Origin of the sequence: Halorhabdus utahensis DSM 12940 (assembly GCF_000023945.1) — an archaeon.
GTDB classification, from domain to species: Archaea; Halobacteriota; Halobacteria; order Halobacteriales; family Haloarculaceae; genus Halorhabdus; species Halorhabdus utahensis.
The window spans coordinates 2,429,228-2,544,570 of sequence record NC_013158.1; the positions used below are offsets into that span (position 1 = coordinate 2,429,228).

The 115,343-nt window shown below is 64.6% G+C and carries 83 protein-coding genes and 3 tRNA genes (1 of these 86 cut by a window edge); 50 read left to right on the top strand and 36 right to left on the bottom strand.

The features are described from left to right. Nucleotides 1–45 precede the first annotated feature (45 nt). The 15 genes from HUTA_RS11685 (at nt 46) to HUTA_RS11755 (ending at nt 35,467) form a co-directional block, all read left to right on the top strand. Nucleotides 46–1,119 carry a TrmB family transcriptional regulator gene (locus tag HUTA_RS11685; protein WP_015790118.1) on the top strand — a complete coding sequence of 358 codons (1,074 nt, stop codon included), beginning with the start codon at nt 46–48 and terminating at the stop codon, nt 1,117–1,119. A 416-nt stretch (nt 1,120–1,535) separates the two neighbouring features. Further along, complete coding sequence (locus tag HUTA_RS11690; RefSeq protein WP_015790119.1) at nt 1,536–3,647, top strand: cellulase family glycosylhydrolase; 2,112 nt, start codon at nt 1,536–1,538, stop codon at nt 3,645–3,647. A gap of 21 nt (nt 3,648–3,668) precedes the next feature. Next, a complete protein-coding gene (locus HUTA_RS11695) occupies nt 3,669–5,975 on the top strand; it encodes a fibronectin type III domain-containing protein (protein ID WP_015790120.1) in 2,307 nt (768 codons plus the stop codon). A gap of 297 nt (nt 5,976–6,272) precedes the next feature. Next, nucleotides 6,273–7,796: a GH12 family glycosyl hydrolase domain-containing protein gene (locus HUTA_RS11700; RefSeq protein WP_015790121.1), complete on the top strand. Its 1,524-nt coding sequence runs from the start codon at nt 6,273–6,275 to the stop codon at nt 7,794–7,796. Between the two features lie 71 nt (nt 7,797–7,867). Continuing rightward, nucleotides 7,868–9,439 carry a sialate O-acetylesterase gene (locus HUTA_RS11705; RefSeq protein WP_015790122.1) on the top strand — a complete coding sequence of 524 codons (1,572 nt, stop codon included), beginning with the start codon at nt 7,868–7,870 and terminating at the stop codon, nt 9,437–9,439. A 176-nt stretch (nt 9,440–9,615) separates the two neighbouring features. Beyond that, nucleotides 9,616–11,862, top strand: a complete 2,247-nt coding sequence (locus tag HUTA_RS11710) for an endo-1,4-beta-xylanase (RefSeq protein ID WP_015790123.1) — start codon at nt 9,616–9,618, stop codon at nt 11,860–11,862. Between the two features lie 39 nt (nt 11,863–11,901). After that, nucleotides 11,902–14,397 (top strand): endo-1,4-beta-xylanase, encoded by a 2,496-nt coding sequence (locus tag HUTA_RS11715; RefSeq protein WP_015790124.1) that lies wholly within the window; start codon nt 11,902–11,904, stop codon nt 14,395–14,397. A gap of 182 nt (nt 14,398–14,579) precedes the next feature. Then, complete coding sequence (locus HUTA_RS15940; protein ID WP_015790125.1) at nt 14,580–16,382, top strand: PKD domain-containing protein; 1,803 nt, start codon at nt 14,580–14,582, stop codon at nt 16,380–16,382. A 118-nt stretch (nt 16,383–16,500) separates the two neighbouring features. Then, complete coding sequence (locus tag HUTA_RS11725) at nt 16,501–18,456, top strand: cellulase family glycosylhydrolase (RefSeq protein WP_015790126.1); 1,956 nt, start codon at nt 16,501–16,503, stop codon at nt 18,454–18,456. A 6-nt stretch (nt 18,457–18,462) separates the two neighbouring features. Continuing rightward, complete coding sequence (locus tag HUTA_RS15945; RefSeq protein WP_015790127.1) at nt 18,463–22,128, top strand: fibronectin type III domain-containing protein; 3,666 nt, start codon at nt 18,463–18,465, stop codon at nt 22,126–22,128. Between the two features lie 5 nt (nt 22,129–22,133). Continuing rightward, nucleotides 22,134–25,286 (top strand): fibronectin type III domain-containing protein, encoded by a 3,153-nt coding sequence (locus HUTA_RS11735; protein ID WP_015790128.1) that lies wholly within the window; start codon nt 22,134–22,136, stop codon nt 25,284–25,286. A 5-nt stretch (nt 25,287–25,291) separates the two neighbouring features. Beyond that, the gene (locus HUTA_RS15950; RefSeq protein WP_015790129.1) at nt 25,292–27,304 is read left to right on the top strand and encodes a PKD domain-containing protein; all 2,013 of its coding nucleotides are present in this window, start codon (nt 25,292–25,294) and stop codon (nt 27,302–27,304) included. Nucleotides 27,305–27,440: 136 nt separating this feature from the next. Further along, nucleotides 27,441–30,455 carry a fibronectin type III domain-containing protein gene (locus HUTA_RS11745; protein WP_015790130.1) on the top strand — a complete coding sequence of 1,005 codons (3,015 nt, stop codon included), beginning with the start codon at nt 27,441–27,443 and terminating at the stop codon, nt 30,453–30,455. Nucleotides 30,456–30,557: 102 nt separating this feature from the next. Next, on the top strand, nt 30,558–33,512 hold the full coding sequence (locus HUTA_RS11750) for a glycoside hydrolase family 9 protein (protein WP_015790131.1): 2,955 nt from the start codon (nt 30,558–30,560) through the stop codon (nt 33,510–33,512). Between the two features lie 119 nt (nt 33,513–33,631). Continuing rightward, complete coding sequence (locus tag HUTA_RS11755) at nt 33,632–35,467, top strand: dihydrolipoyllysine-residue succinyltransferase component of 2-oxoglutarate dehydrogenase complex (RefSeq protein ID WP_015790132.1); 1,836 nt, start codon at nt 33,632–33,634, stop codon at nt 35,465–35,467. A 174-nt stretch (nt 35,468–35,641) separates the two neighbouring features. Here HUTA_RS11755 and HUTA_RS11760 read toward each other — a convergent pair whose 3' ends face one another. Further along, complete coding sequence (locus tag HUTA_RS11760; RefSeq protein ID WP_015790133.1) at nt 35,642–36,550, bottom strand: serine/threonine-protein kinase RIO2; 909 nt, start codon at nt 36,548–36,550, stop codon at nt 35,642–35,644. Nucleotides 36,551–36,706: 156 nt separating this feature from the next. On the opposite strand from HUTA_RS11760, the gene HUTA_RS11765 reads away from it, so the two are divergent. Continuing rightward, nucleotides 36,707–37,537 (top strand): deoxyribonuclease IV, encoded by an 831-nt coding sequence (locus HUTA_RS11765; protein WP_015790134.1) that lies wholly within the window; start codon nt 36,707–36,709, stop codon nt 37,535–37,537. A 48-nt stretch (nt 37,538–37,585) separates the two neighbouring features. Continuing rightward, nucleotides 37,586–38,374 carry a class I SAM-dependent methyltransferase gene (locus HUTA_RS11770; protein ID WP_015790135.1) on the top strand — a complete coding sequence of 263 codons (789 nt, stop codon included), beginning with the start codon at nt 37,586–37,588 and terminating at the stop codon, nt 38,372–38,374. A gap of 21 nt (nt 38,375–38,395) precedes the next feature. Here the strand turns inward: HUTA_RS11770 and HUTA_RS11775 are convergent, their stop codons facing one another. Continuing rightward, nucleotides 38,396–39,049, bottom strand: coding sequence for a DUF7095 family protein (locus HUTA_RS11775; RefSeq protein WP_015790136.1), 654 nt, complete (start codon nt 39,047–39,049; stop codon nt 38,396–38,398). A gap of 112 nt (nt 39,050–39,161) precedes the next feature. Here HUTA_RS11775 and ncsA point away from each other — a divergent pair, with 112 nt between their 5' ends. Further along, nucleotides 39,162–40,121 carry a tRNA 2-thiolation protein NcsA gene (ncsA, locus tag HUTA_RS11780; protein WP_049941458.1) on the top strand — a complete coding sequence of 320 codons (960 nt, stop codon included), beginning with the start codon at nt 39,162–39,164 and terminating at the stop codon, nt 40,119–40,121. Nucleotides 40,122–40,145: 24 nt separating this feature from the next. Here the strand turns inward: ncsA and ftsZ are convergent, their stop codons facing one another. The 3 genes from ftsZ to HUTA_RS11795 form a co-directional block, all read right to left on the bottom strand. Beyond that, a complete protein-coding gene (gene ftsZ / locus HUTA_RS11785; protein ID WP_015790138.1) occupies nt 40,146–41,348 on the bottom strand; it encodes a cell division protein FtsZ in 1,203 nt (400 codons plus the stop codon). Nucleotides 41,349–41,351: 3 nt separating this feature from the next. Next, complete coding sequence (locus HUTA_RS11790; protein ID WP_015790139.1) at nt 41,352–41,540, bottom strand: ribbon-helix-helix domain-containing protein; 189 nt, start codon at nt 41,538–41,540, stop codon at nt 41,352–41,354. A gap of 225 nt (nt 41,541–41,765) precedes the next feature. Next, complete coding sequence (locus HUTA_RS11795; RefSeq protein WP_015790140.1) at nt 41,766–42,302, bottom strand: double zinc ribbon domain-containing protein; 537 nt, start codon at nt 42,300–42,302, stop codon at nt 41,766–41,768. Between the two features lie 150 nt (nt 42,303–42,452). On the opposite strand from HUTA_RS11795, the gene HUTA_RS11800 reads away from it, so the two are divergent. Then, nucleotides 42,453–42,526, top strand: a tRNA-Tyr gene (locus HUTA_RS11800). 90 nt (nt 42,527–42,616) lie between these two features. On the opposite strand, the gene HUTA_RS11805 is transcribed toward HUTA_RS11800, so the two are convergent. Further along, entirely contained in the window at nt 42,617–44,896 is a 2,280-nt protein-coding gene (locus HUTA_RS11805; RefSeq protein ID WP_015790141.1) for a PAS domain S-box protein, read from the bottom strand. A 484-nt stretch (nt 44,897–45,380) separates the two neighbouring features. On the opposite strand from HUTA_RS11805, the gene HUTA_RS11810 reads away from it, so the two are divergent. The 7 genes from HUTA_RS11810 (at nt 45,381) to HUTA_RS11840 (ending at nt 54,427) form a co-directional block, all read left to right on the top strand. After that, entirely contained in the window at nt 45,381–46,376 is a 996-nt protein-coding gene (locus HUTA_RS11810; RefSeq protein ID WP_015790142.1) for an aldo/keto reductase, read from the top strand. Between the two features lie 167 nt (nt 46,377–46,543). Next, a complete protein-coding gene (locus HUTA_RS11815) occupies nt 46,544–47,467 on the top strand; it encodes a thiamine-phosphate synthase family protein (protein ID WP_015790143.1) in 924 nt (307 codons plus the stop codon). Between the two features lie 37 nt (nt 47,468–47,504). Then, nucleotides 47,505–49,493 carry a hydantoinase/oxoprolinase family protein gene (locus HUTA_RS11820; protein ID WP_015790144.1) on the top strand — a complete coding sequence of 663 codons (1,989 nt, stop codon included), beginning with the start codon at nt 47,505–47,507 and terminating at the stop codon, nt 49,491–49,493. Beyond that, nucleotides 49,493–51,082 carry a hydantoinase B/oxoprolinase family protein gene (locus HUTA_RS11825; protein WP_015790145.1) on the top strand — a complete coding sequence of 530 codons (1,590 nt, stop codon included), beginning with the start codon at nt 49,493–49,495 and terminating at the stop codon, nt 51,080–51,082. Before HUTA_RS11820 ends, HUTA_RS11825 begins: the two co-directional genes overlap by 1 nt. A gap of 32 nt (nt 51,083–51,114) precedes the next feature. Next, entirely contained in the window at nt 51,115–52,023 is a 909-nt protein-coding gene (locus HUTA_RS11830; protein WP_015790146.1) for a DUF4129 domain-containing protein, read from the top strand. Then, nucleotides 52,020–53,936, top strand: coding sequence for a DUF58 domain-containing protein (locus HUTA_RS11835; protein ID WP_015790147.1), 1,917 nt, complete (start codon nt 52,020–52,022; stop codon nt 53,934–53,936). The genes HUTA_RS11830 and HUTA_RS11835 overlap by 4 nt, the downstream gene beginning before the upstream one ends. Then, a complete protein-coding gene (locus tag HUTA_RS11840; RefSeq protein ID WP_015790148.1) occupies nt 53,936–54,427 on the top strand; it encodes a DUF7519 family protein in 492 nt (163 codons plus the stop codon). The genes HUTA_RS11835 and HUTA_RS11840 overlap by 1 nt, the downstream gene beginning before the upstream one ends. A gap of 24 nt (nt 54,428–54,451) precedes the next feature. Here the strand turns inward: HUTA_RS11840 and HUTA_RS11845 are convergent, their stop codons facing one another. Further along, nucleotides 54,452–54,688, bottom strand: a complete 237-nt coding sequence (locus HUTA_RS11845; RefSeq protein ID WP_015790149.1) for a helix-turn-helix domain-containing protein — start codon at nt 54,686–54,688, stop codon at nt 54,452–54,454. 141 nt (nt 54,689–54,829) lie between these two features. Between HUTA_RS11845 and HUTA_RS11850 the strand changes: the two genes are divergently transcribed. The 3 genes from HUTA_RS11850 to HUTA_RS11860 are packed head-to-tail and all read left to right on the top strand — an operon-like array spanning nt 54,830 to nt 58,145. After that, on the top strand, nt 54,830–55,732 hold the full coding sequence (locus tag HUTA_RS11850) for a DUF4129 domain-containing protein (RefSeq protein ID WP_143920373.1): 903 nt from the start codon (nt 54,830–54,832) through the stop codon (nt 55,730–55,732). A gap of 5 nt (nt 55,733–55,737) precedes the next feature. Continuing rightward, a complete protein-coding gene (locus HUTA_RS11855; RefSeq protein WP_015790151.1) occupies nt 55,738–57,654 on the top strand; it encodes a DUF58 domain-containing protein in 1,917 nt (638 codons plus the stop codon). Then, complete coding sequence (locus tag HUTA_RS11860) at nt 57,654–58,145, top strand: DUF7519 family protein (protein ID WP_143920375.1); 492 nt, start codon at nt 57,654–57,656, stop codon at nt 58,143–58,145. The genes HUTA_RS11855 and HUTA_RS11860 overlap by 1 nt, the downstream gene beginning before the upstream one ends. Before the next feature lie 23 nt (nt 58,146–58,168). Here the strand turns inward: HUTA_RS11860 and HUTA_RS11865 are convergent, their stop codons facing one another. Further along, nucleotides 58,169–59,116 carry an AAA family ATPase gene (locus HUTA_RS11865; protein ID WP_015790153.1) on the bottom strand — a complete coding sequence of 316 codons (948 nt, stop codon included), beginning with the start codon at nt 59,114–59,116 and terminating at the stop codon, nt 58,169–58,171. Nucleotides 59,117–59,247: 131 nt separating this feature from the next. Between HUTA_RS11865 and HUTA_RS11870 the strand changes: the two genes are divergently transcribed. Continuing rightward, a tRNA-Ser gene (locus HUTA_RS11870) sits at nt 59,248–59,332 on the top strand. Nucleotides 59,333–59,523: 191 nt separating this feature from the next. On the opposite strand, the gene HUTA_RS11875 is transcribed toward HUTA_RS11870, so the two are convergent. The 5 genes from HUTA_RS11875 to HUTA_RS11895 form a co-directional block, all read right to left on the bottom strand. Beyond that, nucleotides 59,524–61,380, bottom strand: a complete 1,857-nt coding sequence (locus HUTA_RS11875; RefSeq protein WP_015790154.1) for a DUF2070 family protein — start codon at nt 61,378–61,380, stop codon at nt 59,524–59,526. An 81-nt stretch (nt 61,381–61,461) separates the two neighbouring features. Continuing rightward, nucleotides 61,462–63,561: a family 43 glycosylhydrolase gene (locus HUTA_RS11880; RefSeq protein ID WP_015790155.1), complete on the bottom strand. Its 2,100-nt coding sequence runs from the start codon at nt 63,559–63,561 to the stop codon at nt 61,462–61,464. Nucleotides 63,562–63,757: 196 nt separating this feature from the next. Further along, nucleotides 63,758–64,306 carry a GMP synthase subunit A gene (locus tag HUTA_RS11885; RefSeq protein ID WP_015790156.1) on the bottom strand — a complete coding sequence of 183 codons (549 nt, stop codon included), beginning with the start codon at nt 64,304–64,306 and terminating at the stop codon, nt 63,758–63,760. A gap of 64 nt (nt 64,307–64,370) precedes the next feature. Continuing rightward, nucleotides 64,371–65,423, bottom strand: a complete 1,053-nt coding sequence (locus tag HUTA_RS11890; protein ID WP_015790157.1) for a sensor histidine kinase — start codon at nt 65,421–65,423, stop codon at nt 64,371–64,373. A gap of 114 nt (nt 65,424–65,537) precedes the next feature. Further along, entirely contained in the window at nt 65,538–66,176 is a 639-nt protein-coding gene (locus HUTA_RS11895; RefSeq protein ID WP_015790158.1) for a DUF7097 family protein, read from the bottom strand. 110 nt (nt 66,177–66,286) lie between these two features. Between HUTA_RS11895 and HUTA_RS11900 the strand changes: the two genes are divergently transcribed. After that, complete coding sequence (locus HUTA_RS11900; protein ID WP_015790159.1) at nt 66,287–66,649, top strand: DUF192 domain-containing protein; 363 nt, start codon at nt 66,287–66,289, stop codon at nt 66,647–66,649. A gap of 171 nt (nt 66,650–66,820) precedes the next feature. Continuing rightward, the gene (locus HUTA_RS11905) at nt 66,821–68,359 is read left to right on the top strand and encodes a (R)-citramalate synthase (RefSeq protein WP_079891711.1); all 1,539 of its coding nucleotides are present in this window, start codon (nt 66,821–66,823) and stop codon (nt 68,357–68,359) included. A 160-nt stretch (nt 68,360–68,519) separates the two neighbouring features. On the opposite strand, the gene HUTA_RS11910 is transcribed toward HUTA_RS11905, so the two are convergent. Then, nucleotides 68,520–68,861, bottom strand: a complete 342-nt coding sequence (locus tag HUTA_RS11910) for a hypothetical protein (protein ID WP_015790161.1) — start codon at nt 68,859–68,861, stop codon at nt 68,520–68,522. 261 nt (nt 68,862–69,122) lie between these two features. On the opposite strand from HUTA_RS11910, the gene sugE reads away from it, so the two are divergent. Continuing rightward, nucleotides 69,123–69,446, top strand: coding sequence for a quaternary ammonium compound efflux SMR transporter SugE (sugE, locus tag HUTA_RS11915; protein WP_049941459.1), 324 nt, complete (start codon nt 69,123–69,125; stop codon nt 69,444–69,446). Between the two features lie 17 nt (nt 69,447–69,463). On the opposite strand, the gene HUTA_RS11920 is transcribed toward sugE, so the two are convergent. Then, nucleotides 69,464–70,138 (bottom strand): HAD family hydrolase, encoded by a 675-nt coding sequence (locus tag HUTA_RS11920; RefSeq protein ID WP_015790163.1) that lies wholly within the window; start codon nt 70,136–70,138, stop codon nt 69,464–69,466. 119 nt (nt 70,139–70,257) lie between these two features. Here HUTA_RS11920 and HUTA_RS11925 point away from each other — a divergent pair, with 119 nt between their 5' ends. Continuing rightward, entirely contained in the window at nt 70,258–70,770 is a 513-nt protein-coding gene (locus HUTA_RS11925; RefSeq protein ID WP_015790164.1) for a redoxin domain-containing protein, read from the top strand. Between the two features lie 83 nt (nt 70,771–70,853). Further along, nucleotides 70,854–71,279, top strand: coding sequence for an arsenate-mycothiol transferase ArsC (locus HUTA_RS11930; protein WP_015790165.1), 426 nt, complete (start codon nt 70,854–70,856; stop codon nt 71,277–71,279). A gap of 15 nt (nt 71,280–71,294) precedes the next feature. On the opposite strand, the gene HUTA_RS11935 is transcribed toward HUTA_RS11930, so the two are convergent. Beyond that, entirely contained in the window at nt 71,295–71,630 is a 336-nt protein-coding gene (locus HUTA_RS11935) for an ArsR/SmtB family transcription factor (protein ID WP_015790166.1), read from the bottom strand. Between the two features lie 141 nt (nt 71,631–71,771). Next, nucleotides 71,772–72,305 (bottom strand): bifunctional nuclease family protein, encoded by a 534-nt coding sequence (locus HUTA_RS11940; protein WP_015790167.1) that lies wholly within the window; start codon nt 72,303–72,305, stop codon nt 71,772–71,774. A 354-nt stretch (nt 72,306–72,659) separates the two neighbouring features. Between HUTA_RS11940 and HUTA_RS11945 the strand changes: the two genes are divergently transcribed. Continuing rightward, entirely contained in the window at nt 72,660–74,042 is a 1,383-nt protein-coding gene (locus HUTA_RS11945) for an ATP-binding protein (RefSeq protein ID WP_015790168.1), read from the top strand. 581 nt (nt 74,043–74,623) lie between these two features. Here HUTA_RS11945 and HUTA_RS11950 read toward each other — a convergent pair. The 6 genes from HUTA_RS11950 to HUTA_RS11975 all read right to left on the bottom strand — a co-directional run bounded on the left by HUTA_RS11950 (nt 74,624) and on the right by HUTA_RS11975 (nt 84,235). Then, nucleotides 74,624–74,698 (bottom strand) — tRNA-Glu (locus HUTA_RS11950). A 76-nt stretch (nt 74,699–74,774) separates the two neighbouring features. Next, the gene (locus tag HUTA_RS11955; RefSeq protein ID WP_015790169.1) at nt 74,775–76,184 is read right to left on the bottom strand and encodes a helix-turn-helix transcriptional regulator; all 1,410 of its coding nucleotides are present in this window, start codon (nt 76,182–76,184) and stop codon (nt 74,775–74,777) included. Nucleotides 76,185–76,342: 158 nt separating this feature from the next. After that, nucleotides 76,343–79,390 carry an FAD-binding and (Fe-S)-binding domain-containing protein gene (locus HUTA_RS11960; RefSeq protein WP_015790170.1) on the bottom strand — a complete coding sequence of 1,016 codons (3,048 nt, stop codon included), beginning with the start codon at nt 79,388–79,390 and terminating at the stop codon, nt 76,343–76,345. A gap of 110 nt (nt 79,391–79,500) precedes the next feature. After that, on the bottom strand, nt 79,501–81,012 hold the full coding sequence (locus HUTA_RS11965) for an MATE family efflux transporter (RefSeq protein ID WP_245529107.1): 1,512 nt from the start codon (nt 81,010–81,012) through the stop codon (nt 79,501–79,503). Between the two features lie 102 nt (nt 81,013–81,114). Further along, complete coding sequence (locus HUTA_RS11970; RefSeq protein ID WP_015790172.1) at nt 81,115–83,652, bottom strand: beta-mannosidase; 2,538 nt, start codon at nt 83,650–83,652, stop codon at nt 81,115–81,117. A 124-nt stretch (nt 83,653–83,776) separates the two neighbouring features. Further along, complete coding sequence (locus HUTA_RS11975; protein WP_015790173.1) at nt 83,777–84,235, bottom strand: universal stress protein; 459 nt, start codon at nt 84,233–84,235, stop codon at nt 83,777–83,779. A gap of 181 nt (nt 84,236–84,416) precedes the next feature. Between HUTA_RS11975 and HUTA_RS11980 the strand changes: the two genes are divergently transcribed. Beyond that, complete coding sequence (locus HUTA_RS11980; RefSeq protein ID WP_015790174.1) at nt 84,417–84,935, top strand: GNAT family N-acetyltransferase; 519 nt, start codon at nt 84,417–84,419, stop codon at nt 84,933–84,935. A gap of 111 nt (nt 84,936–85,046) precedes the next feature. On the opposite strand, the gene xylA is transcribed toward HUTA_RS11980, so the two are convergent. Continuing rightward, nucleotides 85,047–86,363 carry a xylose isomerase gene (gene xylA / locus HUTA_RS11985; RefSeq protein WP_015790175.1) on the bottom strand — a complete coding sequence of 439 codons (1,317 nt, stop codon included), beginning with the start codon at nt 86,361–86,363 and terminating at the stop codon, nt 85,047–85,049. A gap of 378 nt (nt 86,364–86,741) precedes the next feature. Here xylA and HUTA_RS11990 point away from each other — a divergent pair, with 378 nt between their 5' ends. The 3 genes from HUTA_RS11990 (at nt 86,742) to xylB (ending at nt 92,555) form a co-directional block, all read left to right on the top strand. Then, nucleotides 86,742–88,685, top strand: a complete 1,944-nt coding sequence (locus tag HUTA_RS11990; RefSeq protein WP_015790176.1) for a HAMP domain-containing protein — start codon at nt 86,742–86,744, stop codon at nt 88,683–88,685. A gap of 158 nt (nt 88,686–88,843) precedes the next feature. Then, nucleotides 88,844–90,823: a HAMP domain-containing protein gene (locus HUTA_RS11995; protein ID WP_015790177.1), complete on the top strand. Its 1,980-nt coding sequence runs from the start codon at nt 88,844–88,846 to the stop codon at nt 90,821–90,823. 172 nt (nt 90,824–90,995) lie between these two features. Beyond that, complete coding sequence (xylB, locus tag HUTA_RS12000; protein WP_049941335.1) at nt 90,996–92,555, top strand: xylulokinase; 1,560 nt, start codon at nt 90,996–90,998, stop codon at nt 92,553–92,555. 59 nt (nt 92,556–92,614) lie between these two features. Here the strand turns inward: xylB and polX are convergent, their stop codons facing one another. The 4 genes from polX to HUTA_RS12020 all read right to left on the bottom strand — a co-directional run bounded on the left by polX (nt 92,615) and on the right by HUTA_RS12020 (nt 98,268). Beyond that, a complete protein-coding gene (gene polX / locus HUTA_RS12005; protein ID WP_015790179.1) occupies nt 92,615–94,357 on the bottom strand; it encodes a DNA polymerase/3'-5' exonuclease PolX in 1,743 nt (580 codons plus the stop codon). Continuing rightward, nucleotides 94,354–94,803, bottom strand: a complete 450-nt coding sequence (locus HUTA_RS12010; protein ID WP_015790180.1) for a DUF5788 family protein — start codon at nt 94,801–94,803, stop codon at nt 94,354–94,356. The genes polX and HUTA_RS12010 overlap by 4 nt, the downstream gene beginning before the upstream one ends. Nucleotides 94,804–94,902: 99 nt before the next feature. After that, complete coding sequence (locus HUTA_RS15955; protein ID WP_015790181.1) at nt 94,903–96,516, bottom strand: family 43 glycosylhydrolase; 1,614 nt, start codon at nt 96,514–96,516, stop codon at nt 94,903–94,905. Nucleotides 96,517–96,519: 3 nt separating this feature from the next. Further along, nucleotides 96,520–98,268 carry an RICIN domain-containing protein gene (locus HUTA_RS12020; protein WP_015790182.1) on the bottom strand — a complete coding sequence of 583 codons (1,749 nt, stop codon included), beginning with the start codon at nt 98,266–98,268 and terminating at the stop codon, nt 96,520–96,522. 219 nt (nt 98,269–98,487) lie between these two features. On the opposite strand from HUTA_RS12020, the gene HUTA_RS12025 reads away from it, so the two are divergent. The 4 genes from HUTA_RS12025 to HUTA_RS12040 all read left to right on the top strand — a co-directional run bounded on the left by HUTA_RS12025 (nt 98,488) and on the right by HUTA_RS12040 (nt 102,990). After that, complete coding sequence (locus tag HUTA_RS12025) at nt 98,488–99,468, top strand: rhomboid family intramembrane serine protease (protein WP_015790183.1); 981 nt, start codon at nt 98,488–98,490, stop codon at nt 99,466–99,468. Nucleotides 99,469–99,471: 3 nt separating this feature from the next. Then, nucleotides 99,472–100,281 (top strand): endonuclease V, encoded by an 810-nt coding sequence (locus HUTA_RS12030; protein ID WP_015790184.1) that lies wholly within the window; start codon nt 99,472–99,474, stop codon nt 100,279–100,281. 556 nt (nt 100,282–100,837) lie between these two features. Beyond that, nucleotides 100,838–101,674, top strand: a complete 837-nt coding sequence (locus HUTA_RS12035; protein WP_015790185.1) for an SDR family oxidoreductase — start codon at nt 100,838–100,840, stop codon at nt 101,672–101,674. Continuing rightward, the gene (locus HUTA_RS12040) at nt 101,671–102,990 is read left to right on the top strand and encodes a glycerate kinase type-2 family protein (protein ID WP_015790186.1); all 1,320 of its coding nucleotides are present in this window, start codon (nt 101,671–101,673) and stop codon (nt 102,988–102,990) included. The genes HUTA_RS12035 and HUTA_RS12040 overlap by 4 nt, the downstream gene beginning before the upstream one ends. Nucleotides 102,991–103,023: 33 nt before the next feature. On the opposite strand, the gene HUTA_RS12045 is transcribed toward HUTA_RS12040, so the two are convergent. The 3 genes from HUTA_RS12045 to HUTA_RS12055 are packed head-to-tail and all read right to left on the bottom strand — an operon-like array spanning nt 103,024 to nt 104,135. After that, the gene (locus tag HUTA_RS12045) at nt 103,024–103,326 is read right to left on the bottom strand and encodes a hypothetical protein (protein WP_049941336.1); all 303 of its coding nucleotides are present in this window, start codon (nt 103,324–103,326) and stop codon (nt 103,024–103,026) included. Between the two features lie 15 nt (nt 103,327–103,341). Continuing rightward, nucleotides 103,342–103,569: a hypothetical protein gene (locus HUTA_RS12050; RefSeq protein ID WP_049941337.1), complete on the bottom strand. Its 228-nt coding sequence runs from the start codon at nt 103,567–103,569 to the stop codon at nt 103,342–103,344. After that, the gene (locus tag HUTA_RS12055) at nt 103,569–104,135 is read right to left on the bottom strand and encodes a DUF7437 domain-containing protein (RefSeq protein WP_015790187.1); all 567 of its coding nucleotides are present in this window, start codon (nt 104,133–104,135) and stop codon (nt 103,569–103,571) included. Before HUTA_RS12055 ends, HUTA_RS12050 begins: the two co-directional genes overlap by 1 nt. Nucleotides 104,136–104,252: 117 nt before the next feature. Here HUTA_RS12055 and HUTA_RS15365 point away from each other — a divergent pair, with 117 nt between their 5' ends. The 3 genes from HUTA_RS15365 to HUTA_RS12070 are packed head-to-tail and all read left to right on the top strand — an operon-like array spanning nt 104,253 to nt 105,312. Beyond that, nucleotides 104,253–104,453 carry an MOFRL family protein gene (locus HUTA_RS15365; protein ID WP_049941339.1) on the top strand — a complete coding sequence of 67 codons (201 nt, stop codon included), beginning with the start codon at nt 104,253–104,255 and terminating at the stop codon, nt 104,451–104,453. Between the two features lie 43 nt (nt 104,454–104,496). Further along, nucleotides 104,497–104,799 (top strand): hypothetical protein, encoded by a 303-nt coding sequence (locus HUTA_RS12065; RefSeq protein WP_015790188.1) that lies wholly within the window; start codon nt 104,497–104,499, stop codon nt 104,797–104,799. Beyond that, nucleotides 104,800–105,312 (top strand): hypothetical protein, encoded by a 513-nt coding sequence (locus tag HUTA_RS12070; RefSeq protein WP_015790189.1) that lies wholly within the window; start codon nt 104,800–104,802, stop codon nt 105,310–105,312. It abuts the gene before it with no gap. A gap of 72 nt (nt 105,313–105,384) precedes the next feature. Here the strand turns inward: HUTA_RS12070 and HUTA_RS12075 are convergent, their stop codons facing one another. The 4 genes from HUTA_RS12075 to HUTA_RS12095 form a co-directional block, all read right to left on the bottom strand. Then, nucleotides 105,385–106,083 (bottom strand): SDR family NAD(P)-dependent oxidoreductase, encoded by a 699-nt coding sequence (locus HUTA_RS12075; protein WP_015790190.1) that lies wholly within the window; start codon nt 106,081–106,083, stop codon nt 105,385–105,387. Nucleotides 106,084–106,163: 80 nt separating this feature from the next. Beyond that, entirely contained in the window at nt 106,164–107,201 is a 1,038-nt protein-coding gene (locus HUTA_RS12080) for an ArsA family ATPase (RefSeq protein ID WP_015790191.1), read from the bottom strand. A gap of 50 nt (nt 107,202–107,251) precedes the next feature. Next, nucleotides 107,252–109,210 (bottom strand): beta-propeller domain-containing protein, encoded by a 1,959-nt coding sequence (locus tag HUTA_RS12085; protein ID WP_015790192.1) that lies wholly within the window; start codon nt 109,208–109,210, stop codon nt 107,252–107,254. Between the two features lie 1,144 nt (nt 109,211–110,354). After that, the gene (locus HUTA_RS12095) at nt 110,355–112,775 is read right to left on the bottom strand and encodes an ATP-dependent DNA helicase (RefSeq protein WP_015790195.1); all 2,421 of its coding nucleotides are present in this window, start codon (nt 112,773–112,775) and stop codon (nt 110,355–110,357) included. 126 nt (nt 112,776–112,901) lie between these two features. Here HUTA_RS12095 and HUTA_RS12100 point away from each other — a divergent pair, with 126 nt between their 5' ends. From HUTA_RS12100 to HUTA_RS12110, 3 genes are all read left to right on the top strand, one after another. Beyond that, entirely contained in the window at nt 112,902–113,918 is a 1,017-nt protein-coding gene (locus tag HUTA_RS12100) for a phosphotransferase family protein (protein ID WP_015790196.1), read from the top strand. Between the two features lie 62 nt (nt 113,919–113,980). Beyond that, a complete protein-coding gene (locus HUTA_RS12105; protein ID WP_015790197.1) occupies nt 113,981–114,499 on the top strand; it encodes a CinA family protein in 519 nt (172 codons plus the stop codon). Nucleotides 114,500–114,572: 73 nt separating this feature from the next. Further along, nucleotides 114,573–115,061 carry a metal-dependent hydrolase gene (locus HUTA_RS12110; RefSeq protein WP_015790198.1) on the top strand — a complete coding sequence of 163 codons (489 nt, stop codon included), beginning with the start codon at nt 114,573–114,575 and terminating at the stop codon, nt 115,059–115,061. Between the two features lie 8 nt (nt 115,062–115,069). Here HUTA_RS12110 and HUTA_RS12115 read toward each other — a convergent pair whose 3' ends face one another. After that, nucleotides 115,070–115,343 carry the final stretch of a PHP-associated domain-containing protein gene (locus HUTA_RS12115; protein WP_015790199.1) on the bottom strand. Its footprint extends 476 nt past the window's final position, so 274 of the gene's 750 nt are visible here — the last part of the coding sequence; its start codon lies off the right edge, out of view; the stop codon is at nt 115,070–115,072.

Consider the following 115,343-nt stretch of genomic DNA (forward strand, 5'->3'; position numbering starts at 1 on the left):
CAATTAAATATCAAAACGAAACAGACAGTACGAGGGGAATGTACGATGGATAGAGACACACTCGTGGCAGGGCTATCGGACGCGGGGCTCTCGACGTATCAGGCGGACGCATACGTAACGCTCTTAGAACAGGGGGTATCGCCAGCTGTCGACGTTGCCAGACACTGCTCGATCCCAGGGCCGCGAATCTACGACGTGCTGAAGGAACTCGAACAACAGGGCTACGTCGAAACGCTGGACCGCGAGACGTTACACGCGCGTGCCTGCGATCCTGTCGAACTCATCGAGGACCTCCAGGACACGAGCGAGCGTCTCGCGGACGTCGCCGGGGAGATCGAGGACCGCTGGGAGCGGGCACCGCTGGGCGAACACGAGATGAATGTGACCAAGCGGGCCGAGACGACCATCGATCACGCCGAGGATCTGATCAGGAACGCCGAATCGACGATCGATCTCGCGTTGACGGACGACCGGCTGCTGGAGTTCGAGAGCGCACTCGCGGCGGCCTACGAGAACGACGTGGTGGTACGCGCGTCAGTCTTTCAGACCCGGGGCGACCAACCGGATCTCGCGTCCCATCCAGTTGGCGACGTCGTGACCGAACTTCGCCGTCGCTCAATCCGGAGTCCGTTCCTCGCGCTGGTCGACCGGACGCGGGCGTGTCTGGTTCCATCGACGCGTATGCCTGACCCGTACGGCGTCGTCGTCAACGACGACATCATCTCGTTTATCTTCCAGTGGTACTTCCAGACCTGTCTGTGGTCCGTCTGGGAACCGATCGGGAACCGTCAACGGTATCCCCTGATCTACGTCTGTCTCGAGGAGTTCGTCCGTGACGTCTATCCGCTGTGGTGGGACGAGGCGGTGATCTCGCTGACGGTCGAAGGGATCGATACGGACTCCGGTGAAGCACGGACTGTCTCCGGCGTCTTGCTCGAAGTCGTCTATTCAGGGCAGTCGGTGGACAACCACCGACCGACGCTGGCTGAACTCTCCGGGCAGTCCTCGATGATCCTCTGGACGACCGACGGTCGCTGTTCGGTCGGTGGCTGGGGCGCACTGGTCGAGGACCTCGAAGCCCGACGAATTACCCTCGACGGCATCGAGTGGCCAATGTAACCATCGACGGCTGGCACTGACCCTCGATTGTTCCGCGAATCTTTCACGCCCCGCGAACAGATTTTCACCACTTGATCCATTCTATCTGTGTGATTGTTCACGTGTCAACAACTCGTTTTTACCTCTATCAAAAGGGAGTGGGGGCTTTGAGTCATCGCCGTATACTCCCGAATTGTCCACTATTGATGTCCATCCTGATCACAAGGATCATTTGATGTGTTTCCATTGGTACCATAATATATAATAAATATTATACTATCTTTCTCTCGGCAAATTATCCAGATATACGGCGTATTAGGCCGTATAATTCGTTTTACGTTCTGATAAATAACTCACATCTCAATACAGCGAAACTATTTTATAGTGGCAATCCGTTGCAAATTCACACGCGCCAACGAGTGCGCGTCAGTGGCAGTATGACAGATCCAGACAGACCGCCTACCGGAGACAGAGAGGCATCGCAATCGAACACAACTACCGGCGGCGAGGGACCGTCGCGACGGACCTTCCTCAAGAGTAGCGTGCTGACCGGCGCACTCACGTTCGGCGTCGGGGCGGGCGCGCTGGGGAGTGCATCCGCCGCGATCCCGACGCCACAGCTCCACCGTGACGGCAACCTGATCAAGGATCCCGATGGCAACACCGTCACGCTGCGCGGCGTCAACATTGCCGATCCTAAGCGGATCAACGAGACCGCCCAAGCGCGCGGGATGACGGCGACGCAGGTCATCGACATGCTCACCGACGAGAGCAACGGCTGGTATCCGCGGATGATTCGCGTCCCGGTCCAGCCGGTCGACATCGGCGAGTATGAACCCGGTTCGGGACCGCCCGTCCCGGCGTTCAACGAGAGCGAGCTCGAATCGTATCTCAGCAATCACCTCGACGAGGTCGTTCAACGCTGTGCCGACCGTGGCGTCTACTGTATCATCGACTATCACCGCCACCGCGACGTCCAGTGGGCGGAGGGCCAGGACGGCCCCGTCAACACCGAGCTCCAGGACGAGGTCGACATGTTCTGGGACACGGTCGCGCCGCGGTACGCCGACCAATCGCACGTCCTCTATGAGGTGTACAACGAACCCACCGAGCCTGGGATGTGGGAGGATCCCACGACCACCCAGTGGGTCGCCGACATCTGGCAGCTCTGGCTCGAGATGGCCCAGCCGTGGGTCGACACGATCCGGAGTCACGCGGACAACCTGATCCTGATGGGCTCGCCCAGTTGGTCCCAGAGCCCGGAAGGCGCCCTCGTCGAGGAGTTCGACGGCGAGGACATCGCCTACACCTTCCACATCTATCCGGGTCACAACTCCAGCCAAAACCAGAACTGGGAGGACGCCTCGAACAACGGCGAGGGCGTCGCCGGCGTCTACGAGGAGGCCCCCCTGTTCGTGACCGAGTTCGGCTGGGAAGAGAACGGCGGACAGTATATCGGCGGGACCGACGACTTCGGGACCGCCTTTCTGGACTTCCTCGAGAAGAGCGAGGCCATCCACTGGACGGCCTGGTGTGCCGATCCCGTCTGGCGGCCAGTCATGTTCAGCCGTCCGTTCGCTGACAACGCGGACGACTCGGTCGGCGATCCCTACAACGGCACCGTCCCCGAGGCCTGCTCGGAGTTGCCCTGCGAGTGGGAACTGACGACGGGCAGCGGCTACATGGGCGACGACGTCAAGAGCGCCCTTGAGCAGTACCGCAACGACGGGATCCCCGGCGAGGGGACTGGCAATGGCGACGACGATGACGACGACGGTGACACGCAGGCCCCATCGGCGCCATCGAACGTCTCGGTCGCGTCGACGAGCGAGACCTCGGTCGAGGTCACCTGGAGCGCGTCGACGGATTCGGGCGGCTCCGGCCTCGACAGCTACGTCGTCACCGTCGACGGCAGCGAAGACCAGACGGTGCCGGCGGGAACCACGTCGGCGACCATCGACGGGCTCTCTGCCGGGACGACGTATCAGATCGCGGTTGCGGCGGTCGACGGGGCGGGCAACGAGTCCGCCGCGACAACCGTCGAAGCGACGACAGACGAGACCGACGACGGCGAGGACGGCCAGGACGATGGCGACGACGAAGCGCCGGCAGACGCCCTCATCGTCAACGACTACGACGGTGATCCGGCGTGGTCGTCCAACCGGAACGACCTCGGCCAGTGGTGTGGGGCCGGTTCCTTCGAGAACGATGGTGGCGACGTGCAGGATGGCGCACTGACGCTCGAATACGACAATGGCGGCTGGTTCGTCGAGCAGCTCGGCCAGGACGTCTCGGAGTACTCGGAAGCCGTCCTCCGGGTCCGTGGGGCAAACGGCGGCGAGGAGGACGAGTTCATCTTCGATATGGGTGGCGCGCGTGACATCCTGTCGAATCTGACCGACGATTCGATCTCGACATCGTTCTCGAACGTCACGATCGATCTCGAATCGGCAGGCATCGACCCGTCGGCTGGGGGCCTCTCAGTTCGGCTGAACTTCTGGCAAGGCGGCTCCAGCACGCTCGAAATCGAGGAGATCCGTCTGCAGTAATGCGGTTCGAAACACACGACAATGACAGATAACGACACGTACGACGGCGGCGAATCGACGACGAACGACAGTCGAATCATCGACGATGTCTCGCGGCGAGACGTTCTCAAGGCGGCGGGGGCGAGCGCACTCACGGCCGGGTTCGCAAGCAGCATCGTCGGCTCGGTTTCGGCGGCCGGCATCCCGACGCCGTGGCTCGAACGCGACGGCAACCTGCTTCGGGATCCCGACGGCAATCAGGTCATCCTTCGCGGGGTCAACATGGCCGATCCGGCCCGGCTGGCGCGGTCCTGGCGGAGCAAGGATTCGATGGGCGTTTTCGACAAAGCCACGAACACTGACGAGTCAAACGACGGTGGCTGGCACAACAACATCCTCCGGGTTCCGACCCAGCCACAGGACATCGGGGACGCCGGGTCCGGGAGCATCGGCAGTATGCCCCACGGAGACGACTGGGGCCCGCTGCTGCCCGGCCAGATCGACGAGTCGGATCTGGAGACCTACTTCTCGGATTACATCGACCCGATCGTCGACGCCGCCGAGGAGGAAGGCCTCTACGTGATGATCGACTATCACCGCCACTTCCCGATCTTCCACCAGCCTCAGCACGAGGAGGATCTCGGTGACTATCAGTGCGGGAACGAGTCCTTCGAAAACGACATCGGCTTCTGTGGCGAACGTGGTGTGCTCTGGCACTCAGAGGAGCAGGCCTCCCAGCTCGATGGCTACACCGAGGAGTACGCCGCCGAGCTCAACCAGGAGCTCCAGATGTACTGGAACTTCGTCGCGCCGCGGTACAACGACCGCTCGCACGTGGTCTATGACATCTACAACGAGCCGACTGGTCCCTACGCCGGTGACTGGGGCTCGCCGACCGAACTGCCCGCGACCGGCGAGGAGGGTGAAGAAAACCCCTCATACGACGCCGATGCGAACCAGGAGTACTGGGACATGTGGGTCGACCGTGCCCAGCCGTGGGTCGACACGGTCCGCGAACACGCGCCCGACAACCTCATCACGATCGGCTCGCCGCGGTGGAGTCAGCTCACCTACTGGGCACCGACCAACGAGTTCGACGGCGAGAACATCTGTTACACCGGCCACGTCTACACCCACGAGGGGATGCGACCCCTGTCGGACTCCTTCGGCACGGCCGCCGAGGAGGTACCGATGTTCTTCAGCGAGTTCGGCTGGGCCGAGGGCGGCGGTCGCGACGGCTTCAGCTTCCTCGAAGGGACGACCTCCGAGTACGCCGACGGCTTCGAGACCTTCCTCGATGAGTACCCGGTCCACCCGATCTGCTGGAACTTCGATCACACCTGGGAGCCCTCTTTCTTCGTCCACGACGAGAGTCAGGACGGCGACTGGGTCATCCACGACTACGAGGCCCGTCCCGCACAGTGGTGGCAGGAGTATCTCTATGAGAACCGGAATGACGACCTGCCGGGCAGTGGCGGCGACGATGACGACACGACGGCACCATCGATCCCGTCGAACCTCACCGTGACCGACGAGACGAGTTCCTCGATCACGGTCTCCTGGAGCGCTTCCACGGATTCGGGCACGGCTGGACTCGCGCAGTACAACGTCCTCGTCGACGGCTCGCTGGAGCAGACGGTCTCGGCCGGCACGACGAGTGCGACTATCTCCGGACTGGCCGCCGACACGTCCTACCAGATCGCGGTCTCGGCCGAGGACGGTGCCGGTAACACGTCCGGCACGACGACGATCACGGCCGACACCGACGCCGGCAGCGACGACGGTGACACGCAAGCGCCGTCGGCCCCGTCGAACGTCTCGGTCGAGTCGACGACGGAAACCTCGGTCGAGGTCTCCTGGAGCGCATCGACGGATTCGGGCGGTTCCGGTCTCGACAGCTACGTCGTCTCCGTCGACGGCTCCCAGGACCGGACGGTCCCGGCCGGCACGACGAGTGCGACGGTCGACGGCCTCTCCGCTGGAACGTCCTACCAGATCGGGGTCAGCGCGGTCGACGGTGCGGGCAACGAGTCCGCCGCGACGACCGTCGGGGCCACGACGAGCGAATCCGACGATGACGACGGGACGTCCGGGGAGCCGATTGCGACGATCGATCCGGGGACGACCTCGGCCTCGACCGGCGACCTGGTCCAGTTCTGGATCTCCGACGAGACCGGTAACCAGACCTGGATCACCGGGCTGGAGTGGGAACTCGGCAACGGCACCACCGGGCGCGGCTGGTACACCGACGAGCGCTACCAGTCGACAGGTACCTACACGGTCACGCTGACCGCGACCAACAACGAGGGCGAGACGTCCACCGACGAAGTCGAGGTGACCATCTCCTGATCCGTCGACCAGGTGTCCGCGCGTAGCGCCGGCACGCCCGCGGCGGTCGCGGGTTCGATCGCCTCGCTGACGCGGGCCTCTCGGATGTCGACCTGCTGTCGAGAGCCGATCGAATTCACACACGCATCGATCAATTAGCCATCCAGCGACCAATGGGAGACAGCACGACACGTTCGAACGTGCCCTTCCGACGACCACGACAGCGCAGAACGACCCTACCGGCCGGCCGTGTTACGGGGGTAACGGATGCCTGGCCGAGTTACGGGGCCCGTTCTGGCGAAGCCACGACCCACAGCCATGACACGTGATGATACGGACGAACCGACGGGAGAATCGACTACCAGTGCCACGACCACCGATTCCGGGGGGCGATCACGCGATCGTCCGTCCGTCTCGGCCCAAACCCGTCGGCGGTTCCTCCTGACGGGGGCCGGCGTAGGGTTGGGTGCGCTCGCACTCAACGCGAGCGGGCCGGCCTCGGCGGCGACGGTCGAGGAGGTCTGTAACTCCGACGACTACGGGTCGATCGACGTCGCCGACGGGTTCACCCTGGTGGACAACCAGTGGGGGAACTCAAACGCCGATCAGTGTGTCTGGCTCAACGACGACGGCAGTTACGGCTATGACTTCGACGCCGCGGGTGGCAGTGGGATCAACTATCCCGAGGTGATCTGTGGGACGAAACCCTGGGGGACTGACACCGGGGTGGCGGAGTTCCCGATTCGGCGTCGGGACGTTGACGAACTCGTTATCGACGTCGAGGCCGAGTACTCCGAGTCCGGCGGCGAGTGGGACTGGGCCGAGGAGTGGTGGCTGATGGACCAGCCACCGAGCCAGGAGACCGGGACCCACCAGTACGAGATCATGCTTCTCCTGGACTGGAACGACCAGCACGACCACGGCGCGGTCGAGGCCGAGAACGTCTGGACCGACCGATTCGGCAACACCGTCGATCATTGGACGACCTACAACTCCGGCGGAACGAATGCGACGTTCTACATCTTCCGAATCCAGGGCGGTCACGACGGCGGCCGGATCGACCTGACCGAGATCGTCGACTATCTGACCGCGGAACACGGCGTCGACGAGAGTCTCTGGCTCTCGGGTGTCGAACTCGGCAACGAGTACTGGGAGGGCAGTTCCGGCGAGACTACCTACAACACCTTCGACGTCACGATCAACGGGTCGACCTACGAAAGCGGGAGCGGGACCGACACGCCGACCCCGACTGAGACGCCGACTCCGACTGAGACGCCGACCCCGACCGAGACGCCGACGGACACTGAAACCGAGACGCCGACGGACACTGAAACCGAGACGCCGACAGACACTGAAACCGAGACGCCGACAGACACTGAAACCGAGACGGAGACGCCGTCGGGTGACGCGCTCGTCGTCAACGATTACGACGGCGATCCGGCGTGGTCGAGCAATCGCAACGATCTCGGGCAGTGGTGCGGGGCCGGCTCCTTCGAGAACGGGAGCGGCGACGTGCAGGACGGCGCACTCGTTCTGGAGTACGACAACGCCGGCTGGTTCCAGGAGCAAATCAATCAAGACCTTTCGGGGTATTCGGACCTCGTCTTCGTCCTCAGCGGCGCCGATGGCGGCGAAGAAGACGACTTCCTGCTTGACGTCGGTGGCGCTCGCGGGCTTCTCTCGGCGTTCAGCGACGATGCCATCGGGACGTCGGCTTCGACGGTCACCGTCGACATGGAGTCGGCCGGCATCGATCCGTCAGCCGGGGGACTGTCGGTCCGATTGAACTTCTGGCAGGGCGGCAGTGGCACGCTCGAAATCGACGAGATCCGATTCGAATAGGGGCGCAACTACTCGATTCGCCTGCCGTTGGCGTCTCATCGGGGGGTCGACCGGGGGAACGAAACAAAAATATGACACGACGCACGAACGATACCGGCGAAGTAGATGAGAAACCAAGTAGCGGTGCTGAGCAGCAAGGTTCGAACGACTCGACCGGCTCCAGGGACCCGTCTCGACGTGACTTCCTGAAGGCCGGTGCCGCGGTCGGTGCAGGGACGTTCGCGGTCGGACTCGGGCAGCAGGCCACGGCGACCACGGCGACGGACCCGTCGAATCTTGATCTGTACCTGCTGTTCGGCCAGTCGAACATGGAGGGACAGGGACCGATCGAAGCCCAGGACAGGGAGACCCATCCGCGGATCCACGTCCTCGCTGACAAGACCTGTCCGAACCTCGATCGCGAGTATGGCGAGTGGTATCTGGCCGAACCGCCGCTCAACCGATGCTATGGGAAGCTCGGTCCCGGCGATTACTTCGCGAAGTCCATGATCGAGGAGATGCCGGACGACCGGTCGATCGGTCTCGTTCCCGCAGCCGTCAGCGGGGCCGACATTGCTCTCTTCGAAAAGGGGGCACCGATCGGTCGGAACGACCGCGACATCCCCTCCCAGTTCGACGGCGGCTACGAATGGATGGTCGATCTTGCCGAAACGGCCCAGCAAGTCGGGACGTTCAGGGGCATTCTGTTCCACCAGGGCGAGACGAACACGAACGATCAGCAGTGGACCGATCAGGTCCAGGGTATCGTCGAGGATCTCCGCGCCGACCTCGGTATCGGCAACGTCCCGTTCCTGGCGGGTGAGATGCTCTATGACTCGGCTGGGGGGTGTTGTGGCTCGCACAACACTGAAGTCAACGAACTCCCGGACGTCATCGAGAACGCTCACGTCGTCTCGGCTGAAGGACTTGCCGGCCAGGATTACGCGCACTTCACGTCCGAAGCGTATCGAGAACTCGGCCGTCGCTACGCTGCGGAGATGCTGGAACACGTCGACGTCAGCGGCGGGACCGACGACGGATCCGGCGGCAACTCCGGTGATGATTCGGGTGGCAACGATGGCGATGGGTCGGGCAGTGACTCCGATGATGACTCGGACAGTGACACTGGCGACTCCGGCGATGATTCGGGCAGTGATACCGGCGATAGTTCGGGCGATGACGCCGGTAGCGACTCAGGGGGTTCCAGCGAGTATCCCACGTGGGATTCAACTGCCGTTTATCGCACCGGCGATCGGGTCGTCCACGACGGACGCGTCTGGGAGGCCCAGTGGTACACCCAGGATCAGGAACCCCGCGAGGAGGACTACTACGTCTGGCAACCTGTCGAGGACGAAAGCGCCGGTAATTCCGGCGGTGACACCAGCGGGGAATCGGGTGGTGACACCGGTAACTTGAACGCCGAGATGGATCCGAGCACGACAGCGGCCAGTGTCGGTGAGCGGGTCACGTTCCGCGTCACCGACACGAGCGGTTCGAGCAATTGGCTCACTTCTCTGGCGTTCGATTTCGGAGACGGGATGACAGCCACCGGGTGGTGGGCTGCCCATTCCTTCGATTCGCCGGGCACCTACACCGTCACGCTCACCGCGACCGACAACGGGGGTGCATCGACCACTCACGAGGTGACGATCACGGTCTCGTAAACCGAGTTCCGGGCTCCACTAGCCGCGTCCACTCCGTGGTCGATCCACGGTTCGGCCCACCGGACGGTGCGGCTCGGTGACCGATCGAACCGACGACTGACCGCAGCGTGACCGATCCCCGCCCGACGTCACCGAGTGGCGATCGGGATCGGCGAGCACAACACACGACGATACCGATGACACCAGACACGAACGACGACATCGACACATCGACAGCCGGCCCCGTCGAGGCTGACGATTCTGTCGGCTCGATGGACCGGCGAGACTATCTCCAGACCGTCGCGGCAGCGGCCGCGGCGGCCGGACTCGGCGCTGCCACAACGGGTGGCGCAGCCGCCGAGACGGCTGACACTTCCTTGAGTATCGACGAACGGATCGAAGAACACCGGACAGGCACTCTTGAGGTTGTCGTCGAGAACCCCGACGGCTCGACGGTCTCGGACGCCGAGGTCTCGATCGCCCAGCAGGAACACGCGTTCAGCTTCGGCACCGCCGTCAACGCCGACAGGCTCGTCAACGAGAGCGACCCCGGCGACAACTACCGCGAGTACGTCCCGGAGCTGTTCAACACGGCGGTGCTCGGCAACCACCACAAGTGGCGGTTCTGGGAGAACAACCGGGAGGTCGCCGACGAGGCGACGAACTGGCTGCTCGATCAGGGACTGGACATGCGCGGACACGTCTGTCTCTGGGGTCGGGAGGACGTCGCGGCGATCCCGGACGATATCTTGACGGCGATCGAGGAACGCGACGCCGAGACGATCCGCGAGCGTTCGATGGCCCACATCGAGGAGATCATCACCCACTACGGCGAGGACATCACCGACTGGGACGTCGTCAACGAGGCGATGCACGCCTACCAGCTCCAGCTCGGTGTCTACGGCGACCGGATCGACACCGAGGAGCCCTGGAACGGTGAGATCGTCCCGTGGACCTCCCCACTCCTGGCGGCGTGGTACGAGCAGGCCGCGTCGGTGATCGCGGAGCACGACCTCGACGTCGGCATCGCGGTCAACGACTTCAACCAGTTCCCCTACGCCTACACGGACAACCGCTACGAGTCGGAGATCGATCACATCAACGCCAACGGGGCACAGCTGGACACGGTCGGCCTCCAGGCACACATTGCCGCCCGAGAGGGCGAGTTCAATTCCAACGACGATCCGGACGGCCGGATCGACGCCGACCAGGTCGTCTCGGAGATCAACACGTGGGCCGACCACGGCGCACGCGTGAAGATCACGGAGTTCGACACGTACAACGGCGACGACTGGAACTCAGATGAGGAACGCGCCGACGTGACGGAGAACTACCTCCGGGGTGCGTTCAGCCATCCTGGCGTCGACGCGTTCATCATGTGGGGCTTCTGGGACGGCGACCACTGGGAAGACGAAGCGCCGCTGTTCTACGAGGACTGGTCGCAGAAACCCGCATACGATGTCTGGACCGGCCTGGTCTACGACGAGTGGTGGACCGACGACTCCGGCACGACTGACTCCAGAGGGGCCTACACCACGACGGCGTTCCTGGGTGACCACGAAGTCACCGTCAGTACCGATAGCGCAGAGACGACCGAGTCAGTCGAAGTCACGGATGCCTCGGGCACGACGACGGTCACGGTCACCGTCGCGGGTGACGGCAGCGCCGCGGACGACACCCAGCCGCCGTCGGTGCCGACGAATCTCTCGGTGTCGACGACGACCGACTCGACGGTCACCGTCTCCTGGGACGGCGTGACGGACAACGGGACCGCCGGGCTGGACCAGTACGTCGTCTCCGTGGGCGGCTCACAGGACCAGACGATCGGTGCCGGCATGACGACCGCGACGGTCGAGGGGCTCGACGCGGCGGCGACCTACGAGATCGGCGTCTCGGCAGTCGACAGTGCGGGCAACGAGTCCGACGCCGCGACCGTACAGGCCACGACCGCGGAAGCCGACGACGGCGAAGACGATGAGGGCGACGGCACTGACGACGAGACGCCAGCCGAGGCACTCGTCGTCAACGACTACGACGGCGACCCGGCGTGGGCGTCCAATCGAAACGATCTCGGCCAGTGGTGCGGGGCTGGCTCGTTCGAGAACGGTGGCGGCGAGGTCGAGGACGGGGCGCTGGTCCTCGAATACGACAATGCCGGCTGGTTCGTCGAGCAGCTCAACCAGGACGTCTCGGAGTACTCGGAACTGGTGTTGGTCCTGGCCGGTGACGACGTCCAAGCGGACGAGTTCCTGCTGGACGTGGGTGGCGCTCGCGGGCTCCTCTCTGCGTTCACCGACGACGCCATCGGAACGTCGGCCTCGACCGTCACCGTCGACATGGAATCGGCAGGTATCGACCCGTCGACCGGGGGGCTCTCGGTTCGACTGAACTTCTGGCAGGGCGGCAGTGGCACGCTCGAAATCGAGGAGATCCGCTTCCAGTAGCGGATTCGCCCTCGAAACGCAGCGGAACGACATATCACGATGACACACGACGATTCACACGACATCGACGCATCGGCACACGAATCAGACGACGTCCACGACGCGAGCGAACCCACGACCGACGGGGAGGGGCCCGCCGGTTCGATGGAACGGCGGGACTATCTGCGGGCGGTCGCGGCGGCCGCAGCCCTTGGCGGACTCGGGGGTGCAGCGACGGGCGGCGCGGCCGCGGAGACCGCGGACACCTCGCTGGATATCGACGAGCGCATCGAGGAACACCGGACTGGCAATCTGGAAGTCGTCGTCGAGAACCCCGACGGCTCGACGGTCTCGGATGCCAGTGTTGCGGTTTCCCAGCAGGAACACGACTTTGGCTTCGGGACGGCCGTCAACGCGAACACGCTGATCAACAGCTCCAGCGAGGGCGACAACTATCGGGAGTACATCCCCGAACTGTTCAACAAGGCGGTGATGGAGAACCGCCACAAGTGGGACTTCTGGGAGAACGAACAGCAACTGGCCGACGAGGCGACCGAGTGGATCTTGAATCAGGGCCTGGACATGCGGGGGCACGTCTGCATCTGGGGCCGGGAGGACGTCGCGGCGATCCCGGACGACATCCTGACGGCGATCGACGAGGGTGACGAGCAGACGATCCGCGAGCGCTCGATGGCTCACATCGAGGAGATCATCACCCACTACGGCGACGACTTCACCGAGTGGGAGGTCGTCAACGAGGCGATGCACGCCTATCAGCTGCAGATCGGCGTCTACGGCGACCAGATCGACACCGAGGAGCCCTGGACCGGCGACGTCGTCCCCTGGACCTCCGAACTGCTGGCCGACTGGTACGATCAGGCCGAGTCGGTGATCGAGGAGAACGGCCTCGACGTCGGGATCGCCGTCAACGACTTCAACCAGTTCGCGTACGGCTACACCGACAACCGGTACGTCAACGAGATCCAGCATATCAACGACAACGCTGTCCAGCTCGATACGGTCGGCCTTCAGGCTCACGCCGGTGCCCGGACGGGCGAGTTCAATTCCAACGACAGCCCGGACGGCCGGATCAGCGCCGCACAGGTCACCGAGGAGATGAACAAGTGGGCGGATCTCGGTGCGCGCCTGAAGATCACGGAGTTCGACACGTACAACGGCGACGACTGGAATTCCGACGAGGAGCGCGCGGAGGTCTTAGAGAATTACCTCCGCGGAGCGTTCAGCCATCCCGGGTGTGACGACTTCATCATGTGGGGCTTCTGGGACGGCCGCCACTGGGAGAACGAGGCACCGCTGTTCTACGATGATTGGTCGACAAAGCCGGCGTACGATGTCTGGACCGGGCTGGTGTACGACGAGTGGTGGACCGACGATTCCGGCACGACCGACGCCAGTGGAACCTACGCCACGACGGCGTTCCTGGGTGACCACGAAGTCACCGTCAGCACCGACAGCGCGGAGACGACTGAGACAGTCTCGGTCTCGGACGCTTCGGGCACGACGACGGTGACAGTGACGCTCGAAGGCGACGGGGAAAGCGATGGCGACACCCAGCCACCAGAAACGCCGACGAACCTGACCGCGACCGATTCCACGAGTTCCTCGATCACCGTCTCCTGGGACGGCGTGACGGACAACGGAACGTCGGGGCTCGATGTCTACGTCGTCTCAGTCGATGGCAGCGAGGACCAGACCGTCGGCGCCGGGATGACGACAGCGACGATCGACGGGCTGGATGCCGCCACGACCTACGAGATCGGGGTTTCGGCCGTCGACGGTGCGGGCAACGAGTCCGAGACGGCGACCGTCCAGGCAACGACTGACGAGGATGGCGATGGTGATGGCGACGGAGATAGCGATGGCGATGGTGATGGCGATGGCAACGGCGATGGCGATGGTGAAGAAGACGGTGACGAAACTGGCGACGGTGATCTGATCGCCGAGATGGACCCGAGTACGACCAGCCCCGCGGTCGGCGAGCGGGTCACCTTCCGGGTGACGGATACGACCGACTCGGGCAACTGGATCAGCTCCCTGGAGTGGGACCTCGGCAACGGCGACACGGCGAGCGGCTGGTACACCGAGACGACCTACGAGTCCGCCGGCACCTACACCGTGGCGCTGACGGCGACGAATAACGACGACGAGTCCACCACCCACGAGGTCGATATCGTCGTCGGCGGTGGTGACGGCGATGGCGACGGAGAGGGAGATGGCGACGGTGATGGCGACGGTAACGGCGACGGTGATGGCGACGGTGACGGTGATGGAACGACCGGCGATCTCGTCGCCGAGATCGATCCGAGCACGACGGAAGCCAGCGTCGGCCAGACGGTCCAGTTCTGGCTCACTGACGCGACAGGGTCCGCGAACTGGATCACCGGGGCCGAGTGGGATCTCGGCAACGGCGACACGGGTAGTGGCTGGTACGCGGAGACGACCTACGATGCCGCCGGCACCTACACCGTCTCGTTGACTGCGACAGACAACGACGACGAGTCCACGACTGACGAGGTGACCATCACAGTCTCCTGAACGGGCAACCGAACTGGGCGACCGGCGGGATCTGCCACTCACGCACACTCATGGGGATCGATCCCGTCCGGCACCCAGCCGGCGACGCGCTGCTGATCGACAGCGGAACTGACTGACTAATTCGGTGGGGGTCACCGCCACGACCGACAGACTGACCGACACACGCGAGGCCAACTCGACACATGACAGACAACAACACGCAATCGACGACACAGGCGGATAGACAGCAAACCACGACGGATCGGGAGTCTGGACGGTCAGGGGACGCCTCGTCTTCGGATGGGCTCGAGTCTCCGGCCCGACGGGACGTGCTGAAGGCCATCGGTAGCGGGGCGTTGATTGGTGTCCTCGGGACCGGTAGCGCCAGCGCCGATCCGGCCACGTTCGGCGATGGGGTGAACCTCCAGCCGTCGTACTTCTGTGATGGCGATCAGGCGCTGGGCTGGGATCTGATGAACGATCACCCGGACATCGAGACGGTCCGCATCGAGATCGAGCCCTTCTCGTTCGACGAGGTCGCGACGACCGTCGAGGACGCCAAGCGCTGGATCGACGAGGCCGCAGCCAACGGCAAGAACGTCATCGCGACCTATCATCACTACCCGGACAACGGGTCCGCCGAGGCCTCAGCGCTCCAGGATGCCGCGGATTTCTGGGTCGAACACTACGAGACGCTCGCTGCGGACACCGACTTCACCGTCAACCTGATGAACGAGTGGGGAAACCACGACGTCACGGCAGAGGAGTACGCATCGGCGTACAACGACGCCATCAGCACGGTCCGGTCGGGCACTAGTTACGACGGCCCGATCGTCTGTGACGCTCCCGGCTGGGGCCAGGGAACGTATCGACTGGCCGACGCTGTCGAGTCCATCGACCACGACGACCTGATCCTCTCGGCGCACGTCTACCCCAGCGCCTGGAACGCGACAACGGGTCAGAACCTTGTTCCCGAGGATCTCGACGTGCTGGACGAGACGGGGTATCCGTGCATGATCGGCGAGTTCGGCAACTACGCCGACTCGACCGGGGCGGACTGGTCGGCTATCATCGACTACGCGAAAGAACTCGGCTGGCCGGTGATCGGCTGGGCCTGGAACGGCGATGGGTCGGACGATCCCATGAACATGGCCAACCCCTACTGGGGTGACGACTGTGGTGCCGAGTCCTACACAGCGAGTGAGTACTTCGACGTCGTCTACGACAAACTGGGTGACAGTGCCGGCGGTGGTGGCGGTAGTGACGACGGTGACGACGGAACAGACGACGGTGGCGACGGAACAGACGACGGTGGCGATACAGGCGAGGGAAGTGACGGACAGGACGATGGCGACGGTGGGACGACAGTCGACCTGCTCGCGGAGATACGTCCGAGCACCACCGACGCCGGTGTCGGCGAGCGGCTGACCTTCTCGGTCACGGACACCTCCGGTACCGATCGCTGGATCGACGCCCTGTCGTGGGACTTCGACGACGGAGACACCGCGAGTGGCTGGTGGGCCGAACACACGTACGATTCGGCCGGCACCTACACGGTCTCGCTGACGGCGACCGACAACGAGGGCGACTCCACCACCCACCAGGTTGACATCGTCGTCGGCGGTGATGATGGCGCAGACGACGGTGGCGGCGGTGAATCAGATGGCGACGACAGCGAAAGCAGTGATGAGAGCGGTAGCGGGGGCAGCAGTGACGACCAGGCCGGTGAGGACGGTGGCGACTCGACCGGTGATGTGCTCGCGGAGATAACTCCGAGCACGACCGACGCCGCTGTCGGCGAGCGGCTGACCTTCTCGGTGACGGATACGTCCGGCAACAGCCGATGGATCGAGTCGCTGTCGTGGGATTTCGACGACGGGGACACGGCGACCGGCTGGTGGACCGAGCACACCTACGACGCGACGGGGACGTACACGGTTGCGCTGACTGCGACCGACAACGAGGGGGAATCGACCACCCACGAGGTGACGATCACGGTTTCGTGAGTTGACCAACCGGGCCGGGTTCGGGGTAATCGGTTGAACCGATCCGGATCCGGACACCTACTCGATCGGACTGGCTGGTGGTCCCAATCGCGACCGCGAAAACAACGAGAGCATACACATGACGAAAGACCGTTCGACGGAACGAACCGAAACTGACGAATCGACGACTGAACGAGACGAATTCACGCAGGAGGGCCCCGAGACGTATCGGGCAGGGATATCCAGACGGTCGTTTCTGCAGACGACCGCGGCTGCGGGACTGGTCGGCCTGGGCGTCGGGAGTGGCGCTGTCGGCTCAGCGGCTGCAGCCGGTATTCCAACGCCGTGGCTCGAAGTCGATGGCAATCTCCTGCGGGATCCCGACGGCAACAAGGTGATCCTGCGGGGTGTGAACGTTATCGACCCCGCGCGGGCGGCCAAGGAGTGGCGCAAGAACATCGAGCCGCTGATCGAGTTGGCGACCGATCCGGGCGAGGGCTGGCACGCCCACGTCATCCGGCTCCCGATGCAGCCTCAGGACATCGGCGATCATGGTCCGGGGACGGCGGCCCCGACGCCGGGATTCACGCAGGACGAACTCCAGAATTATCTCGCGGAGTACGTCGATCCGGCGGTCGACGCGGCCGAGGACGTCGGCGCGTACATCATGCTGGATTACCATCGCCACTATCCGGAGGGGCCCGACTGGGACTCGCCGGAACTCGACGAGGAGATCCGGTTGTTCTGGAACGAGGTCGCCCCGCGCTACAGCGATCGTTCCCACGTCATCTACGAACTGTACAACGAACCGAACACGCCGTATCCGGGGGCCGGCGATCCGACCGACGACGTTGGCGTCACGGACGCTCGTGCCGAGGAGAACTACCTCTACTGGCGCGAGACGGCCCAGCCGTGGGTCGATCTCATTCGGGAGCACGCGTCCCGGAACCTGATCGTCATCGGGTCGCCGCGCTGGAGCCAGTTCACCTACTGGGCGGGCGAACACGAGTTCGAGGGCGACAATCTCGCGTATGCGGGCCACGTCTACGCCCACGAGAACCTCCGGCCGCTATCGACGTACTTCGGCGAGCCCTCAGAGGAGGTTCCGGTGTTCATGAGCGAGTTCGGGTACGGGACCGAGGGCTCGCCCTACCTCGTCGGGACCAACGAAGTCGAGGGCCAGCAGTTCCTCGACCTCTTCGACGCCCACGACATCCACTGGCAGGCCTGGTGTTTCGACCACACGTGGTCGCCCGGCATGTTGAATCGGGATTACGAGGTCGACAGTCCCCACGGTCGGCTGTTCAAGGAGCGACTTCGCGAGAAGCGCAACGACGACCTGCCGGCGAGCGCCGGCGGTGGCGACGAGACGCCGCCCTCGGCCCCGTCGAACCTCGCCGTGACCGAGACGGGCAGCGAGAGTGTCGGTCTGGCGTGGGACGCCGCGAGTGATTCCGGCGACTCCGGCCTCGCCACTTATGCCGTCTACCTCGACGGCGCGCTGGATCATCGGGTCACTGCCGGGACGACCGCTACAGAAGTCAGCGGCCTGCTGCCGGAGACGACCTACGAGTTCGCCGTCAGTGCCGTCGACGGCGCGGGCAACGAGTCCGACAGGAGCGGGGTCGTCACCGCCACCACCGATCCGCCGGCCAGCGAGCGCCTGGTCCTCAACGACTTCGACGGCGACCCGGCGTGGGCTGACAGTCGCAACGAACTCGGGAACTGGTGCGGTGCCGGTTCCTTCGCAAACGACGACGGCGAGGTCGTGGACGGCGCACTCGTCCTCGAATACGACGGCGGCTGGCTGCAGTCGTACGTTCGCCAGGATGTCTCGTCGTTTTCGACGCTGAATCTGCAGGTTCGCGGTGCCGACGGTGGCGAGGAGTCGGCCTTCGCGGTGGAACTCGGCGGCGGGGGCGGCGTGCTCGCCGAAATCACCGACGACACGATCGGCACGTCGTTCTCGACAGTATCGATCGACATGGCCGCCGCCGGGATGGACGGGGCGAGTCCCGGCGCGGTATATCTCGACTTCTGGTCGGGTGACGGAACGAGTGGAACGATCGAGATCGACGAAATCTGGTTCGAATAGCAACCCATGACACACAACAATCCAGACGACGACAGTACAGCCCGACGAACGACCGAGTCGACGGAGTCACCGTCAACTGCCGGCATCGCGAGCGCGTCACGGCGGGACTTCCTGAAAGCAGCAGCGGCAGGCGGCGCGATCGCGACCGGCTTCGGCGGTGGCCTCGTCGGGAGTGCGGCCGCGGACGTCATCCCGACGCCGCCGCTGCACGTCGATGGCAACCTCATCAAGGACCCCGACGGCGCGACGGTCAACCTCCGGGGGGTCAACATGGCCGATCCCAAGCGGATCAACGTCACCGCGCCGGCCAGGGGCAAGACCGCGACGGACGTGGTCGACCTGCTGACGAACACGGACGACGACTGGCATTCCCGGGTCATCCGGATCCCGGTCCAGCCGGTCGACATCGGCGAGCACGAACCCGGTGAAGGGCCGCCGCCGGTCGCCTTCGACGAGGGCCAACTCGAGACGTATCTCGAGGAGCATCTCGACCCGGTAATCGAGCGGTGTCTCCAGCGCGGCGCGTACGCCATCATCGACTATCATCGCCACCGTGACGTCCAGTGGAACGACGACACGCTGGGCGAGGAAGTCGAGATGTTCTGGGACACCGTCGCGCCGCGGTACGCCGACCAGCCCCACGTCATGTACGAACTGTACAACGAACCGACCGAGCCGGGGATGTGGGGCGATCCGACCCAGAGCCAGAACTGGGCGGACGTCTGGCGGGACTGGAAGGCGACGGCCCAGCCGTGGGTCGACACCATCCGCGAGCACGCGCCCGACAACCTGATCCTGATCGGGTCGCCCAGCTGGTCACAGAGCCCCGAGGGGGCCCTGGTCGAGCCCTTCGACGGCGAGAACCTCGCCTACACCTTCCATATCTATCCCGGGCACAACTCGAGCCAGCAAAACGACTGGGAGGACGCCACCAACAACGGCGAGGGTGTCGCCGGCGTCTACGAGGAGTACCCGCTGTTCGTCACCGAGTGGGGCTGGGAGGAGAACGGTGGCCAGTACATCGGCGGGACGACCTCCGGCTATGGCGAGCCGTTCCTCGAATTTTTGGAGAAGAGTGACGCCATCCACTGGACAGCTTGGTGTGCCGACCCCGTCTGGCGGCCAGTCATGTTCGACCGGGCGTTCACCGAGGAGAGCTTCGAGGACAACATCGGCAACCCCTACGCGGAGGACGTGCCCGAAGACTGTGCCGACCTGCCCTGCGACTGGACGTTGCTCGGGGGCGACAGCTACATGGGCGAGACCGTCAAGAACGCCCTGATCGACTACCAGGACGCCAACCCGCCGACAGTCCCCTACGACGAGCAACCGCCGACCACCCCGTCGAACCTCACCGCCGAAAACGTCACCGAGACGACGGTCGAGCTCTCCTGGGACGGCTCGACCGACCAGGGCGAGGCGGGACTTTCCCATTACAACGTCACCGTCGACGGCCAGAAGATCACACAGGTGCCCGAAGCGACCACGGCCACGACCGTCGAGGGACTGGAATCCGATACGACAGTCACGATCGGCGTGAGCGCGGTCGATCGAGCGCGCAACGAATCCGAGACGGTGACCGTCGAGGTGACGACCGATGCCTTCGAGGACTCGACGCCGCCGTCCGTGCCGGCGAACCTCACCTCGCCGGAGAACACCTGGCAGTCGGTGGCCATTTCCTGGGACGACTCCACCGACGAAGGTGACGCCGAAACCGCGGGACTCGATGGCTACGTCGTCTACGTCGACGGCGAACTCGAACGCGAGGTCGCCGCCGAGACCACGCAAGTCCAGATCGGCGGCCTGGATTCGGACACCACCTACGAGTTCGGCGTCAGTGCGGTCGACCGTGCCGACAACGAGTCCGACATCGCGACCATCGACGTCACGACGGATCTCGCCCGCGCGGGGCCGAACGACCTGCTGATCAACGACTACGACGGCGACCCGGCCTGGCCGGATTCGAACGACCTCGGCAACTGGGTCGGCACCGGCGGCTTCGAGAGCGCAGAGGTCGTCGACGGCCGCCTCGAAATCGACTACAACGCCAGTGGCTGGTACGGCACCGGCGTCTCCCAGGACATCACCGACTACCCGACGCTGCGGATGAAGGTGACCGGCGAGAACGGCGGCGAGCACCGCGGCATCGAGTTGCAGTTTGCGGGCATCGACCCATTGCTCTCGGAGGTCACAGACGACACGATCGGGACCACCGAGTCCATCGTCTCGGTCGACCTCGAGGCGGCCGGTGCTGACCTCGAATCACCCGGCCAGCTTACCCTCCGGTTCTACGATGCCGGCGATAGCTCGATCTCGATCGACGAACTATGGCTGGACAGCGACGAACCCGATGACGACGGCGACTCGATCGCCCCGACGGCCCCCGCGAGCGTCGAGTCGCCGACCCAGTCGGAGACGGCCGTCGAGATCGAGTGGAGCGCTTCGAGCGACGACGGAGGCTCGGGACTCGATCACTACAACGTCTCCGTCGACGGAAGCATCGATCAGCAGGTGCCGGCTGGGACGACCGCCGCGACGATCGAGGGGCTCGACGCCGGGTCGAGCTACGAGATCGGTGTCTCGGCGGTCGACGGCGCCGGCAACGAGTCCAGCCAGACGACGGTGACGGTCTCGACGGCCGGTGGCGACGACGAACAGGCACCGAGTGCGCCGGCGAACCTCACCTCGACGGACCGGACCGACACATCGATCGATCTCGCATGGGACGCCTCGACCGACGAGGGTGGGTCCGGCCTAGATCACTACACCGTCGCCGTCGCCGGTGAACAGGTCCAGCAGGTTGACGCGGGGACGACCACCGCGACGGTTTCGGAGCTCTCGCCAGGAACGAGCTACGACATCGCCGTCACGGCGGTCGACGCTGCCGGCAACGAGTCCACTCCGGCGACGCTGACGGTGGCGACGACCGACGGCGACGACCAGCAAGCGCCCACGATGCCCGGGAACCTCTCGGTCACCGGATCGACCGCCGCCTCCATCGCCGTCTCCTGGGACGCCTCGACGGACAGCGGTGGGTCCGGGCTGGACCACTACACCGTCTTCCTCGACGGGAGCCAGGACCAGCAGATCGAGGCCGGCACGACGGAGGCGACAGTCGTCGGGCTCTCCGCCGACACAACCTACGAGATCGGGGTTTCGGCCGTCGACGGCGCGGGCAACGAGTCCGAGACGGTAACCATCGAAACGACGACGCCCCCGGGCGATCCGGTGGCCGGACTCGTCGTCAACGACTACGACGGCGATCCGGCGTGGTCGAACCACCGGAACGATCTGGGCAACTGGTGTGGGGCCGGCTCCTTCGCAAACGGCGGTGGCGACGTCGAAGATGGCGCACTCGTCCTCGAATACGACAACGCCGGGTGGTTCGTCGAGCAGATCCAGCAGGACGTCAGCGAGTACTCCTCGATCGTCTTCTCGATCGCCGGCGCGAGTGGCGGCGAGGGCGATCACTTCGTCGTCGGCGTCGGCGGCAATCGCTCGACGTTCAGCGACGTCGCGGACGGCTCGATCGGGACCTCGGTCGCTGACGTCGCGATCGACATGGAATCGGCCGGCATCGACGCCGGATCACTGGGTGAACTCCGCCTGAACTTCTGGCAGGCCGGCTCCGGGAGCGGGACACTTCGGATCGAGGAGATCCGACTGGAGTGATTCCGATGGCACGAGACAACCATACTTACGCCGGCGGCGGTGCAGACCGTCCCGACGGACGGACGTATCGTCCGGACGACCGACGGTCGGCACTCGCGGCGTCGCGACGGGACGTCCTCCGCACCATCGGTGCCGGGGCGCTGCTGGGCTCGATCGGGACGGCACGCGTTCAGGCAGCACCCGGGGACCGCGAATTCGTCGCCACCGACGGCCCGGAGTTCACCGTCGGCGGTGAGCCGATCTACTTCAGCGGGACGAACAACTTCTGGGTGACCGATCCCTACAGCGATCGCTCGCGGATCGACGACGTCCTCGCGCTGTGTGCGGACCTGGATCAGAATCTGCTGCGGACCTGGGCGTTCTGTGCGGGCGAGGGCGGCCAGTGTCTCCAGCCCGAACCCGGCGTGTTCAACGAGGCGGCGCTGCAGCACCTCGATTATCTCGTCGCGAAGGCCGGCGAACACGGGGTACGACTCATCCTCTCGCTGGTCAACAACTGGGACGACTACGGCGGGATGGCCCAGTACATCGAATGGGCGGACGGCGCAAGCGAGCACGGCGACTTCTACGTCAACGAGGCGTGTCGTGAACTCTACCGGACTCATGTCGAGACGCTCCTCACGCGGGAGAACTCGATCACCGGCGTCGAGTACCGCAATGACCCCGCGATCGCGATGTGGGAACTCGCCAACGAACCCCGACTGGAGGACGACGACACGGAGACCATCGACGACCGGGAGGCTGCCCTCACCGAATGGTTCGCCGACATGTCCGGGTTCATCAAGGATTTCGACGACAACCACCTGGTGACGACCGGGCTGGAGGGCTTTTACACCCGCGCGGACGGGCCAAACTGGATGTACGGTGACTGGACCGGCCAGAACTTCATCGCCCACCACGAGATCGACACGATCGACGTGTGTTCGTTCCACCTCTATCCGTACCACTGGCCCGGCATGGGACTGGCGGGCCAACTCGCCGAGGACGACGTCGTCAGTGCCGTCGAGTGGATCCGCGAGCACGCCGCCGACGCCCGCGAGACGCTCGAAAAGCCCGCGCTGCTTGGCGAGTTCAACGTCAACGTCCAGGAACACGACCTGGCGACGCGAAACGATCGGTTGCGGGCGTGGTACGACGCCCTCGACAGCCAGGACGCGGGCGCGGCGGCGATCTGGCAACTGGTGCTCGAGGACACCGAGGACCACGACGGCTTCCAGGTCTACCGGAGCGAGTCCGGTGACATCCTCTCGGGGTACGCATCGACGATCCGCGAGAAGTCCGGGCACAGCGACGGGACGCCGACGGCCGACGCGACGGCACCTTCTTCGCTCCGAATCGGCGAGTCCGGCGATTTCAGCGGCACCTACTCCTTCGACCCGGACGGCTCGATCGCCGCCTACGACTGGGCCTTCGACGACGGCGCGACGGCCACCGGCGAGCGGGTGGCCCATCGCTTCGCCGAGACCGGGTCCCACGAGGCCGAACTGACCGTTACCGACGACAGCGGCGCGACTGACGCCGACATCGAGTCGGTTTCCGTCGAAGGCATCCCGGAAGACTCGTTCCTCGTCGAGGGCGCGGGAGAGACGTTCCACCGCGACACCAAGCAGTGCCACTTCGCGTCGATGCCCGCGTCGGGCGACGTGGCGGTCACGGCCCGCGTCGCGGATCTCGAACCGGTCGATCCCGAAACCCAGGCCGGTGTGATGGTGGCCGACGATCCGGACGCGCCCGGCGCGCTCGGTGCCGCCACGATCACGCCCGGCGAGGGGAGCGAACTGACGCGGGCTTACGACTCGACGGTGTGGCGCGAGCGTGCCGGCGACGATCGCACGCCGCCGATCTGGTTGCGCGTCAAGCGGTCGGGATCGACAGTGTCGGCCTCGGTCTCGCCGAACGGCTCGGACTGGACGGAGATCGGCTCCGGCGACGTCGATCTCCCCGATGATGTCCACGTCGGGCTGTTCGTCAGCAGCAACGCCGCCGGCGAACTCGCCGCCGCGCGCTTCGACGAGGTTGATTGGCTGGAGGACTGGACGGCGACCGACGTCGGCCCCGTTTCGGTGGCCGGCGCGACGACCGCCGGCGACGGCACCACTGACGACGGTGATGGCGACGAGGACACGACGCCGCCGACGGCGCCCGGCGATCTGACAGTGACCGAGACGACGGACTCCTCGATTTCGCTCTCGTGGGACGCCGCCACCGACGACGGTGGGTCGGGCCTTGCCCACTACGATGTCTCCGTCGACGGCGCGCTCGACCAGCAGGTCCCCGCTGGCACGACGACCGCGACGGTTGAGGCCCTCGATCCCGGGACGGCCTACGACATCGGGGTGTCAGCTGTCGACGGCGCGGGCAACGAATCCGGGACCGTGACGGTGACGGCGACGACCGGGGACGGCGACGACGAGGCACCGACGGCGCCCGCCGACCTGACGGCGACCGAAACAACGAGTTCCTCGGTCTCGCTCTCTTGGGACGCCTCGACGGATTCGGGCGGCTCCGGGGTCGAGCAGTACGTCGTTGCCGTCGACGGCGAAACGGCCCACACCGTCGAGGCCGACACAACGAGTACGACCGTCGAGGAACTGGACGCCGAGACGACCTACGAGCTCGGCGTCTCGGCGGTCGACGCGGCCGGAAACGTGTCCGACCCGGCCGTCATCGAGGTGGCGACCGCCGAGGGCGACGATAGCGATGAGGAACCGCCAGAAAATGCCCTGGTCGTCAACGACTACGACGGTGATCCGGCGTGGTCCAGCAATCGCAACGACCTCGGGAACTGGTGTGGGGCCGGCTCCTTCGCAAACGGCGGTGGCGATGTCGAAGATGGCGCACTCGTCCTCGAATACGACAACGCCGGGTGGTTCGTCGAGCAACTCAACCAGGATGTCTCCGCGCACTCCGAACTGGTGTTCGTCGTCAGTGGTGCGAGTGGCGGCGAGGGCGATCACTTCGTCGTCAGCGCCGGCGGTGTCCGCTCGCGGTTCAGCGACGTGGCGGACGGGTCGATCGACACCGATCCGAAGCCGATCGCGATTGACATGGAATCGGCAGGGATCGACGCCACGTCGCCCGGGGAATTGCGTTTGAACTTCTGGCAGGGTGGGTCCGGAAGTGGGGCCCTCCGCATCGAGGAGATCAGACTGGAGTAATCACGATGACACGGGAGACAGACGGAAACGACCGCGAACGGGCATCGAACCTGACGCGCCGGCGGGTGCTGCAGGCTGGGGCCAGCGGACTCCTCGCCGCGACCGTCGGGACATCGGCACTCACCGCAACGGCTGGCGCGGTCACCACTGCGCGGATCAGCCCAAGCGACGGGTTCGCAGCTGTCGGGGACTGGCTCGAAGACGACGAGCCGGAAATCTACCGGATTCAGGAGCCGACACGTTCGGCCGTCGAGGCGGCCTTCCAGGCGTCGGGGCCGCGTGTGGTTGTCTTCGAGACCAGCGGGACGATCGATCTCGGCGGTGAGGCGCTCGCGATCACCGAAGACAAGTGCTGGGTCGCGGGTCAGACGGCTCCCTCGTCCGGTATCACGTTCGTCAAGGGGATGGTACAGGTCGACGCCGACGACTGCGTCGTTCAGCATATCCGAACCCGGCACGGCCCCGGTTCTGACGGGGAGATCCAGAGCAACGACTCGCTCAACACGGCCGACGATACGTCGAACAACGTCATCGATCACGTCACGGCCTCCTGGGGCACCGACGAGTGTCTCTCGGTGGGGTACGACACCACCGACACGACGGTCACGAACTGCCTGGTGTACGAGGGGCTGTACGATCCCTACGGCGACAGCTCGGATCACAACTACGCCACGCTGGTCGGCGACGGTGCCGAGAACGTCACGCTGGCGGGCAACGTCTGGGCGAAGTGTCGCGGTCGAGTCCCGCGATTGAAGAGCGAGACTCGGAGCGTCGTCGCGAACAACGTGATGTACTTCTTCAACGAGGCGACCAACATGGACGGCGACACGGCGGCCGCCATCGTCGGGAACGTCTACATCCCCCAGGACGTCGATGATACGCCGATCGAGGACGGCAACGCCTCTCTCTCGGACAACGTCACGGACCCGAGTTCGACGCCGCTAACGGGTGGGACCGAGGAGCTGTCGAGTCGGCCGCTCTGGCCCGCCGGGTTCGAGACATTGGACGTCAGTGGCGTCGAATCACACAATCTCTCGAACGCCGGCGCACGACCGGCCGATCGGACCGACAACGACGCCCGGATCGTCTCCGAGATCCGGGATCGCGCCGGCGATGACTACCTCGACTCGCCATACGATTACTGGGTCCCGCATCCAGATGCCGTCGGGGGATACCCTGACCTGCCTGTCAACACCCACTCGCTTTCGGTTCCCGACACCGGCCTGCGTGAGTGGCTCACTGAATGGGCCGCCGCCGTCGAAGACGCCAGCGCTGATCCCGGTACCGGCGGGGGCGAAAGCGACGAGGGTGACGGCAATTCGGGAAGCGACGACGGCAGCGGTGACGATTCCGGCGGTGACGATGGCAGTGATGACGGGAGCGGTGACAGCACCGACTGTGAGCCGACTACGATCGAGCCGTATCTGCGCGTCGACGGCGGCGACTGGCAAAATACCGGCGAGGTGACCGTCGAACCCGGTGGGTCCGTCGAGTTCGGGCCACATCCACACGACGGAACCGACGACTGGGTCTGGAACGGGCCGGGGCTCTCGGCCACGACGCGGGAAGTCGTCGTCGAGCCCGACGCGACGGCGACGTACACCGCAGCCTACACCAACGACTGTGGAGCTGTTTCCGAGTACGAGTTCGTCGTGACTGTCGAGGAACGTGACGACGGAGCTGACAGCGACAGCGGCGGTGACGGGAGCGGTACGGATGGCAGTGGTGGTGACGGGAGTGGGGACGACGAGACGAGTAGCGATGATCTGATCGCCGAACTCGATCCGGGGACGACGGATGCAGCTGTCGGCGAGTGGATCCCGTTCGCGATCGTCGATACCACTGACAGTGATCACTGGATCACGGGCCTGTCCTGGTCCTTCGGCGACGGAACCACGGCGACTGGGTGGTGGAACGCCCACACCTACGACACAGCGGGAACGTACCCGGTCTCGCTGACCGCGACCAACGACGCCGGTGAATCGACGACTCACGAGGTGAGTATCACCGTGACGTGACCGACTGAATCGGCCACAACAGCGGCTGCCGGCCGAGACTGTGGCCATCTTCCCGTCGGGACGGTTCGTTCCGTGGTCACGGGGGGAGCGCTTGACTGAATTGGGGGGACGACTGACTGCGAATACATGATTACAAATGACGGACGAAGCGACCGAATCGATTGAAGCATCGGCGACTGATCACACTGACGAGACAGCTGGAAATCGCAAGGACCCCGGTCTCACCTCGTCACGCCGGACGTTCCTCGGGGCGATGGCGAGTGCTGGGACGATCGGTGCTGGGCTTTCGGCCGCCACTGGGACCGCTGCCGCCGGTGTGCCGACGCCACGGCTGCACACCGAGGGGCGGTGGATCCGCGATCCGGCGGGCAACGACGTGACGCTCCGGGGGATGGCACCCGCTGACCCCGGTTTCTACCGGCAGTACCATCCCAAGAGCTTCGAGGAAGTGCTGGAGTGGGCGACTGACACGGATCGGGGCTGGCATCCCAACATTGTCCGGCTACCCTGTACGCAGGACTCGATCGACGCGCTGGGCCTGGAAACGTACGTCACCGAGGTCCTCCGCCCCGCGGTCGACCTGCTGGCCGCGCGGGATGTCTACGCGCTGGTGGACTTCCACCTCATCAGGCCCTACACACAGGATGCAACCGAGACGTACAACGAGGAAAACGACGACGACCTCGCGCCGATCGACGACGTGATGACGACCTTCTGGGATCGGGTCGCCCCGGAGTTCGCCGAGGACGAACACGTCATCTACGAGCTGTTCAACGAGCCGACCCAGCCGGCGATGTACGGCGACGATGCCGGTGCCTTTCAGGCCTGGCGGGACGCCGCCCAGCCGTGGGTCGACCTCGTCCGCGAACACGCGCCGGAGACGCCGATCATCATCGGCTCGCCGCGGTGGACGTCGGTGACCCACATGGCGCCGGAGTATCCCTTCGATGGGGAGAACCTGATCTACGCGGCGCACATCTACCCCGACAACGGCCCGCCCGCGGACTTCGACCAGTGGTACGGCGAACCCGCCACCGAAGTCCCGGTCGTCGTCACGGAGTTCGGCTGGGAACCCACCGGGGGCTCCGTCGATCAGGGCACCACCTCCGGGTGGGGCGAGCCGTTCCGCGAGTGGGTCGAGGGCTACGAGAACATGGGGTGGATCTCGTGGTGTTTCGACGACTCCTGGGAGCCGGCCTTCTTCGAGTCGCCGGACGCTGGGGCCAACGAGCCCTGGACGCTCAAGGACGACGCAGATCAGATGGGGGGGTACATCAAGACCTGGCTGGAGGCAACCAAAGATCAGGGCATCCCGGAGAGTGCGATCGACGACGACGTCGCGCCGCCGGTTCCATCCGGCCTCGAGGTGACCCGTTCGACCGAGATCAGCGTCGAGATCGCCTGGAACGCCGTCACCGACGAGGGCGAGGCCGGCCTCTCCCATTACAACGTCTACGTCGACGGCGAGCGCCGCGGGCAGGTGATCGACGGGACGGCGACGACGGTCGACGGCCTGGAGCCGGCTTCGACCTACGAGGTCGGTGTTTCTGCCGTCGACAGTGCGGGCAACGAGTCCAATCAGACGACGACGGTCGCCGAAACGATTGCCACCGACGCCGGCCAGTCGGCGTTCGTCGAGCACGAACTCCCGGGCCGCATCCAGGCCGAGGACTTCGACGAGGGTGGCCAGGGAATCGCCTATTACGATACAGGATCCACGAACGAGGCCGGGGCCGACTACCGCGAGACGGGCGTCGACATCGGGACGGCCGTCGAGTCGGGGTACAACGTCGGCTACACCGAGACCGGCGAGTGGCTCGAGTACACTGTCACCGTCGAATCCGGTGGTAGCTACGAGGCCACCGTTCGGGTTGCCAACGGCGCTGATTCGGGTGGCGACCTCCGGATCGAGGTCGACCGCGCCGAGGTGGCGACACAGAACGTCTGGCCGACCGGCGGCTGGGAGAACTTCGAGGAGATCCGTGTCGGCGAGGTCGACATCCCCGAGGGCGAGCACGTCATCCGGATCGTCGTCGAGACCAGCGGCTGGAACTTCGACTGGATCGAGTTCACTGGCGGCGACGGCGGCGGCGAGGACGTGACCCCGCCGACTGCTCCCTCGAACCTCTCAGTGACCACGACGACGCCGTCATCCGCCGAGATCGCGTGGGATGCCGCGACCGACGAGGGCGGGAGCGGACTCGATCACTACGCGGTGTACGTCGACGGGAGTCTCGATCAGCAGGTTCCGACCGGGACCACGTCGGCGACGATCGCGGATCTCGCGGCCGAGACGAGCTACGAGATCGGCGTCTCGGCCGTCGATGGGGCAGGCAACGAGTCCGAATCGGTGACTGTCGACGTGACGACCGACGCCGGCGACGACACGACCCCGCCGACTGTCCCCGGCGACCTCTCGGTCGATGGGACGACGGCCACGTCGATCGACGTCGCCTGGAGTGGTGCTTCGGACGCCGGCACGGGTGTCGACGCCTACGCCGTCTACGTCGACGGGAGCCGTGATCAGGCGGTTAAGGCAGGGACGACGACGGCGACGATCGACAGCCTCTCGGCGGTGACGACCTATGAGGTCGGGGTTTCGGCGATCGACGGGGCCGGCAACGAGTCGGCGACGGCGACCGTCGAGGCCACCACCGACCAGAGCGACGACGGCGAAGACGATGAGGACGACGAATCACCGGCAGACGCCCTGGTCGTCAACGATTACGACGGCGATCCGTCGTGGTCGAGCAATCGCAACGACCTCGGCAAGTGGTGCGGGGCCGGGTCGTTCCAGAATGGTACTGCCGGTGGCGGTGCGGTCGAGGACGGTGCGCTGGTCCTCGAATACGACAACGCCGGGTGGTTCGTCGAACAGGTCCAGCAAGACGTCAGCGACTACTCGACGGTCGTGTTGCGGGTCAGCGGGGCGAACGGCGGCGAGGAGAGCGAGTTCCTCTTCGACATGGGCGGTGCGCGCGACCTGCTCGCGAATCTGACCGACGACTCGATCACGACGAGTGTCACTGACGTCGCGATCGACATGGAGTCGGCCGGGATCGACCCGTCGGGCGGGGGACTCTCGATCCGCCTGAACTTCTGGCAAGGAGGTGCGAGCACGCTCGAAATCGAAGAGATCCGACTCGAATAGACATCGAAACGTTCGATCACGACCCACCGGAGCCCTCGGAATCGGCTGGGGTGAGAAGGGCCGACGGCTCCTGTGGCCCGACCAACCAACGACACGATATCCATGACAGAACACGACGCGAAATCAGGGGGAATGGGGCGGACGACGACCGACGGCGACACCGATCTGTTCCGTCGGGACCTGCTTGCGGCGATGGGACTGGGCGCGGGATCGGTCGCGCTCGGGACGGACGTGGCCACGCCGAGCGTGGTCTCCCGAGCAGCCGCACAGACTGACCTGGGATTCGATTACGCCCATGCGCTCCAGCAGTCACTGTACTTCTACGACGCCAATCGCTGTGGCGCAACAACGATGGGCAATCGCCTCCAGTGGCGCGGCGAGTGCCACCACTCGGACACTGAGATCCCGCTCGATGCGGCGACCGAGGACGGCGGGACCAACCTCTCTGGGAGCTTCATTGAGGAGTACAGCGACGTGCTCGACCCCGACGGCACCGGGACGATCGACGTCAGCGGCGGGTTTCACGACGCCGGCGACCACATGAAGTTCGGGCTCCCCCAGTCCTACAGCGCCTCGACGCTTTCCTGGGCGCTCTACGAGTTCGAGGACGCCTTCAGGGATGTCGGCTCCTACGACCACATGGTCGACATCCTGCGGCACTTCGCCGATTACTTCCTGAAGTCGACGTTCCGGGATGACGAAGGCAACGTCGTCGCCTTCTGCTATCACGTCGGCGAGGGGAGCATCGACCACAACTACTGGGGGCCGCCGGAACTCCAGTCGTCCGAGGAGTATCCCCGGCCAGCCTACTTTGCTACGCCGGAGGATCCAGCCAGCGACCAGTGCGCCGGGACGGCCGCGGCGCTGACGATCACCTCGCTCGTCCTGGAGTCCGAGGATTCGGCGTACGCGGCGGAGTGTCTCGACACGGCACAGGCGCTGTATGACTTCGCCGTCGAGAACCGCGGACTTGGGTACGACGGGGGTTTCTACGACTCGAGTTACGACGAGGACGAACTCTCCTGGGCGGCGGTCTGGTTGCACATCGCGACTGAGGACGACGCGTATCTGGATGACATCCTCGCGACCGACGATTCGGGCACCTACACCGGGTATCTCGGGGAGATCATCGACTCGACCGACGACGACTGGCAGAACATCTGGGTCCACTCCTGGGACACGGTCTGGGGCGGTGTCTTCCTCAAACTCGCGCCGATCACCGACGACCCCGAGCACTGGCAGATCGCCCGCTGGAACCTGGAGTATCTCTCTGGCGGTTCGGTCGAGCATGAAGACGACAACGATACGAACTACGCCTCGACGTCGGATGCTGGGTTCACCGTGCTCAACACGTGGGGGTCGGCCCGGTACAACGCCGCCGCGCAGTTCCAGGCGATGGTCTACCGGAAGTACCGCGACACCGAGAAGGCGGTCGCACTCACCGACTGGGCGGCGACCCAGATGAACTACATCATGGGTGACAACTCCTTCGGGTACTCGCTGATCGTCGGGTTCACCGACGACCACGCCGAGCATCCCCACCACCGGGCTGCCCACGGCTCGAAGGAGAACAGCATGGAGGAACCCGAAGAGCACCGCCACACGCTGTGGGGTGCCCTGGTCGGCGGGCCCGACGAGGACGACACCCACGTCGACGAGACCTCGGATTACGTCTACAACGAGGTCGCGATCGACTTCAACGCGGGACTGGTCGGCGCGCTCGCGGGGTTCAACACCTTCTACGACGATACCGGCGAGGCAGTCGCGGAGTTTCCCCCGGGTGAGGAGCCGATCGACGCCTACTACGCCGAGGGGGAGGTCCTCCAGGAGAACGCCGACCGGACACAGGTTCGAGTGACGATCCACAACGAATCGATCCACCCGCCCCATCGCGAGGACGGCCTCAGCGCCCGCTATTTCATCGACGTCAGCGAGTTGCGCGACGCCGGCCAGTCGATCGACGCCGTCTCGGTCGAGGTCCAGTACGACCAGCAATCAACCATGGGCGATGGGTCGGCCGACGTCTCGGGGCCGATCGCCTGGGACGAGGATGCCGGCATCTACTACATCGAACTCGACTGGTCGGGCAACCAGATCTATGGCGCACGGGAGATTCAGATCTCGATGATCGCCGAGCAGGACGACAACTGGGAGAGCAACTGGGATCCATCGAACGACCCGAGCTTCCAGGACATCGGCGAGGCGGCGACCGTCACCGAGGCGATCTCCGTCTACCTCGACGGCGAACTGGTTTACGGCCAGCTTCCGGGTGAGTCCGAGTCTGAGCCCGACGACACGACCGCTCCGACGGCTCCCTCGAACCTCTCTGTGGTCGAGACGACAGCGTCCTCGGCCGAGGTCGAGTGGGAGGCCGCCAGCGACGAGGGCGGTAGCGGCCTCGATCACTACACCATCTCCGTTGCGGGCGACTTCGACCAGCAGGTTGGGGCAGGGACGACGACGGCGACTGTCGAGGAACTGGACGCCGAGACGACCTACGAGATCGGCGTCTCGGCGGTCGACGGTGCCGGCAACGAGTCCGATACGGTAACCGTCGAGGCGACGACTGACGAGGCCGACGACGGCGAGGACGACAGCGATGACGAGGAATCACCGACGGATGCCCTCGTCGTCAACGACTACGACGGCGACCCGGCGTGGTCGAGCAACCGGAACGACCTCGGCCAGTGGTGTGGGGCCGGCTCCTTCGAGAACGGGGCAGGCGAGGTAGCCGACGGGGCGCTGGTCCTCGAATACGACAACGGTGGCTGGTACCAGGAACAGATCAACCGGGATGTGAGCGACTATTCGAGCGTCGTCCTGGATGTGTGCGGTGCGAACGGTGGCGAGGAGAACGAAATCCGCTTTGCCATGGGCGGCGTCTCGGGCCTTCTGGGTGATCTCACCGGCGATTCGATCGGGACGAGTGCCGGCGAGGTACGGATCGACATGGAATCAGCTGGCATCGACCCCACTGCTGAGGGACTCGCGGTGCGGCTAAACTTCTGGCAGGGGGGTGAGAGCACCCTCGCAATCGAGGCGATCCGTCTCGAGTAACCACTGACGGCGCAGCTACCATCCCGCGCTGACGCGTTCGGCCCTCCCGACGAAGGCTGATGAACGGCTTACCGGTTCCATCACGTTTTTCACACAATCGATTGTTAATATCAACTGGTATGGTCAAACGAAGGACCGTATTGAAGGGGAGTATCGCGCTCGGCAGCCTGGGGCTTGCGACGTCCGTCCTGGGTCAGGAACATTCGCCGCTGGTTGTCCACGAATTCGACGGCGGGACCTATCCCGGCTCGAACGACCTGGGAAACTGGGCGGATGCGGGGAGTTTCGCCAACGGTAGCGGGGCAGGCGAAGTCGAAGACGGTGCGCTCCGGCTGGAGTACGACAATGCCGGGTGGTTCGGGAGCAACGTCTCCCAGTCGATCGACGACTATCAGTATCTCACGCTTCGAATCCGCGGGGACGACGGTGGTGAGGAGTCGGATTTCCGCCTCAAGATCGGCGGCGCCTCGGATCTGCTGGAAAACCTGACGGATGACTCGATCGGCACCGACTACTCGACCGTCTCGGTCGACCTCGAGTCGGTCGGTGCCGATCGCGAGAACCCACAGGCAGTCAGGTTCAACTTCTGGCAGGGGGCCTCAGGGGCCGTCGAGATCGATCGGATCGCGGTTACGACCGACCCGGACGACGACGGTTCGGAGACACCGACCGAGACGCCCGAAGACACGCCGACTGAAACGCCCGAGGATACACCGACTGAGACGCCCGAAGACACGCCGACCGAGGAGCCTGACGATGACGACGGGGAGCCGACCTGGGACGTGCCGTTCCCGGACCGGCCGCCGGAGCCTGATACGCTGCCGTCGGACATTACCGGCAGTACGACGGTCGCCGAACTGTACGAGCACTTCGACGATCCGTACTACGTCCCGCGGGACTTCACGGACTACCTGCCCGGCGAGACGTCCTCGACGGGTCAGACTTGGACGGACGCCGAGAAGGCCGAGGAGTTCAATTACGACGTCGAGGCCGTCCAGAACAACATCAGCGACGGGTCGCTGACCCTCGACCAGCTCGGCACGCAGGCGTTGCCCTACGTCCAGCAACTCGCCGACAACGACTTCCCCGCCCACGCAACCGTGAAACTCCTCCCGCGGCTCGCGCTGTTGCCGGACGAGACCGAAGACCCCGGCACGCACGACGACCCCGACAACGTCTGGGACGAGACCGCCGGCCCGACCCAAGCGACGAACGGTCCCGACCAGTTTATTCAGGACCGCTGGCCGACGGACGCCCGAACGTACCAGCCTGACGAGGTCCGCGTGCGTGACCGCGTCCACGACCAGCCGGAGTACGACGACAGCCGCGAGTGGGGGAGTTCGGCGGACCTGCCCGAGGACGTCGTCAATAACCCGGACAACCCCATCCACGAGATGGTGGCCGACAAGGTCGACCCGCGGACCGGCGAGTCGCTTGGCGGCGACGGCTTCACCGCCAACGCGCCGATGGAGGCGTCCGTCGAGATCCACGAGAACGGCGGCGGCTACTGGAACCAGTACCTCGTTCTGAAAAACACCAGCGAGGTGCCGTACTTCCAGGACGGCATGGTCATCACGTGGCTCGGGCCGTCGGGCGACGCCGCGAACCTCGCGGACGGCCACTGGAACAACCCCCACCGCCCGAGTCAGTCGCTTGGCCACCCCCAGCGCGACGTGATCGAAGTCAACCACCCCGACTACGAGGGCATGTCGGCCTACGCCGTCCGGTGTGCAAATCACGACGAGCCCTACCACATGCGGACGATCTACCCGAACCAGCAGGTCGCCATGGAGATCGGGACGCCCGCGAACCCCGAGCAGTGGTCCTCGTCTTCGGCGCGCCAGGACCTGGTCGACACGATGCTGGACTCGTTGCACGTCGAACTCGAGACCAACCTCAGCCGGAACGACCGGCTCATCGACGCCATCGACCTGAAATATCGGGTCCCGAACTGATCGTCGACGGGTCATACCGCGACCAGCTAACAGATTCCACTTTTCGCACAGTTTTCCTCCCCTGCCTCAGGGACGGCGGCATATTTGATATAGCCAATAATGATTTATGCGTGTGGCGCGGGTCGGACGCTTCTCCGTGGTAACTGCTGCTCGACGGCAGCAATAGGCGAATTCTCAGGTTTCGTCCGAATCGATCGAGTCGAAGCGCCCTTCGGCGATGGCAGCGGCGACTGTCGTGTCCTCCACGTCCTCGATCGCGTGGGGGTATTTCCGGGTGAAGTACCCAAGAATATTCGTGACGTCGCGTTCGAGCAGCTCGCGGGCGTTTTCGTGCTCTGTCGGGACGGCCTGTGGCCAATCGAAGACGGTGACGCCGCTCTCCCCGACGAAAATATTGTATTCACTCATGTCGGCGTGGACGTACCCCGCCTCGTAGGCGTTCTGGACTTCGTCGAGAATCAGATCCAGGACCGGCCGGACTTGCTGGTCTTCGAGTTTCGTCCGTGAGAGTTCGACGCCGTCCATGCGCTCCATCACGATCGCGTGACGGTTGTGATCGACCGGTCTCGGCACGCTCACCCCGGGGTATAGCTCTTCGAGCGCGGTATACTCGCGCTCGGCGGCCTTCCGGGCGGTGTACAGCCAGGAGACGTGCTCGCGATCGGCGGTGTACTCGCGTTCGCGCATCACTTCCCGGAAGTTCGTATAGCCCTCGCGGTGATACTTCAACGCCAGGGGCTTGTAGGATTGGACCTCGTAGACGTCACTTTCCTTGCCCACACCAAGACTCGAACCGACTCCCTGGATCGACTCGCGCTCGGCGAAGGTGTGCAACGCGAGTGCGTCATAGCCCTCGAACGTCAGTGAAAATCCCTGGTACTGGATCGTCTTGCGCTCGATTAACCCCCGGTCCTCACACCGGTCGAGTCGGTAATCGACGTCCTCGACGGTCATTCTCGCGAATTCGGGTATCTTTTCTCGGGAAACCCACTCCGAGAACCGCATTCCCTGCTCGATCCCCGAGAGAAGATGAAAGTCCTCCGGCTCGAGCTCGGCTATCACCGGGGCGACGTTCGAGACCATTAGAGTCCGGTAGGGGTTTGTCCGGCAAAAGCCCGACGTGTCGTTGCGTTCCCCCGAAATTAAATCCCATTTCGCTATACGAAGTCCAGTTAGCGCGGCAACCGCCGGAATGTCACCGTCGAAGCGCCTATGTCCAGCAGGGCCGAGGGTCGAGATATGCAAATCGGCGCTCACACCTCTATCGCTGGCGGCGTCTCCAACGCCGTCGAGGAACAGCTCGAATACGACGGCAACTGCGGACAGATCTTCTCACACTCACCGCAGGTCTGGCAGGAGCCGTCGATCGAAGACAGCGAGGCCGAGGCGTTCCGACAACACTCAGCCGAGGCCGATGTCGGACCGTGGGTGATCCACGCGTCCTATCTGGTCAACCTCTGTACGCCAAAAGACGACCTTCGCGAGAAGTCGATCGCCAGCCTCCAGGACGAGGTCGACGCCGCGGCGACACTCGACATCGAGTACGTCAACGTCCATCTCGGTGCCCACACGGGCGCGGGCGTCGAGCAGGGACTGGCGAACGCCGCCAGCGCACTCGACGAACTCGACGTTCCCGAGGACGTGACTGTCCTCGTCGAATCGGACGCCGGCAGCGGGACCAAACTCGGCGGCGACTTCGAGCACCTCGCGACGGTTCTGGAGGCGAGCGAGCAGGACCTCGGCGTCTGTCTCGACACGGCCCACCTCTTCGCCGCCGGGTACGACCTTTCGACGCCCGATGCCGTCGCGGAGACCGTCGCCGACTTCGACGAGAAGGTGGGTCTTGACACGCTCGAATGTCTCCACCTCAACGACTCCAAGCACGCCTGCGGGACGAACAAGGACGAACACGCCCACCTCGGCGAGGGCGAGATCGGCGAGGCGGGCATCGCAGCCGTCGTCAACCACGACGCGTTGCGGGAGTTGCCGTTCGTCCTGGAGACGCCGACCGAGGACGGCCGGGGCTTCGCCTGGAACGTCGAACGCGCACGCGAGCTTCGCGAGGCCTGACACGGGACGTTTCGAGCACCTTTTTGACGCCCGTGGGATATCACCGGTATGCGCCGGTTCGACGCCGAGTACCTCACGCACACCCGCCGCGGCATGTGGGCGGACTCGCGTGAAGCGCTTTCCACCCTGGATCTGTCAACCCGCGAGCGGGTGCTGGACGTGGGCAGCGGCACTGGCGCGCTCACCAGGGTTCTCCGCGAGGAAACGCCGGGCGATGTCGTCGGCGTCGATGCGGATCCGCAACTCCTCGACCACGTGGAGGGACCGGCAGTCGTCGGTGACGCGTTCGGACTCCCCTTTCCCGACGACACCTTCGATCTGGTGGTCTGTCAGGCACTCCTGATCAATCTCCCCGAACCAGTCGACGCCGTTCGGGAGTTCGCTCGTGTCTCCCGGGACGGCGTTGCGGTGATCGAACCGGACAACGAGAGCGTGACGGTCGAGTCGACCGTCGACGGCGAATCGGCGCTCGCCGGCGAGGCTCGCGAGCACTACCTCGCCGGCGTCGACACCGACGTCACGCTCGGCTCGGACGTGGCGTCCGTGCTCGCGGAAGCCGGCCTGGCGTCGGTCGAGATCACCCGCTACGATCACGCCCGGACGATAGCGCCCCCGTACGGCGAGGCCGATGTCGAATCTGCCCGTCGAAAAGCCAGCGGTTCGGGGATCGCCACGGACCGAGAGACGTTGCTCGACGGCGGGCTCTCGACGGAAGCGTACGACCGTCTCCGACAGCGGTGGCGCCAGATGGGCCGGGACGTCATCGAACAGATGGCTGATCGGACCTACGAGCGGACGGAGACCGTCCCCTTCTACGTCGCGGTGGGTCAGATCTGAGTGGGAGACGCCGACAGTCCATCAGACCACGTCGCCACGGACGCTGATCCCGTCCTGGCGTTCCCGGTACGTTTCGACGGCGTCAGCGGCCTCCTCGGCGACCGACGGTTCGGCCCCGAGCATTTCGAGTGCGCCCGAAAGCGGCGGGAAGACATACTCACCATCCCGGAGTTTGGTGAACGCGTCACCGGACCGTTCGCCGTCGATCCACAGGCAGACCCCTCGGGGATCGAGGATGTTTTCGTAGGACTCCCGAGCGAGTGCGCCCTCCAGCCGCTGGGTGACGTTGTCCTCGAAGGAGGCGTTACAGACTTCGAGGTGGATCGGCTCGCGCTCCTCGAACAGGTGCGCCCCGAGACACTTCTCCGGGGCGACGTGGCCGCTGGGGTTTGCCCGCACGGCCTCCGGGTGTTCGCTCGCCCACTCGGCCCGGACCGTCTCGCCGATCCCGTCGACGCCCAAGCGGTCGTTCAATTCGGCCGCACGGTCGTCGGCCTGGCCGAAAAGCAGGTCCTTCGTGAGATAGACGTCGAGGCGCTCGACCGGATCGACGCCGAGCGCGAGATCGCCGTACACCCAGACTTCCGTGACCGGGACTGGCATCGTCTCGTCTTCGATCGTCTCAAGCAGCGCTTCGAGACGATCGACCGCGGCGTCACGGTCGAGTTCACTCATCGGGAGTCGTTGGAACGCGCCGGGCAAAACGCTTGCTTGCACGGCAAGATGTGGGCTGGTCCCCCTGTCAGGAACGAAATCCCTACCCGCATCCAGGGGGTATCGCATGTCGATGGACTGCGACAGGTGTGGCGAGGACGCTGTCATGCACGCGGCCTACTCGGGGGCCCACCTCTGTGAGACGCACTTTCGCCGCTCGGTCGAGAAACGGCTTCGCCGGCGGATCCGTGAGGACGGCCTCGTCCCTCGAGATGCGACGCCCGAGGATCCGGTGACGTGGCTGATCGGCCTTTCCGGCGGGAAAGACAGCGTCGTGCTCACCCAACTCCTGGCCGAAACCTTTGCCGAGGACCCCCGTATCGAACTCGTTGCCCTTTCTATCCACGAAGGAATCGAAGGGTATCGTGACGAGAGCCTCGACGCCGCCGAGGCCCTCACCGACGACCTCGACCTCCGCCACGAGACCGTCAGCTACGCCGAGGCGTTCGGCGTCCGGATGGACGATGTCGTCGAGGACGACCCGGAGAACATGGCGGCCTGTGCCTATTGTGGCGTGTTCCGCCGGGACCTTCTCTCGCGGTACGCCGACGAGTACGACGCCGACCTCCTGTTGACCGGCCACAACCTCGACGACGAGGCCGAGACGGCGCTGATGAACTTCTTCGAGGGTGACGTCGACCAGATGGCCAAGCACTTCGACGCCAGCCTCGGACCCATGCCCGAGCGCTCGCTGACCGACAAGCACGTCCCGCGTGCCAAGCCGCTGCGGGACGTTCCGGAGAAGGAGGTCGCGCTGTACGCCCGCCTGGCCGACCTGCCCGCGCACATCACCGAATGTCCACACGCATCGGAATCGTTCCGCGGTGAGATCCAGGAACTGCTGTACTCGATGGAGGACGCCCATCCCGGGACGCGCCACTCGATTATGGCTGGCTACGAGCAGTTGGCACGGTATGCAGCAAAACGGGCCGACGCTGACGATGGCGCCTACGACGCGTGTGACACCTGCGGTGCGCCGACGACCGGCGGTCGCTGCCGGAAGTGCCAGTTACTGAGTGCTCTTGGGGCCTGAGAGAACCGCAGAAGCCGCTCGGACTCACTCAGTCCGGATGACGTCGAGTCCGTTGTTCTTCTCGACTTCGTTGCGGCCGCCGTCAGTTTCGCCGAAACTGCGCTGTCCGCCGCCGATGTCAGTGTCCACGTTCGCGCTCGCGTCGAAGGTCTCCTCGCCTATGTCTTCGCCGTCGATCGCGGCGCGGGACTTGTTGGCCTGTTTTTGCGTCGTCGGGCCCAGCACCTGTGCGGACTGGACGCCGGTCATAATTGCCATGACCCGCACTTTGCCTTTGTAGTCGTCCTCGATGCGGGCTCCCCAGATGACGTTCGCGTTGGCCTCCAGGCGATCCGTGATGTTGCTCGCGATCCCCTCTGCCTCGTCGAGGGTGAGATCCGGTCCCCCGGTGATGTGGACCAGTCCGCCGCTCGCTCCGCGGTAGTCGACATCGAGCAGTGGGTGGTTCATCGCGTCGCTGACCACCTCCTGGGTCTTGTTCTTGTCCTGGGTCTCGCCGACGAGCATCACCGCGACGCCACCCTGGTTCATGATCGCGGACATGTCCGCGTAGTCCAGGTTGATCAGGCTGGGCTGGGTGATGGTCTCGGAGATGCCCTTGACCGTCTCGGCGATGATCTGGTCCATCACCGAGAAGGCCTTACCGATCGGGAGGTTCGGGACGTAATCCAGCAGCCGGTTGTTGTCCAGGACGATGATCGAGTCGGCCTCGTTGCGGAGGTTCTCGAGACCCTCCTCGGCCTTGACCGTCCGTGCGCGCTCGACGTTGAACGGCGTCGAGACCATGCCGACGACGATCGCGCCCTGCTCCTTGGCGATCTTCGAGACGACGGGGGCCGCGCCGGTGCCGGTCCCGCCACCCATGCCCGCCGTGACGAACACGAGATCGGCGTCACCCAGCACTTCCTTGATCGTGCCCTGGGCCATCTCCGTGGCGCGCTCGCCCATCGAGGGGTCGCCGCCGGCCCCGAGCCCGTTGGTCAGGGATTTGCCGACGAGGATCTTCGTGTCGGCCTCGATCATCTTGAGGTGCTGTTTGTCGGTGTTCAGCGCGATCGTGTCCGCGCCGTCGACGCCGATGTTGTACAGTCGATTGACGGTGTTGTTGCCCGCACCGCCACAGCCGACGATCACGATCCGCGGATCGCCGAACTCGTCACCCTCGGCGTCCATCTCGCGCTGTTCTTCCTCCTCGTGTTTCAGGGCGGAGTTGACGATGTCCTGCATCGTCTACACCTTCGCCCACGTCCGGCGCTTGCGCTTCTCGGACGGACGTTCTTTTGCCGTGTCTTGCTCGGCGAGCATATCTCGAACGGCCGACCGGATCGCCTCACTCCGGTTGGGGTACTCCCCCGTCTCGACCATTCGTTCGACCTCCTCGATCTGTTGCTTCGGAATCCGTAGTGTCACACGCTCCATATGTTATCGTTCCCCTTTGGGTAAGACGAGGGTCCAGCACGATTGCCTGTCTTACACCGTCGAACCGCCACACGGCGGCCGGTGGCACCGGGCGCGCCACGGTGTAAGACGACTCGTCTTACGCATACCGTACCACAGACTGAATCATTATAAAAGTTTCCCCAAGTGTAAGACACTCGGGCGTAAACGCGCGAAAACGCCCGTTAGAGGGCGTTTACGCTACGATCACTGATCGAGCACGTCAGCCGCTGCCGTCCGTCTCCCACAGCTCGGACAGAACGACCAGTCCGAGCGGAGTTCGTCGCCACACTCACAGAAGACGCGCCGGGCGGCCTTCTCGCCGCAGTTCGGGCAGTAGACGTGATCGTCGGACACCGATTCACCGCATTGAGAGCACGTCCGCTCGGTGTTTCGGTCGGTGACGGCGTCCGTCGTTTCTTCGGCGTCCGGTGGTGCCGTGGTTGCCGACGTGGACGGAGCGGCGTCTTCCAGTGAGATATTCACGTTGACGTCCTGTGGCTGGGGCTGTCGCCGCTCGCCCAGTCGTTCGGCGAGTACCGCGTCGACACGTTCGACGATGAGATCGTCGAGGCTCTCCTCGGCACTCGTCGGTTCCGGACTCGACTCGGCCTCGGACGACTCGTGATCGGAACCTTCCAGGTACGTCCGGAGCGCCTCGCGCATGACCTCGCTTTTGGAGGCGTCGAACCCCTCCAGTTGCGTTACGAGGTCGTCGTCAGCGCGGAACGTGATCTTGCTCATACGACCTGTCATACCCGTTATCTGCCGGCCTACTTCAATCTTCGTGAATGTCTGACGTGCGTCAGCCCTCCCCGGACCGCGCTGTCGGGTCCGGGTTTCGCTCCGAATGGCAACCGTTAAGTCCGACACCCGACCAATGTTCTGATACGCCCGCCCTTAGCTCAGACTGGTAGAGCAGTCGACTGTAGATCGACTTGCCCCCCGTTCAAATCGGGGAGGGCGGACTTGGTTTCCTGTCGAACCGTGATCGACCGTCGATAGACGGATCTCCAGTGTCTGTGTGCGCCGTGACGTGGTCCAGAGCGCCTGTGCAGTCAGGATGATTCGACGTTCGTGATTTCGAAGCGCGCGCCCCCGTCAGCGCTTTCGGTCGCTTCGACAGTCCATCCGTGTGCGTCGGCGATGGCCTGGACGATGGTGAGCCCGAGTCCGGTACTATTCTCGGCCGTCGAGTACGATGGATCGAAGACGCGTTCGTGGCCGTCCTCCGGGATACCGGGACCGTCGTCCGCGATGAAGAATCCGTCCTCGAGGTCCCCGGCGGTCACGGTCACCGATTCGCCGCCGTGTTCGATACTGTTCTCGAACAGCGCTTCGAGGAGTCGTCGTAGTCGGTCCGGATCAGCCTCGAGGGTGCCGGTCGCCGTTACGGTAATCGTCGCCGTCGGTGTCTCCACGTGGTCCCAGCTCTCCCGGATGATCGGTTCGAGTCCGACGTGCTCGGTATCTTCTACTCGTTTGCCCCTGCGTGCGAGCGCCAGCAGATCCGCCAGGAGCGATTCCATTCGGTCGTGTGCACGTCGGATCGGGTCCGCGTGTTCATCGTCGATAGCCGCAAGTTCGAGGCGGCTTCGAGCGACCGACAGTTGGTTCCGGAGATCGTGGCTCGCGATGTTGGCGACCGATTCGAGCCGGTCGTTTTGCCGGGCCAGTTCGCGCTCGCGATCACGGCGTTCGGTCACTTCTCGGGTCACGCCAACCACGCCGTCGATCTCGCCGTCCACGACGAGCGGCGTGAGCCGGTAGTCGAGGACTTCCCGGCCCTGACCGGGAAACTCACCCTCAAGTTCCCCCCGGACTTCCTCGCGAGTCCCGTCGATGAGATCCTGAAACGGCGTGCCACCCAGTTGGTCCCTGATCTGTGGGATGAGCGTACTCGGGCTTCCTTCAAGATCCTCGCGCGTCGTTCCGTAGAACTCCGCGAGGTACTCGTTGACGACCTCGAACCTGGCGTCCTCGTCGTAGATACAGGCCGACTCTTGCATCGCGTTCACCATTTGCTTGTATCGTCGAAGTGTCCGTTCCCGTTCCTGGCGGTCGGTGACGTCACGTCCAATGCCGACGATGCCGGGATCGCCCTCGAGTGCATCCCCGAGTTTCACCGCGACGAATTCGTACGGGATCCGCGTGCCTTCAGCCGTAAGTAGGTCCGCCTCCGTCATCTGGCGGCCCTGGCTGAGTGTGCATTCGATCGCACCGTCGACTTTGTGGCGTTCGTCTTCGGGGAAAAACTCGACAGCGGACATCCCGGCGATCTCCTCGTCCGAGTAGCCGGTGACCTCGCGGAACTGCTGGTTCCATCGGCGAAGCGTCCCGTCCGGTCCGATGACGTAAAAGATGTCTTCGATGGCGTCCAGAGCCTGGTCGATGAATTTCCGCTCGCGCTCCAGTTCGTGTCTGACGTCGATCGCGTGCATCGCGTGGGCGATGTCGTCGCCGAGTTCGGCGAGAAACGACTGTTCGGTTTCGTCAAACGCCTGGGGTCGCGTCCCGAAGACGACGAGCAGCCCGTACAGTTCCGGCTCGAACACCAGGGGGACGACGGCGATCGATCGAATGTCGTCTGCGTTCCCGTGGAAGCTTCCATCCGATTCAGTCCCGACATCCTGGACCACGGCGACGTCACGCTCGTGGATCGCCTGCTCGATGGCGGGTGGATGGCCAGACTGCATCCCGTCGCTGGCCGCCAGCCACTCCCGGATCGGTTGCTCGTCGATCCCCGCCCAGGATTGTGGTGAAACCGTGTTCGACGCCGCGTCGACACGGACGACTAATCCGGCCTGGTATCCGTCCGCAGCGGCCAGTATTTCACAGACCTGGGTTTCGATCCAGTCACGCGTTGAGGCCCGTACCAGCGCCTGGTTCACCTGATTGACGATCGTGCGGATCCCTTCGAGGCGCTCTCGGCGTTGTTTCTCCCGGTATTGCTCGACGGCGTTCGCGACGCGATTTGCGAGCAGGTCGTACTGTTCGACGCCGCCGGTTTTCTGGAGGTAGTCGGTGGCCCCGGCGGCGATCGCGTCGCTGGCCACCGACTCACTACCCTTGCCAGTAAACAGGATAAACGGGAGATCCGGGTGGCTCTCGCGGACGGTTTTGAGAAATTCGATCCCGTCTACTCCCGGCATTTCGTAGTCGGAAACAACGAAATCGAACGTCTCAGATGAGACGCGGTCGATCCCCTCCCGCCCGCTGGTCGCCGTTTCGACCTGAAACTGCTCGTAGCTCTCTTCGAGCATCGTCGCCGTTAAATCTGTAAACTCCGGATCGTCGTCCACGTGGAGTCCACGGATCGTCTCTTGGTGGTCAGTCATACCCCGGCTCCTGTAACTAGGTGGTATATATTCACATGGTCAGGATATAAACCCGGCGGAGAATAAACAGTATATTGATAATTAACGTGTTATCTATTGGGCGGTATCTGGGAAGGCACTCGTCACCGACGAACCGAGGGACCGAGCGGTGATCGCTGGAGATGAACGATCGCATCGTTTTTTGGTGGCCGGTCACGCTAGTTTGATCGTGGTCCCAATGGGTGTCTTCAGCAGGGACAGCTCGGAGGCGGGAGATGCGGATCCATACATCTGTCTGTCCTGTGAGACGCGGTACGCAGTGCAGTACCACACGTGCCCGGAATGTGGTTGCTACGACGTTCGTCATGTGAAGTGGGTCGAGGCCTGAGGAAGTGGGTCTCGACAGTTTCCGGCCGAGTGTGTGGTTTCTAGCGGTTGAACTGGCCACGCAGGCGACGCCGTGCGGTCGGTACAAGTGGATTGGGTCCGAACAACGTGTTGCACTATGCAGACGAGCGCACTCGGTCAGACCGGATACGAGGTCACGGAAGTCGGCCTCGGCACCTGGAACATCGGTGGTGGGGCCTGGGGTGATGTCGCGGACGAGGCGGGTCGCGAAGTCGTCCGGACGGCACTGGATGCGGGCGTCACCTTTCTCGATACGGCCGACGTCTATGGCGACGGGACGAGCGAACAACACATCGGCACCGTCCTGGACGAACCCGAGTACGACCGCGAGGACGTGGTCGTCGCCACGAAGGCCGGGCGACGTCTCGACCCACACACTGCCGAGGGCTACACTGCCGAGAACCTCGAACGGTTCGTCGATCGGAGCCGCGAGAACCTCGGGACTGAGACCCTGGACCTCCTCCAGCTACACTGTCCGCCCAACGAGGTCTACTACCAGCCCGCGGTCTTTGAGGCGCTCGCGGATCTCAAAGCGCGGGGAAAGATCGCTCAGTACGGTGTCAGCGTCGAAAAGGTCGAACAGGCGCTGAAGGCCATCGAGTATCCCGGCGTCGAGACGGTCCAGATCATCTGCAACATGTTCCGTCAACGACCCGCCGAACTGTTCTTCGAGGAAGCGAACCGCCGGGACGTCGGCGTCATCGTCCGCGTCCCGCTGGCTTCGGGGCTGTTAACGGGCGCGATCGATCGGGAAACGGTGTTCCCGGCGAACGACCATCGCAACTTCAACCGCGAGGGCGACGCATTCGACCGCGGCGAGACCTTCGCCGGCTTGCCCTTCGAGGCGGGCCTCGATGCTGTCGAGGCGCTGGAACCGTACGTCCCCGAGCACATGACGATGGCCCAGATGGCATTGCGGTGGATCCTCGATCACGACGCTGTCTCGACCGTGATCCCCGGTTCGACGTCGCCCGATCACATCCGAGACAACGTCGATGCCGCCGAGATGGACCCGCTGAGCCACGAGACCCACGGCGCGGTTCGAGACGTCTACGAGGCGTTCGTCGCCGACGACGTCCACCATCGCTGGTGACTCCGCGCTCGGATTGTCGTCGCTCCCGGCGGCCGCGAAGATGTATTATAACGTGTGTATAAATCGCATACTGCGATACAGAACAGTGTGCTGAAGAGTCTCACGAGAGGTGTGCACACGGCGGTAGCGGGCGATTGTTTATATCGGGAGACATCGAAACCCCGGGCATGCGATTTCCGAGCGAGATTGTCGTCGATCGATTTCTTCCGACGGCACGGGCGATGCTCGCCAGAGAGCTTTCCGATCGCGGTCTCACCCAGCAGGAGATTGCCGATCACCTCGGCGTCACCCAGGCCGCGGTCAGCAAGTACGTCGGCGGCGACGTCACTCTCGAGACGCGCTTCAGCGAGGAGCCGCGGCTGCGGTCGGCCGTCGAGCGCATCGCGACTGGATTCGCCGAGGGGTCGATGGACGCTTACGAGGCCCTCGGGGAATTACTCGGCGTGATCCGGGCGTTCGAAGACCGGGGACCGATCTGTGAGATTCACGAGGAACAGGTTCCCGCGCTGGCGGGACTCGGGTGTGATCTCTGCGTGCGCGGCTACGACGAATCGGTCGCCGACGAGCGGGCCGTCCTCTCGGCCGTCCGGAAGGCGACGCGACTGCTGGCCGACGAGAGTGCGATGGCCGAGTACGTCCCCAACGTCGGGACGAACGTCGGGATGGCGCTTCCCCACCCCGGGGATGAACTCGACGTAGCGGCCGTCCCGGGCCGGGTTCATGCCATGCGCGGCCGGATCGACGTGCCCGCAAACCCGGAGTTCGGTGGCTCACAGCACGTCGCCCGGACGATCCTGGCCGCCAACAGCGTCGATTCCTCGGTCCGGGCCGGGCTGAATCTCACGACCGACGACGGGCTTCTCGCGGCCGCGCGCGATCGCGGGATCGACCCGCTCGCGTTCGACGCCGGCTACGACGACCGCCGGGAGCGCCTCGAAAGCGCGTTCCGCGAACGAGGGGCGGTTCCACCCGTCATCTACCACGAAGGCGCGTTCGGGATCGAACCGATCACCTACGTCTTCGGCACTGACGCCGTCGAAGCGACCCGGTTTGCGATCGAGCTGGCGAGTGACGCCGGGGACGGCTCGTGACCAAGCGTTTAACCCGCCGGTGCCCACATCCGAGGCCATGAGCGCGGGCGAGCGGACCTGGCTGGGTGTTGACGTCGGCGGGACGTTCACTGACGTGGTGCTGGTCGCGGACGGGGAACTCACGACGGCGAAGGTCCCGACGACGACCGAGCAAAGCGAGGGCGTCCTCACGGGGATCGAGACGGCCTGTGACTCGGCAGGACTCGATTTCGCGGCCGTCGATCGGTTCCGGCACGCGACGACGGCGGCTGTCAATGCGACGCTCGAAAGTGAGGGGGCGAAGACGGCCCTGATCACGACCGCAGGGTTCGGGGACGTGCTCGAAATCGGCCGCCAGGATCGGCCGTCGCTGTATGACCTCGACGCACGGAACCCCGAGCCGCTGGTCCCGGCCGAGTTACGCTTCGAGATCGACGAGCGTGTCACGCCCGAGGGCGTCGAACGCGCCGTCGATCCCGACGCCGTACGGACACTCGCCGCTTCGATCCCGGAGGACGTCGAGAGCGTCGCCGTCTGTCTGTTACACGCCTACGCCCATCCCGACAACGAGCGGACGGTCGCCAGCGTGCTTCAGGAGGCCGGCGACTGGTCGGTCTCGACGAGCCACGAGGTGCTGGGAACCTTCCGGGAGTACGAGCGAACCGCTACCACCGTCGCGGATGCCTACGTGACGCCGGTCATCGACGCGTACCTGGGTCGGCTGACCGAGCGGGCACACGAGCAGGGACTGCCTGCCCCGCGAGTCATGCAATCCAACGGCGGGATCGCCGATGCGGCGACCGTCCGCGAGCACGCGGTGACGACGCTGCTCTCGGGGCCGGCGGCGGGCGTTGTCGGTGCGGCGAGCGTGGCGGGCGAGGACCAACTGGTCACCTTCGACATGGGCGGCACCTCCGCGGACGTGGGACTGGTCACCGACGGCACGGCGGCGCGAACCACCGACGCGACGATCGCCGAGCGCCCGGTGGGCGTGCCGATGGTCGACGTCGAGACGGTCGGTGCAGGCGGGGGCTCCGTCGGCTGGGTCGACGAGGGTGGTGCGTTGCGCGTCGGTCCGAAATCAGCGGGGGCTGACCCCGGTCCGGCCTGCTACGGACGCGGCGGGACCGAGCCGACGGTCACCGATGCCGCACTCCAGTTGGGGTATCTCGGTGGCGAATCGTTCGGGGAGTTCGATCTCGATGCTGACGCCGCCGAAGCGGCGTTGACTGAACTCGCGGCCGCGGCCGACCTGGACGGCCCGGTGGCGGCAGCCAGGGGGATCTATCGCGTGGCCAACGCGACCATGACGCGGACGATCCGGTCGGCGACGGTCGAGCGTGGGCACGATCCCCGGGAATTCGCGCTCGTTGCCTTCGGCGGTGCGGGGCCGATGCACGCTGCCGCCCTGGCCGACCGACTCGGGATCGAGCGCGTTCTCGTCCCCGCGGCCAGCGGCGTGCTCTCGGCATACGGCCTGCTCGCCGCCGACGAGACGCACGACGCTGCTCGCACGCACCGGACGCAACTCGGATCGGCCGGCGTGGCGACGATCGAATCGAAATACGATGACCTGGACGCGAGCGTTCGGTCAGCTGCGAGCGACGCCGATCTCGCCACGATCGAACGCGAGGCCGACCTCCGGTACGCCGGCCAGCGCTACGAGGTGACCGTTCCGGCGACCGCTCCGTTCGACCCGGCGGCGATGCGCGACCGCTTCGGGGCCGCCCACGAGCGGGTCCGGGGCTACCGGCTGGACGACGAGCCGGTCGAACTCGTCACGCTCCGAACGAGCGCAACCATTCCGGGCGAGAATCCACCGCTTCCTGGCGTCGAGACGGCCGACAGCCGCCCGGGCGTCCGAAGCGTTTCCTTCGAGGGTATGTTTCGAGAGACGCCGGTGTACGATCGGGCTGGGCTCGCTGCCGGGACGTCCCTGGATGGGCCGGCCATCGTCGCCGGGGCCGAGAGTACGGTTGTCGTGCCGCCGGGCTGGCGGAGTACTACCGATCAGGGGACGCTCGTCCTGGAGGGGGGTGTGGCCTGATGAGCGACGGTCTCGATGCGATCGAGCTCGAAATCGTGCGCACCCAGCTAGCGGGGGTCGCCGAGGAGATGGGCGACGTGTTGATCCGCGGGGCGTACTCGCCGAACATCGCCGAGCGCCGGGACTGCTCGACGGCCATCTTCGCCGCCGACGGCCGACTGCTCGCCCAGGCCGAGCATATCCCGGTTCACCTCGGGGCGATGCCCGATGCCGTCGATGCGGTCCGCAAGCGTGATCCCGAACCCGGTGACGTCTTCGTCCTGAACGACCCCTACACCGGCGGGACTCACCTCCCGGATCTGACGATGGTCTCGCCGGTGGTCCACGGTGAGCGGATCGTGGCCTACGCCGCGTCCCGGGCCCACCACGCTGACGTGGGCGGCATGGCCCCCGGGAGCATGCCGGCGGGCGCGCGGGACATCTTTCAGGAGGGGCTGCGGATCCCGCCGACGCGCCTCGTGGCGGGCGGTGAGGTGCGGCAGGATATCGAAGAGCTCGTACTGGCGAACGTCCGCAATCCGGCAGAGCGCCGGGCGGACCTGCGTGCCCAGCGGGCCGCCAACGACCGCGGCGGTGAACGGATCGCCGACCTGCTGGCCGAGCACGGCGAGCGCCTCCGTTCGGCCTTCGACGCTGTCATCGAGTACTCCCGCGAGCGCGTCGAGGGGGAGATCGCGGCGCTGCCCGACGGTCGCTACGAAGCGCGCGACGTCCTGGAGGGTGACGGGATCACCGACGCGGACGTCCCCATCGAAGTCACGGTGACGATTGACGGCGACGCCATGGACGTGGACTTCGCGGGCACGGCCGAGCAGGTCGCGGGCAACGTCAACGCGCCGCTGTCGGTCGCGAAAAGTGCGGTCTACTTCGTCGTCCGGTGCGTGACCGACCCGGACGTCCCGCCCAACCAGGGGTGTTACGACCCGGTCACGGTCAGTGCCCCCAAGGGATCGCTGGTGAACCCCGAGCCGCCGGCGGCCGTCGTGGGTGGCAACGTCGAGACGAGCCAGCGGATCGCGGACGTGGTCTTTGCGGCCCTCGGCGAGGCTGCCCCCGAGCGCGTCCCGGCGGCTGGTCAGGGGACGATGAACAACCTCGTGATCGGGTCGCCCGCCTTCACCTACTACGAGACGATCGGCGGTGGTGCCGGCGCGACGGCTACTGCCGACGGGAGCGACGGCATCCAGGTGGGCATGACCAACACGGAGAACACGCCGATTGAGGCCCTCGAAGCGGCCTTCCCGCTCCGGGTCGAGGCATACGCGATCCGACGGGGAAGCGGTGGAGAGGGCGAGCGCGACGGTGGTGCCGGGCTTCGGCGGTCGATCCGGCTGGAGGCCGAGGCGACGGTATCGTTGCTGACCGAACGCCGTCGGCATCCACCGGCCGGTCGGGCTGGCGGCGGTGACGGTGCGACGGGTCAGAACCGCATCGACGGCGAGCGCGTCCCGGCGAAAACGACGCGAGAGGTCGCGGCCGGGACCGTCGTGACGATCCTGACACCGGGTGGCGGTGGCCATGGGCCGCCGGACGGGGACGCGGCCGGGAACACCGACTCGGCAGCGTCGGACGACGTTGGGAATGGATAACACTCTTGGGCGCCCCCGCAGAATCTCCGACAATGGCAGTGGATCGCCGCACAGCCGCGGTAGCTGTCCTCGGACTCCTCGCTGTCAGTGCGCTCGTTCTCTCGGCGGCGACGCTGACTGACGCGGCAGAATCAGAGGGTGACGGTGGCTGGATCAATCTCGGACCGGACGAGAATGCGGCAGGTGACATCTTCAGCGGGACGATCGATCTGCCGATCCCGTCGCAGTACCTCGACGAGTTGTGGACCCTGCTTGCCGCCGTTTCGGTTCTCCTTTTGCTTTCAAGTCTCATCGTCCTCGATCCGGATGAAATCATTCGTATCGTTGCCGGATTGCTGGTCACCCTGTCGGGTGGCGCGATCATCGGCCTTCTCATGGGTACTATCGGCATGGATGAATCACTGATCTCCATCAACGGGACTGTCACCAACGGGACAGGGTTGTCGCTGCCCACCGGCGAGTCCGCCTCGCCCAGTAGCGGTGCCCTCTCGCCGTATTTGCTGGGTGCGGGCGCGTTCGTGGTGCTGATCGCTGTCGGTCTCCTGTTTGCCCGGTCCGGCGACGAGGACGCCCTGGATGCTCTTGGGGAAGACAAAGACGAACCGGGCGGCGACACCGAGCGCCTGGTCTCGTTGGGGGAGGCCGCGGGGCGGGCCGCGGCGGGGATCGCGGCGTCGAACGTCGAGACGAGCAACGCCGTCTATTCGGCCTGGCTCGAAATGACCGACGCACTCGACGTGACGGATCCGGAGACCACCACTCCGGGCGAGTTCGCGGAGGCTGCCGTCGAGGCGGGGATGGAACCCGAGCATGTCGACGAACTCACCCGGCTGTTCGAGGACGTCCGATACGGTGACGCACCGGTCTCGCCGGCGCGGGCCGAGCGGGCAGAAGCGGCCCTAAGCCACATCGAGGCAGCCTACGCGGGTGATGGGGCATGACCGCCACGGATGGATCGACTGGCGAAACCGAGTTGAACGCACTGGGCGTCGGACGCGCCCTCGGTGTGCTCGGTCTGCTCGCGGTCCTGGGCGGTCTCGTGACGATCCTCCAGCCCTCGCTCGCGTCGGATACAGCATTCGGGTACGGCTTCGTGACGCTGCTAGGCGTCGTCATTCTGGCGGCCAGTCTGCGATACTGGGTCGGACTCGCACTGACGACGGTCGAGTCGGCGACGCCACCGTCAGTCGAGGAACGACGCGAGATCTCCATTCCGGGTGTCGCGTTCGATCGAACGCTCGCCGACCATCGACTCACGGCAGTCTCACGCCTGCGGGCCAGGCGGGACGTCCTCGACCGACTACGATCGGTTGCAGCCCGAATCCACGAACGGGACCACGGTGGTTCGGACGGGCAACCGGACGCCGACGTCTTCGGTGAGGACGCGGAGACGGTGCTGTTTGACGACGCCGACCGCGAGCAGGGGCTGACAGGCCGTCTGGCGGCCGTCCGGGCGAAGGGCACGCCGCTACAGCGCCGCGTCAGCGATGTCGTCGCCGAACTTGCACGCCAGTACGACGGCGAGCGCGTCTCGGTCGAATTCGACGTGCCCGAGCGGACGACAGCGACACGGCCATCCGCTCCCGGCCTGCGGGCGACCAATCGTTTTCGACTCCTCAAACCGATGGCGCTGTCGGCGGTCGGCGTGGGCGTCGTGTTCGGTTCGGCGGCGTTGCTTCTCGTCGGTGCGCTGTTCGGCGGTGTCGCCGTCTACGCTGCGGCCGATTCGCCGCCGACGGCTGCCGTTCGCGTCACTCGATCAGTCGAGACGGACCAGCCGGCCCCGGGTGAGTCCGTCCGGGTGACCGTCTCGATCGAGAACACGGGGGATCGGCTGCTCCCCGATCTCACGGTGATCGATCGGGTTCCGGAGGGGTGTTCGGTCACGGCCGGGTCACCACGGCACGGGACGTCGCTCCGGGCCGGCGCGACCGCGACCTTCGGGTACGAACTCGAGGCCGTCAGGGGTCACCACGAGTTCGGTGACGCGGCTGTCATCGTCCGGAACCTCTCGGGGTCGTTCGAACGTGTCGCGGATGTGTCCGCCGACGGTGACGCGTCGATCACGTACGATGTGACCGCGGTCACGGATCATTCTATCCCCCTGCGAAAACAGACGTCTCGAAGCGTCGGCCGTGTGGTCACTGACGTCGGTGGCAGCGGCATCGAACTCCACTCCGTCCGGGAGTACCGGACCGGCGATCCGCTCAACCGGATCGACTGGAACCGGGCGGCCGCCGGCGAGGATCTGGCGACGCTGCAGTTTCGCGAGGAACGATCGGCGACGGTCGTCCTGCTGGTCGATGCCCGGGTGGAAGCATACGTCGCCCCCGAGGCGGACGCACCGTCGGCCGTCGATCGTAGCGTCCTCGCGGCGGCCGAAAGCGCCTCGGCGCTGCTGGCTGCCGACGATCAGGTCGGGCTGGCCGCGCTCTCGCCCCGCACGTGCTGGATCGCTCCGAGTTCCGGGCACGCTCATCGGACCCGCATACACGAACAGCTGGCGAACGCGGAGGCCTTCGATCCACGACCGCCGGATCGGTCGTTCAAGCCCGCGATTCGCCTTCAGTCGATCCGCAAGCGGCTCCCGAGTGCTGCCCAGCTGCTGGTGTTCTCGCCGGTCTGTGACGACGAAGTCGTCGATGTCGTTCGCCGGCTGGGGGCCAGCGGACATGCGACCACGGTGATCAGCCCGAATGCCACGGGCGGCAGGACACCGGGTCGAACGCTGGCCCGGATCGAACGCAGTCTCCGCCTCTCACGACTTCGGGAGGCCGGTGTTCGCGTCGTCGACTGGGACGCCGAGGAATCACTCGCATTGTCTCTGGACAAAGCCGGCAGGCGGTGGTCGTGATGGCGGACACTGAATCGCCGACCCCGCGGTTGCTGCTCCCGGCCATCGCCGCGACGGCACTCGTCGTCGCCCTCACGGGCACAGTCCAGATAGCGGCACTCGTGGCACTCGGCGGTGCTGCTGGGGTGATCGCGGGGATGCGCCGGGGGTCGCGACTGGTCCTCGGGATCGGGGTTACGATCCAGTTCTGGGCGGTGGTCGTGGCTGCGCTCGGTGCGCTCCGAGTCGAACTCGTCCTCCTCGCGTCGATGGCGGTCGTGCTGTGCTGGGATCTCGGGGAACAAGCGATCACCGTCGCCGACCAGTTGGGCGCGACCGGTACCGGGACCCGACCGTTCGCCGTCCATGCCGCCGGGACGCTCCTCGTCGGGACACTCTGCTATTGTGGCGTTTACGGCCTCTATCAGATAGCCGGCGGTGGTCAGCCACTGCTTGCGCTCGTCTTGCTGTTGGGCGGTGGCACAGTCGTCCTGGCCGGGACGCGAATCTAGGGGTTCCAGGGCGCTGCTGCGCACTCAGTTTTCGACGTTGACGGGGATCCACCACACGCGACTCCGGCCACCGACTTTCTTCGAGGTCAGTTCCGTCGACGCCTGAAGCTCGTGCAACTTGTTCAGTGCCGTCCGGCGGGAACAGCCCAGTTCGTCGGCGACTTCGCTGGCCGTCAGCGGTTCGGCGTAGTCCGTCCGGTCGCTGAACACGTCGGTGACATCCTCGACTGAATACTCGACTTCACGGCCCGGTTCACTCATACGCCTCGTTCGAGGTCATCACATATATTTCTCACGTAGGTATTCTCGGTGGTGTTGCGCTGTTGTAACTGATTCCTGATGAACTAACCACCTGTTCGAGGGGGACAACACTCACATTGATCCATCGACTAGGTGCCCGCAGTGCAAGTCGATCGTCGCACGGTTGGGGTTGTGATCGTCGGGGTCTTGGGCGCGCTCGCGCTCGCGTTCGCGGCCGCGACGCTGACGAGTCCTGCCGCGCAGGGTGGGGGAAGCCTGGTTTCGACCGGGGACGGCTCGCCGGCGCTTTTTCAGCCCGACGAGACGCTCGACCCCGATCCGGGCCCACTCCCCGAACCGGGGCCAGTGTTGCAGGCGATTCTCGTCGGGCTGTTCGTCTTCACTGGCCTGGTCTCCGTCTATCTCCTCTCGATTCGTGATCTGGTGAATATCGTGATTGCCGTGTTCGTGGCCGGTCTCGGGTTCTGGCTGCTGATGGCATTGCTTTCGGCGTTGGTCGGCCCCAGTGGCGACATTGGCTCCGGCGAAGACACCGGTGCTGGACTCCCCAGCGGATCGGGTGGATTCGGACCGCTGACTGGCGAGGCGGCGCCGACGTCGCCGCTCTTGTTGGGTGCCATCGGCGTCGTCGCGGTGCTTGCACTGGTGATCCTCTTCGGGCTTTCGACCGACGAGCCCTCGCCTGAACAGGAATCCGAGCCCGACGACGAGGTGCCGCCGGAGACACTGACACCGGTCGGCGCCGCGGCCGGCCGTGCCGCCGACAAACTCGCTGACCAGACGACCTCGACATCGAACGCCGTCTACCGCGCCTGGGTGGACATGACCGAAGCCCTCGACGTCCAGAACCGGCAGTCGACGACGCCGGGGGAGTTCGCCGAGGCGGCGATCGAGGCGGGGATGAAACCCCGTGACGTCGAGGCACTCACCCAACTGTTCGAGGACGTGCGGTACGGCGACGCGGCCGTCTCAGACGAACGTGAACGCCAGGCAACCGACGCGCTACGACGGATCGAATCGACGTACGCCGGTGATGAGACGTGAGTGGGATGCGTGAACGCTCTCGGCGCCCCGACGAGGAGACGGAGGGGGCCGCCGCAGTCGGATTGGGCCGGTTTCTGAGTGTGCTCGGTGTGTTCGCGGTCGCGGTCGGCTTCCTGCTTTTGGTTTCGCCGGATCTCGGGGAGTCGCTCTCGGTGCAATACATCGTCGTGCTGGCGATCGGTGGGCTGTTGCTCTTGTTCGCCGCTCGCCGGTGGTTCAAACGACTGACTTCGTCGATCGACACCGCCGAAACCCCGCCTGTCGAGCGTCGAACGACGGTCTCGGTTCCGGGCGACGGTTTCGACAAACTGCTCGTCGACACCGCATCGAACGCGATGGGCCGGTTGCAGGTGAAGGCGACGGCCCGCGAGCGCATTCGTGCGGTTGCCAAAGTGGTGGTTAGTGGGGATCCCGAGGATATCGACGACCAACTTGCAGCCGGGGCCTGGAGTGATGATCCCGACGCCAACGCGCTGTTCTCGAACGGAACTGCCAGCGTCCGGGATCGGGTCTCGTCGTTCGTCAGCGGGACATCCATCCTGAAACGGCGGGTTGTCAGCGCAATCGAAGCCCTGGCCCGTCTCGCTGACGAGGATGTCGAATGGGAGGCCGAGCCGGTCGTCCCGGAAGTAACGCAAGAGCCCGCCGAGGAAGGCGACCATGCGACCGGCCGCTGGAACGGACTGACTGCCGTGGCACTGACGGTAGTCGGGTTCGGTGTTCTTCTGGCCCGGCCCGGTTTGGTTCTTTCAGGCGCTGTTCTGTCAGGGCTCGGCGCGTACGCGGTCGCCGGGTCCTCCCCCTCGACGGCGGTCCGCATCTCCCGGGAGATCCAGCCGGCCGCTCCGCGACCCGGCGAACCCGTCGACGTCACCGTCGAAGTCGAAAACATCGGTGAGCAGTTTCTCCCTGACCTCCGGATCGTCGACGGCGTGCCGGCTGATCTCACAATCGAGGCGGACAGCCCACGTCACGGGACCGCGCTTCGCCCCGGCGCGACGATGGAATACACGTATACAGTCCGTGGGATCCGCGGCAGCCACACGTTCGAGGACGCGTTTCTCGTCTCCCGAAACCTTCCGGGGACGCTCGAACGAGTCGAGGAATTCGGTGTCGATGGCGACCGGACCGTCACGTACGATGTCTCCTCGGCCCTCGATCTGTCGGTCCCGCTTCGCAAACAGGCCTCGATGCACGTTGGGCGTGTCTTGACTGACTCAGCCGGGAGTGGCCTGGAGTTTCACTCGGTTCGGGAATATCGAAGCGGTGACCCACTGACACGTATCGACTGGAGTCGGGCGGCCCGTGGCGAAGGGCTGGCGACGCTGCAGTTTCACGAGGAGCGAGCGGCGACTGTCGTCCTGTTGATCGACGCTCGCAAGGAGGCCTACGTCGCCAACGACGACGATTCCCCCTCGGCCGTCGACCGGAGTGTCCTCGCGGCGGCGAAGCTCGCGTCGGCGTTGCTCGCGGCGGACGATCGAGTCGGCTTGGCCGCCCTCTCGCCCAGACAGTGCTGGCTCGCGCCCGGAGCAGGGCATACGCACCTCGCACGCCTGCAGGACGTGCTCGCGACTGACGGGGCCTTCGCTCCGTCGCCACCGACGCTCCCGTACTACCAACGGATCAACCTGCCTGCGCTCCGGAAACGGTTATCGTCCGACAGCCAACTGGTCGTGTTCTCGCCGCTGGTCGACGACGAAGTAGTCGACATCGTCCGCCAACTCCAGGCTAGCGGCCACCCGGTAACGATCATCAGTCCGGACGCTTCTGGCAGTGGAACGCCGGGTCGGACGCTCGCGCGACTCGAACGCCGGAAACGACTCTCGGAGCTTCGGGGAGCCAACGTTCGCGTGGTCGACTGGGACGCCGATGAATCGCTCGCACTCGCGCTGACGAACGCCGGACGGCGGTGGTCATGATGGACGAAGAGATTCGCCCGCCACGGGTTGGCGTGCTCATGACCGGTGGTGCAGTCACGGTCGCAACACTCGCGATGGCGCTCGTGCCATCCGCGGCAGTGGTCGCCATGATCGGCGGCGTGATCGCCGTCGTCGGGACCGCTCGTGGCTCACGGGTGATCCTCGGTATCGGCACTGTCTGCCAGATCGGCGCGATCGTTTTCGCCGGGGCAGCCGCCCTTCCGCCGGGGCTGTTGCTCGTCGCGGTTCTCGGGGTTGTTCTGGGGTGGGACGTCGGCGAGCAATCGATCAACGTGACCGAGCAACTCGGGGCCGGTGCCACGATGGTCCGCTCGATCGTCGTCCACGCGGCTGCCACGACCCTTGTCGGCGCGGTGGCGATGGTGATCGTCTACGGGACCTTTCTCGCCTCGAGTGGCGGACAACCGCTCGTCGCCCTCGTGGCGTTTCTGGGTGGCGGTGGGCTGGTGTTGCTCGCGATGCGGGCCTGACGCAGTCGCGACGGCTGCCAGTATCAGATCGTCGGGACGGGGATGTCGTCGAGGATCCGGTCGATCACGGACGGCTTGGGCACCTCGTCGACTCTGGCGTCGGGCGTGAGCACGAGTCGATGGGCCAGTGCCGGCCGGGCGACCCGCTTGACGTCGTCCGGCGTGACGTACTCCCGGCCCGAGATGGTCGCCCGTGCGCGTGCGATCTCGAACAGCCGCTGGGTGCCGCGTGGCGAGACACCGACTTCGACGTGGCGGTGCTCGCGTGTCGCCCGCGTGACTGCTGCCATATACTCCAGTAGATCGTCTTCGACACGGATCGTCTCGGGGACCTGTCGAAGGGCCGTCACTGACTCGGCGTCCAGCACTGTCTCGACGGACGGACTCTGCTCGTCGCGGCCGGCCCGTCGGCGGAGGAGTTCGACCTCGCCGTCGAGGTCGGGATAGCCCATCGCCGCTTTGATCGCAAAGCGATCGACCTGGGCCTCGGGCAACTCGAAGGTCCCCTCCATCTCGACGGGGTTCTGGGTCGCGATGACGAAGAACGGTTTCGGGAGTTGATAGGTGTCACCGCCGGCGGTGACCTGGCCCTCCTCCATCGCCTCCAGCAGCGCCGACTGGGTTTTCGGCGGTGCGCGGTTGATCTCGTCGGCCAGGACGATGTTGGCGAAGATGGGGCCCTCGCTGAACTCGAAGCTTCGATCGCGCTCGTTGTAGATGTGAGTCCCGGTGACGTCAGTCGGGAGCAGGTCCGGGGTGAACTGGACGCGCGAAAAGGAGAGGCCGAGTGCCTTCGCGAGACTCCGGGCCGTCAGGGTCTTGCCCGTGCCGGGAACGTCTTCGAGCAGGACGTGCCCCCGGCCGAGCACGCCAAGCAGGACCGTTTCGAGGAACTCCTGGTTGGTGATGATCGCTGATTCGAGCTCGTCTAAAAGCGTGGTACAGGTGTCACTTGCCTCGGCGACGTCCATGGGTGGTGGTCGCTCCACGTGCCCTTAGTTTTCGTGGTGGTATTCGAACCCGATGGACGCTCGCCGAGACACTCACGGTGGTGCGTCAAGATCGAAACGGATAAACACGGAACCGTAGTACCGGATAGTGAGCCGAGGTAGCCTAGCCTGGCCAAGGCGCCTGCTTCGAGAGCAGGTCTCCTCACGGACTCGGGAGTTCAAATCTCCTCCTCGGCGCTTCTCACGTTACAACTCGCGAGCGGGCTCTGTGCCGCTCGCATCCGTGACTGCGTATCGCCGACACGGGAGATTTGAACGAGAGGGCGCGCAGTCCGCGCAACGAAGTGAGCAGAACCGTGACCGCGTAGTTCGAATCTCCCCCTCGGCGTTTTTCTCGCCACAACCCGCCAAGCGAAGCGCTCCGTCGCTCACGTCAGCAAGAATAGCAGGAGACTGATCGCGACGACGGCGAAGACGAACATCCCGGCGAGCGCCCCGCCCATCGAGACGACGGCGTTGGCGGTACTCGCAAGCGTTTCGGTCCGGTCGGTCCCGAAGACGGTGACTTTCGCTTTCTCGCTGGCCATCCCGGCTTCGACGGGTTCGAGATCGTCGAGAGCGGCATCGACGAGTCCGTCGATCACGTCGATCAGATCCTCGCCTGGGATCTCGTCGCCGACCTGGTTCTCGGCCTCGACCGTGTTGACGACGTGGGTGTCCGAGGTCATCACCTCCAGCAGATCGACCTGGTCGATCGCGTCGACGATCTCCTCGCGGAGGCCGGGTTCCATGTTGTTGCCGTCGACCAGCACGTAGGCCGTCGTCCCCCCGTCGACGTCGACGACGGCCACGCGGACGCCGAGCGGCCCGATCCCGTCCTGTGGTCCCCAGGGTGTCTCGTCGTGGGCCGTGCCGAGGCGGAGCGATCCCTGTTCGGCCGCTTCGAGGCGCTCACCGAGACGATCAGCCCCATGGATCAGGTCGAACGATCGTTCGCCGCCGGGGACGACGTGTCCCAGGTTCTCGCCTTCGAGGCCGTTGTTGCAGTTGTGGGCGTCGACGACCATGATTTCCGATAGGTGGCCGTTTCGTGCCTCGGCAGCGGCCGAGAGGCCGACGGCGTACTCGATATCGTCGGCAAATCCCGGCGAGTACGTCACGGTCGCGAGCGCATTGTCGCCGAAGGCCTGCCCGGTGAGGGTCGCTTCTCCCTCCTCGAGACGCTCGCCGGGCGTCGCGGTTTCGGTATACTCGATGCGGTCGTGGGCTCGCTCGGCGGCGTCGAGGATCGTTTCCACTTCCCGTTCAGTCACGAGATTGAAATCGTGACCGGCGGTGGCGTGTGGCGGAAAACCCAGCCCGTCGGCCTCCTGGGCGATCCGCTTTGGCAGGTTGCCGCCGCCGATCTCACCCATCGGCCCGGGGTGGATCATCGGCAGGACGAACCGCGCCTTCTCGTCGCCGTCGGGTCGACGGAACACGAGGACGCTCACCGGCACGAGCGCTTCCTCGCCGATTTCCTCGAAGAACTCCTCGAGCTCGTTCGATCCCTCCGCGATGTGGCCGATGAACCCTTCGAGGAAATCCAGCGCACTCACGCCGAGACTTCGCCGCCAGGGCCAGTCGATAGTGACGAGAAACAGCCAGACGGCGATCGCGTAGATCCCACAGAGCAACGCCAGGACGAAGAAATCGTTCGGCAGAATCACCAGCAGTTCGGCCGGGGCCTGTTCCGGCCGCGAGAGGTAGGATCTGGCGAGTGGTCCGCCGATCTCCAGATACCGCATCGTCCCGCTGTAGACGAACAGCAACACGGCGGCAGCGACGGTCTGGATGCTCGCCGGGACCGCCGCGACGGCCAGTCGGTGGCGAGACACGGCCATGATGACGAGCAATCGGACGGCGAAGATGGCTGCCAGCGCGAACAGGAGGGCGTCGAAGACGAAGTTCTGTCCGAGCGGCGCGACTGCGGATACCAGACTCGCACCGGTCATGATGGCGATGACGAGCAACTCACAGCCGAGCGCGAGCAGCGACGCGCGACTCGGCGTCAACTGGCCACCGATCAGCCGATCGACCGGCGGCGTCAGGACACCGGCCGCAAGCGTCGGCAAGCCGATGTAGAAGATCCCCTGCCATGCGTCCTCGAGGATGTACCGCGAGTCGAAGGCCGCGACGCCGACGATCGCCGCGATCAGCACCGCAAACCCGATGCTCGAATACCACCGGGGGGCACGGAAGATATATCGCGAGAGGCCGGCGAGATTGCCCTGCGTCGTCGTCATTCCAACTGATGGTTTTCCCGACAGGGGTTAAAAGTATCTGACTGTGACTCCGTCGACGTGAACATCGGCGTCCCCGTGACGTTACTGATAGATGCGCCGGTAGAGCGCGAGTACGTCGCCGACGTCGACACCGCCGTCGCCGTCGAAGTCGTAGGCGTCGGCGTTTTTCTGGACCACCTCGCTGTTGACGTTGGTCAACAGCGACCGGACATCGCTGACGTCGACGGTGCCGTCGCCGTTGACGTCTTCATGCAGGCCATCGCCGTCCAGATCCTGGGACGGCCCCTCACCGCCGGGCAGCCCACCGGCTGGCGTCCCCTCGCTACCGCCGGCTTCGCTGTCATCCTGCTCTCCCTCGCTCTCGCCGGACGTGTCCGTCTCAGTGTCGGTGTCGCCATCCGTTCCGACCGCCGTCTCTCCGGTCTCCGCCCGGACTGGGAGGTCGTGGGCTCGCACCCCCTCGGCAAAGTCGATCACTGCGAGGCCGCCGATGTCGACCGTCTGGGCCGCGGCACCGAGCCAGATCTCGGTCCACCACTCGCCGGGGGCGGCCGAAACGCCGAACTCGATCGGGAAGTAATACCGCTGCCACTCGGCACCCAGTGGCGGCTGGGCCCCGGTCACGTAGTTGTCCGGCGTATTGGTCGACGCCGTCGACTTGTAGGTCACCGACGCTTCCTCTCCGGGCGTGCGCATGTACGCGACACCGAGGAGGACTTGCCCGCGCTCCAGTTCGCGCTCGCCGAAGGACTTGAGGGTGATCCCCCACGGATTCTCCGGTGGATCGGTCACCGAGAAGCGGGCCGCCTCCGAGAACGGTACCTCGTCGCCGACCGCCAGTGACGACCGCTCGAGGCGGTCGGCGTTGCCGCCGTCGATCTCGTAGGTGTCCCAGACGACCGACTCGTCAGTACCGTTGACGAACTGGCCCGCGCTGGGGAGGTCGTACCCCGTGAGATCACTGACGAGCGTCGCATAGTACGGATCGTCGGTGTCGGTCCACGTCTCGTATCCGTCGCCAGTCCCATCGCCAACGTCATCGCCAACGCCACCGCCATCACCAGTCCCGTCGTCACCGCCACTGCAGTAGCCTCCTTCGCCGGGGACGGCCATCTCGCTGGACGGCGTTCCGTCGCAGCCGATGATGGGCCACCCGTCCTCCCATTGGATCGGATCGACGAACAGCTGCCGTGCCGGCGGCCAGCCGTTGTCGACGAACTCCGGGCCTTCGGTGTCGTAAGCGTGATAGACGAACCAGTAGGTGCCGTCGTCGTCGACCGTCACGTCACCGTGGCCCGGCCCGACGAAGCGATCGTTGTCACCGAGGTGAGTCGGCCCCGCGTTCCACTCGTCACGCTCGAGCATCGGGGTGCCGTCCCGGTCATGGTACGGGCCGAGGAGGTTCTCTGATCGACCGACCTCGACCTCGTACGTGCTGTCGAACCCATCACAGCAATCGCCGGTGGAGCCAAAGACGTACCAGTAGTCTCCCCGCTGGAAGATTGCCGGCCCCTCGTAGGCGCTTCCGGCGATCTGATTGAACGTCCCGGGCTGGTAGTCCTGCAGGTCCTCGGTGAGTTCCACCACGTTAATGCCAGCAAAGTTAGCCCAGAAGAGGTACGGTGTCCCGTTGTGATAGGCGAAGTACGGGTCGATCGTGTTGCCAGGATAGGGGTGATCCGGGTTGGAGAGGATCTCCCCATGGTCCGTGAACGGGCCGTCGGGCGTCTCCGACGTGGCCACGCCGATGCCGGGCACCTGACTGTCGTCGTCTCCGCGCGGCCAGAGGGCGTAAAACAGCACCCACTGGCCGTCGTGGTAGTGGACATCGGGTGCCCAGATCGACCCGTACAGCCAGCCGGGTCGGGAGTCGAACGCCTCGCCCTCGTACGTCCAGTTGACGAGGTCCGGCGAGGAGAGGATCGGTATCAACCTCTCGTCGCTATCCTCGATATAGCTCATGTTCGAGGCGTAGGCCCACCACGTTCCGTCCTCGGCACGGTGGATCGTGGGGTCCGCGAAGTCCGGCCCGTACAGCGGATTCGAGTAGTGGGTTCCGCCGTTGTCGGCTATCGCTGATCCGGACGTCCCGAGTATCCCCGTGGTACCGAGCGCCCCAACCCCGATCGATTTGAGTACGTGACGTCGATTCAGTGAGTGCGTGTCATCCCCCGCCGTCATACACCGGCTGACATCGCCGACTCACTAATGGTTTGTCATTCTTAACAAACAGATTGTGTTAATCGTACTGTGGCTGAGAGAGCGCCGCAAAATCGTCTCGCGACCGCTGAGTCCGGCGTGGGCGCGCCTTTCTACGCGGCACACCATTCACCCGTTTTGAGTCTCGTCGATTGCGGTCGTTGCGACAATCGGATATTCACTCGCAGATGGACAGAAAGTTCTCGAAGACTGCTTCGCCTTCTTCGGTATGGGCCACCTCTGGATGCCACTGGACGCCGTAGAGATCTCGGTCGGTGTCACTCATCGCCTCGACACCACAGACGTCGGAGGTTGCCGTTCGCTCGAAGCCCGTCGGCACCTGCGTGACTTCGTCGGCGTGGCTGGCCCAGACCCGCGTTTCGGGTGCGAGTGAGCCGATCAATGGGTCCGCGTCGTCGAGAATGTCGACGGTCACGTCCGCGTAGCCGCCGTAGTCGCCTTCGCCGACCGCCCCGTCGAGTTCGGCAGCCATGATCTGCATACCCAGACAGATGCCGAGGACCGGGACGTCGAGGTCGAGATACGCCGGGCTGTTGCCGATGCGGTCCATCGACGGACCGCCCGAGAGGACAAGCCCATCGGCGTCGATCTCAGCGGGTGGCGTGGTGTTGTCCACCAGCGAGACGTCAACTCCCAGATCCCGGAGCGCTCGCTGTTCGAGGTGGGTGAACTGGCCGTGGTTGTCGATCACGTCGATGCGGGTCATACCCGCCGCTAACGGAGAAGTGGATATATATCCCCGGAAACGCGGTGAGGTCGAGCGCTACCCGTTACTTGCCGCGTCGGAGCGGCATCGACCGATGTAATCGCAGCGTGACCGCGCACGTATCGCCGTTCTCGACGCTGATCGATCCACCATAGCCGCTGACGATCCACCGGACGATCCACAGATCTAGTCCCTCGCTGTGCTGGAGGGGCGTTTCGACGCCGGACTCCAGCGTTTCGATCTCCGCGGGTTTGAGACTGCCATTGACGTCGACGATCCGGATCGAAACTCGCCCGGTGTCGCTCTTTTCGAGATGAATCGAGATCGTCGTGGCGTCACCGTGCGCCCGAACCGTCCGGAGGACGATTTCGATCGCGGTTTCGAGCATCCAGTCGGCGCGGACCCACGCCGTCTCGGGCATCGATGTTTCAAAGCTGATGTCGCTGTCTGCCGCCCGCGTCTTTTCGATCCCCGCATCCACACAGCTGACTGCGTCGACTGGGTGGCACTGGCGTTCCTCACGCATGACGGCCAGTTCGACCAGCCGAGCCTTCTCGGAGAGGGCAGCGATGTCGTCGATAGCAGTCCGAATCGTGCGTGTCGGTTCCAGGGTTCCCCTGGAGTCGCCGTCGAGTTGATCGAGCTGCCCGAGAATGACCGTCATATCGTTTCGGAGGTTGTGTCGGAGTACCCGTGAGAGCACTTCGGTACTCTGGGTGAGTGTCGTCGTCGAGCGGTCGAACTCGCGAATCGTCCCGGCTACGGTCCCTCCAGTCCCACCGAGGGCGATACTACTCACCAGTAGCGTTGATTCCGACGCCCCCGGGTCGGTCACTTGCGTGAGTCCGAACACCAGCAGACTCCCGAGCGTGACGACACCGATCCCCAGTCCGGCGTGGATGGCGACCCGCCAGATCTGATCGCCGTGCATGCCAATCCGGTCCAGCCAGTACCCAGCTGTCGCCAGTATGCCCGCCGCGAGCAACCCGAGGCCGCCGATGACCAGTGCTGACGGGTCGGTCCCCTGGACGGACAACAATGGGACGAACAACCCACACAGGAGAATACCTGTCCCTGTGACGTAGTTCGTCCCGAGTGTCCGTTTCGTGACGGCCATTTTCACGCAGTCTATATCTTCTCGAATTGGACACTTATGGGTAACCACTCTATTATTGGATGTGATAATCGGTGGGCGGTGCGGACGGATTGCCGAAGGGGATCCGGGACTCCGTCAGGAACTGTCGTCGAACCGATCGGCTGCCGACTCGAAGGATAGTTCCGACTGTTCCTGACTCCGACGGGCTTCTCGGGCTGCGATCGCTTCCGAGTCGGGCGACGCCGGGTCCGCGACGCCCGCCCAGGAGTTGTGGACTTTCGCGTGACACCACCGGCAGAGATAGATCGTGATCTCGTGGGCCAGTGCGTCTGTCTCGGCGCGGGTTCCGCCGTCGCCCGGTTCCGACCCGCTTGCTCGCGGGTCGCGTTCGCTTTCCGCTCGCGTTTCCGCGGCGCTTCGCGCCCCGCCCTCCGCGTACGAGAGGTGGTGTTCCTCCAGCAAGGGGCGTTCGTCAGTGTGGGCCGACCGGCGCTCTTCGAGGCCGCACCGTGCACACTCCCGGTCACGGTTGCGAGCACGCATGTGCGGGCAATCTTTCCAGTCCCACGGACCGGTCAGTCCGGTTTCCTGTGGGTCGCCGACCACGGGACATCGGAAGTCGCGGCTGCTCAACTCGTCGGCGAACGACGGGTCGACGTCACCGCGGTCGACGGCGAACCGGCACCGTCCCTCGTCGGTGCAATGATCGCAGCGGTCGACGTACGCGTAGGGGTCGCCGACGCCGACAGTCGTCCCCGCGTCCGTCTTCTTCATATGCACATCTACGCGTCGACGGTGAAAACCGACACGGCCGCATCCAGCAGGAGGCACCGCCGTCGATCGACAACCCCCAACGTTATTCTCCCTCCTTTCGACCATCGAGTATGCGCGTCGTGCACGAGCCAGCGGACGGCGACGAGACACGGACGCTGGCGACGGACATCCAGATGGCCGAGGGCGTCCTGGCGAAAGTCCGTGGGCTCCGGTTTCGTCGATCGCTTCCCGACGACTACGCGCTCGTGTTTCCGTTCGGGCACGCGGGCCGGCGGGACATCGACATGCTGTTCGTCCGTACTTCGATCGACGTGCTCTGGATCAGCGACAATCGCGTCCAGCAGGTCAAGACACTCCGGCCCTGGATCGGCTTCGGCCTGGCACGCGCCGACTGCGTCATCGAGTTGCCGCCCGGCGTGGCCGATGGCGTCGAAGCAGGCGACCGGGTCCTCGTCGAATCCGAGGACTCCTGACCGCTGGAGCGCTCACCTGTGGCAGTCTGTGTCGTTCCGAGATCAATATCTTCATGAACGTCGAGCACATTCATGCAACTACAATGTCGGAATATCCGACGAGCGAGGATAGAGGAAGTCGCCGCAAGGCGACTGGGCGCGAAATTCTCCCAGCGTAGCGAGGACCGAATTTTGCCAGGATTGTTCGGCGAGCACCCGGCGACCCAGTCACTCGAGTCGCTCTCTGACGTCGGGCTGCTCGATACGACGCTTCGAGACGGTGAACAGGCCCCCGGGGTATCGCTGTCGCCCGCGGAGAAAGCACACATCGCCAGAGAACTCGACGCCGCCGGTATCGACGTGATCGAGGCCGGCAGCGCCGTCACCGGGCCGGGCGAGCGAGAGACGATTCGCCGCGTGACGGAGCTGGATCTCGACGCGACGATCACGAGTTTCGCCCGCAACGTCGAGGGTGACGTCGATCTTGCCCTGGAGACCGGTGTCGACGGGGTGCACCTCGTCGTTCCAGCCAGCGATCGCCACATCGAGGGGAAACTCTCGGCCACCCGCGAGGATGTCATCGCCGACACCGCTGACCTCGTGGCGTACGCGACCGATCACGACCTCTGGGTCGAGGTGATCGGCGAGGACGGCTCCCGGGCCGACCTGGATTTCCTCGAGGAACTCATGGGTGAAGCCCTCGATGCCGGCGCGGATCGGGTTTGCTACGCCGACACCGTCGGCCACGCCACGCCCGACCGGACGCTGGATGCCGTCTCGCGGCTGGCCGATCTCGGCCCGACGAGCACCCACACTCACGACGACCTCGGGCTTGCGGTCACCAACGCCCTGGTCTCGCTGGCGGCGGGTGCCGACCTCGTCCACGGGACGATCAACGGCATCGGCGAGCGGGCCGGCAACGTTGCCTTAGAGGAGGTCGCCATCGCCCTCGACCACGGTTACGGCGTCGAGACGATGGACCTCACGCAGGTCCACGATCTTGCCCAACTCATCGCCAACAAGACCGGCATTCCGCTGGCCCCGAACAAGGCCGTCGTCGGCGAGAACGCCTTCACTCACGAGAGCGGCATCCACACCGACGGCACGCTCAAGGACGAGTCGATGTACGAGCCCTACCCGCCGGAGAAGGTGGGCCGGGAACGTCGACTCGCGCTGGGCAAACACGCCGGTCGGGCCGGCGTCGAGGCCGCCCTTGCCGAGCACGACGTCGACGTCACCGACGACGAACTCGACGCCGTCTTCGAGCGCGTCAAGGACCTCGGCGAGCGCGACAAGCGCGTCACCGACGCCGACCTGCTCGCCATCGCCGAGGACGTCCAGGACCGCGAGCGCGAGCGCCGGATCGAACTCCTCGACCTGAACACGGTCGCCGGCAGCGGCACACCGACCGCGAGTATCCGCCTGCTCGTCGACGACGTCGAACGCACCGAGGCCTCGGTCGGCGACGGCCCCGTCGACGCCGCGATGAACGCCGTCGAGGCCGCCCTCGGTCACGATGTCGACTGGAGTCTGGACTCCTACCACGTCGACGCCATCACCGGCCAGACCGACGCCGTCGTCACCGTCGAGGTCGAGATGTCCCGCGGCGACCGCTCGGTCACGGTCGCCAGAAGCGACGCTGACATCACCCGGGCCTCCGTCGAGGCCATGGTCGAGGCCATCGACCGGCTGGTCGAGACGGAGTCCGGACCGCTGGTCGCTGACGACTAGAGGCCACGACCTTTTTACTTCAGAGGGTCGCCGACGGCGACCCTCTTCGCAAAAAGCTCGGCCAAAAACACCTGCTGGCTTCGCCAGCAGTGAAACGGCGGCCGTCGGCCGCCGTATGCTCAATTCCTCGGGTTTATTTCTATCTCTCATACTCCGAAATTTAAATGGAGAGATACGCAACCGCTCCGAATACGAGAGCAAAAGCGAGCAACGGCAGGAGATAGCGCCACAGCACGGCGAAGGGTGCTCTGACCGTTGCGCGTAGCGTATTCCATATCGCTCGGACGAATTCGGCTACGTGTTTCAAATATCCGCGTTGTCCTTTCGGTGGGTCGTCGTCCTCAGGTGGGGAGTCATCAACGAGCGACCCGTCGGGGGCCACGTCGGGACTACTGTCATAGTCGGGCGTCGGCGTAGTTCCCATACTCGAAATCTCTTCGGGGTTGATACTGTCTGGCTGCCCGACTCCACTCGAGATATCATTGATCGATTCACTGCTCATGGGCTCCAAAATAGAGTGACCACAGTTTCGACATTCGTTCGGGTTTTGTGTATGGAGTGTTCCACAGCGCGTGCATGCCCAGCCCATCCTGTGTTTCCGTCCCTCTTTTCGAAGGATAATCACTTTACTCTACTGTATCTTCAGATCTCGGCGCGAAGCGCCGCGTATGCCTGCTCCGCCGATCCCCAGCAACGCGCTCTGTTTCAAATTCATAGCCGAGACCACCACGTTCATCCCCCGGAGTGGCCTAGCCGGGCGATGATGTCCTGGTGGATCCTGTTCGTGGCCGGGCTGTTCGAGATCGCGTGGGCGATCGGCCTCGAGTACTCCGACGGCCTCTCGAAACCGTTGCCGACCCTTGGGACAGCCGTCGCGCTCGTGATCAGTATGGTCCTGCTGGCCCAGGCGGTCAAAGAACTCCCGGTCGGGACGGCTTACGCAGTCTGGACCGGGATCGGGGCCGTCGGGACGGCGTCGCTGGGGATCGTCCTCTTCGACGAACCGGCGACGCTCGCGCGGATCTTCTTCATCGGGACGATCGTCGTCGGCATCGTCGGCCTGCATCTGGTCTCCGGCAGTGCCTGACTTTTCCCGGGCGTCTCTCAATCACTCGCGGGCAGTTCGCCCTCGAGAATCCGTGGCACGGCCGCGAGCCCGTCGATCTCGTACGCGGGTGTGACCGACAGGTTCTCGCCAGCGCGGTGGGGCCGGCGGACGAACGCCGCGTCGATCCCGGCTGCGTGGGCCGCTTCGACGTCGGTCTCGCTGTCGCCGACGTACAGCGCGTCCGTCGTCCCGAGGTCTGCGAGTGCCGCTTCGAGATAGTAGGGCGCGGGTTTCTTGCGCCGGAGGCTCTCGACGGTGGGTTCCCGACCGTAGACTATCTCGAAGTGCTGAGCAAGGTCAAACGCGTCCAGCCCGAACTCGACGGTCGCCTGCTGGTTGGAACTCACGATTCCGGCGGGTCGATCCAGCGCAGCCAGGGCCGTGACGTCGTCGTAGACGCCTTTCTCTCCGCGGCGGATGGCCTCTTTCTGGCGGCGAGCCATCAAGTTATCTCGCGTCCGCCAGAACTCCGGGGGATCGAGGCCGTAGTACTCACAGACGGCGTCCAGTTTCGGGACGGTGACGCCGATGCTCATCGCCTCGACGTGCTCTTCGGCAGGGTCGGCGACGCCGACGGCTTCGAAGGCGTCGCGGGCAGCGCGCCGGTGGAGGGCCATCTCCGTCAACTCCATCAGCACGCCGTCGTTGTCGAAGACGACGGCCTCGTACATACGCCAATGTAGTGGCTTGCAGTGTCGAGAACGTTCCGGTCGCGGCGGGTCCCGTCGCGGTCGCCGACGACTTCCGGCCGGACGGCATTCTCTTGTGAGTGCCCTTCGGACAGGGGAGTATGATCGAAGACGGATCCACGGCCCCGGACTTCTCCTTGCCAGGAATCGTCAACGGCCAGCCGGAATATTACAACCTGATGGATCCTCTCCGGGATGGGCGTGCGGCGCTTTTGCTGTGGTATCCGGTCGATTTCGTGCTGACGATCACGCCCGATCTCGTCGCCGCCGGCGAGTGGCTCGACCGGGATGATCTCGTGGTGTGGGCCATTTCTTCGGATAGCCTCTTCGCTCACGAGGAATACGCCGAGACGCGAGATATCGAGATCCCGCTACTGTCGGACCTGCACGCCACGATCGCCGATGCCTACGACATCGTCCACGAGGACTTTCGCGGTCACGCTGGCGTTCCGAAACGGGCGGCCTTCGTCGTCGATCCTGACTGGACGATCCAGTATGCCTGGAACAGTGACGATCCTCTCACGGAACCTACGGAGTCACCGCTCGTCGGTGCGGCCGACTCCCTCTCGGCAGTGCTCGAAGCGCCGATCGAACTGCCGGCGGTCCCCGAGTGATGTCGCGAGTGCCAGGCCGACTATCGAGCCCTATATAGCCGTCATAGAAAGCTACTCCTTCGGCGGGCCACTGTTCCTGGTCGATGACGGGAGAGACAACGACGCTGGGGTTCGTTTGCGTCCAGAACGCGGGCCGCAGCCAGATGTCGACGGCCTTCGCCGAGCGCGAGCGCGACCGTCGGGGACTCGAAGATGCGGTCGAAATCGTCACCGGCGGGACCGATCCGGCCGATTCAGTCCACGACGGAGTCGTCGAGACGATGGCCGAGGTCGATATCGATCTCTCTGACCGGGAGCCACGGGAGCTCTCGACCGCGGCGTTGAACGACTGTGACCTCGTGGCGACGATGGGTTGTTCGACGCTGGAACTCGATGCCGATGTCGAGGTTCGCGACTGGGCGCTGGCTGATCCTGACGGCCAAGACCCGGCGCGCGTTCGGGAGATCCGCGACGAGGTCGAGGGACGCGTTACCGCGCTTTTCGAGGAACTGTTCGGGGCTGACGAGTGAGTGATTTCGTTTCGGTCATTCGAACTGTTCGATTACGCCGATGACCTCGTTCCCACACTCGGTCGGCCGATAGGTCACGTAATTGCCGTCGCGATCGGCCGTCACCAGTCCCGATTCTTTCAGTACCTTGAGGTGATAGGAGAGTTTGGAGTATTCGATATCGAAGAGGGCGACCAGATCACAGACACAGAGCTCAGACTCAGCAAGCAGTCGCATGACCTTCAGACGGCGCTCGTCCGACAGGGCTTCGAAGATCTCCAGCGCGGCTTCAAGGTCGCCCCGTTCGAGAACCGATTCCAGATCGGCCATCGTCTCCGGCGCGACCCGGTAGTCATTCGATTGGGATGCCATTCGCGTACGTAGATCCACGGGGTCCAGACACAAATCAGTATCTGCGCACGATTGCGGTTGGCGCGTTACCGAGGGGTACCTCGTGCGGACTGAGCAGCCGTCCTGTCGATGGGCGGTGCCCGATCTGAACAACTCGATCGCTCAAAAGTCCATGTCCTCAGGATCGTCGAAATCGTCGCCGGCATCGAACGAGGGGTCCTCAAACGGGTTTGGGTCGCTGTCGGCACCGATCTGCTCGTCGTCGTCCGGTTCGAACGCTTCCGGAGGACGGCCAGCCTCGTCGATGACCGCGTCGTTCACGACGATCGGGCAGTCTTCCCGGAGCGCGATCGCGATGCCGTCGCTGGGCCGGGCGTCGAAGACTGCGTTCTTGCGGTTGCCCTCGACATACTGTTCGGCGTCGACTTTCGCGTAGAAGGTACCGTCAGAGAGGTCGTCGATCCGGACGCGGTCGATGGCCGCGCCGAACTCCGACACCATCTCGATCAACAGATCGTGCGTCAACGGCCGTTCGAACGGCTCGTTCTCGATGGCGAGTTGCATCGACTGGGCCTGATCGCCACTGACGAAGATGGGAATGAGTTGCTCGCGAGCACGCAGCAAGACCACAGGTGCCCCCGCACCTTCCTCCCCCACGCCGACACCCACGCCCTCGATGGTCGCTTCGTGTTCCATAGCGTCTGGTTGGGTACCCGTGGTGAAAAGTACTCCCCCGGCCGTATTCAAGACTCCTGAGCTTGTTCGTCCCAAACGTGCACCGGGAGACTGTCGCTGTTCGTCTCCCGAGCCCCCGTTCGCTTCGCTCACGAGGACAGGGACGCAGTCCCTCGAGCAGTCGGACGTAGTCCGACGACGCCGGCAGGGAGTGAGCGGATTCTTTGAATCCGCGAACGCCGATCGACGGCGTCGATCGGAATGTGAACCTTCCGAGAGCAGCGATGCCGCACTTGCCGTGGCGGTATGAATCTACGTTTGACGTTGCGGCTGGGGAAACTATAAGTCATTATCGCAGTAATCATTATCTAGAGTATGACCTTCCACGACCGAGCGGAGGAAATCGACGCCCTCGAAACGGCGTTCGAGTCACCGGGCCACGGCTTCTACGTGGTCTACGGTCGGCGTCGCGTCGGGAAAACCGAACTCCTCAAAGAGTTCTGTGCCGACCGATCCCACATCTACTTCCTCGCGGCCCAGGAAGCACAAGACCGCCAGCGCGAGAAGTTCATCGAGAAGGTCGCTGATTACTTCGACGATCGTGTTCCCCGTATCGACGGCTGGGACGAGGCCTTTGCGTACCTCGGCGAGAAACTAGCGACTGAACAACTCGTCATCGCCATCGATGAATTCCCATATCTCGTCGAGGAAAACGACTCCCTCCCGTCTTACCTCCAGTCGTTCGTCGATGAACAACTCACGGACACTGAGTCGATGCTTGTGCTATGTGGGTCCAGTGTGAGTACAATGGAGTCAGCGGTGCTCGGTCACGAAAGCCCGCTGTATGGCCGCCGGACGGGACAAATTGACGTCCAGCCGTTTTCGTTCCAACAGGCCCAGGATATCATCGCTGACGATATCGAGGACGCAATCCGGTCGTTTGCTGTCACGGGTGGCACGCCGATGTATCTCACCCTTTTCGACTATGACCACTCTCTCAAGGAGAACATTCAGACCCATGTTCTCTCCCCGACGGCCCGTCTCTACAACGAGCCCGAGTTTCTGCTCCGCACCGAGCTTCGGAACCCCGCTCGATACATGAGTATTCTCGAATCAATTGCGACCGGTCACACGACGCCCAACGAGATCTCGGGAGCGACCGGCATCGATGTCGGCCCACTGTCGAAGTATCTCCAGACGCTTCGGCGACTGCGGCTGATCGACCGCGAGGTGCCAGTGACGGCGTCACCAAAGCAGTCCAAGCGGTCGCGATACCAGGTCGCTGACGAGTTCCTCCGGTTCTGGTTTCGATTCGTCGAGCCGAATCGCTCCAGTATCGAAGAAGCACCCGACATCGTCTACGAGGGAACGATCGAGCCGAACCTCCCTGACCACGTCGCAACGACGTTCGAGGATGTCTGTCAGGAGGCCGTCTGGGAAGCGATCCGTCGTGGCGAATTCGGGCCGTATTCAGCGGTTGGGCGGTGGTGGTACGGCGAAGACGAAATCGACATCGTCGGACTCGCCCCGGATGCCGACCGGATTCTGCTTGCAGAATGTAAATGGACGACCCAGCCTGTTGGCCACTCACTCGTTTCACAGCTCCAGGAGAAAGCAGCTCGTGTTCGATGGGGGCCGGACACACGAGATGCGGAATTCGCGTTGTTCTCGAAGAGCGGGTTCGTTGATGGGCTCGCTGCGGACGTCGGCGACAATTGGTCGCTGTTTAGTCTGCGTGAGCTGGCGGCAGTTCTGTAGCCGAACTCCTCCCGTTCCGGAAAACGAATCGGCGCTTGTTCACGAGATACGTGAGTGAGGACGTGATGTGTTCGATGCCGCGCGGAATAGTGTTCGAATATGGGCGTGGATGGAGTGGGCGACGCTGAAATCGCTCGGCAGTTTCGGTCCCGCGACTCGTTGGGCGCGACTGGACCTCCTCTACATCCCGCTGTCCATCCCTTCTTCGTGACTTCGTTCCTCAGAAAAGTGCTCCGACAGGGAGTGAGCGGATTCTTTGAATCCGCGAATGCCGATCGACGGCGTCGATCGGAATTTGAACCGAGTGGAGACGTTCCGGGGTGCTCACTTCGTTGGCTCGCGGCTCCGCCGCTCGCCGTTCCGAGACGCTTCCTTCGGTCGCGTCTCGCTGCGCTCCCGGGACTGCGACTCCCCAGGTTCAAATCCAAATCGAGCATTGCTGCTCACGAATTTGTTCGCAGCAAAGTGCTCCGGCAGGGATTTGAACCACGCCCAGACGTGCTCGCTTCGCTGCGCGCGACTGGTCTACTTCAAATCCCTCATGCCGCATTCGTCGCTCGCGACATTGCGAGCGACAGAAGTGCTCCGGCAGGGATTTGAACCCTGGTCCTTGCCGTGAGAGGGCAAGATGATTGGCCGGACTACACCACCGGAGCGCATTCTACCGTTACGATGAAACGGGTTTAACCGTTCCGCTTTCGATCGATTACGCCACTCGATCCCACGCCCGTCTCACTCGTCCTCCTCGTCGAGATCATCAAACGGCGAGCGTGCGGCGTCCGGCTCGGATCCGGGCAGACTCACGATGTTCTCCCGGCCGACCCGGAGTTTCGTGATCTCGCCGTCGTCTTCCATCTCCGAGAGCAGCATACTCACCTTGGACTTCGACCATTCGGTCGCCTCGACGATCGCCGTCTGTTTCATTCGACCGCCGTTGTCTTCGAGCAGCTGTCGAACGCGATCGTCGTCACTCAGTAGCGCTGCCCCGGTCACTGCCTGCCCACCCGTCTCGGCCGTCGCTTCAGCCGATCCGTCCGCTGGCTGGTTAGCGTCGGATCCATCACCGTCGTCGCCACCGCCAGCCCCGGGACTGGCTTCGCCCTCGCCGACGTCGAAATAGCCCCCTCGCCAGGTGGCGATCACCACCACGAGCGTGATCACCACGAGACCGACGAGCATGCCGCCGAGTCCGGGACCGCCAGCCGACCCATCTCCCGCGACTGTCGTCGCGGTCGTGTCGGTTGTTGTACCAGGGGACGCACCTGCCTGTTCGGTGGACGTCACGGTCCGTTCGCTCGTTGGTCGGTCGACCGTGGTCTCGGACCCGTCGCTCGTCGTTTCGTCCGTCGACTCGGTCGGCGTTTCCTCGCGCTCGGTCGTTGTCTCGGCTGTGACGGGACTGAAGGCGACTCGCGGACGTTGATCCGCGAACGAATACTCGCCGACCCACTCGACGGACTCGCTGTCAGAGACCGAGAGGCCGGAGGTGTTCGACGGCGACGGCTCGACGCTGTCGAACGTGAGGTTCGGCCCGGCCACGAAACGCAGTTGCTGGTCAGCGCGGATGGCCAACCCGCCTTCGAAGATATCGCTGACGAGGACGCCACCAGTCTGCCGTTGCTCGGCGAAGTTCGTCCACGTGAATGACATTTCGACGATGCCCAGGTTGTCGAGCGTTCCCGTGCGGGCGTCCCGAGCGAAGTCGGTGGCGTTCATCTGCCGGCCAGTGACGTTCGTTCCGGTTCGGGCCAGCTCGCCGGCATAGCTGACGAACTGCCGGTACAGGTCGGTCTCGTTCTCCCGGAACTCGGCCGCGTAGGCTTTGAAGTTCGTCTCCTCGGTATCGTTTTCCAGGCGCTGGGTATACTGGAAGCGCCACTGGGCCGATTGATTCTCGTAGACGGTGATCTCGAACAGCGTCCGGTCGAAGCGGTCGTCCCCGATCGCAAACGGGATCTGGGCGCTGGAAGCTCCCCCGCGCAGGCGGGACTCGTCTGACACGCGCTCGAAGCCGGCGTCGTTCGTCGGGGCCATCTCCGACGTGCCCGACCCGATTCCGAGCGGGCCACTCACGGCCATCATCGGGCCCACGAGCCCGACGATCATCAACAGACACCCAACTGTCGCTGCCCGTCTAGACATCTACCTCGAAATGACCCGACGACAGCATAAAAGCACTGTGTCTCTCCCGGTCATGACAGCGACACAGGCACCGAAACGCCACGCTGCCTCGCGGTTTTCGGATTCTTCGACGCCGATCGACGGGTAGCGCTTTCCGACCGGAGCGATGGTCGCCGTCTTTACTCCTGGAGGTCCGCTGCGAGCACTTCGATCGGGTGGGGCGGATCGTCGCTCGCCCCCTCGTGTTCGCCGATCTGATGGCGACACGACGCACCGGGGGCGATGACTCGCTCGCCCGAACTCTCCCGGATCTGGTCGAAGAGGATGTCGCCCATCGCCTGACTCAGCGAGTAGTGCTCGGCCTCGTAGCCGAAGGATCCGGACATGCCACAGCAGCTACTGTCGAGCGCATCGACCGTGAACCCGACGTCTTCGAGGACCTCCGCGGTGAAGTGCTCTTTCTTGATTGCCTTCTGGTGGCAGTGTCCGTGGTAGGTCAGCGGTCGGTCGCTCGGGTCCACCTCGATCTCCTCGACGAGGCCGTGGGTGTCGAGGTATTCGAAGATCCCGTAGGTGTTGTTCGCGACGGTCTCGGCGTCCCTCCCGCCCAGCAGATCGAGGTAGTCGAGCTGGAACATCACCGCGACCGACGGCTCGATACTGACGACGTCCCACCCATCTGCTACTCGCGGGGCCAGCGTTTCGACGTTCTCGCTGGCGTGTTCTTTGGCCTTGTCGAGAAATCCCTTCGAGTTGGCTGCACGGCCACTGTCGGTGACGTCGCTGGGAACGTCGACGTGGACGCCGGCCGCTTCGAGAACGCGGACGGCCTCCTTGCCCGCCTGTGGGCGGTTGTAATTCGAGAACGTATCGGGGAACAGCAACACCTTGCGATCAGCTTCCGCCGCCGAGACCTGCGGTTCGTGACTCGCGAACCAGTCGACGAAGGTCTCCCGGTAGAAGGTCGGGAACTTTCGCTCGCGGGCGATCCCGAGGACCTTCTCCTGGATGATGCCACGGCCGGGGAGGCGCTGTGCCCAGTTCGAGATGGGGGCAAGCGCGCTTCCGAGCGGGAGGAGTCGGTCGACGTTGGCGAAGATTTTGTCCCGGAGGCTCGACCCGTGTTCCTGGTGATACTGGTGGGTGACTTCCGCTTTGAGTTTGGCCATGTCGACCTCGCTCGGGCAGTCCTTCGCACAGCCCTTACACCCGATACAGAGGTCAAGTACCTCCGTCATGAACTCCTCGTCGGTGACGTCCGCGGGCAGGTCGCCGCTCATCGCCTGCCGGAGCATGTTCGCCCGGCCTCGTGTCGACGTGACTTCCTCCTCGCTGGCGCGGAAGGTCGGACACATCACGCCACCGGTGGTTTCCTGGGGGCCCCGACAGCCACCACACCCGTGACAGAGCTCGACCATCCCTTGCATCCCGTTCTCGTTGTCCCATTCGAGGACGGGATCGAATCCGAGTTCGAAGTCGTACTCCGGGCTGAACCGGAGGTTTTCGGTCATGTCGTGATCGCCACAGATGTTGCCCGGATTGAGCAGCCAGTCGGGGTCGAAGGCGGTCTTGAGTTCCTCGAAGGTCTCCCAGAGTTCGTCGCCGTACAGCTTGCGGTTGAACTGCGAGCGGGCGCGGCCGTCGCCGTGCTCGCCGGAGACGCTGCCGCCGTACTCGACGACGAGGTCGGTCGCCCCCTCGGCGATGGCCTCGAACTGCTCGATCCCCTCGGTCGTCTTCGTGTTCACGAGCGGGCGGATGTGGAGACAGCCCGGGCCCGCATGGGCGTAGAAGGCTGCAAACGTGCCGACGTCCTCCAGCAGGTCCTGGAAGTCCGCGACGTACTCGGGGAGGTTCTCCGGCGGGACGGCGGTGTCCTCGATGAAGCTGATGTGCTTCTCGTCGGTCGTCCGGCCCAGCAGGATCGGATTGCCGGACTTGCGCAGCTTCCAGAAGCGTTTGCGTTCGTCGTCAGCGTGGGCCTCCTGGGCGTCAAAGGCGTAGTGTGGCTCGTCGGTAATCTCGCTCGCCCCCTCGCTGGGATCGAGTTCACTGTCGCCGTCGGGAACCCGGTCGGCGATCAGGTCGGCGACCTTCTGTCTCCCCGCTTCGTCGCTGTCAGCGTAGAACTCCACCAGCAACATCGCGCCGGTGCCCTCGGGGACCATCTCCGCGACGAGCGGGCCGAACTCCTCGGTCTTGCCTGCCAACTCCAGTAGCGTATCGTCGAGCACTTCGAGGGCGGAGGGATCGTGTTCGAGGATGATCGAGACGTCCTCCATCGCGTCGATGAGACTCTCGTACGCCAGCAGTGCGATCGACTTGGTCTCGGGCACTGGCTCCAGGGAGACCTCCGCTTCGGTGATCACGGCGAGGGTCCCCTCGCTGCCGGCAAGAAGCCGGGCGAGGTTGACCGTCCCGTCGTCGGCTTCCTCGACGAGTCGGTCGAGGTTGTATCCCGAGACGTTCCGCTTCAGGTCCGGGAACCGCTCGTCGATAGTCTCCGTCTCCTCGTCGAGGATACGGCTCACCTCGGCGTGGATCTGTGCTTCGAGATCGCCGTCCGGGTCAGCGCTGTCTTGTAGTTCTTCCAGTGTCACTTCCCCGAACTCCGTGACGGTGCCGTCGGCGAGGACGACCTCCACCGACTCGACGTAGGCGTCGGTCTTGCCGTACTTCAGCGAGTGAGAACCGGTCGAGTTGTTGCCGATCGCGCCGGCGACGGCGCTCTTGTCGCCGTAGGCGGGATCGGGCGCGAACTTCAGATCGTGCTCGGCGAAGGCCGCGTTCATATCGCCGATGTAGGTCCCGGCCTGGACGCGTGCCCGGGCAGCGTCAGGATCCGTTTCGAGCACGCTGTCCATGTAGCGGGTGAAATCCAGGACGACGGCCTCGTTGACCGTCTGGCCGGCGAGGCTCGTGCCGCCACCCCGTGGCAGGACCGGGATCTCCCGAGCGGCGCAGTACTCGACGACGCTCGCGACGTCGGCCGTCGACTGCGGGAAGACGACGCCGACCGGAAGTACCTCGTAGGCGCTGGCGTCGGTCGCATACAGTTGTCGGGAGTATTCGTCGAAGCGAACGTCCCCCTCGATGCGTTCCTCCAGGTCACTCACGAGGCCTGGCCGTTGCACGTCGTCGCTGACGTAGTCGTACGTGGCCCGACTGTCGGCTGCCGGATCGATACTGTCCGGGACGCCGGGTCCGACCTGGTCACTGATTCCCATGGTCCTACACTGCGACCCGACCGAGATTAATGTCACGCTCTTTGGCCGAGGGGGGTGGGTTGGGCCCTATTCCGGTCGGCCAGGCAGCTTCCCAGCCACTGCTTCGGCGGTCAGTCCGTATTGACCGCCTCGGGCGGCTCGGCCGCTGGCTCGCTGTCCGGACCGGTCTCCTCGATGACGGCTTCCTTCCAGGTTCCGCGGGTGAACCACAGGACGGCGACGATCCCGCCGAGGATGTCGCCGGCGGCGAACCCGATCCAGATGCCGAACTCGCCAAGGATGCCGGGGTCGACCGCGAGGAGATATACCAGTGGGACGCGGCCGAGCCATAGCGCGATGACGGAGAGGACCATCGCCGTCCGGGTGTTTCCTGCTCCCCGGAACGCGCCGAGCATGACCTGGAAGACGCCCATGAAGACGAACTCGAAGGCCCTGACCTGGAGGTACGTCGCGGCGAAGGCAAGCGTGATCGCCGCCTCCTCGGTGCCCGTCCCGAGGAACACGCCGACGATCGGTTCGGGGAAGATGAACGCGATTGCGCCGGCGACAAAGAGGACGCCGACGATGACCTTCGAGGCGACCCAGGTTGCCCGCTCGGCGCGGTCGGGCTTTTCGGCTCCCAGATTCTGGCCGACCATTGTGTTGGTTGCCCGCCCCAGTCCCATCGACGGCAGGAAGACGATCGTCCCGATCCGGTTGGTGAGGCCGTAGGCCGCCACGACCGCCGGCGAGAACATCGACACCATCGCGGTCATGGTGATCATGCCCAGCGCCGCGGCCGACTGTTCGGCGGTCGTCGGCAACCCGAGGTCGACCATTTTCCGAATCACGCCGAAGTCCGGCCGCAAGTGTTCCAGCCGGACGTCCGGACCGTAGCCGGCGAAAAAGAGGAGGAGGATGCCGGCGACCGCCGCCAGCCCACGCGAGGAGATGGTGGCGATGGCGGCTCCCTGGATCCCGAACCCGCCGAAGGCCGTCAGCTCCGCGAGCGTCGCGCCGATCACGTCGAGTCCCGGCGGCGCGAACAGCGGGTTGTCGGCAAACCCGAAGATGAGGATCGGGTCGATCACGACGTTCAGTCCGACGCTGCCGGCCATGACGTACATCGGCGTCTTGGTGTCGCCGTACCCGCGCATGACCGACGAGAAGACGAAAAACGAGAACAAAAGCGGGAGCCCGAGGTAGAACACCTCCATGTAGTCGTTGGCCATCGGGATGATCCGCTCGGTCGTGTCCGCACTCGAGGGCAACAGTGCGAGCAGCTGATCGGAGAGGAAAAAGCCGGCGACGCCCAGGACAGTCGCCATCCCGACGACGAACACCAGCTGGTTGCCCGTCACGAGTCCGGCCGACCCCTCGCTATCCGCGCCGGTGTACTGGGCGACCAGGATCGCCCCCGCGGAGTTGAACCCGCCCGCGATCGAGATGAACAGGAAGATCAGCGGCCACGCGATGCTCAGCGCACCGACCGCGTCGGCCGAGTAATGGCCGAGCCAGATGGTGTCGGTCACGTTATAGGCGACGTTCAGCAACTGGAAGACGACCAGCGGCCACGCGATGTCGAGCATTGGACGGAGGAGCCCACCCTCCGTGACGTTCGTTTTCGGTCCGGATTCGTCCACGAAGAAATAGTTCAGCCGTTGTCGGATAAATACCCTTCGAAACGCACGGCGGGCGAGCAAATCGCCGTCGGACGCAGCCCCGGCCGGTCGGCCAGGGCTCGGCTAGTACGTCTCCCGGAGGTGCCTCGTCGAGAGGTGCTCCCGGAGGCGGGCTTCGATCAGGCCGTCGCGGTGGTTCTCACGGGCCTCGAAGGCGACGGTCCGCGTCTCGCCGGGCCGCAGGTCGACGTAGTTGTCTGTGAACCACCCCGTGAGTGGTCCGGCGTCGAGCTCGACGAACAGGGCGGCCCCCTCGGGCGCGCTGACTGTCACTTCGTCGCCGTCGATCGTCACGTCGAGGTCGACAGCCGGCAGCTCGAGCGCCTTGTAGTCCTCGAAGACGGCCGTCGCAGGATAGGATTCCCCCGGCCCGTCGTATTCGGCTCGAATCATCACCGTCGCCGGATCGACCTCGGCAGGCAGATCCGCACGGTCGACGGTCCCAAGCGGCGTGCTCTCGCCTGCTTCGACGTTCACCTCGACGGTTCGTTCGATGAGGACTTCGCCGTCGAAGGTGAGAACTTCGAGGGTGATCTCGCCGTCGAGCGGCCGCGGGTCGTCGCTGGTGAGCCACAGCGTCTGGGCGGTGATCTCCCCGAAATCGCGTTCGGCTTCGTCGTCGGCCCCCGCGTTCTCGCCGCCGGTGTCGCCCTCGAATTCGGGATGGAAGGAGACGAGAACGGGTGCGAACTGCCGGCGGGCGGCGTACTGCTGGGCCTTCCACGTCCCGTCGTATTCGATCGACGACCACGACGCAACGGGCCAGAGATCGTTGAGTTGCCAGTACAGCGCCCCCATTGTCTCGGGTTTACGACGCCGCCAGTGCTCGATGGCCGTCGACATCGCCTCGGCCTGGAGCAGCTGGGAGAGGTAGACGAAATCTTCGAAGTCGAAGGGCACCCGGAAGTACGACGCCAGTCGGGTGAGGATCGTCGCGTTCCCGCCGGGGTTGCGCTGGTGGTGCTCCATGAGGGGGGCAGTCGGGTTCAACTGGTCGTCCGGGATGACCGTCCGCAGCGATTCGACCGACGGGAACGACTGGTAGCCGAACTCCGAGACGAAGCGAGGCTCCGTCGTGTAGTAGTCCTCGAACGGTTGGCCCTCGTGCCAGACGTCCCAGTAGTGGACGTCACCCGACCCGAACTCGTAGGGGTCCTCGGCGTCGGGGCCGCTGGAGGGCGAGCCCGGCCAGAACGTCCGCGAGGGATCCTCGTCGCGACAGGCCGGCCCGACGGTCTCCTCGTAGAGCGCCTCGTAATCCGCGACCTGTTCATCGTGGGCCGGGTGGTCGACGAACCAATTGTGGAGGGCCTCCTCGTTCTCGTTGTTCCCACACCAGAGTGCAATCGAGGGGTGATTCGCCAGCCGACGGACCTGATAGCGGACCTCCTCCTCGACGGTCGCCAGAAAGGCGTCGTCGGCTGGATAGAGCGCACATGAGAACATGAAATCCTGCCAGACGAGCAGCCCCTGTTCGTCACACAACTCGTATAACGCGTCGTTCTCGTAGTAGCCGCCACCCCAGACCCGGAGCATGGTCATGTTCGCCGCGGCGGCACTCTCGATAAGGTGCTCGTAGCGGTCGCGGGTTACGTCGCCATACAGCGGCGCGACGGGGATCGTGTTCGCTCCCTTCGCGAAGACGGGGGTGTCGTTGACCGTGAAGTGAAACGACGACCCCTCCGCGTCGGGTTCGACGACGACTTCCAGGTCGCGAAAGCCCAGCCGGTCGGTCACGGTGTGACTGGTCGGGTCGCCGGCACCGCTCCGATCGGTGATCGTCGCCTCGAGATCGTATAGCGGCTGGTCGCCGTAGCCGTTGGGCCACCACAGGTCGACGTCCTCGACGCCGAGCGTGAGTTCGACTTCCTGCTCGCCCGCCCCCAGTACCACCGTCTCGGTCGTTTCGCCGTCCGCGACCGACGCCGCGAGTTCGCACTCGCCCGCACTCGGCGCGTCGATCCCGACCCGGACAGTCAGGTCGATGCGCTCGCCGTCGTGGTCCTGTTCGGTCGTCGTATGGGTAATCCGCGGGGCGGAGTAGGCCACAAGCGAGATGTCCCGGTAGATCCCCGTCGTCGGGAGACTCGGGCCCCAGTCCCACCCGAAGTGACACTGGGCCTTCCGGATGAACGGTCGGCCGGGCTGCTCGACTGGATAGTGGGTGTGGGGAACCTCGTGGGGATGGGCCTCCTGTCGCTCGAGGGCGTACTCGACGGGGGACCGAAACTCGATACGGATCTCGTTTTCCCCGCGCTTGAGGGCGTCGGCCACGTCGAATTCGTTGGCGACGTGCATGTTGACCGACTCTCCGACCACCTCGCCGTTCACCCGGACTGTCGCGACGGTGTCCAGTCCGTCACAGCCCAACAGGACGCGGTCGTGAGCAAGCATTGCCGGCTCGACATCGACGGTCCGGCGATAGGTCCAGTCGGTCCGACCGACCCACTGGACGTCGAGTTCGTTGTCGGCCACGAACGGATCGTCGATCACACCGTTCGTCCGCAGGTCCGTGTAGACGCCGCCGGGAACGGTCCCATCGAGCCACTCGCCGTCCGGGTCGCGGAACTCCCAGCGACCGTTGAGGAACTTTTTCTGCATAGTTGCACGAGTTCTGTCGCTGACACCATAACGTTGTGGGCGAGAAGCCCACAGCTATCGGCGATGGATCGGGGACGGGACCGCCCTTCCGGCGGTCGTGACCGCGGCCGGCAAACGGGCCGCGTTACTGGAGGTTGACCGTGACTTCGCCGTCGAAGTCGAGCAAGACCGACTGGACCGTGTCACCGAACAGTGCTTTCCCGGTCGGCGAGCGCTTGCGGCCCGACAGGAAGATGTGTCCGCACTCGAACTTCTCGGCGGCCTCGATGACCTTCGAGGCGCGGTCGCCCTCGCCTGCGACCGCACCGACGGTCTCGTACGCGAAGTCCGGGTCGCCGAAAACCTCCTCGATGGTCTCGTTCAGCGAAGTGTGGACCGTTTTCAGGATGTCCGAATCGGTGTAGGACGTGTTCTCGACTTCGCCGATCGTATCGAGGGTTTCCCGGGCCTCGTCGAACTCGTCCGGGTCGAGGGTTCCAAAGAGGTACAGCTTTGCCCCGAGTCCCTCGGCGATATCGCCGGCCTTCCGGAGTAACTCCTCGCTCGCTTCCGTGTCGTCGACGACAACCAGTGCTTGTTCCATATACGCGTCATCGCACAAAATATACTAAAGTGTTGCCTTCGCGGGTTCTGCGGCGCTGATCGACGCGGTTTTCGGCAGCCGCGATGGCTCGAAGAACCCGCCGTCACCCGTCTGTCCACTGGCCCACCCCGAACCGTCGACCGATCGGCAGGTTCTTTTCCGCTACTCCGAACCCATATTCATGCCAGGTCCAGTGTTTCGCGAGGGGGAAACCGTCTCGCTCCGAGCGATCGAACCGTCGGATCACGCCTATCTGGCGACACAGGCGAACCGGCGGGACGTCAGGCGCATGACGAATGGTCAGGAACCCTGGAGCCACGACGGCAAGGAGGCGTTTCTCGACGATGACGATGTCGTCGGCTTCCTGCTCTCACGGGACGGCGAACGCGTCGGCTTCTGCTGGCTGTTTTTCCGCGAGGAGGTCCACGGGCGGGCTGCGATCGGCTACTGGGTTGATCCCGACGCGCGACGGGAGGGCGTCGCCACGGCGGCCGTGTCACTGCTCAAAGCGTACGCTGTCGACGAACTCCGTCTCCGAAAGCTACACGCTCGCGTCTTCGAAGGGAACGACGCTTCAGCGTCGGTCTTGGAGTCAAACGGCTTTGAGAACGTTGGACGACTGCACGAGCACTATCTGGTCGATGGCGCATATCTGGATGCGAGACTCTATGAGTGGTTGTCGCCGGCCCGATCCGAGTAACGGGGTTTGCCAGCCACTGCTGGTATCAGCCCGTCGCCGGTAGCTCAGGGTGACAGCTCACGCGATTACGTCGTCCAAAACGAAGGTGGAGATATCCTCACTGCGATCCGTTCAGGATTCGAGGATGTAGCTGTTGAGAACTGCCTTCAGCTTCTCCTGGCGACCGGACTCGAGTTCGATCCCGTCGTTCTCGAGGGCGTATTCGGCGAGCGCCTCGAAGTCGGTCGACTCGGCGGCGATCTCGGCACCGATCCCCGCGTCGTAGCCGTAGCGGTCGTCGATGACGTCCGCGAAGACACCGTCCTCCCGGAGTTCGTGGGCGACTTCGAGCCCGCGTGCGAAGGTGTCCATACCGACGACGTGGCCGTAGAAGAGATCGACAGGCTCGAAGGATTCCCGTCGAACCTTCGCGTCGAAGTTGAGGCCACCGGGTGCGATCCCGTCGTTCTCCAGCACCTCGTACATCGCCAGCGTCGTCATGTAGACGTCGGTCGGGAACTCGTCGGTGTCCCAGCCGATCAGCTTGTCGCCCTGGTTTGCGTCGACGCTGCCCAGCGCGTCGTTGACACGGGCGTACTGGAGTTCGTGTCGGAACGTGTGGCCGGCGAGCGTCGCGTGGTTGGCCTCGAGGTTGAGGTTGAAGCGGTCTTCCAGGCCGTACTCACGCAGGAACGCCATGACGTTCGCGGCGTCGAAGTCGTACTGGTGTTTGGTGGGCTCTTTGGGCTTTGGCTCGATGAGCAACTGCCCGTCGAAGCCGATGTCGTCGGCGTAGTCGGCCGCCATCCGGAAGAACCGGCCCATGTTGTCCAGCTCTCGGCCCATGTCGGAGTTCAGCAGCGTCTTGTAGCCCTCGCGGCCGCCCCAGAAGACGAAGTTCTCGCCACCCAGACGCTCGGTGACTTCCATCGCTTTCTTGACCTGTCCCGCCGCGTGGGCGAAGACGTCGGGGTTCGGCGAGGTTGCCGCACCGTGGGCGAACTTCGGCTCCATGAACAGCTGGGCCGTCCCCCACAGGAGTTCGACGCCCGTCTCGTCGATCTTCTCCTCGACGTGGTCGACGATCTCATCGAGGTTCTCGTTGGACTCGGCGAGATCCTCGCCCTTGGGTGCGATGTCGCGATCGTGGAAACAGAAGTACGGGACGCCGAGTTTCTCGAAGAACTCGAAGGCGGCGTCGACTCGCGCGTGGGCCTTCTCCATTGGGTCGTCGATATCGTCCCAGGGACGTTGCATCGTCCCTGCTCCGAACGGGTCGGACCCGTCTTCGCGGAGCGTATGCCAGTAGGCCACCGAGAATCGAAGATGCTCGGCCATCGTCTTCTCGCCGACCTGCTTCTCGGGGTCGTAATAGCTAAACGAAAGCGGGTCCTGGGAGTCCGGTCCCTCGTACGTGATCTCGTCGATTTCTGGGAAGTATTCGCTCATGGTATCACCAGTGTCGTAGGACAGACACGCTTAAACTGCATTCAGTAGCTACTTCAATATTGCGGTACCCTGTCGCTCACTCGCTACCAGACCGTCCGCAGTCGGGCTTTTGGCTCCCTTCGGACCGGGATCGTGCTGCTCACTTTCGGAGAGTGGCCGGCTCTCCACCGCGGACCGGTTGTCTGTCCGGATCGGCGACTCCCGATCGTCGGCCGACAGTATCGAGTGGGTCCTCACAGACTGAATCCACACCCTACATTTTAATATCGAGGTAGGAAAACCACTGGTTTCGAAGACGGAAAGCGTATTTGTCGTATCAAAATAGAATTATGATGACGAAGCTTCGACTGGTACATTGCAAGACACGTATCACAAACTATGAGCACTGATCCAGATATTGACGTCGACGATCCTGCAGAAGGGGTTCTCGGCCAGACGCTGGCGACGATCGTCCCGGATTTCATTCGAAAGCGTTTCGCGCTGAAGTTCGCCCTCGTTCTTATCATGATGGGACTGATTCTCGCGGGCATCGGGTTCACCGCGACCGGGACCCTGGCTGACCAGGTCGAAGAGGACGCACGTGCCGAGTACGAACAGTTAGCGACCCAGCAGGCGACGATCGTCGAGAAGTGGGTCGAACGCAACAGTGTCTCCGTCCGATTAGCCTCCCAGAGCACTGGGTTGACTGCCGGCAGTGACCAGTCAACTGACCTGACGCTAAGACGGCTCTGGGGAACGATCCTCGGAGATGCCGAAGGGTTCTACCTCGTCTCCTACGATGGTGCGGAGCCGGCAATCATCGCCCAGGCCTCCAGTTCGAGTACGGAGGCCAATCAGCAAATTCCGCTTGTGGATTCCGCTCAGTCCTGGGTGGCGGACGTCGACGTCACAACCATGGACACGTCTGAGGTCGAGATGTCCGACGTCTACACCCGGAACGGCGATGCAGTCGTCGGCTTCGTCAGTCCGATACAGGATTCGCCCAGCCGGTATCTCGTCATCGAGTACGACGCCACACGGCTGGGCAGTTCGATCGTCGGCGATAGACAGGACGACACGCCGGCGAACCATTTCGCCCAGATCATCAACAGCTCCGGAACCGTCCAGGTTGATTCCCGAATGGCGACTGCAGACGACGCCGGGTCGGCCGTTGGCAGTCCGTACGGGAACTCCCAGACCGTAACAGAGGCCATGGAGAGCCCCGGTGAGAACGCCGCTCGGACCTCGGGCGTCAGGATCGTCGAAGACGACACGTCCGTCGTCGGTGAGCCCTACGCTGTCGGCTACGCATCGATCGAGGTCGAGGACGAAGGGATCGACCGCCAGTGGGCCGTCGTCACGCACGCGCCGACGAGCGATCTGTTCGGGTTCGTCCAAACAATATCGAAGTGGGGTCAGATCGTGACGATCCTGGCTGCGCTCCTGATCGGTGGCGTCGGGGCCATCCTCGGGTATTCGACGGCGAGTTCCGTCGATCGGCTCCGGCGGAAAGCCGAGGAGATCGAACAAGGGAACCTCGACGTGGCGATCCACACGACGCGGATCGACTCGATCGGCCGGCTGTACGAGGGCTTCGCAAACATGCGGGATTCGCTTCGCGAGCAGATCGACGAGGCCGAACAGGCCCGTAAGGAGGCGGAAGTCTCCCGGGCCGAGGCCACGGAGATGAACCAGTATCTCCAGGAGAAAGCGGAGGAATACAGCCACATCATGGAGCGATGTGCGGCCGGTGACCTCACCCGTCGGATGGACATCGACGGGGAGAACGAGGCGATGGACCGGATCGCCAGCGAGTTCAACGAGATGATCGACGAACTCGAGAAGACGACGGGTCAGCTCAAGAGCTTCGCCGACGAGGTCGAGGAGGCCGGCGAGATCGTCCAAAACTCCTCGGACAGCGTTCAGGAAGCCGCAGAGCACGTTGCCGAATCGGTCCAGCGGATCTCCGACGACGCCTACGAACAGCAGGAACGCCTCCAGGAGATCTCCGAAGAGATCGACGCCATCGCGGCCCGACTCGATGAGTTTGCGGCCGCGCATCCGGATGTCGACTTCGAGGACCAGCTCGCCCAGATCGACGAGGTCGCCCGGACGGTCGCGGCGGTCGTCGACCTGGCTGAAGAAACGCTCGAAGAGTCCGAGAGCGTCGCGGGCGCGGCCGAGGAACAGGCCGCCGAACTCAACGAGGTTTCCCAGCGCGCCGGTGATCTTATCCGCTACGCCGGGCCGCTGCACGAGGTGCTCGATCGCTTCAAAACCGAATCCGAACACGAGTTCTACTTCCCGACCGGACCGCGAGACGAAGCGGACAACGGGGAGTAGGGTCTATCCTCACGGTTTGAATCCGCTCCCTGGCCTTTTTTATCGATGCAGCGGAAGGTGCGAATATCGATGCCGGCGGCCGGATCTGTAGCATGGAGAATAAAAACAATGAATACAACCGGCAGTATCGATACACAGCAGGACGCTTCTCGTAAACTATGAGCAACAATCCAGATATCGAATCCGAGGATGACGACGCTGGGGGCGGCCCGATCGGCCGTCTCCTGGCGACGATCGTCCCGGACGTCATCAGGAAACGGTTCGCACTAAAATTCGGGTTGGTTCTCGTCATGATGGGCCTGATCCTCGCAGGGATCGGGTTCACGGCGACGGGTGCGCTGGCTGAGCAGGTCGAAGAAGACACGCGAGCGGAGTACGAGCGCCTCGCCTCACAACAGGCGTCGATCGTCGAGCAGTGGATCCAGCGAAACGCCGTCACGGCTGATCTCGCGTCGACGAACGACGGATTGGGAGCCGATCTGTCTGAGAAGGCCACACTCAATCGGCAGTTAGCTCGACCATTGTTCTCGAAGGTCAGTGAGGGGGCACACGGGATCTACCTCCTCTCGCCCGACAACGGGACTGAAGTCCTGGCCATGCAGTATACGGGCGACACCCTCGAGGAGATCAACCGGGGCGCGCTCCAGTCGAGGACGATTCCCGTCTCGGAGACGGATCACCCGTTGCTGAGTGAGCTCCAGCTGGGTATCGACGAGTATCCGCAGGTCCAGATGACAGAGGCCTACGAGGTCTCGGGAGAACCGGTCGTCGGATTCATCAAGCGCGTCGAACACAATGTCGCCAATCGGTATCTCTTCATGGAGTTTCGCGTATCGAACCTGGCCAGTGCAATCGAGAGTGAAGGACTGACCGATGGGGATGCAAGCACTCACTTCTCACAGGTGGTCAACTCCGACAATACCGTCCAAGCGGATACGCGAGCTCTGGCGGGTGACGGACAGGAATCCACCGTCCTCGGCACGTACGGTAACGAGGAGACGATCCGGCAGGCGATGGCCGAACCCGCCGACGGACAGAACCGAACGAGCGGCGTTCGGATCATCGAGAACAATCCGACCGTCCTGGATGAGGCCTACGCCGTCGGGTACGCCTCGGTCGGGGGTGACGTGATCGATCCCTCGTGGACAATCGTCACGCACGCCCCGACGAGCGATCTGTTCGGGTTCGTCCAAACAATATCGAAGTGGGGCCAGATCGTGACGATTCTGGCCGCCATCATGATCGGTGGCGTCGGGGCCATCCTCGGGTATTCGACGGCGAGTTCCGTCGATCGGCTCCGGCGGAAAGCCGAGGAGATCGAACAAGGGAACCTCGACGTGGCGATCCACACGACGCGGATCGACTCGATCGGCCGGTTATATGATGGCTTCGCGAACATGCGGGATTCGCTGCGCGAGCAGATCGACGAGGCCGAACAAGCCCGCAAGGAGGCCGAGGTCTCCCGGGCCGAAGCCATGGAGATGAACCAGTATCTCCAGGAGAAGGCGGAGGAATACAGCCAGACGATGGAACAGTGTGCGGCCGGTGATCTCACCCGTCGGATGGACATCGACGGGGAGAACGAGGCGATGGACCGGATCGCCAGCGAGTTCAACGAGATGATCGACGAGCTCGAGAAGACGACGGGTCAGCTCAAGAGCTTCGCCGACGAGGTCGAGGAGGCCGGCGAGATCGTCCAAAACTCCTCGGACAGCGTCCAGGAAGCCGCAGAACAGGTGGCGAGCTCCGTCCAGCGGATCTCCGACGACGCCTACGAACAGCAGGAACGCCTCCAGGAGATCTCCGAGGAGATCGATGGGCTGTCCGCCCGACTCGACGAGTTCGCGGCCGAGCACCCGGACGTCGACTTCGAGGACCAACTCGCCCAGATCGACGAGGTCGCCCGGACGGTCGCCGATGTCGTCGACTTGGCTGAAGAAACACTCGAAGAGTCCGAGAGCGTCGCGGGCGCGGCCGAGGAACAGGCCGCCGAACTCAACGAGGTCTCACAGCGTGCCGAGGACCTCATCCGCTACGCCGGGCCGCTACACGACGTGCTTGATCGGTTCGAAACCCAGTCAGAACACGAGTTCTACTTCCCGACCGGGCCGCGTGACGACGGGCCAAACGAGCAGTAAGGCGTCGATAGCTTCGCATTCCCCGTCCGAATCGACATTTTCCGCCGGGTTCGACCGCCGATTTGTGTTGTCCTGTCACCCGTCGCGCTGTCGCCGTTCCTCTCCGCGTTGGCATCGCGACGCGAAGAACAGCAACATTTAACCCTAGAAATGGCGAGTACACAGACGTACTATGAGCCTTTTGATGGGACTCGACCTGGGGACGTCAGGCGTGAAAACCCTCGTTGCCGACGCCGACGGGGAGGTCCTCGCGACAAACACCGAGGAGTACCCGCTGTACCAGCCCGAGGTCGGCTGGTCCGAACAGGATCCGGCTGACTGGTGGGCGGCCACCCTCGACGGCATCGAGGCCGTCCTCGAGGACCCCGCCGTCGATCCGGAAGACGTCGAGGCACTGGGACTCACCGGCCAGATGCACGGCTCGGTCTTCCTCGACGGGGAGGGCGAGGTCCTGCGCCCGGCGATCCTCTGGAACGACACGCGGACGTCGGCTCAGTGTGACGAGATCGAGGAGCGCGTCGGCGAGGATCGGATCATCGAACTCGCCTCGAACCCGCCGTTCGAGGGCTTCACCGCGCCGAAGATTCTCTGGGTGCAGGAGCACGAACCCGAGGTCTACGACCAGACCGAGTCCATCCTGCTCCCGAAGGACTTCATCCGGTATAAACTGACCGAGGCGTTCGCCACCGACGTCAGCGACGCTTCCGGGACGCTCCTGCTCGACGTCGGCGAGCGCGACTGGTCGCCCGAGATCCTCGACGAACTGGATATCTCGCGGGACCTCCTCCCCGAGGTCTACGAGTCCCCGGAGGTCACCGGCGCGGTCACGGACGCCGTCGCCGAGCGGACGGGGCTGCCGGCTGGAACCCCTGTCGTTGCGGGAGCCGGCGACAACGCGGCCGGTGCCGTCGGCTCGGGCGTCGTCGGGGACGGTGACGTCTGGGGTTCGATCGGCACCTCGGGCGTCATCTTCGTCGCGACCGATGACGAGCGGACCGATCCCGAGGGACGGGTGCATACGTTCTGTCATGCCGTCCCCGACACGTGGCACGTCATGGGTGTGATGCTCTCGGCGGGCGGCGCGTTCAGCTGGTTCTCCGAGACGCTCGGCGGGCCCGAGGAGGTCGTCGCCGACCAGCTCGGGAAGGACGCCTTCGAGGTGCTGACCGACGAGGCCGCGACTGTCGATCCCGGTTCGGAGGGGCTCATCTTCCTCCCGTATCTCAACGGCGAACGGACGCCCCACCGCGACGCCGACGCTCGGGGTGCCTTCTTCGGTCTTTCGACCCGCCACGACAAATCCCACGTCGTCCGGTCGGTCCTGGAGGGTGTCACCTACGGCCTGCGAGACTCCTTCCGGATCGTCCGTGACGACCTCGGTGTCGACACCGGGCAGCTGAAGGCGGCCGGCGGCGGCGCGAAGAGCCCGCTGTGGAAGCAGATCCAGGCTGACATCTTCGACGCGGAGATCCTGACGCCGAACGTCGACGAGGGGCCGGCCTACGGGTCGGCACTGCTTGCCGGCGTCGGCGCTGACGTCTACGACAACGTCGCGGACGCAACCGAACAGGCGGTCGACATCGTCGACAGCGTCGAACCGATCGATCAGCACACTCGCGTCTACGACGAGTACTACGAGATCTACGAGTCGCTGTACCCTGCGCTGGAAGACTCGTTTGCCGCCAACAGCGCCGCGATCGAGTCCGCCCAGGACATCCTCGACGAAGCGTAACTGCCCTGTCGGCTGTTGCTTTCTGGCACTAGTGAACCGCTCTCCACGACCGGACAGAATCACCCGAGAAAGTCATGGAGGCCGGCAGCCGATCGAGCATTGAGTACGTTTGCGTCTTCCGCCCAACCGCGCCGCGCGGTGTGGACGCCAAAGCGCCGGTAATCGAGAGCTTCAGGTCGGTGCGCGTCGGTGTCGATCGCGATCGTCGCCCCCGCGTCGATCGCCCGCTTGACCTGGCTCCCTTCGAGATCGAGCCGATGCGGGTTGGCGTTGACCTCCAGCGCCGTGTCGTGCTCGGCCGCCACCTCGGCCACGGCGGAAACGTCCACGTCGAGGCCGGGGCGGCGGTTGAGCTGTCGCCCCGTCGGATGGCCGATCACGTCCACTGCGGGGTGGCGGGCGGCTTCGATCAGGCGGTCGGTTCCGTCGCCGTCGAGGCCGGCGTGTGGCGAGGCGACGACCAGATCCAGCGTTTCGAGCACCTTATCACCGACAGAGATTCCGCCGTCGGTATCGATATTTGCTTCGACGCCCGTCAGGACCGTGATATCGTCGCGTTCGTCCTCAACCGCCTCGATCGCCTCGCGCTGCTCGCGGAGTTCGTCGTCGGTGAGCCCGACGCCGCCGACCATGCCCGGCCCGGTCGCGTGATCGGTGATGCAGACGTACTCGTCACCCCGTTCGGCGGCAGCCGCGGCCATCTCTTCGATCGTGTTGTTGCCGTCCGACCATTCCGTGTGGACGTGGAGGTCGCCGCGGATCTCGGCCGTCTCGATCAACTCGGGCAGCGCACCCGCGTCGGCGGCCGCGATTTCACCGCGGTTCTCACGTAACTCCGGCGGGATCCAGGGGAGATCGAGCGCCTCGTAGACCTCGGCCTCTGACTCGCCGGCGACGCGCTCGCCAGCCCGCTGATCGTCTACTTCCCCCTCCACAGCCGAAATGTCGAAGACGCCGTACTCGTTGAGTTTGAGATCCCGATCGATCGCCCGGTTGCGCAGGTCGACGTTGTGGTCCTTGCTTCCGGTGAAGTACTGCAACGCCGCGCCGAATTCGGCTGGATCGACCACCCTGAGGTCGATCCGGACGCCGTCGGCGCGCAGGCTCGCCTTCCCCTCGCCGGCTTCGATCACCCGGTCGGCCCCGTCCCAGTCGGTGAATGCTTCGACCACGGCCGGACCCTCGGTGCTTGCGACCAGCGCATCCACATCGCCGATCGTCGGTTTCCAGCGGCGAAGCGACCCGCCGAGTTCACATTGCTGGACGGCCTCCACCGCTCGTAGGTACTCGCGCACGCGCTCGCCCCGCGGCCGGGCCTCGCCCAGCAACTGGCGTTCGTGGGCTTCTCTGGCGAAGTCGATCCCATCGAGGATGTTCTGCTCTGTCTTCGCCCCGAACCCCGAGACGTTCTGGATCTCCCCCGCCTCGGCGGCCGCCTCCAGGTCGTCGAGGGTTTGGATTCCGAGTGCCTCATAGAGCGTGCCGACGGTCTTCGGCCCGACGCCCTCGACGCTCGTCAGCGCGTCCATCTCGACGGGGAGTTCCGCCCGCAGATCCTCGAGTTCCTCGATCGCGCCGGTCTCGACGTACTCGACGAGCTTGTCGGCGATCGCCTCGCCGACGCGGTCGATTTCCTGGACTGCCTCGACCCCGTCTTCGGCGAGATCGACCACGTCCCCGGGATATTCGGCGACGTTCTCGGCCGCCCGGCGATAGGCGCGTGGTTTGTATTCGACGTCTTTGGCGTCCAGCAGGTCGGCGAATTCCTCGAGACGAGCGGCGAGTTCGGCGTTGCTCGTCATGGGCCACCCCGCGCCCGCCGGTCGCCCGACTCGCCGTCTTTACCCAGTGCCTGCTGGATGAACTGCATCCAGCGCTTTCGATCGGCGGTCCTGGCGGCTTGCTTCTCAGCCTCGATGTCTCCGGATTCGAGGGATTCGAGCGCCTCCAGCGCCCGGTCGATCCCCACGATCGAATCGGCGAGGTCCTCGCCCTGTTCGTAACTCACGTCACCCGATTCGAGCCGTTCGATCCGTCGATTCCGCTCCTGGCGGAGTTTGGTCTTGACAGCCTCGACCCGCTCGCGGTGGTCCGGCGGGACGGTCTCCTGGCGTCTGGTTTCGAAGACGAACGCCGAAAGATCGAGGGATTCGCCGTCGATCTCGATCGTGTCGGGGATCGTCGCGCCCACGGTCGCGCCCTCGCGTCCGACACGTTCGAGGAGCTGTTTGCGTTCGTACTCGTGCACGGCTGTTCGTCCGGGGCCGACGGACAAAAACCCCCGCTCGTGGCGGCTGGGACGTTCAGCTGGAGTCCCAGCGGATCGTCCGTAGCGTGGATCGCGGCCTCAGATCGCGTCGAACTGCCACCGCTGATTGTCGCCGCCGTGCCAGGGCCACTGCAGGACGTTTGCCCCGTCCTCGCTTGATGCACTGTCGACATCCGCCACGGAGCCGCTGTTTTCGTTCTCTAGGCGATACGTGCCGTCGCCGTTGTCGATGAGGCTCCAGTCCTGACACGGATGGCCGGTGTCGGCATATTGGCGGACGTTGGCCCCGTCGGCAGTATCGGCATTCGCGACCTCCAGGAGCTTGCCGCTGTTTTCGTTCGTGACGGTGTAGGTCCCATCGGCGTTCTCGGCGACCTCCCACTGCTGGCAGGGATGGTCGGTGTCTCCGTACTGGCGGACGTTGTCGCCGTCGGCTGTCCCGGCGACGGCGACTTCCAGCAGCTTGCCGCTGTTAACGTTCGTGATTCGGTAGGTACCCTCGTCGATGGCACCGCTGTCCGGGCCGTCGGTGCTGTCGGAGCCACCGCCGGTACCGTCGTCGCCACTGTCGGAGCCACCGCCGGTACCGTCGTCGCCACTGTCGGAACCACCGCTGTTGCCCCCGCCAACGCCACACGGGTATTCGCCGCTCGCCGGCATCGGGCTCTGGCTGCTCGGGGTGCCGTCACAGGCGACGACCGGCCAGTCGTTCTCGTCCCACTGGATCCGGTCGATCATCAGCTGGCGCTCCTCGAGGTCGGCCGTGGCCTCGACGTGGTAGAGCATCCACAAATCACCGGCGTCGTCCCGAATTACGGTGTTGTGACCGGTGCCGATGAACTGGCTCGTGCCCGCCAACACCGAGACGCCGCTGTGGTGTTCGTTCAGGTCACGCAGGTCGGTGCCGTTCTGGTTGTCGTACGGCCCGGTGAACGACTCCGATCGGCCCACCTCGACGGCGTAGGTGCTGTCGGCACCCTCACAGCAGTGGCCCGTCGAGTAGAACAGGTAGTAGTAGCCGTTCGCCTCGACGATCATCCCGCCTTCGCGCCGGTCGCCGGCGAGGTGAAATGTCGTTCCCGGAACGTAGTCCCGGCCGTCGCCGGTGAGTTCGACGCCGTGGATGCCGTACCAGCTCCCCCACACCATGTACGGCGTCCCGTCGACGACCCGAAACTCCGGATCGATGCAGTTGGTCATCCCCAGGTCCTCGGCGCGGAACACCGGGCCCTGGTCGGTGAACGGGCCCTCGGGGGTCGGGGACGTCGCCAGCCCGATACCGGGATTGTTCTGACTCCCCCAGGCCGAGTAGGAGTAGTAGAGGTGGTACTGGCCGTTGTAGTCGTTGATGTCGGGCGCCCAGACGCCGGCGTCGGGGTCGTCCCGCCAGTCGGGGTGGTCCGGTAGCGCGGCGCCGACGTACGACCAGTTCACGAGGTCGTTGGACGTGGCGATGGGGACGACGTCGTTGGGCGTCTCCGTCCCGTAGACGTAATAGGTCCCGTCGTCGGCCTGGATTGCGGTGACATCCCCGAAGCCGACCGGACCCACTGGATTGTGATAGTGGTCCGGGCTATCGTCGGCCGTCACGGCACCCCCCAGAGCCAGGGTGCAGGCCCCGACTGCTCCCGTACCGATCGTTTTCAGCACGCTTCGCCGGTTCAGGTTCGGCCCCCCTTCGAGTTCGTTCATCGGTCAGACACCCTCGAACGTCCAGCGCTGATTGTCGCCGCCGTGCCAGGGCCACTGCAGGACGTTCGCCCCGTCCTCGGTCGATGCACCGTCGACATCCGCGACCGAGTCGCTGTTCGCATTTTCCAGACGGTACGTACCGTCGCCGTTGTCGACGAGGGTCCAGTCCTGGCAGGGGTGGCCGGTGTCTCCGTACTGCCGGACGTTCGCGCCGTCGGCCGTCTCGGCGTTGGCGACCTCCAGAAGCTTGCCGCTGTGTGCGTTCGTGAGCCGGTAGGTCCCGTCGCCGTTGGCCGTCACGTTCCAGTGCTGACAGGGATGGCCGGTGTCCCCGTACTGCCGGACGTTGTCCCCGTCGGCTGTGCCAGCGTTGGCGACCTCCAGGAGTTTGCCACTGTTTGCGTTCGTGATCTGGTAAGTGCCGTCACTGACGGGGCCGGCACTGTCGCTGCCATTGTCCTCGCCGCCGCCACTATCCCCACCAGTACCACTGCCATTGTCCCCACCAGTACCACCGCCACCGCAGTCCGTGTTTCCGCGGACCGTCGTGTTGCCCGCGTAGGTTTCGATGGCTCCCGAACCGTTGTCACAGAAGGCGTTGTTGACGATCGCGTTCCCTTCGGTGTCCGGCCCCGTTTCGTAGACGCCGTAGCCCGCGTTGTCCCGGATAGTCAGGTTCCGGACGGTGACGTTGCGGGTGTAGGGGTGCGTGTCACTGTCGCGGGAATCCAGCCGGATCCCGGCACTCCCCGTGTTGGTGATCGTGCCGCCGTCGATGACCGTCTCCCGGGTGTCCTGAATCAGGTTTCCACCGTTCCCGTCGAGGGTGACGTCGTGGATCTCGATACCGCTGCTGCCCGACACGGTGAAGATGCCGCGTCCACAGTCAGTCGCGTCGACGCTGTTGACGGTGATGTTCGGCCCGGCGTCGTTCGCACACCGGAAGCCGGCGTAGCCGCCACCCTGGTCACACCGCGTCGCGTCCACGAAATCGACCGTCGCGTTCGACGTATCGTTCAAGAGCAATCCACAACCGGAATCGATGTCCGTTGCCCTGACTGTCCCGATGTCGATCCCGTCGACGCCGTAGGTTTCGACGGCGTGGGTCCCCGAACCGGTGATTTCGGTGCTGTTGAGCGTGACGTTCGTCGTGTCGGGCCCGTTCCGGCCGTCGATCCGGATGCCCAGCCCGCCCGAGAGGTCCATCGTGACGTCGTCGATGACCACGCCGTCGCAGTGAGAGATCCGGATTCCATAGCGTGGATTTCCCGTGACGTTGAATCGCTGAATCTCGACTTCCTCGGCGTTCTGTGCCCGGGCCGGGATGACCCACGGCTCCCCGGTGTCGTTGACGTCGATCGAGCCGGGGATGTCCAGAATGGTGTAACTCGGCAGATCCACTGCCCGGAGACTCGAGGCGGTGCCGGTGCTCCCCGTCGCGTCGACTCTGACCTTTTCCTTCGTCCTCCGACCGGGTGTAAGACTGTCGACGGCGGCCTGGATCGCGTCGATGTAATCGTACCCGGCATAGACTTCCTGTCCACTGTTTTCCGCGATGAACTGACCGTTGGTGTCGTAGACGACTGCGTCGTGATCGGCCCCGAGCGCGGTTCCCACCAGGCCGGAAACCAGCCCAGTCCCCGCCAGCGCGAGGGCACGCCGTCGCGTCGTCGCTCGCCCGCCCCCCGTATCGGTTGCTCCCCGTTTTGCTTTCTCGTTGCGCCCCCCGTCCGCGTTGCTATCAGGTGCCATCTGTTCACACGCACAATGCTGTGTGTCGCATTAAATTGTTTTCTTTTCTGGACGTTATAGATACTAATTCGGGTGTGCCCGTTGGCCCTTGCCAGCCCAGGTGGTTTTGCGGGGAGGTGACTGGCGGCAAACCGGCTTCCGAACTGCGGTTTGAGTGGGAGAGGACTGCAATCGGGGCAAGCACAATCTCTTTGCCGCAGGGTCCGTTACCCACCGGCAATGACGACCTGTGACGTGTGCGGCACGGAGATGAATATGCCGTATCACTGCAATCACTGCGGGGGAACGTTCTGCTCGGAACATCGCCTCCCGGAGAACCACGACTGTCCGGGACTGGACGACTGGGGTGACCCGGAAGGGGTCTTCGACAGCGGGTTCGACGACAGCGTCTCGGCGGGCAACCAGTCCCGCTCGTCGAAGGGTCTCCTCGAACGGATCGGTATCGACACTGGGCCAGGTGGTCCGCTGGCGTACTTCCGCGGGAACATGACCTACGTCTTCCTCGGGCTGATGTGGATTACCTTTCTCTTTCAGTTTCTCGTTGCCACCGTGGCGATTGGGACGCCCAACCTTCAGGTTGCAACGCTTTCTTCGGAGTTGTATCGATCGATTTTCGTCCTGGCTCCACAGCATCCCGAATACGTCTGGACGTGGTTCACGTCGGTACTTTCACACGGGGGATTCGCACACATTGCATTCAACAGTATCGTGATCTTCTTCTTTGGACGGCTAGTCGAGGACTACATCGGCTCGCGGGACTTCACGCTCCTGTTCCTCTCTAGCGGGGCGCTTGCCGGGCTTGGACAGGTCCTCATTCAACTCTATCAGGGTCTACCGTCCGCAGCGGCGGTCGGGTACTTCCCTGGTGGAGTCGTCGGCGCGTCGGGTGCAGCCATTGCGATCATGGGCGTCTTGACCATCCTCAACCCCAGTCTCCGAGTGTACGTGTACTTCATTTTTCCCGTCCCGATCTGGCTGGTGACGATCGGCCTGGTCGCGATGAACGTCCTCGGGATGTTCGGTGCGGGCGGCCAGGGCGTTGCCAACGCCGCTCACCTGATCGGGCTCGCGATCGGTCTCGCCTACGGCCAGCACGTCCGCGATCGGATCCGGGTCCCGAACCAGCTCCAACTCGGCGGCGGTCGCGGCCCTGGCGGCCCGGGCGGCCCCGGCGGCCCGGGTGGCCGCGGGCCGTTCTGAGCGATGGACGTTTCCCGCCCCGAGTACGTCCCCGACCCTTCGCTCTCCCGCGACGAGATGGAAGCGCTACAGCGTGAGATAGCCGACGTTGCCCTCTTCGAGGACGGCTTCGCTTTCGATCCCTCGGCGATCGAATTCGATTCACCAGTCGATCTCGGGGACGACGATCAGCACCGACTCACCGGCGACGGCCCGATCGTCGCGGGTGTCGATCAGGCGTTTCTCGACGATGGCGATCGAGCCCTCAGCGCCGTCGTCGCCCTACAGGACGGGCGTGTCGTCGATCGGGCGTACGCGGTCGTCGACACCGAGATCCCCTACATTCCGGGATTGCTGAGTTTCCGCGAGGGCGGGGCGATCCTCGCGGCACTGTCGAACCTTGCCGTCGAGCCCGATCTGCTCGTCGTCGATGGGAGCGGTCGCATCCACTTTCGGGAAGCCGGCCTGGCGACCCACATCGGTGTGACCGTCGATGTCCCCGCCATCGGTGTCGCCAAGAACCTGCTCTGTGGCACGCCGGCCGAACCAATTCCTGATCGCATGGCGGAGGGCGATCGCATCCCGATCGAGGCCGATGAACGGGTCGAGACTGCTGAGCCCGGAACCGTCATCGGTCATGCCGTCCAGACGCGCCAGTACCAGTCGGGATCGACGTCGATCAACCCGCTGTACGTCAGCCCCGGCCACCGCGTGAGCGCGGTGACGACCGCCGACCTCGTGAGTCAGTGTGCGGCCGGGTACAAACTGCCCGAGCCGACGCGGTTGGCCGACCGCAAGGCAGATCGGCTGAAACGCGAAGGCGGCGAGGCGTGACCACACGGTCGACAACTCCGAACCGCTGATCGGGTCGTGTATCGATTAGCCAGAATCGCTTGCAACAGCCAGAAAGCCCCCGCGCTCTCAGCTGCCGCGACTCTCACGGCTCACTCCGTTCCCCGTTCGAGCGATCCGAGACGCTCACTCCGTTCGCGTCTCGCGCTCGCTGCGCTCCAGTGGGTGCTTGCGTCACCGGGAGAGCGAAGCTCTCCCGAGCCACGCGGCAGAGCCGCGGACGCCGGGGGACGCTGAGAGCGCGGCCCCTTTCAGTCCCACCCGAGACCGGTTGGTCGGCCGGCATGGGTGGGACTGAAAGGGGCGGGTGGCTCCGGGAAGACGGCCGACGCTAGGCGCGAGGCGGCAGAGCCGCCTCGGCACGCGCGAACGGGCCTGTGGCCCGTGAGCGGACACCGCAACGGAGTGAGGAGCGCAGCGAGGGCTTCGACCGGAGCCGCTCGGGGCTTTCCGGCTGTTCTCAACCACGACTCGCGTAACGAAACACCACCGCTGATCGACCGCCAGGGCTTACTGCACCCCGCTCCTCGCGGTCGGTATGGAAGACCACATCGCCCTCATTACCGGCTGCTCCTCGGGCATCGGCCGGGCGAGCGCCGAACGCTTTCTCGAAGAGGACTGGACGGTCTACGCGACCGCCCGTGACACCGACGATATTGCCGACCTCGCCGACGCCGGGGCCGAAACAGCCAAACTCGACGTGACCAACGCCCGCGCCGTCGAGCGGGTCGTCGACCGGATCATCGACGAAGAAGGCCGGATCGACTGTCTGGTCAACAACGCGGGCACCGGTCAGTTCGGCCCGATCGAGGACGTCCCGACCGATGCCCTCCAGGACCAGTTTGACGTCAATCTCTACGGTCCGCACCGCCTGATCCGAGCGGTTCTGCCGCACATGCGCGAACAAGCGGAGGGGACGATCGTCAACGTCTCCAGCCTCCAGGGTCGGCTCGCCGTCCCTGGCATGGGAGCCTACGCGGCCTCGAAGTTCGCCCTGGAGGCGATGAGCGATTCCCTCCGAGCTGAGGTCGATTCCCACGGCGTCGACGTGGTCGTCGTCGAACCGGGCGTCGTCGAGACGTCGTTTGCCGACCGGACCGACGCGAGCCGCGAGCGTCTCGAACAGTCGGGCGCGTACGACGGGATCTACGAGGCCCAGGACGATCGCCGGGCGATCGAGTACGACGGCGTCTTCGGGATCCCGCCCGAGGATGTCGCAACGGTGATCTACGACGCCGCGGCGATGACCGATCCCGATCCCCGCTATGCGGTGGGCAACGGCGCGAAGTTGATCCTGGCGTTGCGATACCTTCCCGATCGCTGGCGCGACGCCGCCTTCGGCTTGTTCCAGCGCGTAGCGGGTCTTCGCCGATGATTGACGACCGCGACCGGCTGGCGGCGACGCCGGCCCACGACGTCGCCCTGTCTTGCATCGAGGCCGGGATCGAGGCATCGACCCCGAAGGCGGTCCTCCGGGAGGCACTCTCGGTCGAGGGAGGCGTCCTGACCGTCGCCGGCAGCGAGTACGACCTCGGGGCCTACGACTCGGTGGTCGTCCTCGGCGGCGGGAAGGCCGCCGACGTAGTCACCCGTGAACTCGAACGTCACCTCGAAGACTACATCGACCGTGGACTCGTCGTCTCGACGAAACCAGTTGCGACTGACACCGTCGAGACAGTCGCGGGAAGCCATCCGATTCCCGACACGGATAGTCTGGACGGGGCCCGGCGGGTCTTCCAGCGGGCCCAGGGGCTGGGCGAGGGAACGCTCGTTCTCGCGCCGATCACCGGCGGCGGGAGCGCGCTGCTGGCGTTGCCCGCCGGCGACATCACGCTCGTCGACCTCCAGGCCACCACCGAGGAACTCGTCGAGAGCGGGGCGTCGATCGAGGAGATCAACGCCGTCCGGAAACACTGCTCGGCGATCAAAGGCGGCGGGCTGGCCAGGGCAGCAGCCCCGGCGACAGTCGTCGGCCTGCTGTTCTCGGACGTTGTCGGCGACGACCCCGGCGTGATCGCCAGCGGGCCGACCGCCCCCGACGAGACGACCTACGAGGACGCTCTGGAAATCCTGGATCGCTACGACGTGGACGTCCCCACAGTGGTCCGCGAGCACCTCGAAGCCGGCGCGGCCGGCGAGCGCGCGGAAACGCCAGCTGATCCCGGGGTGCTGGGCCACGTCGACAACCACGTCCTCGCCGACGCCTGGACGACGCTCGCGGCGGCCCGCGACGCCGCGGCGGAAGCCGGCTACGAACCGTTGGTCCTCTCCTCGCGGATTCGCGGGGAGGCGACCGAGGCAGCGCTCTCGGGGCTCGCCATCGCCGAAGAGTGTGCGGCCACCGGAACGCCCGTCGAACCGCCGGCCGTGTTGCTGTCGGGCGGCGAGACCACAGTCACGGTGATGGGCAACGGCGACGGCGGTCCCAACCTGGAGTTCGCGCTCCGGGTCGCCGTCGAACAGCCGGAGGGGATCGTCTGCGCCAGCGTCGACACCGACGGCGCGGACGGCGGCACCGAGGTCGCGGGTGCGATCGTCGACGGCGAGACGCTGTCGAACCCACAGCGCGGGCGGGCGGCGCTGTTGGAGAACGACGCACTGCCGGCGCTCGAAGAGTCAGGTGCCGTGATCGAGACCGGGCCGACGGGGACGAACGTCAACGATCTGCGGGTGTTCGTGATCGAAGCGTAGATCGGCGAGGCACAGCCGTCGATAGCGGCCGACTTATCTTTTGTCGACGGATTGGTTCTCAAGTTCGTTTACTAGTTCTCGCCCCTCCACCACCGTCACCCCGTCGCCGGCCCCTGAAGCGTCCAGCACGTCACCGATCGCCTGTTCAGCCAGTGTATCGCTCACTAGCACGGCCACGTGGTCCGACTCCCCGGTCGCGTACTGATATGCGAGTCCTGCGAGTACGGTATCCGCCTTCTCGATTTCGTCTTCCGTGACGTCGTCGTCCGACAGGCGATCCATCCGCGTTCGCGTGCGATCGACGACGTCGGAGACGTCCGGGTTCGAGAAATCCACGACGCCAAGCTCGAGCTATCCGGCATTCCTGGCTGCCTGCAAGCGATCGCGCTGATAGGCGTATGCGTCCGGACTCTCGCCGAGTTCCTCGGCGACGTGGTCGGGAATCCGAACTTCGATATCTCGGACTGTCACGAACCGCTCGAAGGCCTGGTATTTCACGTTCGACGGCCCACCCATCGCGAAGAGGACGCTGCTGTCGATGACCGCGGTACTCCCGCGAGGAATCTGCTCCCCGGACATCACTCGCCAATGTCCAGATACGGATCGTAGGCTTCGGCCGCCTCGACGACGTCCTGAAGGGCAGTGATCACGGTCATCCCCTCGACCGGATGGACATCGAGTTTATTGGCGGCAGTGCGCTGGGTGAGGTCGCCGTCCATCACGTGCAGCGTGTAGTGCAACGCGGCGGCGAGTTTCGGGATCCCCTGACGCTCGACGAACACGCGGATGTCCTCGGTGTCATGCTGTCGAGCGATCGCGTCGACGAGGACGGGTTTTACCACGACATCGCCGTGATCAGTCTCCATCGTCAGTCGGATCGGTTCGACCTCGATCGTCGTCGGCGTCGCCTCCTCGTGGCGAGTGAGGACGCCCATCTCCTCGAGTTCGCCGACGTACTTGTAGGTCGTCGAGTGTGGCAACTCGAGATCGTCTTTGACGGTCTCTATCGCGACGGGGCCGTTCCGGAGCACGTAGACGTAGAGTCGCGCCAGTTTCGGCGTGTTGAGCAACTCCGCGTAAGTGAGAAGATTACCGACCGTCGCTTCCGGATCGGTAGCGTCGGCGAGGCGGTGCTCGGTTGACATCACTATCCATGTTCTATGTATAGCGTATTAAGGGTTCCGGGATAGCAGGTGAATGACTGAATCATCACAAGACATTGTTGGCAGTCGACGTCTGGTTTGCCGATCGCTCAGAAGTCGATGACCTGCTTGTCCGTCCAGAACAGTCCGCCCGGTGATCATTTCTTCGACGGCGAGACGCTCTCGAACCCACAGCACGGACGGGCAGCTTTGCTGGAGAACGACGCGCTGCCGGCACTCGAGGAATCCGACGCGGTGATCGAGACTGGGCCGACGGGGACTAACGTCAACGATCTGCGGGTGTTCGTGATCGAGGCGTGACTCACCTCAAACGCTAAGTGGTTTGGCTCACATTGTACACATAATGAGCAGCGACAAGAAGCGCGTCCAGTTCAGAGCGCCACATCGACTCGTCGATCGGACGGACGCACTCGCGGACGTTCTCGGCGAGGACCGGACGGACATTCTCGTGACGGCGCTCCGGGAGTACCTGCAGGACGCGACGCACGACGACGCGCTCACCCAGGAGATCGCGGCCGCCTACTACGACGACGAGATCTCCTTCGAGCAACTCAAAGCACTCGTTGGTGCCGAAGAGGCCGCGAACCTCCGGGTGTTGAAACAGCAACTCGACCGGGACTTCGTCGACGAGGTCGCGGACGCATAGATGTCGGTCCTCGTCGCCGATGCCTCCGCACTCGTCAGCCTCGGGATCGTGGCGGAGGGCGATCCCGATCCACTTGCGCTCTGTCTGGATCGCTACGAAGTCGTCGTCCCGATAGCCGTCGTCGACGAACTTCAGGAGATCGCCGCTTACGATGACGAGCACGGTCAGGCGGCTACGGCCGTCCTCGATCGAACTGACTCGTTCGAGACACGGTCGGTCGATCTCGACGCCGAGTTCCCGCTCGATGACGGCGAGAACGCTGCCGTCACCCTCGCGAACGATCTCGACGCGGCGCTGTTCCTCTGTGACGAGTTCAACCAGCTCGGGCTGATCCACGCGTCGCTCGCCGATACCCGGCTCGTGACGACCCCGACGCTGCTTTCGGTTCTCGTTCGGTCCGGGCAACTATCGTCGACGGCTGCAGAGGGGCTCCTCGACGAGATCAGTGACGCCCGGAGCTGGGACGCCAATAGCTACGTCCAGCGCGCTCGCTCGCTGCTCGAAGAGCCGTGACGCTGATCAGCTATTTTCTTCGTCGCTTTCAACCACGAAACTGAGGGTAAACGACGGACTATGCCCGCCCACTCAAAAGTCGATGACTTGCTTGTCTTTCCAGAAGAGGCCGCTCGGCGACCCCGGACCGAAGCGGGACAGCCATATCGGCGTCTCGGCCCCTTTTTGGGGTTCGCGCGGGGCCTCTTCGCCGCCGAGGTCGGTCGCCACCCAGCCGGGATCGACGGAGTTGGCGATGAGTCCGTCTTCGCCGTACGTCTGATCTAGCGAGACCGTCAACGCGTTGATGCCGGCCTTCGAGATCCGATAGGCCGGCATTTCGGACTCGATCGGCTCGGCGAGGATGCCCACGCCGGAGGAGACGTTCACGATCCGTGGGGCGTCCGTCTCCAGCAAGTGCGGGAGCGCGTACTTGCTCAACAGCGACGGCCCGCGGAGGTTCACGTCCAGGATTCGATCGAAGTCCTCGCTGTCGATGTCTTCGATACCCGCTCCGGCCCCGCCGACGCCCGCGTTGTTGACGAGCAGGTCCAACTGACCGCCGGCGCTGACTACCTCCTCGACCGCGCTTTCGATCATGGACTCCTCTGTTACGTCGATCTCGACAGCCTCGACACCGTCCGGAAGGGCCGCCGTCGGATCACGGACGCCGCCGTAGACCGTCGCGTCGAGTTCGACGAGACCGCTGGCGATCTCGCGACCGATGCCCCGATTCGCTCCCGTCACGAGGGCAACCTGTCCATCAAGTGTTTCCAGCAGATTTGGCTCCATCGTTGGCAGTTGGTCGGGGGCCGGTTTGGATGTTGTCACTAGAGGTCACAGAGAAGCGGATCAAACGACGACGTGGGCAGCTACTCTTCGAGACAGGCAGAGACGACCCGCAGCAACTGCTCGCCGCGGACTTCGTCGGCGAACAATGGGACTCGTCGGACGTCGTGGCCCCGGAAGACGTCCTGGGAGCGCTGTAGTGCCTGCTGCTGGACGTCCCAGCGACGCTGGCAGAACTCACACGTCTCCAGGTTCGGCGAGACGTACCAGTCGGCGTCGACGTCAGCGACGTCAGCCAGATCCTCCATGACTCGGTTGACCACGATAGTGCCGACGGGAATGTCGAAGGCAGCGAGTCGCTCAAGGAGACGCTCGGACTCCATGACGCTCAACTCCTCGGGGACCATGACCACGCGGAAGTCCGTTTTCGCAGGGTCCTGGAGGATCGATCGGAGTCGTTCGATCCGCTCCCGGAGGACGCGCAGGTCGTCGAGTCCTTCTTCGATGTCGTCCTCGTCGGCGTCGCCGAACATCCCGGTGATCGTGCCCATCATTCCGCTCAGGCGCTCGCGGAAGGAGAGGAGTTTCCCGACCATCGTGTCCATGACTTCGGGGAGTTCGAGTAATCGAAGGGTGTGGCCGGTGGGGGCCGTGTCGACCACGACCCGGTCGAAGCGCTCGTCGTCGAGATACCGGATGAGCAGTCGAATTGCAGCCGCTTCGTCCGTGCCGGGCATCGCGTTCGTGAACGGGTCGGTGACGTCATCGCCAAGCAGATCCCCGAGACCACCGAGGCCGCCGCCTTCGAGGCCCAGCGGGTCGTCGCCCAATGCGGCTTCGGGGTCGATCTCGGCGGCGTACAGCGGCATGTCCTCGCGGATCTGGGCCGGCTCGGCGGGGATGTCGGTCTCCAGTGTATCCGATAGCGAGTGGGCGGGGTCGGTCGAGACGACCAGCGTGGCGGTCCCGTCGCGGGCGCTCGCGAGTGCCGTTGCCGCCGCCATCGTCGTCTTGCCGACGCCGCCCTTCCCACCGTAAAGGACGTACTCCGACCCCTCGATTCCCGTCGGCACGACCGACTCGTCGATCTCCTCGACAGGTTCCACGTCGATGTCGTTCATGGACGGTGTTTCCCGCCCGGCCTTACGAACTTCCCGGTCCAGGTGCCGATTCAGTCTGCCACCGGGACCGTCGCCGTCCTCGACCAATCGGTTTCGTCGACGACGACCAGCTGTTCGTCCCCGACGAAATACAGGAAGTCGTCGATGTAGGCCGCCCGTTGCGCGCCGCCTTCCACTGAGACGGTTGTTCGTTCAGTCAGCGAGCCATCAGTGTAACTCACGACAGTCCCACCCTCGCTAGTCGGCAGGAAGAACACCTCGTGGCGGCTGTCGAGCAGGAACGCGTGGTGCGATTCCGAGATCGCCGACCAGCTCGCCTCGGGGTAGTACGTATCGTCGATCGTTGGATCTGACGGATCGCTCACGTCGAAGAGTACCGCTTTGACCCTTCTGTCTTCTCGACCCACGCCAAGCACGTGGTCGTCGTCAACGGGGTGGAGATACGACGAGTAGCCTGGCAGTTCGAGTGTCCCCACCTCCTCGGGTTCGGCGGGGTCCGAGAGGTCGACCACGTGGAAGGGATCGACCTGCCGGTAGGTCACGACGTAGCCAGTCTCATCGACGTATCGTACCGAGTAGACCCGTTCGTCGATACCCATCCCCTGGACGGAGCCGACCCGTTCGAGGGAGTCGCTATCGAGCGTGTAGAGGTCGTTGACGCTCTCGGTGCCTGATTGTCGAGGCATCGTCGTCGCGATGCGGAGCGTCCCATTGTGCTGGTCCATCGAGAACTGATCAAGGGGCACGCCCGGAACCGACCCGACCGCATCGACGGCAAGTCCGCCGTCCGTGCCGATCCTGACGATCCCTGACTGGATCAGCTTCCGCCGATGTTCCATGACGAATTCGTCGGTCGCATTTTCGAGTCCGGCCCGGGTCCGTTCCATCTGGTCGTCAGACATGTTCGACAGCCACCGTTGACTGAGCTTCCGAAGTTCCGTCATCCGCGCTTCCGTCGAGAGATCGTACGACCGGAGTTCGGCCAGGCGGTCGTCGAACCAGCCTGGTGTTTCGGCGGCCTCAAGGGCTGCCATGGCGATTTCGGCGCGACTAGTGCGCTGGGTGTAGGTCAGATACATCGCGTCCGAAGACATGTATACCGCAGAGGTCCCAGCGCTTCCGACGACGCTTTCGGTCTCGCTGACCGTGCCGTCACCGGGATCGATCGAGAGGGCCGTGTAGGTAACGTCGACGTCGATCTGGCCACCTGGTCGGTAGACGTCCGTACAGGTGATACCCGCTTCGCCGCCGAGCGGTTCGATCGTACAGTCGCCCGGTGAGACGGGCGTCTCGGTCAGGAGGTACACCGTTCCGTTCAGCAACCGTGCGCTCACAACACTCCCGTTCAGGGAGTGACTCCAGACTTCCCGGGGATCGGCGGGCTCGCTCACGTCGTAGCCCACGAGGCGATTGTGCTCGAAGGCGACCAGCCGGTCATCGGTTCGGAGGAGTCGACCGCTGGCGTTGATCACCGCGGTCCGGTCGGGTGTCCCAGGATCGGACGTGTCGAAGACGTGCGTTCGTCCGGTACGATAGCGACGTCTGTCGACAACTTCGTCGTCCTCCATGACCGGATCGATCATGACTTCCCCTTGCGCGCTATAATACAGCCTCTCGCCGGTCGTTTTCAGCCAGTCGGGTTCGTCGATGCCGGCCTCCTGGACGTTCGTCGAGGAATGACGCTCGACATCACTGGTTGAACCGGAAGCGGCTGAATCAAGCGCCACTGCCCCGGTGCCCCCGGAAGAAGCGAGTGAAACCGGTGGACCACGGAGCCGGACTGCCGTCCGGACGCCCGCAACGCTGTTGGTACCGTCTTCGGACTGACCGGCACGAACGTACTGTTGAAACGCGCCCTCGTTAGGAAACGTGGCCAGTTCGTCGGTGTCCCCGATCGCCGGCCTGATCGGCGGGGATGGATCGTCCGCGACCAGGACGAATCCGCTGACGCCGACGACCATGACGGCCAGTATCACCGCCACGATCACGGGAGTCGAACGAAGATTCATAGCTGACACTTCCGATCCCAATTTAAAATGAGTGCCGATTGATCAAGCACTCGTCATTTCAGCTATCGACGCTCCCAGAACCGATCGATCTGATCGGGCAGGAACTCCGGACTCATCGTCACGAACTCCTCGCGCTCGACCGGCGAGAGATACATGCAGGTAAACGTAGCTGACGAAGCTGTTAGCGCGAACGTGATCATTCAACAGAAGGTATTCATACTGAGTACTATATGGGTGAGTAATGCGTGATCACTTGCTGGGGGCGTTTTGCGCTTTCGCAGTGGTACTACTCGTGACTGGCTGTGTGGGGACTCCCGACGGGGAACATACGCACTCAGATCATCCAGTGTATCTCGAGAACCTTGGCAGCGAGAGCGCAACAATTGACATTACGGTTGTCCGAAACGCAACGGGCGAAACCGTTCACAATCAGCGTTATGAGGTTGACCCCGGCGAAGAGCGAAAGGTCTACAACACTGACAGAGCGTCCCCTACTGGCCTCGAGACCTTTGAAATCCGCTATACTGCACGTAATGAAACTAAGCAGGTAACCGTTCAGACGAACAAATGTTTCGGAAGCGCTCATGTAGTGATTCAAGCGGACGGCACTCCCTCATCGTACTACACGACTTGCCGAGTGGATCTCTTGGCACTCACTGAAACCTAGCCCCCTGTCTGTAACGATTCGGTCGCTGAGATCTGCGCAACAACCGGTGCAAGAGATACGCCTTGTATCTCGCACGGCACTCTCGACCAGACCCAGGTAGACAGCCATACGGAGCGTTGTCTGAGACGCTTTGGTGTCAACTGCCACGGGCACTGGCCCGTGGCTTATCAGTGGACTCACCGCGTCGTGCCGAACTGTCTTGTTCGGTGTTCACGGGTCGGCATCCCTGACTTCGAGGGCCGGTTGACTGCGGCCCGTGATCGACGACAACTGTGGGCCGCCGACCACTATCAGATTAATAGGATGTAAGTATAATAAGAATTGTGGACAGTTCGGCCAGTGTCGACTTCCTCCCCGCCCACGGTGTTGACGCAAATCGAATATTTGCGAAAGCCGAAAACCGGGTTTTCGGAAGGGCGGGAGAATCCGCCTTGCTACCTAGTTTGAAACCATTCGGCAAGAGCAACGATCGCCAAGTCACCGCTCCGCCCAGAACCGATCGATCTGATCGGGCAGGAACTCCGAGCTCATCGTCACGAACTCCTCGCGCTCGGCCGGCGAGAGGTAGCCATAGACCGAATGACGCGCCTCGGGCGTGTACCGTGCGCCGACCAGCGCCCGGACGCCGACCTCCTCAGCCCCGCGGATCACCCGACCGATCGCCTGGCGGGCGCGCCTGACCGCGGGGATCGTCAGCGCGTACTCGAAGGCATGGTCCTCGCCGAAGACGTCGCCGTAGGCGCGCTGGACCGCGCGAACGCGGGGCGATCCGATGTTGACCAGCGGGACGCCGACGACGGCGGCCGCCCGGAGTTTCGCGCCGTCGTAGTCGACGCCCTCCGTGAGCGTCCCTCGGGTGCTCGTGACCAGCACCTTCCCCTCGCCGGCGAAAAAGTCGCGTTTGAGATCCTCGGTCGCCTCGCTGCTGGAAGACTCGTCGACGAGGACGGGCTTCTCGACGGCGTCGTCGAGGTACGCGCCGGCCCAGGTCGCCTCGCGGTAGTTGGGCATGGCGATGAGGACGTTGCCCGGGTTGCGCGCGATGGCCCGGAGGACGTGGGCGTACTCGTCGCGGGTCGGGTTCCACTCGGTGCCAAGCGGTTCCATCGTCGCCGGATCGCCGCGGTTGCGGGCGGTAAAGGGCGTCGCGTCGACGATCCAGCTGGCGCGATTCGCCGGCGGGAACGAGAGGCCATAGGAGCGCGTGAGGACGGGGCGGCCGTCGTGTTCGTCCCGATCGTCGTCCCATTCTTCCAGCGTGTCCAGCCCCGAAACCCGCGTGAACACGTCGAGCGGTTCCAGCGTCGCACTCATCAACACCCCGCCACCGACATCCTCGAAGGTCCGCGCCAGCGCCTCGGCCGGGAGACAGTCGAACAGCGTCAGCCCGGCGGTATACGTCGCTCGCCACCCCTCGATACGTTGATCGTCCCGTGGCGAGTGATCGAGTTCGATCTCCCGGAACGTCGTCGCGTGGTCGTGTTCCCACCACCGACGCATGATCACGCCGGCCGCGCCGACGACGGGCGTGCGGCCGACGCCGAGTTCCTCGCTCGCGTCCTCGACGGCCAGTCCGATCGTATCGAGTTGCCGGAAGAGGTCGCCGTCGTAGCCCGCCTGTTCGGCCCACCGCGTGAGTTCGTCGGGTTCGGGTTCGTCGGGATCGCGGAGCGGGATCTCCAGGTCGTGCTCCGGCAATGCCGCGTCGTCGGCCCGCCAGCTCCGTCCCACTTCGTCGTCGAGGTGAGCGGCGATCCGGTCGTCGAGCCAGTCCAGCAGGTCGTCGTAGAAGTCACGGGCGCGATCGACGGCCTCCAGGGGCACGTCCTGGCTGCCGAGGTGGGCCCGGACCTCGCGCTTGTGGTCCGGACTCTGGCGGGCCATCGAGCGCAACTGGTGGCAGTCGTTGCGCGCCTGGACGATCGTCTGGCGACCCAGGCGGTCCGACAGCAGATCCCTGACGCGGCCCTCCAGGCGGTGGGCCTCGTCGACGATCACGAACGTCCGCTCGTCGAGGATCGGTTCGATGAGCGCTCTGGAGGCGGGATCGAAGAGATGGTTGTAGTTGCCGATCACGACGGCGGCGGCCCCGACGAGCGTCTGCATCGCCCGGTGGGGACAGGTCCCGCGTTCGACGGCTCCGGGCAGGTACTCCGCGGCAGTGACCACGCTGTCTTCGCCGGCGGCAAAGCCGATCGGCGACCCCTTGTTCCGGGCGAACCAGTCGGCCTCGAAGGGACAATACAGCGGCGGGTCCTCGCCGCCGATCTCGTCGGGGGCAGTCGGCTGGGTGCGGCGGTAGGGTGACTCGGTTCCGGCGGTCGTGAGTGTGCCGGCGACCGCCTGCTGGCCGACACCACCTGGTCGGGCCGCTTTCGCCAGGTCGCTGCCCGTCTGGGGGTCCCACCAGATGTCGTCGTTCCGTGGCCGAATCACGGCGTCGGCGACGGGGCGATCGTCGCTCGACCCGTCGCTCTCGACGAGGTCGGCTGTGTTCTCACGGAGCTCCTCACAGCGATCATGGACGCTCGCGTCGGGCGGAAAGACGTCCTCGCGGCCGTACGGACAGAGATCGCGTTTGCCGACGAGGGCAATGCCGGCGAGTGGCTCGTCGAGTCCCGCGTTGAGTTGGCGGAGGTCGGCGACGAACTGGCGGCGTTGCTGTTTGACGGGTGTCACCACGAGCACGCGTTCGTACTCGTCCTCGCGGACGAGCGTCGCGCCGGCTGTCAACGCGGCCATCGTCTTCCCGGTCCCACAGGGCCCTTCCATCGCTAGGAAGCCCTGCCTGCGCCCGGCCGCGATCGCCGCCTCGATCGCGTCGGCCTGGTCGTCGTAGGGCTGGCCGAACCCGAACAGTTCCTGCCAGGTCGCGTCTGTTTCCTCCCGCGTGCCCATCGATACGGGTACTGGATCCCGGTCGGGTTTGAACCCACGGATTCGGCCGGGGGCTCGCCGGACTGGTTTTCGGTTCCGCTGCTTCCGATAGGGATTTTTATAGGGTGTGCCAATCAATAGGCACTTGTGTCGGGGGCCGCCGAGATCATCGAAGCGATACTGGGGGAGTCCGGGCCGGACTACGAGTCGTACTCCTTCGAGGAGACGCCGGGGGACACCCGGTCCGACAGTCACTTCGTTACCGTCGAATATCAGGGGGAATCCTACGAAGTGGTGGTCAAACTCGCCCCCGAGGTCGATTCGACGTTCGCAGTCGAACCGTTCCTCCACGAGTACGTCGCCGAACGTACCGACGTGCCGCTCCCGGGCATTCTCGTGTTCAAGGAGGAACCCGAACAGGACGTCCCGCCGTACTTCATCACGGAACGCATTCACGGGGACAACCTCGACGAGCACTTCGAATCCTTTTCGATGGACGAGCGCGGAGCGATCATGTTCGAGATCGGGGAGATCCTGGGCGATATGCACTCGACGATCGCCTTCGAGGGGTACGGCCGGCTGGATCTGGATGACGGTCGACTCATCGTCCGGGACCTCTCCTGGGACTGGCGTGCGTACTTCGAGGAGTTGACGCAGGGTCACATCGACCAGCTTGCGGAGACGACCTTCGAGGACCTGCAGCCCACCGCTCGCGAACGCCTCGCGGACCGACTCTCCGTCGTCCCGAAACAGGGAACCCCACGGCTCGTCCACGACGATTTTCGACCCGGCAATCTCTTGATCGAGCCCGATGGCCCCGAGATCTCCGCGGTGCTCGACTGGGAGAAGACGCTCGCTGGCGATCCGCTGTACAACCTCGCACAGATCGAACTCCTGTTCATCGACTCGGTGTTTCGCGATCCCGACGAGCGCGAGCAACTCAGGGAGAGACTCTACGAGGGGTATGGCACCGAGACGGACTTCGATGCCGACGAAAGCTACCAGGCTTGCAAACCGCTGTATCAGTTCTCGACGCTGGTCTGGCGGATGGCGGGCTTCGATTCGATTTATGGAGACGCCTCGCCGCTGGCGCGCACCCGGGCCGAGGCCTACTACCGCGAGCAGTTCACCAACCTCGCCCGGACGCTGGAGCCTGACCGATAAGACGGTCCAGCCGGTGAGCCGGAGTGGGTGTGTTTTTCACGCGGGCCGCCCAGTGACCAGTGATGACGGACGATTCCGACTTGCCGATCGAGGAACGCGTCGGGGCCGCGCTTCGGGAGCGCGATGAAACCGTCGCAGTCGCCGAATCCTGCACTGGTGGGCTCATCGGATCCCTGTTGACGGACGTACCCGGGTCGAGCGACTACTTCGACCGATCGCTGGTAACCTACTCCTATGACGCAAAGCGAACTGAGCTGGCTGTCTCACGGGAAGCACTCGACGAGGAGGGGGCCGTCAGTGAACCTGTCGCCCGACAGATGGCGGGGGGTGTTCGCGACCGCGCGGACGTGACCTGGGGCGTCTCGACGACGGGTATCGCCGGGCCGACCGGCGGGACGACCGAGAAGCCCGTCGGGACCGTCTTCATCGGCGTCGCCTACGCCGCCCCCTGGGGTAGTGGCGAGTCGGCGACGCGAGTTCGTCGGTACGAGTTCGACGGGTCCCGAACCGAAATCAAGCGACAGATCGCCCAACAGGCGTTGACAGACCTATACGATGCGCTCGATTCAGGCGGCCTGTGAGGTGTGAGTGGGGTCACCCTCACTGCCAGCGGATGAGAAACCCTTTCGGGGGCGGCCCACGTCGATCCGGTCGATGAACAAACGCGGACACGTTCTCAACGCCCTGCTTTTGAGCATCGGCCTCGGGTACGTGCTCGAACCGTCCGGTGACGTCGTCACCTTCGAGATGATCGCGGCCGTCATCGTCCCGGTGGTCCTCGGTGCGATGGTCCCGGACATCGACACGGCCTTCGGTCGCCACCGCAAGACGCTGCACAATCTGTTCGTCCCGCTGGTCGTCGGTGCCTACCCGTACTACCACGGGAACCTCGAGTACGTCTGGATCGGCGTCCTGAGTCACTTCGCGCTCGACCTGCTTGGGTCCCGGCGCGGCCTCGCGTTGCTGTATCCGCTGACCGACGAGGAGTTCAACCTCCCGATCGGCGTCCCGGTCGACAGCAAGTACGCCGAGGCCATGATGCTCGCGGTGACGGGCTTCGAACTCGCGCTGGCGGCGATGATCGTCTATGAGATCCCGCAGTACGCCTTCGAAGCTGGCCTCAAGGCTGTCGGCCTCTCGTAACCGCTTGCTCAATACACGCTCACGTCGTCAAAGCGCCCCTCGTAGGCCGGTTGTTCGGGGTGGGTCGGCTCCCGTCCCGAGAGGACAATGCGGTCTATCTTCTTCCAGGAGTTTTCCCACCCAAGGTGTGCGAACTCGATTGCCCGCTGACCGTAGTGCGTGAGTCCGGTTCGATGCGCTGGGTCACCGGGCACTCCGGCTCGGAATGTCTCGACCAGGTCGGCCGCGTCGTCGATTTCTCGCTCGAAGGTCGTCCAGACTTCGCCGACGGTTCGGGGCAGG

Excerpts from the sequence above, each read along its gene's own strand:
- HUTA_RS11685 (WP_015790118.1), top strand. The coding sequence starts at position 46 with ATGGATAGAGACACACTCGTGGCAGGGCTATCGGACGCGGGGCTCTCG.
- HUTA_RS11690 (WP_015790119.1), top strand. The coding sequence starts at position 1,536 with ATGACAGATCCAGACAGACCGCCTACCGGAGACAGAGAGGCATCGCAA.
- HUTA_RS11695 (WP_015790120.1), top strand. The coding sequence starts at position 3,669 with ATGACAGATAACGACACGTACGACGGCGGCGAATCGACGACGAACGAC.
- HUTA_RS11700 (WP_015790121.1), top strand. The coding sequence starts at position 6,273 with ATGACACGTGATGATACGGACGAACCGACGGGAGAATCGACTACCAGT.
- HUTA_RS11705 (WP_015790122.1), top strand. The coding sequence starts at position 7,868 with ATGACACGACGCACGAACGATACCGGCGAAGTAGATGAGAAACCAAGT.
- HUTA_RS11710 (WP_015790123.1), top strand. The coding sequence starts at position 9,616 with ATGACACCAGACACGAACGACGACATCGACACATCGACAGCCGGCCCC.
- HUTA_RS11715 (WP_015790124.1), top strand. The coding sequence starts at position 11,902 with ATGACACACGACGATTCACACGACATCGACGCATCGGCACACGAATCA.
- HUTA_RS15940 (WP_015790125.1), top strand. The coding sequence starts at position 14,580 with ATGACAGACAACAACACGCAATCGACGACACAGGCGGATAGACAGCAA.
- HUTA_RS11725 (WP_015790126.1), top strand. The coding sequence starts at position 16,501 with ATGACGAAAGACCGTTCGACGGAACGAACCGAAACTGACGAATCGACG.
- HUTA_RS15945 (WP_015790127.1), top strand. The coding sequence starts at position 18,463 with ATGACACACAACAATCCAGACGACGACAGTACAGCCCGACGAACGACC.
- HUTA_RS11735 (WP_015790128.1), top strand. The coding sequence starts at position 22,134 with ATGGCACGAGACAACCATACTTACGCCGGCGGCGGTGCAGACCGTCCC.
- HUTA_RS15950 (WP_015790129.1), top strand. The coding sequence starts at position 25,292 with ATGACACGGGAGACAGACGGAAACGACCGCGAACGGGCATCGAACCTG.
- HUTA_RS11745 (WP_015790130.1), top strand. The coding sequence starts at position 27,441 with ATGACGGACGAAGCGACCGAATCGATTGAAGCATCGGCGACTGATCAC.
- HUTA_RS11750 (WP_015790131.1), top strand. The coding sequence starts at position 30,558 with ATGACAGAACACGACGCGAAATCAGGGGGAATGGGGCGGACGACGACC.
- HUTA_RS11755 (WP_015790132.1), top strand. The coding sequence starts at position 33,632 with ATGGTCAAACGAAGGACCGTATTGAAGGGGAGTATCGCGCTCGGCAGC.
- HUTA_RS11760 (WP_015790133.1), bottom strand. The coding sequence starts at position 36,550 with ATGGTCTCGAACGTCGCCCCGGTGATAGCCGAGCTCGAGCCGGAGGAC.
- HUTA_RS11765 (WP_015790134.1), top strand. The coding sequence starts at position 36,707 with ATGCAAATCGGCGCTCACACCTCTATCGCTGGCGGCGTCTCCAACGCC.
- HUTA_RS11770 (WP_015790135.1), top strand. The coding sequence starts at position 37,586 with ATGCGCCGGTTCGACGCCGAGTACCTCACGCACACCCGCCGCGGCATG.
- HUTA_RS11775 (WP_015790136.1), bottom strand. The coding sequence starts at position 39,049 with ATGAGTGAACTCGACCGTGACGCCGCGGTCGATCGTCTCGAAGCGCTG.
- ncsA (WP_049941458.1), top strand. The coding sequence starts at position 39,162 with ATGGACTGCGACAGGTGTGGCGAGGACGCTGTCATGCACGCGGCCTAC.
- ftsZ (WP_015790138.1), bottom strand. The coding sequence starts at position 41,348 with ATGCAGGACATCGTCAACTCCGCCCTGAAACACGAGGAGGAAGAACAG.
- HUTA_RS11790 (WP_015790139.1), bottom strand. The coding sequence starts at position 41,540 with ATGGAGCGTGTGACACTACGGATTCCGAAGCAACAGATCGAGGAGGTC.
- HUTA_RS11795 (WP_015790140.1), bottom strand. The coding sequence starts at position 42,302 with ATGAGCAAGATCACGTTCCGCGCTGACGACGACCTCGTAACGCAACTG.
- HUTA_RS11805 (WP_015790141.1), bottom strand. The coding sequence starts at position 44,896 with ATGACTGACCACCAAGAGACGATCCGTGGACTCCACGTGGACGACGAT.
- HUTA_RS11810 (WP_015790142.1), top strand. The coding sequence starts at position 45,381 with ATGCAGACGAGCGCACTCGGTCAGACCGGATACGAGGTCACGGAAGTC.
- HUTA_RS11815 (WP_015790143.1), top strand. The coding sequence starts at position 46,544 with ATGCGATTTCCGAGCGAGATTGTCGTCGATCGATTTCTTCCGACGGCA.
- HUTA_RS11820 (WP_015790144.1), top strand. The coding sequence starts at position 47,505 with ATGAGCGCGGGCGAGCGGACCTGGCTGGGTGTTGACGTCGGCGGGACG.
- HUTA_RS11825 (WP_015790145.1), top strand. The coding sequence starts at position 49,493 with ATGAGCGACGGTCTCGATGCGATCGAGCTCGAAATCGTGCGCACCCAG.
- HUTA_RS11830 (WP_015790146.1), top strand. The coding sequence starts at position 51,115 with ATGGCAGTGGATCGCCGCACAGCCGCGGTAGCTGTCCTCGGACTCCTC.
- HUTA_RS11835 (WP_015790147.1), top strand. The coding sequence starts at position 52,020 with ATGACCGCCACGGATGGATCGACTGGCGAAACCGAGTTGAACGCACTG.
- HUTA_RS11840 (WP_015790148.1), top strand. The coding sequence starts at position 53,936 with ATGGCGGACACTGAATCGCCGACCCCGCGGTTGCTGCTCCCGGCCATC.
- HUTA_RS11845 (WP_015790149.1), bottom strand. The coding sequence starts at position 54,688 with ATGAGTGAACCGGGCCGTGAAGTCGAGTATTCAGTCGAGGATGTCACC.
- HUTA_RS11855 (WP_015790151.1), top strand. The coding sequence starts at position 55,738 with ATGCGTGAACGCTCTCGGCGCCCCGACGAGGAGACGGAGGGGGCCGCC.
- HUTA_RS11860 (WP_143920375.1), top strand. The coding sequence starts at position 57,654 with ATGGACGAAGAGATTCGCCCGCCACGGGTTGGCGTGCTCATGACCGGT.
- HUTA_RS11865 (WP_015790153.1), bottom strand. The coding sequence starts at position 59,116 with ATGGACGTCGCCGAGGCAAGTGACACCTGTACCACGCTTTTAGACGAG.
- HUTA_RS11875 (WP_015790154.1), bottom strand. The coding sequence starts at position 61,380 with ATGACGACGACGCAGGGCAATCTCGCCGGCCTCTCGCGATATATCTTC.
- HUTA_RS11880 (WP_015790155.1), bottom strand. The coding sequence starts at position 63,561 with ATGACGGCGGGGGATGACACGCACTCACTGAATCGACGTCACGTACTC.
- HUTA_RS11885 (WP_015790156.1), bottom strand. The coding sequence starts at position 64,306 with ATGACCCGCATCGACGTGATCGACAACCACGGCCAGTTCACCCACCTC.
- HUTA_RS11890 (WP_015790157.1), bottom strand. The coding sequence starts at position 65,423 with ATGGCCGTCACGAAACGGACACTCGGGACGAACTACGTCACAGGGACA.
- HUTA_RS11895 (WP_015790158.1), bottom strand. The coding sequence starts at position 66,176 with ATGAAGAAGACGGACGCGGGGACGACTGTCGGCGTCGGCGACCCCTAC.
- HUTA_RS11900 (WP_015790159.1), top strand. The coding sequence starts at position 66,287 with ATGCGCGTCGTGCACGAGCCAGCGGACGGCGACGAGACACGGACGCTG.
- HUTA_RS11910 (WP_015790161.1), bottom strand. The coding sequence starts at position 68,861 with ATGAGCAGTGAATCGATCAATGATATCTCGAGTGGAGTCGGGCAGCCA.
- sugE (WP_049941459.1), top strand. The coding sequence starts at position 69,123 with ATGTCCTGGTGGATCCTGTTCGTGGCCGGGCTGTTCGAGATCGCGTGG.
- HUTA_RS11920 (WP_015790163.1), bottom strand. The coding sequence starts at position 70,138 with ATGTACGAGGCCGTCGTCTTCGACAACGACGGCGTGCTGATGGAGTTG.
- HUTA_RS11925 (WP_015790164.1), top strand. The coding sequence starts at position 70,258 with ATGATCGAAGACGGATCCACGGCCCCGGACTTCTCCTTGCCAGGAATC.
- HUTA_RS11930 (WP_015790165.1), top strand. The coding sequence starts at position 70,854 with ATGACGGGAGAGACAACGACGCTGGGGTTCGTTTGCGTCCAGAACGCG.
- HUTA_RS11935 (WP_015790166.1), bottom strand. The coding sequence starts at position 71,630 with ATGGCATCCCAATCGAATGACTACCGGGTCGCGCCGGAGACGATGGCC.
- HUTA_RS11940 (WP_015790167.1), bottom strand. The coding sequence starts at position 72,305 with ATGGAACACGAAGCGACCATCGAGGGCGTGGGTGTCGGCGTGGGGGAG.
- HUTA_RS11945 (WP_015790168.1), top strand. The coding sequence starts at position 72,660 with ATGACCTTCCACGACCGAGCGGAGGAAATCGACGCCCTCGAAACGGCG.
- HUTA_RS11955 (WP_015790169.1), bottom strand. The coding sequence starts at position 76,184 with ATGTCTAGACGGGCAGCGACAGTTGGGTGTCTGTTGATGATCGTCGGG.
- HUTA_RS11960 (WP_015790170.1), bottom strand. The coding sequence starts at position 79,390 with ATGGGAATCAGTGACCAGGTCGGACCCGGCGTCCCGGACAGTATCGAT.
- HUTA_RS11970 (WP_015790172.1), bottom strand. The coding sequence starts at position 83,652 with ATGCAGAAAAAGTTCCTCAACGGTCGCTGGGAGTTCCGCGACCCGGAC.
- HUTA_RS11975 (WP_015790173.1), bottom strand. The coding sequence starts at position 84,235 with ATGGAACAAGCACTGGTTGTCGTCGACGACACGGAAGCGAGCGAGGAG.
- HUTA_RS11980 (WP_015790174.1), top strand. The coding sequence starts at position 84,417 with ATGCCAGGTCCAGTGTTTCGCGAGGGGGAAACCGTCTCGCTCCGAGCG.
- xylA (WP_015790175.1), bottom strand. The coding sequence starts at position 86,363 with ATGAGCGAATACTTCCCAGAAATCGACGAGATCACGTACGAGGGACCG.
- HUTA_RS11990 (WP_015790176.1), top strand. The coding sequence starts at position 86,742 with ATGAGCACTGATCCAGATATTGACGTCGACGATCCTGCAGAAGGGGTT.
- HUTA_RS11995 (WP_015790177.1), top strand. The coding sequence starts at position 88,844 with ATGAGCAACAATCCAGATATCGAATCCGAGGATGACGACGCTGGGGGC.
- xylB (WP_049941335.1), top strand. The coding sequence starts at position 90,996 with ATGAGCCTTTTGATGGGACTCGACCTGGGGACGTCAGGCGTGAAAACC.
- polX (WP_015790179.1), bottom strand. The coding sequence starts at position 94,357 with ATGACGAGCAACGCCGAACTCGCCGCTCGTCTCGAGGAATTCGCCGAC.
- HUTA_RS15955 (WP_015790181.1), bottom strand. The coding sequence starts at position 96,516 with ATGAACGAACTCGAAGGGGGGCCGAACCTGAACCGGCGAAGCGTGCTG.
- HUTA_RS12020 (WP_015790182.1), bottom strand. The coding sequence starts at position 98,268 with ATGGCACCTGATAGCAACGCGGACGGGGGGCGCAACGAGAAAGCAAAA.
- HUTA_RS12025 (WP_015790183.1), top strand. The coding sequence starts at position 98,488 with ATGACGACCTGTGACGTGTGCGGCACGGAGATGAATATGCCGTATCAC.
- HUTA_RS12030 (WP_015790184.1), top strand. The coding sequence starts at position 99,472 with ATGGACGTTTCCCGCCCCGAGTACGTCCCCGACCCTTCGCTCTCCCGC.
- HUTA_RS12035 (WP_015790185.1), top strand. The coding sequence starts at position 100,838 with ATGGAAGACCACATCGCCCTCATTACCGGCTGCTCCTCGGGCATCGGC.
- HUTA_RS12040 (WP_015790186.1), top strand. The coding sequence starts at position 101,671 with ATGATTGACGACCGCGACCGGCTGGCGGCGACGCCGGCCCACGACGTC.
- HUTA_RS12050 (WP_049941337.1), bottom strand. The coding sequence starts at position 103,569 with ATGTCCGGGGAGCAGATTCCTCGCGGGAGTACCGCGGTCATCGACAGC.
- HUTA_RS12055 (WP_015790187.1), bottom strand. The coding sequence starts at position 104,135 with ATGTCAACCGAGCACCGCCTCGCCGACGCTACCGATCCGGAAGCGACG.
- HUTA_RS15365 (WP_049941339.1), top strand. The coding sequence starts at position 104,253 with ATGACCTGCTTGTCCGTCCAGAACAGTCCGCCCGGTGATCATTTCTTC.
- HUTA_RS12065 (WP_015790188.1), top strand. The coding sequence starts at position 104,497 with ATGAGCAGCGACAAGAAGCGCGTCCAGTTCAGAGCGCCACATCGACTC.
- HUTA_RS12070 (WP_015790189.1), top strand. The coding sequence starts at position 104,800 with ATGTCGGTCCTCGTCGCCGATGCCTCCGCACTCGTCAGCCTCGGGATC.
- HUTA_RS12075 (WP_015790190.1), bottom strand. The coding sequence starts at position 106,083 with ATGGAGCCAAATCTGCTGGAAACACTTGATGGACAGGTTGCCCTCGTG.
- HUTA_RS12080 (WP_015790191.1), bottom strand. The coding sequence starts at position 107,201 with ATGAACGACATCGACGTGGAACCTGTCGAGGAGATCGACGAGTCGGTC.
- HUTA_RS12085 (WP_015790192.1), bottom strand. The coding sequence starts at position 109,210 with ATGAATCTTCGTTCGACTCCCGTGATCGTGGCGGTGATACTGGCCGTC.
- HUTA_RS12095 (WP_015790195.1), bottom strand. The coding sequence starts at position 112,775 with ATGGGCACGCGGGAGGAAACAGACGCGACCTGGCAGGAACTGTTCGGG.
- HUTA_RS12105 (WP_015790197.1), top strand. The coding sequence starts at position 113,981 with ATGACGGACGATTCCGACTTGCCGATCGAGGAACGCGTCGGGGCCGCG.
- HUTA_RS12110 (WP_015790198.1), top strand. The coding sequence starts at position 114,573 with ATGAACAAACGCGGACACGTTCTCAACGCCCTGCTTTTGAGCATCGGC.